Source organism: Duffyella gerundensis (genome assembly GCF_001517405.1).
Lineage (GTDB): Bacteria > Pseudomonadota > Gammaproteobacteria > Enterobacterales > Enterobacteriaceae > Duffyella > Duffyella gerundensis.
In genome coordinates this window covers 229,793-345,135 of sequence record NZ_LN907828.1, presented here as the reverse complement: position 1 = coordinate 345,135, position 115,343 = coordinate 229,793, and the positions used below count along the sequence as shown (strand labels likewise).

Annotated in this window: 98 protein-coding genes (2 of these 98 running past the window's edge); 38 read left to right on the top strand and 60 right to left on the bottom strand. The window is 53.2% G+C overall.

Annotation, left to right across the window (positions count from 1 at the left end):
- Both EM595_RS18765 and EM595_RS18760 read right to left on the bottom strand, forming a co-directional pair.
- A protein-coding gene (locus EM595_RS18765; protein WP_067436431.1) for a fumarylacetoacetate hydrolase family protein crosses the window boundary here: on the bottom strand, positions 1-113 show its start. It extends 730 nt beyond the left edge of the window; 113 of the gene's 843 nt are visible here — the first part of the coding sequence; it begins with the start codon at positions 111-113; its stop codon lies off the left edge, out of view.
- A gap of 47 nt (positions 114-160) precedes the next feature.
- Positions 161-901 (bottom strand): SDR family oxidoreductase, encoded by a 741-nt coding sequence (locus tag EM595_RS18760; RefSeq protein ID WP_067436428.1) that lies wholly within the window; start codon positions 899-901, stop codon positions 161-163.
- 223 nt (positions 902-1,124) lie between these two features.
- On the opposite strand from EM595_RS18760, the gene EM595_RS18755 reads away from it, so the two are divergent.
- Positions 1,125-1,877, top strand: coding sequence for a FadR/GntR family transcriptional regulator (locus EM595_RS18755; protein WP_067436425.1), 753 nt, complete (start codon positions 1,125-1,127; stop codon positions 1,875-1,877).
- Between the two features lie 204 nt (positions 1,878-2,081).
- Here the strand turns inward: EM595_RS18755 and EM595_RS18750 are convergent, their stop codons facing one another.
- From EM595_RS18750 to EM595_RS18725, 6 genes are read right to left on the bottom strand one after another with little or no spacing between them, the layout of a single operon-like run.
- On the bottom strand, positions 2,082-3,299 hold the full coding sequence (locus tag EM595_RS18750) for a M20 family metallopeptidase (protein WP_067436422.1): 1,218 nt from the start codon (positions 3,297-3,299) through the stop codon (positions 2,082-2,084).
- A gap of 10 nt (positions 3,300-3,309) precedes the next feature.
- Positions 3,310-4,944, bottom strand: coding sequence for a dipeptide ABC transporter ATP-binding protein (locus EM595_RS18745; RefSeq protein WP_067436419.1), 1,635 nt, complete (start codon positions 4,942-4,944; stop codon positions 3,310-3,312).
- A complete protein-coding gene (locus tag EM595_RS18740; RefSeq protein ID WP_067436416.1) occupies positions 4,944-5,771 on the bottom strand; it encodes an ABC transporter permease in 828 nt (275 codons plus the stop codon). Before EM595_RS18740 ends, EM595_RS18745 begins: the two co-directional genes overlap by 1 nt.
- Positions 5,764-6,711, bottom strand: a complete 948-nt coding sequence (locus EM595_RS18735; RefSeq protein WP_067436413.1) for an ABC transporter permease — start codon at positions 6,709-6,711, stop codon at positions 5,764-5,766. The genes EM595_RS18740 and EM595_RS18735 overlap by 8 nt, the downstream gene beginning before the upstream one ends.
- Positions 6,712-6,720: 9 nt before the next feature.
- Positions 6,721-8,319 carry an ABC transporter substrate-binding protein gene (locus EM595_RS18730; RefSeq protein WP_067436410.1) on the bottom strand — a complete coding sequence of 533 codons (1,599 nt, stop codon included), beginning with the start codon at positions 8,317-8,319 and terminating at the stop codon, positions 6,721-6,723.
- Positions 8,320-8,340: 21 nt separating this feature from the next.
- Entirely contained in the window at positions 8,341-9,621 is a 1,281-nt protein-coding gene (locus EM595_RS18725) for a M20 family metallopeptidase (protein ID WP_067436408.1), read from the bottom strand.
- A 79-nt stretch (positions 9,622-9,700) separates the two neighbouring features.
- On the opposite strand from EM595_RS18725, the gene EM595_RS18720 reads away from it, so the two are divergent.
- Positions 9,701-10,471, top strand: a complete 771-nt coding sequence (locus tag EM595_RS18720; protein ID WP_067436405.1) for a GntR family transcriptional regulator — start codon at positions 9,701-9,703, stop codon at positions 10,469-10,471.
- 279 nt (positions 10,472-10,750) lie between these two features.
- The gene (locus tag EM595_RS18715; protein WP_067436402.1) at positions 10,751-11,155 is read left to right on the top strand and encodes an H-NS family histone-like protein; all 405 of its coding nucleotides are present in this window, start codon (positions 10,751-10,753) and stop codon (positions 11,153-11,155) included.
- Between the two features lie 247 nt (positions 11,156-11,402).
- Here EM595_RS18715 and EM595_RS18710 read toward each other — a convergent pair whose 3' ends face one another.
- The 5 genes from EM595_RS18710 to melR form a co-directional block, all read right to left on the bottom strand.
- Positions 11,403-11,927: a GDYXXLXY domain-containing protein gene (locus tag EM595_RS18710; protein WP_067436399.1), complete on the bottom strand. Its 525-nt coding sequence runs from the start codon at positions 11,925-11,927 to the stop codon at positions 11,403-11,405.
- Entirely contained in the window at positions 11,914-14,136 is a 2,223-nt protein-coding gene (locus tag EM595_RS18705) for a DUF4401 domain-containing protein (protein WP_067436397.1), read from the bottom strand. Before EM595_RS18705 ends, EM595_RS18710 begins: the two co-directional genes overlap by 14 nt.
- Before the next feature lie 589 nt (positions 14,137-14,725).
- Positions 14,726-15,784 (bottom strand): NAD(P)H-dependent flavin oxidoreductase, encoded by a 1,059-nt coding sequence (locus EM595_RS18700; protein WP_067436394.1) that lies wholly within the window; start codon positions 15,782-15,784, stop codon positions 14,726-14,728.
- Between the two features lie 150 nt (positions 15,785-15,934).
- Positions 15,935-17,215, bottom strand: coding sequence for a globin domain-containing protein (locus tag EM595_RS18695; RefSeq protein ID WP_067437024.1), 1,281 nt, complete (start codon positions 17,213-17,215; stop codon positions 15,935-15,937).
- Positions 17,216-17,426: 211 nt separating this feature from the next.
- Positions 17,427-18,356 carry a transcriptional regulator MelR gene (melR, locus tag EM595_RS18690; protein ID WP_067436391.1) on the bottom strand — a complete coding sequence of 310 codons (930 nt, stop codon included), beginning with the start codon at positions 18,354-18,356 and terminating at the stop codon, positions 17,427-17,429.
- A 271-nt stretch (positions 18,357-18,627) separates the two neighbouring features.
- Between melR and melA the strand changes: the two genes are divergently transcribed.
- Positions 18,628-19,983, top strand: coding sequence for an alpha-glucosidase/alpha-galactosidase (gene melA / locus EM595_RS18685; RefSeq protein ID WP_067436388.1), 1,356 nt, complete (start codon positions 18,628-18,630; stop codon positions 19,981-19,983).
- A gap of 84 nt (positions 19,984-20,067) precedes the next feature.
- Positions 20,068-21,492, top strand: coding sequence for a melibiose:sodium transporter MelB (gene melB, locus EM595_RS18680; RefSeq protein WP_067436386.1), 1,425 nt, complete (start codon positions 20,068-20,070; stop codon positions 21,490-21,492).
- 95 nt (positions 21,493-21,587) lie between these two features.
- Here melB and EM595_RS18675 read toward each other — a convergent pair whose 3' ends face one another.
- The gene (locus EM595_RS18675) at positions 21,588-22,982 is read right to left on the bottom strand and encodes an amidohydrolase family protein (RefSeq protein WP_067436383.1); all 1,395 of its coding nucleotides are present in this window, start codon (positions 22,980-22,982) and stop codon (positions 21,588-21,590) included.
- Positions 22,983-23,119: 137 nt separating this feature from the next.
- Here EM595_RS18675 and EM595_RS18670 point away from each other — a divergent pair, with 137 nt between their 5' ends.
- Complete coding sequence (locus EM595_RS18670) at positions 23,120-24,022, top strand: LysR family transcriptional regulator (RefSeq protein ID WP_067437021.1); 903 nt, start codon at positions 23,120-23,122, stop codon at positions 24,020-24,022.
- Between the two features lie 22 nt (positions 24,023-24,044).
- Here EM595_RS18670 and EM595_RS18665 read toward each other — a convergent pair whose 3' ends face one another.
- From EM595_RS18665 to ptsJ, 4 genes are read right to left on the bottom strand one after another with little or no spacing between them, the layout of a single operon-like run.
- The gene (locus tag EM595_RS18665; RefSeq protein ID WP_067436380.1) at positions 24,045-24,935 is read right to left on the bottom strand and encodes a right-handed parallel beta-helix repeat-containing protein; all 891 of its coding nucleotides are present in this window, start codon (positions 24,933-24,935) and stop codon (positions 24,045-24,047) included.
- Between the two features lie 40 nt (positions 24,936-24,975).
- Complete coding sequence (locus EM595_RS18660) at positions 24,976-25,596, bottom strand: LysE family transporter (protein ID WP_067436377.1); 621 nt, start codon at positions 25,594-25,596, stop codon at positions 24,976-24,978.
- Between the two features lie 47 nt (positions 25,597-25,643).
- Entirely contained in the window at positions 25,644-26,369 is a 726-nt protein-coding gene (locus tag EM595_RS18655; RefSeq protein ID WP_067436374.1) for a type 1 glutamine amidotransferase, read from the bottom strand.
- A 37-nt stretch (positions 26,370-26,406) separates the two neighbouring features.
- The gene (ptsJ, locus tag EM595_RS18650) at positions 26,407-27,726 is read right to left on the bottom strand and encodes a MocR-like B6 salvage transcription factor PtsJ (protein WP_067436371.1); all 1,320 of its coding nucleotides are present in this window, start codon (positions 27,724-27,726) and stop codon (positions 26,407-26,409) included.
- A gap of 267 nt (positions 27,727-27,993) precedes the next feature.
- On the opposite strand from ptsJ, the gene EM595_RS18645 reads away from it, so the two are divergent.
- Positions 27,994-28,413, top strand: a complete 420-nt coding sequence (locus EM595_RS18645; RefSeq protein ID WP_067436369.1) for an ASCH domain-containing protein — start codon at positions 27,994-27,996, stop codon at positions 28,411-28,413.
- An 84-nt stretch (positions 28,414-28,497) separates the two neighbouring features.
- Here the strand turns inward: EM595_RS18645 and EM595_RS18640 are convergent, their stop codons facing one another.
- The gene (locus EM595_RS18640) at positions 28,498-29,022 is read right to left on the bottom strand and encodes a VOC family protein (protein WP_067436367.1); all 525 of its coding nucleotides are present in this window, start codon (positions 29,020-29,022) and stop codon (positions 28,498-28,500) included.
- Between the two features lie 129 nt (positions 29,023-29,151).
- Here EM595_RS18640 and EM595_RS18635 point away from each other — a divergent pair, with 129 nt between their 5' ends.
- Positions 29,152-30,081: a LysR family transcriptional regulator gene (locus tag EM595_RS18635; RefSeq protein ID WP_067436365.1), complete on the top strand. Its 930-nt coding sequence runs from the start codon at positions 29,152-29,154 to the stop codon at positions 30,079-30,081.
- Positions 30,082-30,163: 82 nt separating this feature from the next.
- On the opposite strand, the gene EM595_RS18630 is transcribed toward EM595_RS18635, so the two are convergent.
- Complete coding sequence (locus EM595_RS18630) at positions 30,164-31,222, bottom strand: SDR family oxidoreductase (RefSeq protein ID WP_067436362.1); 1,059 nt, start codon at positions 31,220-31,222, stop codon at positions 30,164-30,166.
- A 96-nt stretch (positions 31,223-31,318) separates the two neighbouring features.
- Here EM595_RS18630 and EM595_RS18625 point away from each other — a divergent pair, with 96 nt between their 5' ends.
- From EM595_RS18625 to EM595_RS18615, 3 genes are all read left to right on the top strand, one after another.
- Positions 31,319-32,218, top strand: a complete 900-nt coding sequence (locus EM595_RS18625; protein WP_067436359.1) for a LysR family transcriptional regulator — start codon at positions 31,319-31,321, stop codon at positions 32,216-32,218.
- Between the two features lie 131 nt (positions 32,219-32,349).
- Complete coding sequence (locus tag EM595_RS18620; RefSeq protein ID WP_067436356.1) at positions 32,350-32,979, top strand: LysE family translocator; 630 nt, start codon at positions 32,350-32,352, stop codon at positions 32,977-32,979.
- Between the two features lie 277 nt (positions 32,980-33,256).
- A complete protein-coding gene (locus EM595_RS18615; RefSeq protein WP_067436353.1) occupies positions 33,257-33,445 on the top strand; it encodes a YjfB family protein in 189 nt (62 codons plus the stop codon).
- Positions 33,446-33,665: 220 nt separating this feature from the next.
- On the opposite strand, the gene EM595_RS18610 is transcribed toward EM595_RS18615, so the two are convergent.
- Positions 33,666-34,139, bottom strand: coding sequence for a GNAT family N-acetyltransferase (locus EM595_RS18610; RefSeq protein ID WP_067436350.1), 474 nt, complete (start codon positions 34,137-34,139; stop codon positions 33,666-33,668).
- Between the two features lie 469 nt (positions 34,140-34,608).
- Here EM595_RS18610 and EM595_RS18605 point away from each other — a divergent pair, with 469 nt between their 5' ends.
- Positions 34,609-35,178: a DUF4142 domain-containing protein gene (locus EM595_RS18605; RefSeq protein WP_067436348.1), complete on the top strand. Its 570-nt coding sequence runs from the start codon at positions 34,609-34,611 to the stop codon at positions 35,176-35,178.
- Between the two features lie 161 nt (positions 35,179-35,339).
- On the opposite strand, the gene EM595_RS18600 is transcribed toward EM595_RS18605, so the two are convergent.
- Positions 35,340-36,605: an MFS transporter gene (locus EM595_RS18600; protein WP_067436345.1), complete on the bottom strand. Its 1,266-nt coding sequence runs from the start codon at positions 36,603-36,605 to the stop codon at positions 35,340-35,342.
- Positions 36,606-36,659: 54 nt separating this feature from the next.
- A complete protein-coding gene (locus EM595_RS18595; protein WP_067436342.1) occupies positions 36,660-39,767 on the bottom strand; it encodes a beta-galactosidase in 3,108 nt (1,035 codons plus the stop codon).
- 205 nt (positions 39,768-39,972) lie between these two features.
- Between EM595_RS18595 and EM595_RS18590 the strand changes: the two genes are divergently transcribed.
- Positions 39,973-41,043 carry a LacI family DNA-binding transcriptional regulator gene (locus EM595_RS18590; protein WP_067436340.1) on the top strand — a complete coding sequence of 357 codons (1,071 nt, stop codon included), beginning with the start codon at positions 39,973-39,975 and terminating at the stop codon, positions 41,041-41,043.
- Between the two features lie 74 nt (positions 41,044-41,117).
- Here the strand turns inward: EM595_RS18590 and EM595_RS18585 are convergent, their stop codons facing one another.
- The 7 genes from EM595_RS18585 to EM595_RS18555 form a co-directional block, all read right to left on the bottom strand.
- Positions 41,118-41,657 carry a GNAT family N-acetyltransferase gene (locus EM595_RS18585; RefSeq protein ID WP_067436337.1) on the bottom strand — a complete coding sequence of 180 codons (540 nt, stop codon included), beginning with the start codon at positions 41,655-41,657 and terminating at the stop codon, positions 41,118-41,120.
- Between the two features lie 210 nt (positions 41,658-41,867).
- On the bottom strand, positions 41,868-42,338 hold the full coding sequence (locus tag EM595_RS18580; RefSeq protein ID WP_067436335.1) for a DUF1203 domain-containing protein: 471 nt from the start codon (positions 42,336-42,338) through the stop codon (positions 41,868-41,870).
- A gap of 290 nt (positions 42,339-42,628) precedes the next feature.
- The gene (locus EM595_RS18575; RefSeq protein WP_067436333.1) at positions 42,629-43,621 is read right to left on the bottom strand and encodes a zinc-dependent alcohol dehydrogenase family protein; all 993 of its coding nucleotides are present in this window, start codon (positions 43,619-43,621) and stop codon (positions 42,629-42,631) included.
- A gap of 138 nt (positions 43,622-43,759) precedes the next feature.
- On the bottom strand, positions 43,760-44,662 hold the full coding sequence (locus EM595_RS18570) for a LysR family transcriptional regulator (protein WP_067436331.1): 903 nt from the start codon (positions 44,660-44,662) through the stop codon (positions 43,760-43,762).
- Positions 44,663-45,131: 469 nt separating this feature from the next.
- Positions 45,132-45,965, bottom strand: coding sequence for a GIY-YIG nuclease family protein (locus EM595_RS18565; RefSeq protein ID WP_067436328.1), 834 nt, complete (start codon positions 45,963-45,965; stop codon positions 45,132-45,134).
- A gap of 243 nt (positions 45,966-46,208) precedes the next feature.
- Positions 46,209-46,727, bottom strand: coding sequence for a GNAT family N-acetyltransferase (locus tag EM595_RS18560; RefSeq protein ID WP_067436321.1), 519 nt, complete (start codon positions 46,725-46,727; stop codon positions 46,209-46,211).
- Positions 46,728-46,967: 240 nt separating this feature from the next.
- Complete coding sequence (locus EM595_RS18555) at positions 46,968-47,585, bottom strand: TetR/AcrR family transcriptional regulator (RefSeq protein WP_067436319.1); 618 nt, start codon at positions 47,583-47,585, stop codon at positions 46,968-46,970.
- Positions 47,586-47,682: 97 nt separating this feature from the next.
- On the opposite strand from EM595_RS18555, the gene EM595_RS18550 reads away from it, so the two are divergent.
- Positions 47,683-48,861 carry a 4-hydroxybenzoate 3-monooxygenase gene (locus tag EM595_RS18550; protein WP_067436316.1) on the top strand — a complete coding sequence of 393 codons (1,179 nt, stop codon included), beginning with the start codon at positions 47,683-47,685 and terminating at the stop codon, positions 48,859-48,861.
- A gap of 351 nt (positions 48,862-49,212) precedes the next feature.
- Here the strand turns inward: EM595_RS18550 and EM595_RS18545 are convergent, their stop codons facing one another.
- A complete protein-coding gene (locus EM595_RS18545) occupies positions 49,213-50,220 on the bottom strand; it encodes a hypothetical protein (protein WP_067436314.1) in 1,008 nt (335 codons plus the stop codon).
- A 585-nt stretch (positions 50,221-50,805) separates the two neighbouring features.
- Here EM595_RS18545 and EM595_RS18540 point away from each other — a divergent pair.
- Positions 50,806-52,164, top strand: coding sequence for an esterase-like activity of phytase family protein (locus tag EM595_RS18540; protein ID WP_067436312.1), 1,359 nt, complete (start codon positions 50,806-50,808; stop codon positions 52,162-52,164).
- A 361-nt stretch (positions 52,165-52,525) separates the two neighbouring features.
- Here the strand turns inward: EM595_RS18540 and EM595_RS18535 are convergent, their stop codons facing one another.
- The 7 genes from EM595_RS18535 to EM595_RS18505 form a co-directional block, all read right to left on the bottom strand.
- Positions 52,526-53,134: a KpsF/GutQ family sugar-phosphate isomerase gene (locus EM595_RS18535; protein ID WP_067436309.1), complete on the bottom strand. Its 609-nt coding sequence runs from the start codon at positions 53,132-53,134 to the stop codon at positions 52,526-52,528.
- Entirely contained in the window at positions 53,131-54,771 is a 1,641-nt protein-coding gene (locus EM595_RS18530; RefSeq protein WP_067436306.1) for an FGGY-family carbohydrate kinase, read from the bottom strand. The genes EM595_RS18535 and EM595_RS18530 overlap by 4 nt, the downstream gene beginning before the upstream one ends.
- 28 nt (positions 54,772-54,799) lie before the next feature.
- On the bottom strand, positions 54,800-55,753 hold the full coding sequence (locus EM595_RS18525) for an ABC transporter permease (protein WP_067436303.1): 954 nt from the start codon (positions 55,751-55,753) through the stop codon (positions 54,800-54,802).
- A 1-nt stretch (position 55,754) separates the two neighbouring features.
- Positions 55,755-56,744, bottom strand: coding sequence for an ABC transporter permease (locus EM595_RS18520; protein ID WP_067436300.1), 990 nt, complete (start codon positions 56,742-56,744; stop codon positions 55,755-55,757).
- Positions 56,737-58,257 carry a sugar ABC transporter ATP-binding protein gene (locus EM595_RS18515; RefSeq protein ID WP_067436297.1) on the bottom strand — a complete coding sequence of 507 codons (1,521 nt, stop codon included), beginning with the start codon at positions 58,255-58,257 and terminating at the stop codon, positions 56,737-56,739. Before EM595_RS18515 ends, EM595_RS18520 begins: the two co-directional genes overlap by 8 nt.
- Before the next feature lie 257 nt (positions 58,258-58,514).
- Positions 58,515-59,501: an autoinducer 2 ABC transporter substrate-binding protein gene (locus tag EM595_RS18510; RefSeq protein ID WP_067436294.1), complete on the bottom strand. Its 987-nt coding sequence runs from the start codon at positions 59,499-59,501 to the stop codon at positions 58,515-58,517.
- Between the two features lie 617 nt (positions 59,502-60,118).
- Positions 60,119-61,357: an MFS transporter gene (locus EM595_RS18505; protein ID WP_067436291.1), complete on the bottom strand. Its 1,239-nt coding sequence runs from the start codon at positions 61,355-61,357 to the stop codon at positions 60,119-60,121.
- A gap of 61 nt (positions 61,358-61,418) precedes the next feature.
- On the opposite strand from EM595_RS18505, the gene EM595_RS18500 reads away from it, so the two are divergent.
- Together EM595_RS18500 and EM595_RS18495 are read left to right on the top strand one after the other, a co-directional pair.
- Entirely contained in the window at positions 61,419-62,429 is a 1,011-nt protein-coding gene (locus EM595_RS18500) for an AraC family transcriptional regulator (protein WP_067436287.1), read from the top strand.
- An 85-nt stretch (positions 62,430-62,514) separates the two neighbouring features.
- Positions 62,515-63,294, top strand: coding sequence for an AraC family transcriptional regulator (locus EM595_RS18495; RefSeq protein ID WP_173645408.1), 780 nt, complete (start codon positions 62,515-62,517; stop codon positions 63,292-63,294).
- On the opposite strand, the gene leuA is transcribed toward EM595_RS18495, so the two are convergent.
- The gene (gene leuA, locus EM595_RS18490) at positions 63,284-64,954 is read right to left on the bottom strand and encodes a 2-isopropylmalate synthase (RefSeq protein WP_067436284.1); all 1,671 of its coding nucleotides are present in this window, start codon (positions 64,952-64,954) and stop codon (positions 63,284-63,286) included. The two genes, EM595_RS18495 and leuA, sit on opposite strands and share 11 nt — an antisense overlap.
- A 611-nt stretch (positions 64,955-65,565) precedes the next feature.
- Here leuA and EM595_RS18485 point away from each other — a divergent pair.
- Positions 65,566-66,006, top strand: coding sequence for a GNAT family N-acetyltransferase (locus EM595_RS18485; RefSeq protein WP_067436281.1), 441 nt, complete (start codon positions 65,566-65,568; stop codon positions 66,004-66,006).
- Between the two features lie 277 nt (positions 66,007-66,283).
- Here the strand turns inward: EM595_RS18485 and EM595_RS18480 are convergent, their stop codons facing one another.
- The 5 genes from EM595_RS18480 to EM595_RS18460 all read right to left on the bottom strand — a co-directional run bounded on the left by EM595_RS18480 (position 66,284) and on the right by EM595_RS18460 (position 69,703).
- Positions 66,284-66,640: a GNAT family N-acetyltransferase gene (locus EM595_RS18480; protein WP_419190158.1), complete on the bottom strand. Its 357-nt coding sequence runs from the start codon at positions 66,638-66,640 to the stop codon at positions 66,284-66,286.
- A gap of 307 nt (positions 66,641-66,947) precedes the next feature.
- Positions 66,948-67,493, bottom strand: a complete 546-nt coding sequence (locus tag EM595_RS18475) for an SEN1982 family lipoprotein (protein ID WP_067436278.1) — start codon at positions 67,491-67,493, stop codon at positions 66,948-66,950.
- Positions 67,490-68,038: a carbapenem self-resistance protein CarG family protein gene (locus EM595_RS18470; protein ID WP_067436275.1), complete on the bottom strand. Its 549-nt coding sequence runs from the start codon at positions 68,036-68,038 to the stop codon at positions 67,490-67,492. The genes EM595_RS18475 and EM595_RS18470 overlap by 4 nt, the downstream gene beginning before the upstream one ends.
- Complete coding sequence (locus tag EM595_RS18465) at positions 68,035-68,868, bottom strand: SUMF1/EgtB/PvdO family nonheme iron enzyme (RefSeq protein ID WP_067436272.1); 834 nt, start codon at positions 68,866-68,868, stop codon at positions 68,035-68,037. The genes EM595_RS18470 and EM595_RS18465 overlap by 4 nt, the downstream gene beginning before the upstream one ends.
- 496 nt (positions 68,869-69,364) lie before the next feature.
- The gene (locus EM595_RS18460; protein WP_067436269.1) at positions 69,365-69,703 is read right to left on the bottom strand and encodes an ArsR/SmtB family transcription factor; all 339 of its coding nucleotides are present in this window, start codon (positions 69,701-69,703) and stop codon (positions 69,365-69,367) included.
- 52 nt (positions 69,704-69,755) lie between these two features.
- Here EM595_RS18460 and EM595_RS18455 point away from each other — a divergent pair, with 52 nt between their 5' ends.
- On the top strand, positions 69,756-70,748 hold the full coding sequence (locus EM595_RS18455; protein ID WP_173645407.1) for a threonine ammonia-lyase: 993 nt from the start codon (positions 69,756-69,758) through the stop codon (positions 70,746-70,748).
- A 240-nt stretch (positions 70,749-70,988) separates the two neighbouring features.
- On the top strand, positions 70,989-71,594 hold the full coding sequence (locus EM595_RS18450; RefSeq protein WP_067436262.1) for a hypothetical protein: 606 nt from the start codon (positions 70,989-70,991) through the stop codon (positions 71,592-71,594).
- Between the two features lie 227 nt (positions 71,595-71,821).
- Here EM595_RS18450 and EM595_RS18445 read toward each other — a convergent pair whose 3' ends face one another.
- Complete coding sequence (locus EM595_RS18445) at positions 71,822-72,235, bottom strand: hypothetical protein (RefSeq protein ID WP_067436254.1); 414 nt, start codon at positions 72,233-72,235, stop codon at positions 71,822-71,824.
- A 758-nt stretch (positions 72,236-72,993) separates the two neighbouring features.
- Here EM595_RS18445 and EM595_RS18440 point away from each other — a divergent pair.
- From EM595_RS18440 to EM595_RS18430, 3 genes are all read left to right on the top strand, one after another.
- A complete protein-coding gene (locus EM595_RS18440; protein ID WP_067436251.1) occupies positions 72,994-74,250 on the top strand; it encodes a mechanosensitive ion channel family protein in 1,257 nt (418 codons plus the stop codon).
- Positions 74,251-74,511: 261 nt separating this feature from the next.
- Complete coding sequence (locus EM595_RS18435; protein ID WP_067436248.1) at positions 74,512-74,748, top strand: TA system antitoxin ParD family protein; 237 nt, start codon at positions 74,512-74,514, stop codon at positions 74,746-74,748.
- Positions 74,717-75,016, top strand: coding sequence for a type II toxin-antitoxin system RelE/ParE family toxin (locus tag EM595_RS18430; protein ID WP_067436243.1), 300 nt, complete (start codon positions 74,717-74,719; stop codon positions 75,014-75,016). The genes EM595_RS18435 and EM595_RS18430 overlap by 32 nt, the downstream gene beginning before the upstream one ends.
- A gap of 195 nt (positions 75,017-75,211) precedes the next feature.
- Here EM595_RS18430 and EM595_RS18425 read toward each other — a convergent pair whose 3' ends face one another.
- The gene (locus tag EM595_RS18425; protein WP_067437015.1) at positions 75,212-75,829 is read right to left on the bottom strand and encodes a dTMP kinase; all 618 of its coding nucleotides are present in this window, start codon (positions 75,827-75,829) and stop codon (positions 75,212-75,214) included.
- Between the two features lie 474 nt (positions 75,830-76,303).
- Between EM595_RS18425 and EM595_RS18420 the strand changes: the two genes are divergently transcribed.
- Positions 76,304-77,290, top strand: a complete 987-nt coding sequence (locus EM595_RS18420) for an SEL1-like repeat protein (protein ID WP_157883937.1) — start codon at positions 76,304-76,306, stop codon at positions 77,288-77,290.
- Between the two features lie 109 nt (positions 77,291-77,399).
- Here EM595_RS18420 and EM595_RS18415 read toward each other — a convergent pair whose 3' ends face one another.
- On the bottom strand, positions 77,400-77,927 hold the full coding sequence (locus EM595_RS18415; protein WP_067436240.1) for a P-loop nucleotide/nucleoside kinase family protein: 528 nt from the start codon (positions 77,925-77,927) through the stop codon (positions 77,400-77,402).
- Positions 77,928-78,477: 550 nt separating this feature from the next.
- Here EM595_RS18415 and EM595_RS18410 point away from each other — a divergent pair.
- Positions 78,478-79,710 (top strand): sensor domain-containing diguanylate cyclase, encoded by a 1,233-nt coding sequence (locus EM595_RS18410; protein ID WP_067436237.1) that lies wholly within the window; start codon positions 78,478-78,480, stop codon positions 79,708-79,710.
- Between the two features lie 204 nt (positions 79,711-79,914).
- On the opposite strand, the gene EM595_RS18405 is transcribed toward EM595_RS18410, so the two are convergent.
- The 3 genes from EM595_RS18405 to aspT form a co-directional block, all read right to left on the bottom strand.
- The gene (locus EM595_RS18405; RefSeq protein WP_067436235.1) at positions 79,915-80,577 is read right to left on the bottom strand and encodes a DUF3313 domain-containing protein; all 663 of its coding nucleotides are present in this window, start codon (positions 80,575-80,577) and stop codon (positions 79,915-79,917) included.
- 439 nt (positions 80,578-81,016) lie between these two features.
- Positions 81,017-82,642: a bifunctional aspartate transaminase/aspartate 4-decarboxylase gene (locus tag EM595_RS18400; RefSeq protein ID WP_067436232.1), complete on the bottom strand. Its 1,626-nt coding sequence runs from the start codon at positions 82,640-82,642 to the stop codon at positions 81,017-81,019.
- A gap of 34 nt (positions 82,643-82,676) precedes the next feature.
- Complete coding sequence (gene aspT, locus EM595_RS18395; protein ID WP_067436229.1) at positions 82,677-84,368, bottom strand: aspartate-alanine antiporter; 1,692 nt, start codon at positions 84,366-84,368, stop codon at positions 82,677-82,679.
- A gap of 510 nt (positions 84,369-84,878) precedes the next feature.
- Between aspT and EM595_RS18390 the strand changes: the two genes are divergently transcribed.
- Complete coding sequence (locus EM595_RS18390; RefSeq protein ID WP_067436226.1) at positions 84,879-85,403, top strand: phenolic acid decarboxylase; 525 nt, start codon at positions 84,879-84,881, stop codon at positions 85,401-85,403.
- A 325-nt stretch (positions 85,404-85,728) separates the two neighbouring features.
- Here EM595_RS18390 and EM595_RS18385 read toward each other — a convergent pair whose 3' ends face one another.
- Complete coding sequence (locus EM595_RS18385) at positions 85,729-86,220, bottom strand: GlcG/HbpS family heme-binding protein (RefSeq protein ID WP_067436223.1); 492 nt, start codon at positions 86,218-86,220, stop codon at positions 85,729-85,731.
- Positions 86,221-86,462: 242 nt separating this feature from the next.
- On the opposite strand from EM595_RS18385, the gene hprR reads away from it, so the two are divergent.
- On the top strand, positions 86,463-87,143 hold the full coding sequence (hprR, locus tag EM595_RS18380) for a response regulator transcription factor HprR (RefSeq protein ID WP_067436220.1): 681 nt from the start codon (positions 86,463-86,465) through the stop codon (positions 87,141-87,143).
- On the top strand, positions 87,136-88,491 hold the full coding sequence (locus EM595_RS18375; RefSeq protein WP_067436217.1) for a heavy metal sensor histidine kinase: 1,356 nt from the start codon (positions 87,136-87,138) through the stop codon (positions 88,489-88,491). The genes hprR and EM595_RS18375 overlap by 8 nt, the downstream gene beginning before the upstream one ends.
- Before the next feature lie 171 nt (positions 88,492-88,662).
- Here EM595_RS18375 and EM595_RS18370 read toward each other — a convergent pair whose 3' ends face one another.
- Positions 88,663-90,072 carry an amidase gene (locus EM595_RS18370; RefSeq protein ID WP_067436215.1) on the bottom strand — a complete coding sequence of 470 codons (1,410 nt, stop codon included), beginning with the start codon at positions 90,070-90,072 and terminating at the stop codon, positions 88,663-88,665.
- Between the two features lie 130 nt (positions 90,073-90,202).
- On the opposite strand from EM595_RS18370, the gene EM595_RS18365 reads away from it, so the two are divergent.
- Positions 90,203-90,775, top strand: coding sequence for a TetR/AcrR family transcriptional regulator (locus EM595_RS18365; RefSeq protein ID WP_067436212.1), 573 nt, complete (start codon positions 90,203-90,205; stop codon positions 90,773-90,775).
- A 178-nt stretch (positions 90,776-90,953) separates the two neighbouring features.
- The gene (locus EM595_RS18360; protein ID WP_067436210.1) at positions 90,954-91,706 is read left to right on the top strand and encodes an alpha/beta fold hydrolase; all 753 of its coding nucleotides are present in this window, start codon (positions 90,954-90,956) and stop codon (positions 91,704-91,706) included.
- A 299-nt stretch (positions 91,707-92,005) separates the two neighbouring features.
- Here the strand turns inward: EM595_RS18360 and EM595_RS18355 are convergent, their stop codons facing one another.
- Both EM595_RS18355 and EM595_RS18350 read right to left on the bottom strand, forming a co-directional pair.
- Entirely contained in the window at positions 92,006-92,878 is an 873-nt protein-coding gene (locus tag EM595_RS18355) for an EamA family transporter (protein ID WP_067436207.1), read from the bottom strand.
- Positions 92,875-94,086 (bottom strand): MFS transporter, encoded by a 1,212-nt coding sequence (locus EM595_RS18350; RefSeq protein WP_067436204.1) that lies wholly within the window; start codon positions 94,084-94,086, stop codon positions 92,875-92,877. Before EM595_RS18350 ends, EM595_RS18355 begins: the two co-directional genes overlap by 4 nt.
- Positions 94,087-94,212: 126 nt before the next feature.
- On the opposite strand from EM595_RS18350, the gene EM595_RS18345 reads away from it, so the two are divergent.
- The gene (locus tag EM595_RS18345; RefSeq protein ID WP_067436201.1) at positions 94,213-94,701 is read left to right on the top strand and encodes a winged helix-turn-helix transcriptional regulator; all 489 of its coding nucleotides are present in this window, start codon (positions 94,213-94,215) and stop codon (positions 94,699-94,701) included.
- 608 nt (positions 94,702-95,309) lie between these two features.
- Here the strand turns inward: EM595_RS18345 and EM595_RS18340 are convergent.
- Entirely contained in the window at positions 95,310-95,603 is a 294-nt protein-coding gene (locus tag EM595_RS18340; protein ID WP_067436198.1) for a DUF1330 domain-containing protein, read from the bottom strand.
- 78 nt (positions 95,604-95,681) lie between these two features.
- Positions 95,682-96,737, bottom strand: a complete 1,056-nt coding sequence (locus tag EM595_RS18335) for an aldo/keto reductase (protein WP_067436195.1) — start codon at positions 96,735-96,737, stop codon at positions 95,682-95,684.
- A 170-nt stretch (positions 96,738-96,907) separates the two neighbouring features.
- Here EM595_RS18335 and EM595_RS18330 point away from each other — a divergent pair, with 170 nt between their 5' ends.
- Positions 96,908-97,813: a LysR family transcriptional regulator gene (locus EM595_RS18330; protein WP_067436192.1), complete on the top strand. Its 906-nt coding sequence runs from the start codon at positions 96,908-96,910 to the stop codon at positions 97,811-97,813.
- Positions 97,814-98,237: 424 nt separating this feature from the next.
- On the opposite strand, the gene EM595_RS18325 is transcribed toward EM595_RS18330, so the two are convergent.
- The 3 genes from EM595_RS18325 to vapB all read right to left on the bottom strand — a co-directional run bounded on the left by EM595_RS18325 (position 98,238) and on the right by vapB (position 100,480).
- On the bottom strand, positions 98,238-99,317 hold the full coding sequence (locus EM595_RS18325; protein ID WP_067436189.1) for a mechanosensitive ion channel family protein: 1,080 nt from the start codon (positions 99,315-99,317) through the stop codon (positions 98,238-98,240).
- Between the two features lie 519 nt (positions 99,318-99,836).
- Positions 99,837-100,253, bottom strand: a complete 417-nt coding sequence (locus EM595_RS18320) for a type II toxin-antitoxin system VapC family toxin (RefSeq protein WP_067436186.1) — start codon at positions 100,251-100,253, stop codon at positions 99,837-99,839.
- A complete protein-coding gene (gene vapB / locus EM595_RS18315; RefSeq protein ID WP_067436183.1) occupies positions 100,250-100,480 on the bottom strand; it encodes a type II toxin-antitoxin system VapB family antitoxin in 231 nt (76 codons plus the stop codon). Before vapB ends, EM595_RS18320 begins: the two co-directional genes overlap by 4 nt.
- Positions 100,481-101,149: 669 nt before the next feature.
- On the opposite strand from vapB, the gene EM595_RS18305 reads away from it, so the two are divergent.
- The 4 genes from EM595_RS18305 to EM595_RS18290 all read left to right on the top strand — a co-directional run bounded on the left by EM595_RS18305 (position 101,150) and on the right by EM595_RS18290 (position 104,731).
- Positions 101,150-102,235, top strand: a complete 1,086-nt coding sequence (locus EM595_RS18305) for a chemotaxis protein (protein WP_067436177.1) — start codon at positions 101,150-101,152, stop codon at positions 102,233-102,235.
- A gap of 13 nt (positions 102,236-102,248) precedes the next feature.
- Positions 102,249-103,826, top strand: coding sequence for a cobalamin adenosyltransferase (locus tag EM595_RS18300; RefSeq protein WP_067436174.1), 1,578 nt, complete (start codon positions 102,249-102,251; stop codon positions 103,824-103,826).
- Positions 103,823-104,107: a YkgJ family cysteine cluster protein gene (locus tag EM595_RS18295; RefSeq protein WP_067436172.1), complete on the top strand. Its 285-nt coding sequence runs from the start codon at positions 103,823-103,825 to the stop codon at positions 104,105-104,107. Before EM595_RS18300 ends, EM595_RS18295 begins: the two co-directional genes overlap by 4 nt.
- A 66-nt stretch (positions 104,108-104,173) precedes the next feature.
- Positions 104,174-104,731 (top strand): GIY-YIG nuclease family protein, encoded by a 558-nt coding sequence (locus tag EM595_RS18290; protein ID WP_067436169.1) that lies wholly within the window; start codon positions 104,174-104,176, stop codon positions 104,729-104,731.
- Positions 104,732-105,127: 396 nt separating this feature from the next.
- Here the strand turns inward: EM595_RS18290 and EM595_RS18285 are convergent, their stop codons facing one another.
- Positions 105,128-105,610: a glutathione peroxidase gene (locus EM595_RS18285; RefSeq protein WP_067436167.1), complete on the bottom strand. Its 483-nt coding sequence runs from the start codon at positions 105,608-105,610 to the stop codon at positions 105,128-105,130.
- Between the two features lie 679 nt (positions 105,611-106,289).
- On the opposite strand from EM595_RS18285, the gene EM595_RS18275 reads away from it, so the two are divergent.
- On the top strand, positions 106,290-107,954 hold the full coding sequence (locus EM595_RS18275) for a ShlB/FhaC/HecB family hemolysin secretion/activation protein (protein ID WP_231938755.1): 1,665 nt from the start codon (positions 106,290-106,292) through the stop codon (positions 107,952-107,954).
- 40 nt (positions 107,955-107,994) lie between these two features.
- On the top strand, positions 107,995-115,343 hold the 5' portion of the coding sequence (locus EM595_RS21195; RefSeq protein WP_067436161.1) for a hemagglutinin repeat-containing protein. 2,968 nt of this gene lie beyond the right edge of the window; only the first 7,349 of its 10,317 coding nucleotides appear in the window; its start codon is at positions 107,995-107,997; the stop codon falls past the right edge of the window.

Below are 115,343 nucleotides of genomic sequence, written 5' to 3'. Positions count from 1 at the left end.
AACGCATCGCCTGCCACATCAGTGATATGGTCGCTGAGGTCACGTATGTTGCCCTGGCTGTCCAGCAGACCCGGACGTTCTGCACCTGCGCTGCCGTAACGTAATAATTTCATGTGTTATTTTCCTTCCAGGAAAGTCAGCGTGATGACGCCGCGGAGGATTAATTACTCCAGCCGCCGTCGATAATTTGCACCGTGCCGGTGGTGTATGAGCTGGCATCAGAAGCGAGATAGAGCGCCAGCTGAGCGATCTCTTCGGTTTTGCCAATGCGGCCAATCGGCTGCCGGGCCACAAAGGCGTCGTACACTTCAGCTTCGCTGCGGCCTTCGGCCTGCGCCTGTGCGGCGATACGCTGACGCAGCGAGGGTGATTCCACGGTGCCCGGACAAATCGCGTTGCAGCGAATGCCGCGGGTCACATAGTCCGCCGCCACAGAGCGGGTCAGGCCGATCACCGCCGCTTTGGAAGCGCTGTAAGCAAAACGGTTTGGCACGCCTTTGATACTCGAGGCGACCGAGGACATGTTGATCACCGAGCCGCGGTTACGCGCCAGCATGGCGGGCAAAAACGCGCGGATCATGCGGAACATCGCCGTGACGTTGAGATCCAGTGCGAACTGCCATTCCTGCTCGCTGCAGGTCAGAATGTCGCCGCTGTGCACCACCCCCGCGCAGTTAAAGAGCACGTCGAGCGGGCCGCTTTCTGCGGCGAGGGCGGCAATGGCCTGCGCATCCGTGACGTCGAGCAGACGCGGTGTGATGCCGGGAATTCCCTCCAGCGCGCTGATGTTAATGTCGGTCGCAATCACCTCTGCGCCTTCGCGGGCAAACAGCGTCGCGGTGTTAAAACCGATGCCCTGTCCGGCGGCGGTGATCAAAACTTTTTTCCCTGCCAGGTTCATAGCAATTTCCCCATTACGTGCCGCTTTATAGGTCTAATGGTCAGGCCATTAAAGGCGAAAAAAAGGCGTTTAAACAGGTGCTTTTTGATAAGATGTTCAGCAAGCTGCTGCTTAAAACGCATTTCGGTTAACCAACTTTTTACATGCATAAAACAAATCAGCAATATTTTTGTCGCGAAAATGCTGGCTAAATCACTTAAAAAGAATTGAACTCAGGTGTCCGATGCCGATAAAAAAATTAGAAAACCCAAGAATTTACAGGCAGATAGCTGACCAGCTTAAACAGCTGATTGATAACAACGAATTTCCGCCGGGCAGTCGTCTGCCAGCCGAGCGTGAGCTGGCCAGTCAGTTGCAGGTCAGTCGCGCTTCGGTGCGTGAGGCACTGATTGCGCTGGAGGTGATTGGGCTGGTGGATGTGCGCGTTGGCAACGGTGTGATCGTGCGTCAGCAGCCGGGCGCGTCTTCCCGGGAACCGGTCATGTCGCAGGCGGGCCGCAATCAGTGGACCGATGTTGATGATGAGTTGAATATTGAACTCGATTTCACCGCTGAGCTGCCGCCGTTTTCCCTGCTGCAAACCCGCCGGTTAATTGAGCCTGAAACGGCGGCACTGGCGGCAAGAAACGCCAGCGATGAAGAACTGGCGGCGATCAGGCAGGCGTATGAGCAAAACTGCCGCGATAATCGCCAGGGTTCAGCCACCCATCCGGGCGATCGTTTATTCCACATTCGCATTGCGCAGGCCAGCGGCAATCCCGCTTACGCGTTTATTATCGCTCATCTGCTGGGCCATCGTTACGGCACCATGTTCCGCAGCCTGCAACAACATTACACCCCGCAGGATATGCCGCACCGTTCAGAGAGTGAACACCTTGAGATTCTGACCGCGCTGGAAGCACGCGACAGTCGGGCTGCCAAAAAGGCGATGAAGGAACATCTGGATGCGGTAATCAACATCTTCGGTCAGGGATAATATTATCTTGCCGCAAGCGGGACGTGACGGTTCCATGCGGTTTATTTTGCCAGATCGCCAACGCTGTTTGCTCGATCGGCGATTTTAGCAGGATTTCCCAGATGAACGTCGCTCTACAATCACGCCATCATCTCTGCGGGCGGAAAACCTCTCCGCCCGCCAGTCCGCTCTTATCTGTGCCGTTCTTTTGCCGCGCCGCAGCATTCAGTTCGGCTGACAAATCTCCAGAATAGCCAGCAGATAGATGCGCACCATATCGAGAAACTCGCTGATTTCAACGCGCTCATCCGGCATGGTGTTGTACTTACCGCCTGGGCCGCAGACCACGCCCGCCATGCCCGCATGTTGATAAAGGTGTGCCGCATCGGTACCAAAAAAAGCGGGTGGGGTGATGACGCCGGTGGGCTGCTCCGTGCCGCGCACGCTTTTCCAGGCGCGATTGACCGCTTTGACGATGGGCGAATCAGGGGAAACTTCAAACGGCAGCATGGTGGGCTTATCCCGTATGCCGTCATCGAAAAGTGCTGCCTTCAGTCCGGGATGGCGTTGGCACAGTTTGTCGAGCAGTGCCTGCAGATCGGCCAGTACGCCCTCAACCGTTTGCCCTGGCGCAAAGCGCGCCGAGCCTTTTAATCTGGCAAAATCTGCGACCTGTGGCGGCCGCCACTCTTCCAGCTCGCGTCCTAACGCACCGTGAACGGTGCCAATGTGACCACGATTAATTTTACGATGCGCCTCAGTTTTTGCGCCGCTAAAGGTCATGGTATTGATCTGGGGAATCAGCTCTACCGCTGCGCCGATAGCATCCACGGCTTCTTCGCGTTTCGAAAGGTGGCGCGTATCGCCAGTCAGCTCAATGGTAAACATCAACGAACCAGCATGCATGGTGAGCGCCTGCAAATCCGTGGGTTCGGCATTAATAAAGTAGTCAGCGCGCACGCCTTGCTCTATGGCAGCCAGCGTGCCAATGCCGCCCTGCAACTCGCCAACCACATAGGTCAGAATGACATCGCCTTTGAGTGTGACTCCGGCATCGATCAGCGTTTTTAACGCGCAAAAATAGGCGGCGTCACCGGCTTTCATGTTCGACACGCCAATGCCATAGATGAAACGGTCGTCAATTTTTCCCTGCCACGGATCCACCGTCCAGCCTTCGGTCACCGGATTGGTATCCAAATGCCCATTGAACAGGAGGCTGTTGCCGCCGCCGCTGCCAGCAAGGCGGCCAATGGCGTTTAGTCTGTCGCCGGGTACCTGTTGTAGCTCGGTCTCAAGCCCCAGCTGCGTCATCTGCGCCGCCATGTATTTCGCCAGTTCGCGCTCGCCATCGGTCGCGCTGTAACTTTTGTGCTGGACCATTTTTGCCAGAAACGAGAGACAAAATTCGCGATCAATATGATGGATTAACTGTTCAGGATTCATGCGTTTCTCATTAAGCCGCAGAGCTGGCTACTTCAGGAATATGCACCGCTGCAAGCAGTGCGCGGGTGTAAGCGTGTTGTGCCAGCGTGGACATCTCTGCGCCGGGCAGCACTTCGACCATATCGCCGCGGTACATTACCGCCACGCGATGGGCAATCTGCCGAACCAGGTTCAGATCGTGGGTAATGAACAGGTAGGCGGTGCCATAACGGCGGCGCAGTTCCAGCAGTAGTTCGATGATGGTGGCCTGCACCGAGACATCCAGCGCGGCGGTAATTTCATCGCAGATCACCACGTCGGGCGGATGAGCAAACGCGCGGGCAATCGCCACGCGCTGTTTTTGCCCGCCTGACAAGGCATGCGGATAACGCTGGGCAAACTCTGGCGGCAGACGGACTTCGGTGAGCAGACGTGCCACCGCCTGCGCCAGCGTTTCACCTGCTGGCAGGCCATACAATCGCAGCGGGCGGGCAATGATCTCGCCAACGGTCATGCGCGGATTGAGCGAGGCGTCGGGATGCTGAAAAATCATCTGCACGCGACGGCGATACGCTTTATCCATCTGCGCTCGTCCGTATAGCGTCTGGCCGCAAAAATCGATGTTGCCGCTGAACGGCACCAGCCCGGAAAGCGCTTTGCCTAATGACGATTTGCCTGAGCCCGATTCCCCCACCACGCCGACAATTTCGCCCTGATGCAACGTCAGGGAAACGCCATTTGCCGCACGGGTGGTATTGGCTTCACGCCTGAACAGGCGATCAAGCAGTCCCGCTTTGCCATAGTCGATGGTAATGTCATTAAGCGACAACAGCGGCTGGCTGCCCGCGGCATCCGGCACCAGCCGATGCTGCGGATCGGGCACCGCGTTAATCAATCGGCGCGTGTAGCTGTGTTGCGGTTGGCTGAACAGACTACGGGTCTCTGCCTGCTCGACAATACGGCCCTGTTCCAGCACGCAGACCCGGTTGGCTACCCGGGAAACCAGCGCCAGATCGTGAGAGATATAGAGCGACGCCACGCCGGTCTCTTCGCGCAGTCGCTCATACAGATCGAGGATTTGCGCCGCACTGATCACGTCCAGCGCCGTGGTCGGCTCATCAAATATCAGGCAGTCGGGCTGGCAGGCAAAGGCGGTGGCAATCAGGATGCGCTGCTTTTCACCGCCGGAAACCTGATGTGGATAGCGCCGCATCATGCGTGCCGGCTGTTTGAGATCGACATCATGCAGCAGCGATTCGCCCAGCTCCTGGGCTTCCCGCGCCGATAAGCCGCGATGACGTCGCAGCACTTCTGTCACCTGCTCACCCAGCGTTAACGTCGGATTCAGCGATGCACTGGGATCCTGAAAAATCATTCCCAACTTTGCGCCGCGTAGCGTCATTAACGTCGCGGCCGATGCGCTGCGCAGGCTGTGGCCATTGAGGCGGATATCGCCCTGGCGTTCGTGCGCATTGCCCGCCAGCCAGCGCATGATCGCCCAGCCTAAGGTCGTTTTACCGGACCCCGATTCACCGACCAGGCCCAGCACATCGCCCGGCATAATCTGCATATTGATATCGCGTAGCACCGGCAGAAACCGATCGCGGGATAACGCGAAGTCAAGGCTGTAATTTTCTACGGCTAATACCGGCGCAGAATCAGTCATCAGTGACTCCCTGGATTAAGTACGTCACGCAGCCCGTCGCCGAGCAGGTTAAAGCCGATAGCCACCAGCGCAATCGCCAGGCCTGGAATCATCATCATCCACGGCGCGTTAAAGAAGTAGGCTCGCGCCTCCGAGACCATCAGGCCCCATTCCGGCTCGGGCGGCTGTGCGCCTAAACCGAGAAAGCTCAGCGTGGCGAAAAGCATGATGGCAAAGGCGACGCGAATGGTGGCCTCGACGATAATCGGCGCCAGTATGTTGGGCAGCATTTCCCGCAGAATGATGTAGTGGGCCGCTTCGCCCCGCGCGATGGCCGCGCTGATGTAATCCTGCTGGCGGGCGGCCAGCGCCACGCTGCGGGAGATGCGGACCATGCCCGGCACAAACGCGATGGTGATCGCCAGCACCGCATTGAGGCTGCTTTGCCCGAGCGTACTGACAATCAGCAGCGCAAACAGCAGGCTGGGAATTGCCATCACCGCATCCATGGTGCGCATCATAAACTCGTCCAGCTTGCCGCCCAGATAGGCGCTGGCCGTGCCAAGCACCGAGCCGATGATCATCGCCAGCGCCGTCGCCAGCAGCGACAGTAAAATGGTTGAGCGGGCGCCGACCATGACCCGACTAAAGATGTCGCGGCCCATTTGGTCGGTGCCAAACCAGTGCAATTCACCGGGCGGCTTATAACGACTGAGAATAGAGATCGATTCAGGATCAAAAGGGGCAATGTGCGCTCCGCCAATCACCATCAGCAGCGCCAGCGATAAAATCAGCACGCCAGCGGCACCCTGCGGTGAAGTGAGCAAACGTTTGAACAGGTCAGGCATAGGAGATCCGCTTATCGAGAACAACGTAGGCCAGATCGGCAAGAAAATTGACCACCGAATAGGTGGCAGCCAGAATCATCACGCCCGCCTGAATAGTGGGCAGATCGCGCGCCTGCACGGCGACAATCAGTTCACGGCCAATACCGGGAATCGCAAAGATCTCTTCCACCACCACAATGCCACCGAGCAGATAACCGACATCCAGCGCGACGATGGTGATGGTCGGCAACAGACCGTTGCGGAGCGCATGGCGCCAGAGAATACGCCGCCGCGATAACCCTTTGAGCCAGGCGGCGCGCACATAATCGGTTTGCAGCACGTCAACCATTTCCGAGCGCACCATACGGGAGACGTGCGCGACCAGAATCAGCGCGACGGTGATCGAGGGCAAAATCAGGTGCTGCACGCCGCTGACGACATTTTCACTTAGCGGCACGTAGCCGGTAACGGGCAAAATCTGCCAGACATCGGCAAAGAGCAGCAGCACCAGCGTGGCGGTAACAAACTCGGGAAAAGAGATGCCGATATAGGAGATGACGCTCACCAGCACATCGGCGGTCTTGCCGCGACGAACCGCGGCCCAGATACCGAGCGGTATCGCAATCACCAGCATCAGCAGCAGCGCGCAGGCCGCCAGCAGCAGCGAACGCGACAGGGCGGTAAACAGCGTGGGCCCAACCGCCAGCCCGTTGCGCATCGAGACACCAAAATTGCCCTGCAGCGCCTGCGTCAGCCAGTGCCAGTATTGCAGCCAGGCGGGGGCATTCAGACCCAGCCGCTCCCGCACCGCGTTCAGCGCTTCCGGCGTGGCGTTCTGTCCCAGCAGCGTCACGGCAGCATCTGCTGGCAGCAGTTGGGTAATGCCAAACACCAGCAGCGATACGATCAGCAGCGTATAAATCATCAACAGCAGTCGTTTGAGCAGATAGCTTGCGGTCATGTTCGCTCCTTACGCCGTGCGCACCGGCGCGTTAGCGGTGAGCCAGCTGTGATCGAGGCGGAATACCGCACCGCGCGGATGCAGCTGGTAGCCGCCAACGTAATCACGGCTGGCCGCGAGCAGGTCGAAAAACACAGGAATCAGCGAGGGAACCTCATCATGCATCAGCCGCTGCGCGGTGCCGTAAAGCGCGCCGCGCTGGGCGTCATCTTTTGTCTGCCGTGCGGCGCTGACCGCGCGATCAAATTCAGCGTTATTCCAGCGCGTTTCGTTCCAGGCGGCGGTTGAGGTATAAAGCAGCGAAAAAACCGCATCCTGGGTCGGCTGCATGTTGTAAAAGCCGACGTAGAAGTTGCCTTTTTTCCACACCTGATCGAGATAGGTGCTGTGTGCCATGGTCTGCACGTTGATACGAAAGCCACCCGGTTTGGCCATCTCACGCAGGGCAATGCCAAGCTGGGTGCGCGTGGCCGGTTTATCGGAGGCGATCAGCGTAATATCCAGACCATTTGGATAGCCAGCGGCTGCCAGCAACCCTTTGGCTTTGCCGTAATCCACCGCTTTTTTAGTCAGGTCAGCGAAGTAGGGGTAGGCGGCGTTAATCGGCGTATCGTTGCCCGGCGAGCCAAAGCCATCCGCAACAAAATCCACCGATGCCTGACGATCCACACACAGCGCCAGCGCCTGGCGCACGCGCGGATCGTTAAAGGGTTTCTGATCGCAGTCCATGTTGACGTTAAGAAACTGACCCGAAGCCACACGCAGCGGCAGCACGCCAGAAGAGGCGGACAGCCGGGCAAATTCGCTCGACTGCGCGCTGAGCATCAGATCGCTGTCGCCTGAAATCAGCGCCGAACTCTCCGCCAGGCCGTCGGGGTAGATCACCACTTCCACGCCATCAAGATAAGGGCGCGTCGGATCGTAATAATGCGGATTGCGTTTCACCACGATTTTGCGCTCCGGATCGTAGGAGACCAGCTGAAATGGCCCGGCACCGAACGCCGCTTTGGTTAGCGAAGCATATTGACCCTGCGCGATGGCGGCGGGGATCACTTTAGCTGCCGGATAGGCCAGCATCACCGGCAGGTCAGCGTAGGGCGAAGCCGTTTCAATCAACAAAGTGGTTGCATCTTTGGCGCTGACCCTGGCGATCGGGCCGATATTGTGCAGCGCCGGTGAGGCATTTTTCGGATCGAGTAGCGCCTGCAGGCTGGCCACCACATCGGCAGCGGTCAGTGGCGAACCATCGCTGAATTTCAGGTTGGGTCGCAGCGTGAAGGTCCACTGCGTCAGGTCTTCGCTGGCCTGCCAGGAGAGGGCCAGATCCGCTTCGGCTTTCATCTCCTGCGTCAGGCGGGTCAACCCGCTGTAAAGCAGTTCCGTCATCAGGTATTCCGGATTGACGCGCGCCTGATGCGGATGGAGCATGCTCACCGCCTGATCGACGCTAACGCGTAATACACCGCCGCGACGCGGTGAACCGCCGGGCGTGGCGCTGGCGGATTGGGCGGCAGACGCTGACAGTGACCAGGGCAACGTTGCCGCCCCGGTAAGTACGGCAGAACTGGCGATAAACTGACGGCGGTTAAGGCCTTTCATTGCGCGCATGTTCTCTTCCTCATTGGTGAGTTAATGACCCTGGGTTGGCTGAAAATCATCGGCGAGATACGCCAGAATGGACTGCGAAAGGGCAACAAGATCCGCCATCGTGGTGTATTCATCGGCGGCGTGCGTGCGGTTATCCGGGCGGGTTAGCCCACCCAGTAATATTTCCTGAATGCCAGCCTGCTGAACCCAGCCCATATCGGAGCTGGTGGACGATCCCCAGGGCGCAAACTCATCAGGCCTGAAGCCAAATCCCTGCGTCAGGGCGGCCTGCCAGCGTGGCCAGTGCGGTCCGCCGGGATCGGCGACCGGAGCCAGATGCCCAATCATCTGTTGCGTCACATCCAGCGCGCGGCTGTCGCGCATTGCACGATCGATGCAATCAGTCAGCTCCTTCCACACATCGTCAAAGGCTTCTTCCGGGGCGTAACGGCGGTTGATCAACAGCTCAAAACGTTCCGGAATGGTTGAGCCTTTGCTACCGCCCTGCGCCGCCGCCAGCGTCAGCAGAGAATTCAGCGGTTTACCGTTATAGTGCGGCGGGGCGGGCATGGCTGAGATGCGCTGTTCGACCTGCGCTTTCAAATCAGCCAGCGCGTTCATTAACGGCAAGGCCACTTCGATAGCGTTGATGCCGTGTCCGGGATCGCCGGAGTGCGCCGAACGACCGGTGATAATCACTTTACAATCGATGCTGCCAAAACAGCCTGACCAGATACGTGGCACCGCGCCGCCGTTGAAGCTGAGAAGATGGCCGTTGAACAGGTGCTGTTCCGCCAGATAGCGAATACCGGGATACAGGCCGCCTTCTTCATCGGTGCAGAGCAGAAAAACCGGGTTAAAGCGCAGAGGCAAACCGCAGGCCTGCGCCGCACGCACCGCCGCCAGCGCCGCGGCAATGGTGCCTTTCATATCTGCTGCGCCACGCCCAAAAAGTTTGCCTTCTGCCTGCGTCAGCGCCAGCGGAGGAAAACGCCAGCCGTCACCCGCTGGCACGGTATCGGTATGGAAATAGAGATTACAGTTTTCAGCCGCCCCGGCGTTCAGCGAAGCCAGCAGATTAACGCGTTCTCCCTGCGAGGTGCCATCGGGCGATCGCCACAAGGTTTCCGGCACGGAAACACGCTGAAGCGTGAAGCGCAAAGGTGCCAAAAGTCCGGCCATCAACTCGCAGAAATCGCCATAACCGGCACCCGGTGGAAAGCAGGTGTCCACGGCCAGCATGCGTTGTAATTCTTCTTTGATCTGCTCGCCGTCGCAGGCTATCAGCTCTAATGCTTTGTTTAATCGTGTATTTGTGGTCATAGCGCTTTCGCTTCTTGTATTTCTATATAGTTTATAGATAATGCAATTCAGCAACCGTGGTCAATCGGTAATCGAAAACATGCAAAAAAAATATGACGCAGGCGATGTTCCTCAATTTGGCAGACTTCGCGACAGCGAAGGTGCCCCGCTTTATGAAGTGGTTAAGCGCTATATCAGCGAGTCGATTTTGCAGGGCGAGCTGACCGCAGGCATGATCCTGCCCAGCGAAAACAGTCTGGCAGCGCGATTTGGCGTCTCGGTGGGTACGGTGCGTAAGGCGCTGGCGGCGCTCACCACCGAGGGAATGTTAATGCGGCGGCGTAAAACCGGCACCGTGGTGACCGGCTGGGCGCCGCTGCATAATCTCAGCCACTTTTTTCAGTATTTCCGTCTGCATGACAAGACGGGCGGGCTGCTGTTGTCAGAAACGCGGGTGCTGGATTATCAGCTGGGCGAGGCCAGCGACACGGAAGCTCGCCAGTTGCATATTGCGGCGGGTGATGCGGTGGTGCGGCTGAAGCGGTTACGCCGGGTCAAAGGGATCCCGGCAATGCATGAAACCTTGATCCTGCCTACGGCGCGGCTGGCTGATTTCCCACAGGCGAAGCAGTTGCCGCCGCTGCTGTATCGCTATTTATTCGAACGCTACGACATCCGTATTGCTGCGGTACGCGAGCAAATTACCGCGACGCTGGCCAACGAAGAAGATGCTGCGTTACTCGAACTGAACCTGCCGCACGCCATTATGGTGATTGATGAAGTGTCGTTTGATCAAAGCGCAGTGCCGGTAATTCTGGCGCATCATCGCTTCAGTACGGAGCATTTTATGTATGTGAATGAGGTGAGATAAAAGAGGCTATCCACCCGCCTCATCATAAACCGTGCTTTGCCTAAATCAGCAGCCATTATGCGCAAAAAGCAGGCATGCCCTGCGAAATCTGGGTAAGGAGATCGCTTTCGTTTTCGGCCTTATGGCGACACAGGCGGCGATATGGGTATTAATCAGGCAAACACACAGCTCAGGCTAACTTAGCGCGTCATCAGGATCGGAATCAGACTTTATCAATGTTATCCTTATTGATTGTGTTAGATATCAATGCGTTTTTGATTTTAGTTTTGAGGTTTTTGTATGAGTGAAATTCTGAGCAGCCTGAACAATCTTCGCACCCTGCGTGCCCATTCTCGTGACTACGCGCTGGATGTGCTGGAAGAGATGCTGCAGAAGTTAGAGGTGGTGGTCACTGAGCGCCGTGAAGAAACTGAAGCCCAGGAGGCTGAAGCGCGTGATAAGGCTGAAAAGCTGGCGATGTACCGCGAACTGCTCCAGGAAGATGGTATCAATCCGGCAGATCTGCTGAGCGGCATGGAAAAGCGTGGCAGCGACATGAAGAAAAAGCGTGCGCCGCGTCCGGCTAAATACCAGTACACCGATGCCAGTGGCGAAGTAAAGCAGTGGACCGGGCAGGGACGCACACCTTCAGCGATCAGGATTGCGCTTGAGAATGGCAAAAGCCTGAGCGATTTCATGCTGTAAGCAACGGCAGGCAGCGTTGTCGGCCTGCATTTTAGCAGCGCGTACAACGCTTCTCGCAGAGTGCTGCTGTTGGCACCTGCTGCATCTGCGCGTGGAATGAAAAGGCAATGAGCCAACCCTCATTTCGGCTCTTTCTGCGGCCCCCGTGCCTGTTAGCGGATGAAAAATCCTCATCCGCCTCCTTCGTAATGAACCGGTAAAACCCCGACAGGGCTATTGTTGATGTTCCATGCACAGATGCTGTTGGCTACGGCGCTATTGCCTGGCCATTTTCATCCAGCAAGGCGGTGAGCAGCGCGGTGCCATCCTCTGCTACTCGAAAAGATCCGTAACGCGCCCGATCGAAGCGTTTGCCTTGACCTTCCTGAAAGAACCAGGCATTGGTGCCAACGGTCAGCGTCCCGGCATTAATGTGATATTTCATCCGCAGCTGATTGGCTTTCAGTGGCGCACCCTGGTCAAACTGCGCCTGCGTGACCCGACGCTGCGCATCAATATCCACAATCAGGGTGCCGCTGGTGGGTGCCGGTATGAATCGGCTCTCCTGATGCCGCTGATAAAACGCCAGCTGTAACGGTTGAGTGATCGCATAATTGAGCGCCATATAATCACCCTGCATTAGCGAGCGCGGATCGACCGGAGCAAGGTCTAAAATCACCACTGCGCCCTGTTTCAACAGCCGCTCCTTTTGCCAGATGCTGATATTCACCGCCACCAGCGCCAGGACAATCACCCCTAACGCCAGCCATTTTCTCAGGTTACTGGTTTTCATAAACACTCCCGCTACGCGTCGGTAACGCCTTTTTGGCCGCAAAGGCCACCGCCAGCAACACTCCCCCTCCAATCAACAGCAGCACTGACTTATGCATTAAATTCACGCCAAGAAAGTAATACCAGCAAGAGACGTAGAGCAGCAGAAGACAAAACGCTATCCCGAGAATGCCCCGGCTGCCCTGAAAACGCGCCATCATCAGTAATGTCAGTCCCAGCCCAATACCCGGCGCATAAATTGCCGCGCCGCCGCATAATATCGCTGCCAGCAGCGGCAAAGGCGTTTTTTGTGTGAAGAACAGGTAGAGCGCGCTCAACGTTAAACCGGCCGCGATGCCCATGCCTGTGCCCGATTGCAGGCTAAAAAACGGCGATGTGCTCCAGAAGATATCTGCGATCCATCCAGCATTGATGGCGGTGAAACTGACGATGACCAGGCCCGCGGCAATGCCGTAGATTATCGGCAGCACAGCATTAGCCATCGGCGTTGCCTGTAATCTGAGTTGCTCTCTGACCATCCATAACCAGAACGCCACCAGGCCAGCCACCAGCGCCGAAAAGAGACCATATCCCGTAACCGGCGATAAATATCTGCTGGTGAGATCGTTCGCCAACAGCACGGCCAAAAACGTCATCGCGGTGATCGCCATAAACCGGTAAGTACGATCGGGCATCACAATGGCCATCACCATCAGCACCGGTAACGTACAGAGCGCCACCACAAGAAATGAGGATTCCCAGTCGGGGTCAACAAACAGATAGAGACCGACACAGAGCCCGCCGGTGGCGGCAATTGCCCATGCCAGCCCGATGTGATTTTTGCCTGCGCCTGCTGCGCGCAACAGCACGCTGGCCAGCGCAGCGAAAATCAGCGAAGGCACAATAAAGACCACGGCATTCGGCTCATCAAGTAAGCCCGTCATATAGAGAATCAGCGCCAGCAGCAGCAAAACGATGAGCGCTGAAACCCAACTGCCGAGGCCGAGTGCAAGCCGCAGATACCAGGGCAGTTCCGAGGTGTGATCGTGCAGCTGAAGTTCCTGCACCTGTGGGTAGCTCAGCAAATCATGCTGGCGTAATGCGGTTATCAAGCCGTTGAGTTCGGAGGAGGAGACATCAACCGGATCGCGTTCATACAGCTTGCGGCGCCAGTGCAGCAGCAGGGCACCGTTTGCCGCCAGCCACAAGGCCATCAGGCAACCCACTGCAAACAGGTCGCCTGTTTCCCAGGAGTTACTGAACAGATCCGCAATCAGCGTGCAGCCGGTGACCGCCAGGCTGACGATACCCAGCGTTAGCATGCCGAGATCCGGGAAGCGGTAACGGTAGAGGTAATAGCCCACCAGCAAGGTAATAAGCCAGAAGCCAGTGATTAGTGAAGTGTAAAATCTTTCGTTCCACTCAGAAAAATTCCCCATCACAATGGAAGCGATATGCCCGGCGGCGATCATGGTGAGCAGCAGCAACAGAAAGCCAGCCATGATGTAGCTGAACCAACGGCTTGCCAGCCAGCTTTGAGGATCGGCAGCGAGCGCCCGCTGCGCCAGCGTTTCCCGCAACACCAGGCACAGCGTCAGCACCAGCAAATACGCGTACATCGCGGTTTCGGGCAACCAGCCGAAGTGATTAAACATCAGGCTGTCCATGAACGTAGCAGACAACGTGACGTAGTAGAGGTGAAAGGCCAGATTGGCCACCAGCCAGCTGCAAAACCACAGGCTGTCCTGCCGCGCAATCAGCGCCAGCGGCACAAGAATATAAAGCCAGGCTCTGAACAGCTCCCAGCTGTTGGCACCGGTCTGATAGATCTGCCCATATAACGCAAACAGCGCGCCGAAGCTTAATCCTGCCGCCAGCAGCGCGCTGCGTGCCAGGCTCTGATACCAGCGCCACCAGACGATCACCGCCAGCGCAACAATCAACAACTCTGCCAGCGCGAACTTAGCCATTTTCGGCATCTGCGCCCAGTTCCAGGCGATGAAAAACAGGGCGCCGGCAACCAGCGAGAGTAAACCCAGCAGCGCCAGCAACGGGACAAGAAAAGCGCGCCACTGCGAGGCATTGGGCCGCACGCCCAAAAAGCGGTAAACCTGCTGGCCGTGGTCAGGCGTCAGGCTGCCCGCTTTTATCAGCCGCGCGGTCTGGCGCGCCAGGTACGCCGCCGCCCGTGTCGGCATCCAGCTGACATCGCCGACTATCGTATTATTCATAAGATCCCTGTTTTTATGGTTGTTCCGTTAATAATGCCTGCTGATACCTCACGAAGCCGCAACGGCCACGCCGTATCAGGATTCGCATTGAGGCAATAAACAGGTTTCGCCGGAAATATCTGGCAATCACAGCTTTCATACCAGTAAGGCACGATGGGTGCAATCAGCACGGTGGCCTATAATACAAGGTCAATGAATGTGTGAGCTGTGCAGCAAAATCTATTGCGGATATGACTGACGTAATAGTTGAACGTTCGACAAGGGTATTTGAAGGGTTAAGAGAAAAGAAAGGAAGCGAAAGGCGAAACACGAAACACATAGCATCATTTGATGCGGTGGTTACGTCTGGACATATCGCAGCCGGGCAGTTGCTTAATCACAGCGACAATGCTTTAACTGATATGCAATATCAGCAGGATAGTTACTGGCGTAATCACCCGACCGCCTCCTTTTCAGGCGTGTGCCACTCGCCGCTAATGTCCCGGCGATTTACCTGCAACGTGCATCAATTATCCGTTGATACATGTAGCCACCTGACTAAGCCCGCAGCGGCATCATCGATAGCATAAAGCCGTTGCGGCAAGCACTCTCAGCCCGCCTGCCACTCCGCAACCAGCGTACGGATAAGCACGGCGGCAGGCATTTCGCGGGCCAGCGTGGCACCCTGTCCGGCCCACTGCGCACCAAAGCCGTGGGCACCTTTTGCTGATGCGGCGGCGGCAATGGCTTTACCCAGCGAGTAAGTCAACGGATAAGGTGGAATGCTGTCGCGCGTGAAGACCTGAGCAAAATGGCAAAAATCATTATTAATGCATCTGGCGGGACGGCCAGAGATCGCCGTGGTCATGACCGTACTGACAGCCTGTTTGCTTTTCAGTGCCTGGCGATACGCGTCGTTTGCCGCGGATTCCGGGCACAGTATAAATGCCGTACCCATCTGCACGGCGTCGGCGCCCAGCCTTAACATGGCGTCGATGCCCGCTCCGTCCATGATGCCGCCCGCACCGATCACCGGCAGGTGCGAAGCCTTTTTCACGGCCTGCACAAGCGTAAAAGTGCTCAGCTGATCATCCGCTTCGTTAGGGCTGAACAGACCCCGATGTCCGCCCGCCTCGATCCCCTGCGCCACGACAAAATCGATGCCAGCCGCTTCTGCCGCCAGTGCCTCTTTCACGCTGGTGATGGACGCAAGCGTGACAATGCCCCGGCTTTTTAGCTGCCGCAGGACGTCGGCGGCGGGAAGGCCAAAGTGGAAGCTGATTGCTGCCGGTGCGGCGGCGAGCAGTACCGCCATCATTTCTGCATTGTTGTGAAAGGATTGATAAATCTCTGATAACGCCTCGGGCGGCTCGGCTTCATAGCGGCTAAACACATCATGAAAGCGCGCAATCCACGCCTTTTCCAGCGGCAGGTCACGCACCACAGGCGCATGACAAAACACGTTGACGTTGATCGGCCTTGGGGTCAGAGACACCGTTTTCTCGATCATGGTCCGCGCTTGATCGGGCGTTGAGGCGCCGACACTGATTGAACCCAGCGCACCGGCATTGCTAACCGCCGCCGCCAGTTCCGGTGTCGACACGCCCGCCATCGGTGCCTGAACGATCGGGTATTGCAGATTGAGCGCCTGGCACAAGGTTGCTTTCATGTTCTCTGCCTGATTGATTGCGGTAAGAGGGAAGATGGCTGGCTGAAGCATGCACACGATGAGCCGGATAGCTATTTGCCACCCTCCGTTAGATAGCGTTGTCGTCGTCGTGCTGCTAAAGAGGCTCCCTTTTTCGGGAGCCTTGAAGATTTACAACGACACGCCGCCGGTGCCGAACGCTTCGCTGTGAATATTTTCCTGGGGAATGCCGAGCGCCAGCAGCGCCGCGTGCTGATGCTGCATAAAGGGCACCGGACCGCACAGATAATAGTCAGCCTGTTTTGGCAGCAGGTGCGCGGGCACGTCGCTGAGATCAAGCCTGCCCAGCGTCTGATAATCCTTACCGCGTACGTCACCTTCCGATACTGATTCATAAGCCACATACAGGTGAAGATTGCTGTGATGTTCGGCAAGCTGCTGGATTTCGCGGCGCATGGCATGCACTTGCGGGCTGCGCGCGGCGTGAATGAAACTGATCTGCTTTTTACTCTCGGCTATCGCACCGGAAGGCAGCGTTTTAACCTCCTGCGATAATGCGCCGTTATCAGGCTGAGCATTGTCCGTGATGAGCTGGTTGAGCATAGCGATCATCGGCGTCAGGCCGATGCCCGCGCTGATAAGCACATTGTCACGATCGGGATTCACGAGGAAAAAGTTACCGGTTGGAGCGCTGACTTCCAGAGTATCGCCTTCAGCAATCACGTTGTGCAAGGTTGAAGAGACGTAGCCCGGATCCTGATTTTCCGCCCGCGAATCTTCACGCTTCACTGAAATACGCAGGTATTCTCCGCCAGGGCTGTCGGACAGGCTGTACTGACGCGGTTGTTTAATGCCGAGCGCCGGCACCATCACCCGCACGGTAATGTACTGGCCCGGCTTATAGGTCGGCAGGGCTTTGCCATCTTTGGGCATCAGATAGAAAGAGGTGATTTCGCTGTTCTCTTTCTCTTTCCGCGCGACAACAAAGTCACGCCAGCCCAGCCAGCTGCCCGGTGTTTTCTCCTGCTGCGCATAAAGGGATTTTTCCGTGGCGATGAAGAGATCGGCCAGCTGCTGATAGGCCGAAGCCCAGGCGGCAATCAGCTTATCTTCCATTGAAATGTTCAGCACCTCGCTGATGGAGTGCAGAAGGTTTTCACCCACGATATCGTAATCGGGCGCCTGAATATTCAGGCTGACATGTTTATGGCAGATCAGCTCAACCACCGGCGCGAGCACCGAAGGGTCGTCAATATTTTCGGCATAAGCCAGCACGGCACCCGCAAGTGCTTTAGCCTGCGCGCCGCTGCGCTGGTGGCCCATATTAAAGGTCTCTTTCAGCTGCGGATTATTCTTCAGCATGCGCTTGTAGAAATAATCGGTCAGCGCCACGCCATTTTCCCTGAGAACCGGAACGGTCGCTTTCACAAGATCTTTCTGTTCTGAAGTCACCATAGCTGTTCACCTCTGTTTAAAGTTGTATTTAAAATGCATGTTTAAAGAGTAGCGCTTTGGCCGGCATTTGTGAACATAAATCGTTGATCGCGCCGCGTAAAAGCGGGCAACGCATGGCAGCGGTTAAGATCGTAAATTAGCGTGTGTGTTGCCCTGCATTGCTGATCGGCAGCGTTCTTACACGAAATAACGGCTTTCAGGTAACAACTTACCCAATCGTGCCTCTCTGTTGCCTGAGCTTGCGATAGTGCTGTGGCGACATGCCAACATATTTATTAAAGGTGCTGTAAAAGCTGCTGCTGGAGTGGAAACCCGCCGTTAGCGCAATATCAAGAATGGATTTATCGGTATCGCTTAACAGCGCCCGCACATGATTAACCCGCATCGCCGTGATGTACTGCTTCATGGTCAACTGCATCACGCGCTGAAAGATGCCCATCGCATAGTTTGGGTTGAGCTTGACGTGTTCCGCCACGCTTTCAATGGTCAGCGGCCGATTATGATTGGCGCCGATAAATTCCAGCATCTGGCTGACATAAAAGCGGGCATGGCGCGAGACACTATTGCCGCTGCTGCGCGAGCGGGCGGTTTTATTGACCAGAATCGGCTGCCAGCCCGACAAGCTAAAGCGTTTGAGCATCAGCCCGATTTCATCAATCGCCAGCTGACGGATTTGTTCGTTTGGGCTGTTTATCTCCTGCTGCCAGCGGCGAACCTCAAACGGACTCAGCTGTTGAGCGGCGAGGGATTTAATCACCATGCCGTGCGTTACGTGATTGATCAGCTGTTTGTCCAGCGGCCATGAGAGAAACAGATGCATCGGCAGATTAAATATCGCCATATTGCTGCAGCTGCCCGGACAGGTGAGTTGATGCGGCGTACAGGCCCAGAACAGCGTGATGTGCCCCTGTTTGATCTGCACCACTTCATTGTTAATTAAATATTCCACGTCACCGTCGAACGGCACGTTCACTTCTACCTGACCATGCCAGTGGCAGGCATCCATATATTCCGGAATGCGCAGCTCAATATCCATGCGCTGGTATTCAGAATAGAGCGACAGCGGGCTGCGCGTGGTGCTGTCGGTACTGTTGCACATATGCGGATCGGGCGGCAGAGGCGCTGAGGTGAAATCCATGATGTTCTCCGTATCCTGAATTATCAGAAATTGTTGCGCAGAATCTGAAAACTTACCGTGAACTGACGAAGGGTTTCCGCAAATGAACAGGTTAACCTTATTGTTTCCTTTGAATATTCTTCTTTCCTGATGAAAAAGTACGGAAACCTCAGATTAAAACAGGCAATCAAAAAAATCGTAGCTTTCAGGAAGGTTCATCCGGGAAGAGGGAAGAGAAACGAAAACCGGCATGCCACTCTGACAGCGTTCAAATACGCCACGGAGAGAGAACATGTCAGCACCCAAAATTACCTTTATCGGCGCGGGCTCCACGATTTTTGTCAAAAACATCCTTGGTGATGTTTTTCATCGTCCGGCGCTGAAGTCTGCCCACATTGCCCTGATGGATATCGATGAAACCCGTCTGGAAGAGTCGCACATTGTGGTGCGTAAACTGATGGACTCCGCCGGTGCCCACGGCGATATCACCTGCTACACCGACCGCAAAAGCGCCCTCAAAGGGGCGGACTTCGTGGTGGTTGCCTTCCAGATTGGCGGATACGAACCCTGTACCGTCACCGATTTTGACGTCTGCAAACGCCACGGACTGGAACAAACCATTGCCGATACGCTCGGCCCGGGCGGCATTATGCGCGCCCTGCGCACCATTCCTCACCTGTGGCAGATCTGTGAAGACATGACCGAGGTCTGCCCGAATGCCACGATGCTTAACTACGTGAACCCCATGGCGATGAATACCTGGGCGATGTACGCGCGCTATCCGCACATCAAACAGGTCGGGTTGTGCCACTCCGTGCAGGGCACGGCAGAAGAGCTGGCGCGCGATCTCGATCTCGATCCCGCCTCGCTGCGCTATCGTTGCGCCGGTATCAACCATATGGCGTTTTATCTGTCGCTGGAGAAAAAAACCGGCGAGGGCGACTACGTCAGTCTCTATCCTGACCTGCTGAAGGCTTATGAACAGGGCACCGCACCGAAACCCAATGCGCATGGCAATGCACGCTGTGAAAATATCGTGCGCTATGAAATGTTAAAAAAACTGGGCTACTTCGTGACCGAATCCTCAGAGCATTTTGCCGAATATACGCCGTGGTTTATTAAGCCAGGCCGTGAAGATCTGATTGAGCGTTATAAAGTGCCGCTGGATGAATACCCGAAACGCTGCGTTGAGCAGCTGGCCACTTGGCGCAAAGAGCTGGAAGAGTATAAAAGCGCCGATCGCATCGATATTAAACCTTCGCATGAGTACGCCAGCACCATTATTAATGCGCTGTGGACCGGCGAGCCAAGCGTGATTTACGGCAACGTGCGCAACGATAATCTGATCGATAACCTGCCGCAGGGCTGCTGCGTCGAAGTGCCCTGTCTGGTGGACAGCAACGGCATCCAGCCAACGCATATCGGCACGCTGCCGTCACATCTGGCTGCCCTGATGCAAACCAACATCAATGTGCAGCACTTATTAACCGAGGCAATCCTCACCGAAAATCGCGATCGGGTTTACCACGCCGCGCTGCTCGACCCGCACACCGCTGCCGTGCTGGGGATTGACGAAATTTATGCATTGATCGATGACCTGATTGCCGCCCACGGCGACTGGTTACCGGCGTGGCTGCATCGCGCCTGACCGCACATGCCGGGCGTTCTGCCCGGCTACTGATCCCTCTAATAACAGAAGGCGGGCGCTGGCAACAGCGGCCCTGTACCCTGGATGAGCATATCAATTACAACAAAACTCAGTTACGGATTTGGGGCATTCGGTAAAGATTTCGCTATTGGCATCGTCTACATGTACCTGATGTATTACTACACCGATGTCGTCGGCTTATCGGTAGGCGTTGTCGGCACCCTGTTTTTAGTGGCCAGGATTTGGGATGCGATTAATGACCCGATCATGGGCTGGATTGTTAACAGCACGCGTTCCCGTTGGGGAAAATTTAAGCCGTGGATTTTTATCGGCACCATTGTTAATTCGCTGATGCTGTTTCTGCTGTTCAGCGCGCATCTGTTTGAAGGCACAACCCAGGTGGTGTTTGTCTGGGTGACCTATATCTTATGGGGCATGACCTACACCATTATGGATATTCCCTTCTGGTCGATGGTACCGACCATTACGCTTGATAAACGCGAGCGTGAAAAGCTGGTGCCGTTCCCGCGCTTCTTTGCCAGCCTGGCGGGCTTTATCACCGCAGGCGTCACCTTGCCTTTTGTGAATTATGTTGGCGGCACCGATCGGGGATTTGGCTTTCAGATGCTAACGCTGATTCTGATCGCCTTTTTCATCGTCTCGACCATTATTACGCTGCGTAACGTGAAGGAAGTCTACTCATCGAACAACGCGGCGGAAACAGAAAGCCACCTGACCTTAAAAGCCATCGTCGCGCTTATTTATAAAAACGATCAGCTCTCCTGCCTGCTCGGCATGGCGCTCGCTTATAACATCGCGTCCAATATTATCTCCGGGTTTGCGATCTATTATTTCACCTATGTGATTGGCGATGCCGATCTCTTTCCCTGGTACATGTCTTACGCCGGGGCAGCCAACCTGCTGACGGTGGTGTTGTTCCCGCGCCTGGTGAAAAAGTTTTCACGTCGTTTATTGTGGGCGGGTGCATCTGTATTGCCAATTCTTGGCGGCGGAGTGCTGCTGTGGGTGGCGATGGCGGGTTCTCACAACGTCTGGCTGGTTTCTCTGGCCGGGGTGTTGATGAACGTCGGTACAGCGCTGTTCTGGGTGTTGCAGGTGATTATGGTGGCCGATACCGTCGATTACGGCGAATACAAACTCAGCGTACGCTGCGAAAGCATCGCGTATTCCGTGCAGACGATGGTGGTCAAAGGTGGTTCAGCGTTCGCCGCGTTCTTTATGGCGCTGGTGCTCGGCATTATTGGTTACGTGCCGAACGTAGCCCAGACCGAAAGCACGCTGGTGGGCATGCAATTCATTATGATTGCGCTGCCCGCCATCTTCTTCCTGATCACGCTGCTGCTCTATTTTCGTCTCTACAAGCTGAATAGCGATATGCTGCGCAAAGTGCAAATTCATCTGCTGGATAAATACCGTAAACCGCAAAGCGTGGTGATACCGGCATCGCGAGAAATCAGCCTCACTAAACCTTCCGAAGCAGAAGCCTGACCACATTAGGGAAATGCCATTCTGATGAGATTGCGGGCACGGATGCCCGCTTTGCTGTTTCAGGTCGGCAGTGAAACCGGCCAGGCACATTCCCGCTACGTTGCCGATTCAAGCGGCAGAAACCGCTCTGCGAACATATCGTGCTGATAGCCCGCCGCCGCAAAAAGATGCTGCCGGGATTCATCGACCGCCGCCCGCAGCCGCGGGCTGTCAACGCCAGCCAGCGTGCCATTGCGCTTCACGATGCGCCCGCCAATCAATACTGTATCGATATTGCTGCGATCGGCTGCATGTACCACGGTGCCGAAGGCGTTACCTGAAGGATAAAGATTGATGTCGTCGGCACGAATCAGGATCAGGTCAGCCTGTTTGCCCGGCGTCAGGCTGCCGATCTCATCCTGCAAGCCCGCGCAGACGGCGCCATCGAGCGTCGCCGCTTTCAGCAGGTTATGCGCTGGCAGCGTCACCGCATGATGCGCATCACCGCAGCCTTTTTGCTGGTGCATGCCCATGACACGCTGCAGATAAAAGGCCACGCGCATCTCCATGAACATATCGCCGCTGTAGGACGTTTCGTTGTCCACGCTCAGCCCAGGACTGATGCCGTGACGCCGCGCTGACTGCAGAGCAAACATGCCATCCTCAATGCCGTAGTGCGCATCGGAACGCGGGCAAACGTTAACCCGTACGCCAGCCTCACGCAGGATATGCCACCCGGCATCCGGCAGGGCGGTGCAGTGGTTAAAAATATTATCCGGGCCCAGCAGGCCTTGCTGGTGCAGCGCCGCCAGCTCAGACGCCATCTCGCCGCCGAAAAACTCGGTGACGATCGGCAGGCCCAGTCGCCGCGCTTCTGCCCACCGTTCAGGCTCCAGTTGTGCCATTGCGGCAAGCGAAATCAGGCGGTTATCGCCCTGAAAATATTTCTCCTGCAGGCGTTGCAGGTTGCCTGGCCAGTGCGCCTTGTCCCATTCGCCAGATACCGGCGCGCCTGAGGCATGAACGGCGCGGATACCGGCATCCAGCAGCGCCTCAATTGCCGCATCAGAATGTGCGCCGGTGCGGCTGTTGTGTGAATTATCGATAACGGTGGTGATGCCCGCATCCATGCAGCCCAGTGCGGTCAGCAGGTTGCCGACGTACATATCGGCCGGACGATAATATTTAGCAAAAGAGAAGTGCGTGGCGTTGCAGTAATCTTCCAGTGTTTCGGCGTTGGGATTCAGCCGACGCAGTTGGGCTTCCCATGAATGGCGATGCGTATCAACCATGCCTGGCAGGGCGATCATGCCGGTGGCATCGATCACCTCGGCATCGCCAGCCGCAATAGTTTCCTCAATGGCGATGATTATGCCATTTTCGATAAGAATATCGCCGCGGGTCAAATTGCCGATTTCTGTGTCCATGCTGAGCACGGTGGCACCGCGAATCAGCCTGCGCGGCGGCACGGCAGCAGCAGGCTGGATAATATTGCGAAGCACGTTGGTCATGTTCTTTTTACCTGTTGAAATGTGTTTGCCCCACCTTACGGAGGATGGCCTTGCTGAAAAAGAGCGGTAAACTGCTTTCATTATTCAGCAATCACGAACAATATCGATTGCTCACGCAGCGGTTCGGAGAGAAAAGAGTGGACCGGATTCAGGCAATGCAGGTTTTCGTGCGCGTGGCGGAGGCCGGAAGTTTTATTCACGCGGCGGAGACCCTTTCGCTGCCCGCCTCAACCGTCACCAGCACCGTTAAACGGCTGGAAAAACATTTACAGGTTCGCCTGCTAAACAGAACTACGCGGCGGGTAAATTTGACGCCTGAAGGCGCGCGCTATCTGGTGCAGTGCCAGGAAATACTGTCGCTGATTGAGCAGACGGAATCGAGCCTGACGGATTCGGTCAAACGGCCGCAGGGGCGTTTACGCGTTGATATGCCCGGCGGCATCGCCCATTTTATCGTTATGCCCCATCTGCACGATTTTTACCGGCGCTATCCCGATATTTACCTGATGATGGGCGTTAACGATCGCCAGGTTGATCTGGTGCAGGAAGGGGTGGACTGCGTGATCCGCACCGGCGAACTGCATGATTCCACGCTGGTGGCGCGACCACTGGGTCAGTTGCGCTGGGTGACCTGTGCGTCTCCCGTGTATCTACGCGAATATGGCATTCCGCATCATCCTGACGATCTGTCTCAGCACCGCGCCATTCATTATTTTTCCGCAAACCGCCGACACGCGGGCGACATGCATTTCGTTAACGGCACGGAAAAACGCTCGCTGACGGTTAACGGCATCGCCGCAGCCAATGAAACCGGGCTTTACATCAGTATGTGCCTTGCAGGGTTCGGATTGGCGCAGCTTGCTGAACGGGTGGTGGCGGATCACCTGCGCGAAGGCCGCCTGATTGAAGTGCTGGCTGACTGGCAGCCCGCGCCGGTGCCGGTCAGCGTGCTTTATCCCCACCAGCGTTTTCTTTCACCGGCGGTGCGCGCCTTTGCTGACTGGATAGCCGAACGGATACGCAGTGATAACGTCGGATAATCGGCGCTTTTTTAGGTTTAGCTTACCGCGCATTATCCTCCTCGGCGGGTGCGTGTTCGTTCACGTCGCACTGTGGCCCGTAACATTTTATCGCTACGCAGCCCGGCTTGTTACTCAGGCAGTTATGGCTAAGGTGCAGATCATGCAGCCTGACATTAAATACGCTGTCCATGTGGATGCCGTAATCAGCATTGTCATAGATCTCAAGGTTGCTCATATAGACATTGATCAGATGTGAGCCGCGAATGCCATGACCGCGCGGGCTGGCGTAAAATCCACCGCGGTTTTTAGCGGTCTGGATCAGCCGCACGTCCGCCACGCGGCGGAGATAGATATTATGGAAATAATCCTTTTGGGTATTGCCGTTGTTATGCAGCTTCAAATCCGTTGCTCTGAGATGGCTGGCCCCTTTGATATGGATACCGTCGCTGCTGTTCTCCACCTCAACGTTGTTAAGAGTGATATCGTTACAGCCCGTTTTTTCGCCAGCGGTCGGGTCGCCGGCGCAGTTGAGAAACAGGCCAATCTGATCAGTGCGCAGATCCTGACTGTCAGGGCGTTGATCAAGCGTACCAACCAGTTTTACGTCGGTGATCGCCAGATGATCGATCGCCGTGGCGGTGAGTAGCGGTGCATTAACGGTGCGTGCGATGGCAGGGTTCCAGGTAATCACCGTTGTCGGGCCTGCGCCCGTTAGCGTCACATTGCTTTTCAGGATCAGGCTGTTATTCAGAAAGTAGGTTCCAGGCGCGAGGCGTAGCGTGCCGCCACCGGCTGCGGCCACCTGTTCCATGCAGGCAGAAAGATCGTGCGTCAGCGGACAGGCGAGAGTGGCCGCCGCTGTGGCATTGGCGATGCAGCTTGCCAGAGCAAGAAAAAGCGTCCAGCTCAGAAAGCGAATTGCGGTGATCATCGTATTATTCCTCGGCGTATTGCGTTGCTGTCCGGCGGCGTTATCGCAGGATAAGCCGTAACCCAAGATATCCCAGTACCAGACCGCCTGCCTTATCAAGCCAGGTGCGATAACGCAGATAAACCTGACGCGGACGACTGGCAGAGAGTAGCCACGCAACAAGGGAATACCAGAGCGCATCAATGGCAAACGCCATAGCGGGCAGCACCAGATAAAGAACAGGAGAGATGTGCTGGCTAAGCAGAGCAGCAAAGATACTGCCGAAAACAATGGCCGTATTGGGATTGCTAAGCTGGGTTGCCATGCCGGTCAGAAATGCACGGCCGGGGCGCAGCACGCTGGCGCTGGCCAGAGGTTCAGCGGGGTTGCCACCGGATCTGAACAGCATGTTGCCGCCCAGCCAGAGCAGATAAATGCCGCCAGCCATTTTAAGCGCGCCGTAGAGCCAGGGCACTAGCGTCAGCAGGGAATGCAGGCCGGCAAGGGCGATGGCAGCAAAAATCATGCAACCTACACCCATGCCGAGCGCCGCCGACAGCGCGCTAAGCCGCGACGACACGACCGCCGTGCGCACAATCATGATGAAGCTGGGACCGGGGCTCATTGCGCCCAGCAGAATGGCGCCGGCAATACTTAACAGCGCGACGGGTAAATCGGTCATATTTTTTCCCCTGTGACGATTCAGAGTAGGGTGCCGCACAACCCGCTTTACGCCAGGGTACGACGGTAGCGATCGGCCAGCTTGTCGAGGAAGGTAAACAGCGTCTGATTCATCTGCTGATAATCATGCGCACGCAGTTCAGCAGGCGTGTGTACAAAGCGGTAGTTGTCCGCCTGGCTAAGCTCTTTTTCAGAATGCGCGATCAGCAATTCCACGACTTCTGGCGTCAGCTCCATATGACACTGAAAACCGTAAACCCGATCGCTGTAAGCGACGATTTGGCGCGGGCAGCCTTCGCTGTAAGCGATGATCGTGGCATCCGGCGTCAGGCCCGGCATGTCGTTATGCCAGTGTCCGACCTCCAGCTCAGCGCCAAAATGGCTAAACAGCACATGCTGCTGTCCGGCCTCGGTGAGAGAGATCGGAAACTTGCCAATCTCTCTTTCCGGGCTGTGCTCAAAAGCCGCGCCCAGCGCTTCGCCAATCAGCTGTGAACCCAGACAGATGCCGAGCACCGCTTTACCCGCATTGGCCGCCGCGGCAATGACCTTCTGCTCAGCCTGCGCATCAAAGTGCGGGCAGACGTCGCGCGTGGTGGCGGGATCCTGTGGGCCGCCCATAACGATAAGAAAATCGATCTCTTCCACCTGCGAAGGCAACGCATCGCCTGCATAAAGCCGCGAATAACTTATCTGATGGCCCTGTTTTTCGGCCCAGATTTCATAAGCGCCCGGCGCTTCGAAGCTTTCGTGAATAATGAAATGTACGCGCATGCAATAAACTCCGTGGTGTCGGCCAGAAAGGTGCCGGTTATTTGAAAAACGCCGCTGTCGGCTGCGATAAAGCGGACAGCAGGGCAGACAATGACTGAACAAATGACCCGGCTTCTGCCGCGTCCAGATCGGAAACGGTAATGCGCAAACCATGCGCCGGTTGAGATAATCCAAACACTTCGCCGCCGCGTACCAGCCAACCCTGCAAGGCCAGTTGCATCACCAGATCGGTGCTGTCGACGTTCAGCGGCAGCCAGACGTTAAGCCCATCGTGCCGATCGGCGAGCTGGACATCATGGTGTCGCAATAGATCGGTCAGCGTCTGTCGGCGAACGCGATAGGTTTCCCTGACTGCGGCAATGTGCGCATCAAAATCCGCCGCGGTTAATGCTGCTCCGGCGACGTGCTGAATGATATGGCTGACCCAGTTGGTTCCGGCATTCAGGCGCTGTTGCAGGCGTAGCGAGGTTTCGCGATCGCTGGCGACAAAGGCGAGACGCATATCTGGCCCGAGAAATTTAGAGGTTGAGCGGATAAGCGCCCAGTGCCGCGTGGTTTCCGGAATGATGTGGTGATAATCCTGGGTTGAGAGCAACGAAAAGTGGTCATCAACGATCACCAGCACCTGCGGATAGTGTTTAAGCAGATCGCGAATACGCTGCGCCCGCTGCGCACTCAGGCCAAATCCGGTTGGGTTGTGCGCCCGTGGCGTCACGATCAGCGCCTGCACACCCGAAGCCAGCAGATCCGCCAGCGGCGCTTCCAGCATGCCCTCTTCATCCATCGGCACGCCCGCCGCCTGCAAACGGTTGTGCATCAACGTACTGATGCTGCTTAAAAAACACGGATCTTCCACCGCAACCCGATCGCCCGCGATGAGATAGCCGTTCAGCAGTCGCTCGGTGGCATCCACCGCGCCGCTGGTGAGATTGATTTCATAGGATCCGGTTACGTCAACATCCATCCAGCCGCGACCAATGGCTTCCATCTGCTCGCTGACTGCCCGTTCACCGTACAGCCCTGGCGTGATGCGCACCGGCATTACCTGCGGTAGAAAATCCACGCAGGGATTGCCACCCGCCAGATCGCGTAGCGCCAAATTTGGTGGCGAGCCTTCCATCGCCACCACTGGCGCGGCAAAACCACGGATCACCGTGCCATTGCGCCCGCGTGACTGGGCAAATCCCGCATCCGTCAGACGTTTGTAGGCGGCGGCCACGGTATTGCGATTCACCGACAGTGAGGTGGCCATTTCGCGTACCGGTGGCAGGACGTCGCCCGATTTGAGTTCGCCGGACTGGATTAACGCTCTGACCTGCTCGAAGATTTCGCCTGCTGTTTTACCGGATAGTTTCATTGATCTGTGACAATAATTTTTTTGACCTATGACAATAGTAAGCTGGCTCAGGAGAGCTGTCTACCGCAATGAACGCAGATCAATAAACCCCCCACTGGTGATACGCAAACGCGTCACGACAGGCGGCTTGTCAGGAACGGCAACGCCGCGTTGACATAATGGGGTTAACAGGCTTTGGATCGCAAAACGGCACCCAGGCTGTTGCTCCGCCCGGCAAAATGGTGTGATTTGACCTGCAATAAAAATCATCACTTACTAAGGCCGATGATGACCACACTCGAAGCAGTAAAAAACGCCTATCCAGGCGCGCTTGTCTGGCAGTTTGGCGATAGCCCACAGCTGGCTGATGAGCTCGCTCAACGGGTGTTAAGCGGACTGAAAACGGCAACCTGCTGTTCCCGGGTTGTCTGGCAGGAGGAGTTTGCGCGAGGTGAAGCGCCCTGCGAGGGCAGCGACAACATCATCCTTAGCGGGAGCGGCCAGCCGCTCTGTGTGATCCGCACCGTCAGAACGCAAAGGATCCGTTTCTGCGACGTCACAGAGGCACTGGCGCGCAAAGAAGGAGAAGGGGATTTGAGCCTGGCGCACTGGCGGGAAGGGCACAAACGCTATTTTGAACGCGAAGGCACCTATTCTGAGGTCATGGAACTCATCTTCGAAGAGTTCGAGCTTATCGCGGTGTGCTGAGCATTCGCCCGCGCTCGAAGCCAGCAGAGAACAGCACCGCTGAAGCCATAACGGATGCACCTTTGCAGGCGCATCCGATGAGACTTACGGCTTCCAGCGTCGCAGAGAAGTGTGATCTTCATAGGGCAGTTTTGCTGGTAATGATATTAGCTCAATGACGCTGCCCCATGGCGTGCGGCCATAACAGAAGAAGTTATTCTCACCCACTTCCGTTGGAAACATCAGCGGCTGCGGAGCGGTAAACATTTTGCCCCCGGCGCGCTCAAACAGGCGGATAGCGTCGTTGATATCATCAACGTAAACGGCAAAGTGCTGGAGTCCGTAATCGCTGGGCCGCACCGGCTGGCTCTGTTGCGGTCCCTTCATTTCAAACAACTCAAGTCCCGGCCCGTGCTTCAGGGTCATCATTCTGACCGTGGTAATTTTGGTTCCCGGAAACAGGTTGAGAATGCCTTCCGGCTCCTCGCCCTGCACGTCGTCGTCTGACGGCGCAACAGAGTCATAAATTACTTCTGCGCCAAAGGCGTCGGCAAAGAAGCGCGTGGCCTCATCGATATCAGAAACGGTGATACCAACGTGATCCATACCGCGGATGATGTTAGTGGACATGGTGAGCTCCCTGTAGGGTAAAAATGAGTTTGCCGCGTAGGACGGCAACCTGATGTTTCGTGCTGGATTGAGTCTGCTATAGAATTAAACATCGATAAACACGCTATGCGTCGCCACAGAGTCAACTTTATGTCTACCGAGTTAGCAGCAGAATCCCTGCGCGGAATCACCCACTTTGTCGTTACGGCAAAATCGAGCAGCTTTACGGAAGCCGCGGAGCAGCTGGGGATCACCAAATCAGCGGTTGGCAAAAGCGTGGCGCGGCTGGAAGAGAGGCTGGGAACGCGGCTGTTTCACCGTTCAACCCGCAAACTGAGCCTGACCAGTGACGGCGAAGCCTATCTGACCAGTTGTCTGTCGGCGCTGGAGATTCTGGATTCTGCTGAAAACAGCCTGAGCCGTCGTCAGGAGAACCCTGCCGGCACGGTGCGTATCGATATGCCCGCCTCCTTTGGCCGAAACCTGATGATGCCGCTGCTGCTGGAGATCATGACCCGCTATCCGGCCCTGCGGCTGGCGTTGACCTTTAACGATCGGTTGATCGATCCGGTTGAGGAGGGCGTGGATTTAGTGCTGCGCCTGGGTGAATTACAAAGCACCGATGAGCTGATTGCCCGCTGTCTGAGCCGCCAGCGTTTGATGTTGTGCGCTTCACCTGTTTATCTGGCTCAACACGGCATGCCTGACAGCCTTGAGGCGTTGAAAAAGCACTGCTGCATCATGGGTTACCGACGCGGCGCGCCGCTGGCCTGGCGACTGCGCGCGGCGGGCGAACGGGAAAGCAAATTCATCGCCGCGGCCTCGCACCAGATCAGTGACGGAGATGCCATGCTAATGGCCTGCCTGGCGGGGGCGGGTATTGCCCAGTTTCCGGAGTCGATGGTCAACAGCCATATTGATGCAGGCAATCTCGTCGCCATCATGGCCGATCATATGCCGGTTCCGGTTGAGCTGAATGTTGTCTGGCCGCGTACCCGGCATCTCATTCCAAAGGTGCGCATTATCGTTGATGAGCTGCTTAAAAAAGCCGGTGAAGGCTATTTTGGGGAACTGAGGTAACGTTTTAGTGAGCGCCTGCGTGGCAGGCGCAATATCGTCCCGAAACCCTTCCTCAGCCGCGTGATCACCGCTTGTAAAAGGCTCAGGGAATCACCTGTTGTGCCCGCAGTTGGTAAAACAGGCTAAAAAACATCTCATCGGTTGCGATACCGCCTCCAAAGCCTGCCCGCCGAAGTTTGCTGCCGTCGCCAAACATGTCGTACTCCCACCCAAAGACGAAATCGGCAAAGTGTCCGTCGCTGAGTTTCAGAATATCGGCTTCGACCAGCTGATGTTGCCTGGCCAGATCGCGCCATGCTGCCTGATAATCCCTGAATAATTGCGCGCACGACAGCCTGACGGGCGGCGCACTGGGCAGCGCAAACCACTGCGCAATGCGCGGCCACAGCTCGCTCCATCGCCATACATCACCATTGTTGACGTTAAAAGCCTCATTACCTGCGCCCGGATGCGTGGCGGCCCAGAGCGTCGCGTCGGCAAGTAGTCCTGCATCGGTGTGATCGACAATACTATGCCAGGTTTGCGCCGAGCCGGGAAAACGCAGGGGGAGATTATGCGCCCGACAAAGCGACGCATATAACGCGATGCTTAATGCCAGATTCATCGTGTTGCCGGTAACGGCGCTGCCCACCACGCCAGGCCTGATGGCATTCCAGTGCCACGGCTTACCCTGCTGAAAGTCGCTCAGCCAGGCCAGCTGCGCACCATTGAACTCAGCACCTGGCACGCCTGGATCGCTTTCCCGTGCCGGTGTTTTAAACGGACCAAGATGGGCACCGTAGACTTTATAACCCTGCATCAGACTGATGGTTTCCAGCGGAGCGACGTTTTCCATCGTGGTGACCAGATTGCGCAGCATCGTGACATTCGGCTCAACCATCTCTGACCAGCTGGCTGCATTCAGCCAGGCACTGTAGAAAATATGCGTGACGCCATGCAGCTTGCTCAGAACGCTTTCACTCTGTTGACGGTCGGTGAGATCGACTTTCACGGTCGTAACGTTTTCATCCGAAACGCGCTCATGGCGTGAAAGCGCCATCACATTCCATCTATTTTTCAGTAATACTCTGACTAGCTGGCTGCCAACAATTCCGTTTGCCCCGGCTACCAGTGCCACGTGTTGAGTATGCGCTTTTGACATATTTATTCTCCGGCTCAGTGAAAGCCGCATTGTGCGGGAGAGAGCATGTGTCAAAAATCCCCGCAGCCGGATAGGGCTTATAAGTAAAACCATTAAATGAACAATAAACTCACTGCGATTCGTACATTTCTGTTGGTTACTGAAACCGGTTCATTCTCTGCGGCCGCACGCCAGACGGGCATGAAGCAGTCAGCGGTGAGTCAGCAGATTGCCTCACTTGAGGACGAGCTGGGCGTTGTTCTGCTGCATCGCACCACGCGGGCGATGGCGCTGACGGCCCAGGGAGAACACTATCGCCGTGAAATGCAGCCACTTTTGGCGGCGATGGAGGAAGTGGAAAATCAGTTAAAACCTGAGGAGCAACAGTGGCAGGGCAAGGTGCATCTACAGCTCCCCAGCGGCGTAGGACAACTTTTTCTGGCGCCTCTGTTGGCCTTACAGAAAGCGACGCCGGGCTTGAATTTAACGCTGTCGCTTGACGACCGTATGGCGGATCTGGTCAGTGAAGGCGTGGATGTCGCGCTACGACTCAGCGGTAAAGCCCCGGAAATCCATGCGGCAAAAATGCTGACGCGGATTGAAACGGCTCTTGTGGCCTCTCCGGATTTTGCTCACGTCACTTCACTGAACGAGCTGCTTTTACAGCCGCATATCCGCTTCAGCGGCCTTGCGCAGGATCAACCGCTCACGCTGATATCGACGCAGGAATCGATAGCAGTGAATGTAAATACGGTGATGCGGGCAAATACCAGTGAAGCCCTGCTGCAAGCGCTGCTGGCGGGCATCGGCATTGGTGGTATGCAGTTACCGCTTGCCGTTAAGGCATTGCAATCAGGCGCGCTGATCCGAGTACTGCCTGAATACCGTCTGCCCGATCGCTATCTTTATGCCGTATTTCCGGACGCGCGATTTATTCCGGTCAGGGTAAGGCGCATTGTTGCGTTGCTTGAAGACCTGGCGAAAAATCTTCCGGTTATTACGAACACCGGTGTGTAAACGCCGTTAGCGACCTGATGGGCAGGCTTATCGGGGAGAGAAACCACAAAGCCAACGCGCAGATGGTAAATTCCCGCGCCAGCCGATATAACAAGAGCACTGGCTAATCCTGTTCGCTTGCGGAGAATATCATGGCGCTTTCTCACGAATTGATTCTGATCTACACCACCTATTTTGTCGCCACTGCCAGCCCCGGACCCAGCAATATGGCTATTATGGGCACGGCAATGAAAAAGGGGCGCGGCGCAGCACTGGCGCTGGCAGCAGGCGTAATAGGCGGTTCGATGTTGTGGGCGCTATTGGCGGCATGCGGCGTCCTGACCGTGCTGGCGACCTTTGCACAACTGCTGATCGTGTTGAAAATTGGCGGTGGCCTCTATCTGTTATGGCTGGCGTTTAAAGCAGGCAAATCTGCACTGCGCCGTACGGATGCCGCTGAATTTGCCAGCAGCACAGAGAGCGTGGCCTTTGGCAAGCTGTTCCGTCAGGGGATTCTGATGCACATTGGCAATCCGAAAGCGATTCTCACCTGGGTCGCCATCATGTCGGTGGCGCTCAAGCCGGACGCGGCTGCCTCTACTCTCCCGATGATCATCAGTGGCTGTGCGGCGATTTGCGTGGTGGTGTTCTGCGGTTATGCCGTGCTGTTTTCTACCGCCATGATGGCTGCATTTTATCGCCGTATCCGCCGCGCGCTGGATGCCTTGCTGGCATGCTGCTTCGCGATGGCCGGACTGAAGCTGGTATTCAGCCGCAGTTAACCTGTGCGCCGTATTGCCTGAAGGCCGCTTGTTGGGCTGAATGGGTTTCAGCCATTCAGTATCGAAAAGCCGACATGCGATAGCAGACAGGCCTGAGCGGCATGCCCGTTTCAGACCGCTGCTGTAGGTTAGTGACCGCATTAAACGTAAAATAATGGACAACTGTCACAGTGGGTTATGACGGCACTAAAGTCTGAAGGCCAGCGGCCGATAGATCTTTCAGGCTTTCTGAAAGCCTTTTTAACGTACTACCAGCTGTATTAATCAGGAGAGCAAGATGGATGTATCACAAATTACATCACTGGCTATCGGCCTTGATAACCTGGATCTAGGTAATAAAATAAACACCTTAGTACTGAAGAAGTCTCTGGATAATCAGCAGGCGATGGCAACGGGGATCCTCGAATCCATTCCTCAGCTGCCTGCTAATCCTGCTATCGGGCGCAACATCAATACCACGGCCTGATTGTTCAAGTGCACCACTACGGCATGCGTGTTATCGCAATATTAAACACTCCCCGATCCGGGGAGTGAGTTCTTAATATCAGGCAGTAAAGTCAGGCAGTAACGCTGCGATCAGAATGATCACCCTGTACTGTGCACGAAAATCGACATCAGCCCCTGGATCGTAACCGTTGGCTCGCCAGACAGCGTGTTTACGTTCATCCCGCCGGTTCGAATCACCTTCAACGAAGCTTTATCATCATATCTGTACAGCGCAGTTCAGCCTGCGCAAGGGCGGAGGGATAGACGCTTTCCCGCACCGGCACGAAACCCTGTTGCACATAGAAGGTTTGCGCGTTCGGCGTTGAGGATAAGGTCAATTGCTCAAGGCCACGCTCACGCGCTTCCCGTTTGATAGCATCCATAATCAGGCCACCCAGGCCTCTGCCAGTAAAGTCAGGTAAGGTAAAAACCGCCTCAACACTGCCTGAAGCGAGATCAAGAAAGCCGGTCGCTACCGGCCGGTTATCCGGGTCGACAGCCACAAAAAACGGATTCGCAATAATCACCTTCCTGTAACTTTCCGGCATGTTTTCCGGGGTCCAGGCGGTAATAATGGCCTCATCATAACTGTTTTTACATCCATAACGGATAGCCTGGTTACGGATATTCCAGCATGCTTCTGCGTCAGCAGGCACGGCAAGTCTGACCTTCATCGCTTCTCCTTGTCTGTTTTAAACCACTTAACCCGCTGCCTGGCTTTCTAAGCACTTTAATGGGCATTGATTAAAAAGCCTAACCCTCAACATTCTTTCTGCTGCGACTGCACTGCATCGTGTTTCAACTCTCGCGGTTGAGGTCTGACGGCAGCGCTCGGGTTAATACCTGCTTTGAATATTTCCAACCTGATGCGTTTTGCATGCAAATCACCTGCTGTTGTAGCGTTATGGCTACGCTCATAAAATGTTGAAGAACATACCCACGATGACTCAACCTGCTCGCCGGGCACTGTCCACTTCGTTAACTCCCGCTATTTCCTGCCGCTTCCCTTGATAATCACAGCCTAAACTGCTGGCAAAAATCACCGATCCGCTATACTGACCATTGCACTTGTCATTTCCTTACGAGGCTGCGCAAGGCGTATTACCTGGCTCGAGTCTCATCCATGACCTTCAGGAGAACAAAATGCAAAACAGTAAAACGCTAAAAGGATTGCTGGCGGTATCGGCAGTAGTAGCTATGTTCAGCACGGCTGGCGTGCAGGCGCAGACGGCCACCAGCGGCGCGCAGAATGCCCCCGCAGGCCAGGCCGGAGCGAACACTACACTCAGTGCCGGTGACGAAAAAGCGGTCAAAGATATGGCGCAGGCCAATATCAACGAAATCGCCGCCGCTAAGATGGCCCTCACCAAGGCGCAAAGCAGCGAAACCAAAGCATTTGCTCAGAAGATGATTGCAGACCACGGCGATGCCTTGACCAAGGTAAAAACGGTCGCTGAGCAGAAGGGCGTAACACTGCCAACTGAGCCAGACGCCAAACACAAGGCGATGGCGGCCAAACTGGCGGCGAAGAGCGGCGATGCTTTTGACAAAATGTATATGGAAAACGCGGGCATAAAGGATCACAAGATGGTGCTGTCGACGCTGCAAAGTGACGCAACGAAGATCAAAGATCCCGACGTGAAGGCGCTGGCTGACGCGCACACACCGGTTGTGGAGCAACATTTGAAGCCTGCCCAGCACATGGCGATGTAATCTGGCAGGTTGAATAAAGAAACAGGCTGTCCGGTGCACGTAGCATCCTGTGACCCGGACGGTCTGTGTTCAACAGGCTCCAGAAAGCCCCGTTAAGAATGGCCTTGTTGACCAGATTAATGAAGGGCTGATGCGTGCCCGCTCTGCACGGGCACGCATCCTCAGGTCGCGCTCTTATAGCGGGTGGCCGGTAGCAGGGTCTTAGTGCCTTTCAACGTAAACATCGAAATCACTGTAAAGGCCAGCGTGAGGCAGCCGAGAACAAGATAAGCCTGATGGAAACCCACGGTGTCATACATGCGTCCAACCCATGTTGACAGCACGACGCCTGAAAGTTGCTTCGATAAATTAAATCCTATCAGGAACAACGTTGCCGACAGCGTTGGGTTAAAGGCTGAAGAGATATATTTAAAGGTGCCCACCAGCAGGAACGGCAGCTCAAACATATGCAGCATTTTTAAAATAACCACTTCCGTGGCGGATGAAGCAAAAGAAGAACCTAAAATACGCGTCGACATGATAACGCCGGCGATCAGCAGCGCATTTTTCGCACCAATGCGGTTCACAATCGCCGGGGCGAAAAACATGATCAACGCATTAAGTAATTCTCCTCCGGTGGTCACGAAGCCAAATACCTCAGTGCCGCGTTGCGGGCTGGAGAAAAAGCCTTTAAAGAAATTAGCGAACTGTTGGTCGAAGACGTCATAAACACTCGCGACACCCACCACGTAAACCATAAATCCCCAGAAGCGTGGCATCCGCAACAGCTCGGCGGCGGTGCGCAAAGAGAACGCCCGCTGATTAGCACCCAAGGCATCAATCACCCGTTCGGTGTTACTGCCTTCCGGGCGCGATACCCATAACAGTACGCCCAGCACCAGGGCAAAGCCGGACGCGATCCAGAAGGTGATATTGGGATCGATGTTAAACAGAATGCCGGTAATGGACGCACATAACGCCCAGCCCACGCAGCCGGAAACGCGGACTTTGCCATATTCAAAGCGGTTGGCGCGACTGACGCGTTCAATGTAGGCCTCGACGGCGCCGGAGCCGCTGGAGAAGACGACGCCCAAATAGATGCCGCCTGCCAGCGCGCCAGCAAAGATATTAATTTGCAGCAGAGGTGACAGCACAAAAATAAAGAAGGGCGCAAACAGGATCAGTAAAACCGTGATAATCCACAGCAGATGTTTGCGCAGCCCAAGTTTATCGGAGACCAGACCGAATACCGGCTGGAAGATAATCGAAAACAGCGAAATAGAAGAAAATACGATCCCGGTTTCTGTTTTGGTTAGATGGTTAACTTCCGCCAGCCAGACCGGGAAAAAGGGAAAGTAGGCCGACATAATGAAATAGTAGAAGAAAAAGAACAGCATAAAATAGATAAAATTATGCCGTTCTCTTGGTGCCAGTTGTGAGAGTTTCATTGTGACTGTTCCATCGGGTTATGCCGTTATGCCAGGGGCTTGCGCCCCTGATTATTATTGGAAATGCAGCGTTAACTGATATTGCCACCGTGTTTCGAGCAATAACCATTGCTGCAGTACGCTGGGCGTCCAGGAGTCATCACCGCCGACGCCCATATGCTGGCCATCAAGGGTTATCCAGACGCCATCTTCCGGCTGCATCCAGTGCCAGTGATCCGTCTCCATTAACTGCTTCGTGCTGTAAGGCTGTACCGAGAAGTGAAAATCACCTGAGACATGCCAGCGGCCCCAGTCCAGCGCTTTGCTGTCGCAACGCAACCCATTTTCAGTGGGGAAAATGTACGGCGTGCTCATCTCATCGAGCGGGCGCTCCCAACGGGAGAAACAGGCGCTGGTGCGGCGATCCGGGTAGTTCTCATGCGGCCCGAATCCCAGCCATGAGACCGGTTTATGCTGATCGGGCACCTGAAAATGCAGCCCAACGCGCGGCAACGGCGGCAGCGTGCCCGCCCGTTCACCATCGATGGCTAAATGCAGCGTGCCCTGTGCGTCAAAGGTCATGCGCCAGTGGCTGACGATCACCACGTCGTCATTGCTCAGATAGTGCCAGCGGCTATCGATCACCACTTCGTGCGACAGGCGCTGCGCGTCACACTGCACGCACCGTGCGGTGAGATGGTAAAGGCCTGCGCTTTTCCAGCGCTCAACCCAGGCGTTAGGATCGATGCGTTCCACTTCACTGACGCCAATATCGTTATCCAGCGGCGCGCGCACAAACTGGTCACGCAGCGGCGTCAGAAGTTGCTCTACGCCGTCGACCTGCCAGTGCGTCAGTAAGCCGCTTTGACGATCAATAATCCACTGCTGTACGCCGCTGCGAACCGTCCAGGCGGTGTCACTGTGGTTAAGCTCAGGGGCATCTGCTGCCGGGCTGGGCGTTTGCAGCACCAGCGGTGCGGCGAGGGCAAACTGTTGCCAGGCGACGCGGTGTCCGGCATCGGACCAGGCCGTGCGATCTGGCTGAATAACTTCCAGCGTCAACCACACTTCTGTGGCACCGGCGGGCAGCGTCAATTCCTCGGATAGCGTGAGCTCAGCGTACGCTTCAGGCGCAAGAGCAAGCGTTGTATGGCCTGCGGCAAGGGTTTCTCCCGAAGCCTGCACCCGCCAGTGAAGCTCTTCATTATCCGTGGTGCGGAACAGATATTCGCTGGTCAGGCTGATACGCAGTGGGTTTTGCGACACCAGCGCAAACTGGAAGTACTGCTGCGCATGCATCGCTTCAATCAGCGACGGGTGAGGACGGCGATCCGGGAACACCAGGCCATTCATGCAAAACTGCCGATCGTTGGGCTTATCGCCAAAATCACCGCCGTAGGCCCAGCCAACGCTGCCATCGTCGAAGGTTTTGGTAATGGCCTGATCGGCCCAGTCCCACACAAATCCTCCCTGCAACCGGGGATAATCACGAAACGCCTGCCAGTAATCGGCATAGTTACCGAGGCTGTTGCCCATGGCATGCGCGTATTCGCACAGGATCAAGGGCCGCTGCTCGCCGGGCAGGCTGATCCATTTTTTGATCCCCCATTTCGGCACCGCCGGAATAAGCAGATCGCTTTCGACACGGGCATACATTGGGCAGAGGATGTCGGTGGTGGTGCTGTTGGCGCCGCCGCCTTCATACTGCACCGGGCGTGACGGATCGTTACGTTTGAGCCAGTGATACATCGCTTCGTGATTGCCGCCGCCGCCGGACTCATTGCCCAGCGACCAGATAATGATCGACGGATGATTGCGATTGCATTGCACCATCCGCGTAACGCGGGCGCTCCAGGCCGGTAACCACGCGGGGTCGTCGGAAAGGCGGTTCATCGGCACCATGCCGTGGGTTTCAATGTTGGCCTCATCCACCACGTAGAGGCCATAACGGTTGCACAGCTCATACCAGCGCGGCACGTTAGGGTAATGGGAGCAGCGAACGGCGTTGAAGTTATGCTGCTTCATCAACAAAATGTCCTGCACCATATCCTCTTCGGTGACGACCTGCCCGCGCTCAGGGTGATGTTCATGGCGGTTGACGCCACGAATCAACAAGGGTTTACCGTTCAGTTTCAGTAAGCCATTGCTGATTTCCACCCGACGAAAACCGATATCCCAGGCTTCAGCCTCGATCAGCGTGTCGCCGCCCCACAGCGAGACTACCGCGCGATAGCAGTGGGGCGTTTCTGCACTCCACAGCGCCGGGCGCGCGACGGGAAGGCGCATCACGGCACGTTCGGCGTAATTGCCGCGCTCATCGATTGTCGGCGATCCAGGCGGCTGACGATGGCTTGCAACCTGCTCGGCGTTATCCCACACTTCGACGCTAATCGTCAGGTTTTCAGGCAGCTGTTTCAGGCCGGCGACGCTCACATTAACCACCAGCTCAGCATCGCGATAAAGCGCATCAAGCTCTGGTGTGAGCTGAACATCGCTGAGGTGCAGGGTCGGTTTATTCAGCAACCAGACGGAACGGAAGATACCGCTCATCCGCCACATATCCTGATCTTCCAGCCAGGTGCCTGCGCTCCAGCGCATCACCATGACGCAAAGCCGGTTCTCGCCCGGCTTAAGCGCGGCGCTGAGATCAAAGGCTGCGGGCAGGCGGCTGTCCTGGGAGTAACCGATCCATTCACCGTTGCACCACAGGTGAAAAGCTGAGTTCACGCCATCAAAAATAATCTGCGTCTGACCTTCAGTCTGCCAGTTTTCCTCCACGCTAAACGTCAGTGAGTAGCAACCGGTAGGGTTCTCTTCCGGTACCCGCGGTGGCGTCGTTTCAATGGGGTAACGGACGTTGGTATAGATTGGCGCGTCGTAGCCTGCCATTTGCCAGTTCGACGGCACGGTTGTGCTGCGGCTCTCTGCCAGATCGCTCTCCAGCCAGCTGGCGTCTACCTCAAACGGGCTGCGGGCATAAGCGAACTGCCACTGGCCATCCAGCAGACGGCGCTGTGCTGAGGGCTGATTTTCGCGGGCTGCACCAAGGTCGCGCCAGCTGGCAAACGTGGGATGGGCCGCTAAACGGTTCAGGTGCGTAATGGTCTGGTTTTGCCAGTCTTCACGGGCAAGAACATCATGAAATTGCAGCCCGGAAGAGGCAGGACGATCGAGATGGCGCATAAAGTTACCTGACAGGTCAAAGAAAATGTCATTCGCTAGACAAGACAGGTTGAGTTATCAGATATTTTATTGATAACAACAATATTGCTGAGATTGAAACTCATTAACGATCACGAAACAGGGCGAAAAGCAGCAAGATTTGTCGTAATGTAGACAATAAATGTTAGCGATCGACATTTATGCCCGATATGCACAGGAGAAGAGGATGCAGCGCCGTACGTCAACGTTAGAAGATGTGGCGCGTGAGGCCGGGGTATCCCAGCAAACCGTCTCTCGCGTGTTGAACCGGCCCGACGTGGTCTCTGAGCGCACCCGCAACCGAGTGATCCACGCCATGCAGGCGTTGCACTATGTGCCTAACCGATCGGCGCAATTACTGGCAGGGAAATCGGCACCGTCGATCGGCCTGATCACCGCATCGTTGACGCTGCATGCGCCTTCGCAAATTGCCGCGGCGATCAAAAGCTACGCTGGCGCGCACCAGCTGGAAGTGGTCATCGCGATGCCGGTAATGGTGGATTACGCCTCGCTTCAGGCCCGGTTGAATGAGTTCCGTGCGCAGAATATTCGCGGTGCGATTATCAACCTGCCGCTGGAAAGCAGCCTGGCGGAAAAGCTGGTGAGTGAGAATCCGGATATTTGCTGCCTGTTTTTAGATATCTCACCCGAAACCGATGTCTGCTGCGTGCGCTTTAATCACCTCGATGGTTGTGGCGCCTGCGTCAGCCATCTGTGGGAACTCGGGCACCGGGATTTCGGTTTGCTGGCCGGCCCCGAAAGCTCGGTTTCAGCGCGTATGCGATTGAGCAGCTGGCGCGAGACCTTGCATCGGCATGGTGTCAGTAATGCGGTGACGGTTTTTGGTGACTGGAGCGCGGCCAGCGGCTGGCATAAAGCGTTTGAGTTGCTGCATCAGCACAGCCGCATTAGCGCCATCGTTGTCGCCAACGATCAAATGGCGCTGGGTGTGCTCAGTGCGCTGGCACAATTGCATCGCACCGGCAGCCGGGCCGTTTCAGTCACCGGCTATGACGACACCGCGGACAGCCTCTATTTTCAGCCGCCGCTAACGACGGTTGCGCAGGATTTCAATAAGCTGGGTAAACGGGCGGTTGAATTACTTATTCAGAAGATGGCCGCGCCGCAAATCAGAATTCGTGAGCTGCTGCCGACCCATTTAATCATCCGGCAGTCGACCTGGCCTTATGGCCAGCAGAATCAAAATGAGCAAGAGAGCGTCATTGCGCAATTAAAAACGCTGGTGGAAAAGTTGTGAAATTTTGCACCTGTTCCACAGGCTGGAAAGCCGGGATCGCTTTCCTGACCGCTGTGACGGCGCGCGATAGCTTCTCACTCGGCAGCAGAATGCTGCGGTCGTATGAGTAAGCGAACTTGCTTACCCCGATAACAGAGATGATGCTGAAATCGAAAACCATATCGCTCAGCCAGATAATTTGAACGCTGGTTCTCTTCAGCGATGATGCAACATACGTCAGAGGGCAATGCGTTGTCGGCCCAGTGCAAAATGGCAGCGATCGCTTCAGAGGCATAACCTTTGCCACGCGCGTCAGCAATCAGCGTCCATCCCGCTTCGGGGCAGGGCAAAGCTGGCGTAATATCGCGATGGGCATCCTGAAATCCAAACGCACCCACATACAGATTCGTCGTTTTCTCAAATACCGCCCAGTAACCATAGCCCAGGGCATGCCAGTGCCCAATGTAGCGCAGCAAGCGCGACCAGATGAATTCTGACGTGGGCAGCTCACCGCGATTCAATTTTATCATTTCAGGATCGGCCCAGCATGCCTGTAGTGCCGGGAAATCATCAAGCGTGAACTGCTTTAACACCAGGCGTTCTGTCTCCAGCCGTGGCGCCTGCTGTATAGGCATTTTCTCTCCGTTGCTTTAGCGCAGTGATGCCGGGCAATTTATCACCACATCCTGATACGCTGACAAAAAATTAACGCAGCATGACACGTAATTTCCGCCCACGTCACAGAATAGCCAGCCAAAAGGCACAGCAGACCTGTCAGTAATGAAAATAGCCAGCGTTGAGCAATAGCATTGGTTAAAACCGATGCCGTGGCTCACCGATCTGGCTTATTCATCACGCTCAACGCAGCAGGAATAGCAGCCTCGTTTCGCGTTATGGATCTGGATATAGTTTATCAACGGATCGGCAAAAAAAAGATGGATAAGCTGTTCAGCGAATTTTCCCTCACAGATATCCGCCTGCCGTATAAAGTGTCTCTCGTCATAGGCGCGCAATGACAGGAGCCGGTTGGTCATCACCTCCGGTAACGCGTTGACGTAAATGCCTTGCTGCGTACAGCCTTCCCACAAATAGATGGCATGCGTGCCGAAATAGGGCGTATTGGCCGGCTGATAGATGTGGTTGATGAGAATCGCGGTTTCACCCATCGGGATATCACATAATGAAATTCTGTCGGGATAGCCAGGATAACTGTCCACGGTGTGCCTGCTGGCACCCAGGCGGTTAAGACAGGCATCGCTCTGTCCAAAAAGATGAATGAACGGCTCGGCCTTCAGTCCAGAAATTTTGTAATTCATAACGTCTCCCGTTGTTGTCAGCGCTACAGTAGCGGGCAATTGAAGGAGAAATTCGCTGCTTTAGGTCAGGGAATTCGCAGTAACGTGCGGAATGAAAATGGCGCATGCGGTGCTGTGCTTCATTCAGCCAGCTTATGCGGGGATCGGTCAGAGATGAGTGAAAAGCCCTTTCAACACACAATAGATAATATGGCCGCCGCATCCCTGGGCGGCCATTAACGGGTATTACGCTGATAACAGCGTCGCTTCCCAACAAACTCATTTTCGCGGCCTAAGCCGCGGGAAAACGATTATTCAACGGTAACGATAATTTTACCTGTCTGACCATTGGCTTCCATATAGCGATGCGCATCCGCAATATCGTCAAGCGTGAAGGTTTTATCAATGACCGGTTTCAGTTTGCCGGAGCGCAACCCTTCGGTGACGAAGGATTTCGCCCGCGCCATTTTTTCCGCGTCGGTAGTGATTTCGAACAGCTCATAGCCGCGTAGCGTGAGATGTTTACCAAGAATCTCGAAGACAGGTACAACCATGTCGCGGCTGTCGAGCGCCCCATACTGGAAGTAGATGCCCTGCGGTGCCATGGTTTGCATCAGCTTAGCCGCGTCCGGGCCGCCAACAGGATCAAACACAATATGGGCACCTTCACCCTGCGTCGCCTGATTAATTTCAGCCACCATATCCTGCTCTGCGGTAGCGATAACGGCGGCGGCCCCCGCCTTCAGTAGCAGGTCGCGTTTTTCGCTGGTGCGGGTGAGGGCAATGGGTTTGGCACCCAGCATATTCGCTATCTGAATGGCTGCCAGGCCAACGCTGCTTGATGCTGCGCGAATAATTACATTCTGATCCGCTTGCAGGTTACCGTATTCCACCAGCGCGCCGTAGGCCGTGACGTACATCATCCAGCTCGCAGCGGCTTGTTCAAAAGAGAGATTCCCTGGGTGTTTTACCACCGCATGCGCCGGTGCGTTAACTAACTCACCGTACATGCCATATTCGCTAAACATGAAGGAAGGTATAACGCTGACCACATCACCTTTGGCAACGCTTTCGACATGCTCACCTACAGCCTCCACTACCCCAGCCGCTTCATAACCCAGTCGCGCCGGGAATTCAGGTTCAATCACATACTGGCCATTGCGGTACATAATTTCTGCGCGATTAAGGCCAATAGCATGGACCCGAATCTGAACTTCTCCTGCACCAGGCGCGGGTACCTGAACATCAACAATTTCCAACACTTCCGGACCGCCAGTGCGGTTAAAGGTAACAACTTTAGACATATTCAGACCTCGTCAGTGAACGACATACCCTGGAAAGGCATGATCGATTTATTTGCAAACACTCTACGGGGTTGTCATCAATGGAAAAATAGCTGCTGAGGAACATCAGTGTTACGAATTCAGTAACAATCGGTGGTTTCAGGCGATCTGCCTGGCAAAAAGGTCGCTGAACCAGTCGATAAACACGCGCACCTGCGGCGAAAGGTTGCGCCTGTCCGGATACATCACTGAAACGGGCTTAGAAACACAAGGGTACTGTGTCAGGATGGCTTCAAGCTTACCGGAAGCAATATGCGGTGCCAGGGCGTTACAGGATGCCTGGATAATACCCAGACCGGCCAGGGCACAGGACAAGAGAATATCGGAGTTATCAACCAGCATGCTGCCGACAGGGCGCCGCGAAACAACCACGCCATTCTCGATAAACTTCCATTCCATCACGTCCCGGCTGTGATCGCTGAAGAAGTTAACCGCCCGATGCTGCTCCAGATCTGCCAGTGTTGTTGGCCGCCCGTGCCGCTGCAGATAGGAAGGAGCGGCACAGGTGACCATTCTGATTTCCCCAATACGTCGGGAGATGAAGCTTGAGTCCTGCAGTTCGCCCAGCCGCACCACGCAGTCCACGCCTTCGCCAATCAGATCGGTTTTTTTATCCGAGGAAACCAGCACCATTTCAATATCGGGATACAGCGACTGGAACGCCATCAGATGGGGAATAATGATGGCATGAGCCAGCGCCAGCGGGACATCAAGCCTGAGCCGTCCACGCGGCGGCAGGGTCGGTGAAAAACTGGCCATCATGTTATCTACTTCAGCCAGAACGTGTTTGGCACGCTGATAAAATTCGTCGCCCTCAGCCGTCACGCTCAGCTTGCGGGTGGTGCGGTGAATGAGTTTTATACCGAGATCGTCTTCAAGATGCTGTATCGCTTTACTGACGGCGGGGCGGTGCAGCTGCAGAACATCAGCGGCTTTGGTGAAGCTACCCAGTTCAACAACCTGGATAAAAATAGTCATATATTCAATCATATTGGAACGCATATCAGCCCCTGAGCACCTTTAATATTCCTGCCGCGCCTGTGTGTTTCGTGATTCGGATCGACCTGAGGCGCTAACTGAAAGCTAATGCAGAATGAACCGTAGACTCAAGTCTACCTGAATTTCACCTGCAGGCTTTTGGGCGGCTGTGCTTCAATGTTCGCCTCTGGCGCAATGCCGACTACGCCAGGGCTTGCACGTCCGCTATGAGCGAAGAGCGGACATGCGCATTTGCTCTGCAGCAGCTGGAGGTTTTGTTAACGTAGCCACATATTAATTAACAGGGGCAGGTCATGCTTGACCTGCTCCCTGCAAACTAACATACCATGAAGAAAGTAACATCCGTTCCTGGCACATAGCAGCCCACGGCAACGGCCAAGAGCGGCAATTAAGCGAAGTTCGTAATTGTTGCCACAATTAATGCCGAGTCCTAATCAATGGGGAGCAGTTCAGCGCGTTTTTACAGGCTTAATTAGTTTCGGTTATGGCCAAACTCTCGCGAGAGCAGTATTTGCTTCCAGTGAGTTTCGCGGCGGTCAATTTCACCTTTTTCGGCATTAAGATCCATGACTTCGAGGATCGCGAATGTGATATTCTGCAGTCGGTTTTCATCGCCTATGCCGAAAGCTTCCTTAAGCCCTACATTGCCGCCATGCCCGGAACCAAAATAATATTTCCATCGGCCCCATATCCCCTCAATTCCATCGGCTTTTCCAACGTAGAGTTTTCCACCGTCCCGATCAGTTAATACATAGATGCCTTTAACCACGGACAGTGCGGTACGCCAGGATTGCAGATTAAGTCTGAGGATCGAGCCGATGCTGTTCCGGTCCAGCACGACGTTGCGGTAGCCTGGAAACTCGCCGAAGGTCAGACGTGCCGGGGTGATGGCGCTGATAACCAGTTCGCTCTGAATACTTTCACCGAGGCGAATGAAGTTACGGACTGTATTTTTAAAGCTGATATACATCCTTCCAGCGTATTCTTCAGTCTCTGGGATTTTCTGAAGGTGGTACTGATAATACAGTTCTTCACGATCAGCGTAGGCTTTCTTTCCCGCGTTGCCTATTTGCTGAAATGCTCCCGCAAATAGCCAGGTTTCAGTCCCCGGGATTCTGATCAGTGAAACGACATACCTGCGGCTAAACTCCAGTCGCTTCTGCCAGCACTGCCAGTCGTCGAAAGTGCCTTCACGGAATTTAACCAGCGGATCCTCTTTATAATCATTTAATTGCGCAAGATGGACTTTGGTGGCTTCAGGCGTCAGATCAGGAAAATCCATCTTCAGATAATCAAAAAGCTTCAATTCCTCTCCTTAATAATCAGCTGAGTCTGTTAACTTTTTGCCGTGGCTTCACGTTATATGCCCGCATTCCACTAAGCTGTTTCTCACAAATTAACACGATTCGATTTCAGCAACGTTCTCTTCTTGCAGGTAACTTACTGACGGCTGAATAAGATACAGACCTGCTCTCTTCAAATTGACATAGATGACTATATTGGCAACGTCCGCTTCTGGGACAAAGCGGAGATTATGTTCACATCCCTATTACGATTGAGCGCGCTGAATGCTAAGTTCATAAACTACGCAAGGCACATCATAATGCTGTTCTATTGCTTTGTAAGTCATGCCTAATCGCTGCATCACTCGCTGAGAGGGCGTATTTTGAGGGTCGGCAACAGCCACTAAATACGTCGCGCCTATCTGCTCTGCTGCGAAATCAATAATCGATTTAGCCGCTTCTGTTGCATAGCCTTTGCCATTGTGTTCCGGGACTAGCCGCCAACCAATCTCTAAGGGGGCACTTTCAACGTTTGCCAGATATTGGAGGCATGCTGCTCCAACAACGGCCCCGGAAGTCTTCTCTTTAATAGCCCACCACGAAAATCCATATTTCTGCCATCTGGCCTGAACTCGCCTGATACTTTCCCAAGTCTCTTCTGGCGTTTTGACAATGCCTTTGCTGATATACCGCATCACGCCGGAATCGTTTTCCATTACCCTTAAGCCTTCATAGTGTGAGTCATGATAGGGTTCAAGCCTTAAACGAGCAGTTTCTAAATTCATCTGACACTCCTTTTTACCTGAAGGCATTACTTTCGCTGAACTTCACCACATAAATCACCATAGCACGATGTTAGCTGCGTCCGCTTTTGGCACAAAACGGACTGACATCAAGCCTATGTCCGCTTTGAGCGAGAAGCGGAAGTCACACTAAGCGAACTTTGCTAGTCAAAGACGTCGGACGTGAAAGCTCGGCTTTTGGGGATGTGCTTCGCGTCACAAGCTTTTATTACATCTTTTTGTTCAGGCGATCTTAAAATGACCGACCAAAATGTCGGTCAGCAGATCGGCCTGACGAATGAGTTCAGCTCCTGTAAATCCCTCATTCGTAGACCTTTCGGCAAAGCTGGTCACAAGCAGCACGATAAAATTCACATTGAAATCGAGGTCGCTCTTATCCGGCAAGCCTACTGCGGTTTCGATAAAGGTTCTGGTCAGATCGGCTCCTTTGGAGATCAGCGCCTTAAATTCGTCGGTCTCTCTCAGGTCAATCGATGCGATCCTCAGCGCCTGTCGTAGGTCGGCCTCGGCTGCTTCGATTATGAAGAACTCGCGAATGAAATCGCGCAACTTGCGAGAATGTTCGGGGCCAGTCTGGATGAGGATGGGCGTGAGTTGCCGCAACTGCCGCTCCCAGTTCAGCTGGGTGATGTGAAAGAGCAGCGCCTCCTTATTTGGAAAATACTGATAGAAAGAAGATATATTGACTCCGGCTTTCTCTGCGACCTTGTTCGCCGTAAAACCGGCGGGCCCTTCTTTCCGCAAAATGTAAGTAGCGGCCTCGACGATGGCCGCAACTGTTGCGATCGCTCGCTGTTGTTTCGCTTCTTTTTTCAAGGAGATATCGATCTTTTTACGCATTCAAAACCTCGGCCAGCGTAAGTGACTATCGAATGTAACTAAAAGATTATATTTTTAACTTCATGAATTTCAATGTGAAACGATTGAAGGAAGAAACATGACTATAAGTTACGAAGAGACGAAGGTTGCCATTATCGGTGCAGGGGTGGCGGGTCTGACGCTGGCAACATTTCTGCAGAAATCCGGCGTACCCTGCGTGGTACTGGAGCGGCGCAATCGCACTTATGTCGAGGTTCGTCAGAGAGCAGGCGTTGTCGAGGCGCGCGGGGTGGAGATGTTCGAGCGCTGGGGACTGGCCGACAAACTTCTTGCTGGCCCCGTCGCCCAGACAATCGATTATCGCGTCAATGGCGTTGGCCGCATTTTTGATATCGGTGACGAGGGAGACGCGCAGAGCCGGTTCTGCACTCAGCAAATGCTGGTCAACAACCTGTTGCGGGAATTGATCGACGCCATGGCGGGCGATGTGCGTTTCGAGGTCGCCGACGTGGTGATCACCAATGAGGCGGACCGCCGCCCCTCAGTGGCCTATTCTGACGCCGGCGGCCATCACGAGATAGTCTGCGGCTTTATCGTCGGGTGCGATGCCGATCGTGGCGTCAGCCGAGCATCCATTCCCTATGGAATTTTGACCCGGTATGTTCATGAGTTCGGCTATGCCTGGATGGCCGCATTGGTTGAGGCCCCGGTGACAGGTGATCCGATCATGGCTGTCAGCGATCACGGCTTTGTCGGCCAGTTGCCGCGCGGGCCGCAGCGCAGTCGCTATTATCTGCAATGCGCATTGACCGACACTGCCGAGGATTGGCCAGAGAAACGCATCTGGGACGAAATTCGCCTCCGCCTGAACGATGACACTATCCAGAATGCCGTGGTGCACAATATCGACTTCGTGCCGTTACGTTCCGTCGTCTATGCACCAATGCAGTATGGCAATCTTTTCCTCACCGGCGATGCGGCCCATATGGTGCCGCCTGCCAGTGCAAAGGGCATGAACATGGCACTTTACGATGTGGATGTTCTTGCCCAGGCCCTGTTGGACGCCGTGCGCAATCAGGACAGGAGAACCCTCGATAGCTACACCGATACTTGCCTGCCACGCATCTGGAACTACCAGGATTTTGCAGTCTGGATGACAGACACAATGCATGATGCCGGCAATCCGGCCCAGCAAGGTACATTCCGCCAGATGACGGCACGCTCCCGTCTGAATAATCTCTTTGCCTCCCCTGCAGCAGCGCGCCTGCACGGCGAATACCAACGCGGCACGAATTGACGGCAACCCAACCAACGGTAAGCTACTTAAGGAGGCGGCTGGAAGTTCATGGCCGCCGCCACCTCTTCACTGATTATCAACAGCGTTCATTCGATTTTGCTTGTCTGGACGACTGAAATGGCAGGAGAAACACGCACTCATAGAGGCCAGACATATGTCCGCTCCCGGCACAGAGCGGACTGACGTCAGGCTTATGTCCGCTATGAGCGAGAAGTGGTAGTACGAAATTGTTCTCACTTTCACGGGAGCATTATTAACATTGCCGTGTGTTAATTAAGTGGGAATAGGTCAGGTAGTCGCTGACACAAGAAGCATAATCAACACGTCTTGTATGAATGGAGTATTAAAGAATCACTCACGTTTTTCTAAGTCAGCCAATGCATAGGCTCCTCGCTCCGCAACTGATGGGGATGTATCGGATGCCAGTATTTTTGCCAGCGTTAATGCTTCATCACCAATAAAATCCAGTTTCTTGATGAGCATTTCTCCGGATATACGCCGAACCATAGGCGAACGATCAATAGTTGCCATTCTTAGGTTCTCAAGAAATGGTCTGGGTACAGGTATAACTCGCTCCTTTAAAACAGGAATGCGACGCTTAATGCCGTGTACTTTATCAATCCATTTCCATTCCACTCCTTCAGCCCAAACAAATCTACCTTCAAACAGGCAACGATATGCTTTTGCTCGCAAGGAGGGTTGAACGGATGAATTAGCAATCTCAGTCAGGAAGTTGTCTAATGCAGAGGTAAGACCTGCTTGTACAAAAACAGTAGCGACTGGTCCTGAGATAGATAACATAAGCCGTTTTTTTAGAGGCTCGGCTACTTTATCCATCAAAATAATTTGCACCAGAGCATTTTTTTCGGCTTCTTCCATTCTTCCCCATGAGTTCCAGTAAGGTAGCGTTATGAACAATACATCAACGATAATCTCTGGATTTGAAAATTCGGCGATTAGTGGCAAAGCATTGCGTGCAGCTTCTCTTACCTGAGGAACCCAGTCATTTAATCTTCTGACGGCTAAAGCAAACAAAAAACTATTAGGTGCTCCACCTGATAATATCTTTAATGCTCTTTCTCGCCTGAAACCATCAGCGTTACATATATCCAGCCATGTCAAAGAACCTATCGGATGGCTATCAAATTTTGCACGTGTTGGATTCGAGGTCTGAAGAGGCCAGGAAACCTCACTCCGGATGAGACGCTCCCAGTCATCAAGGTTTTTTAAAGGTAATTTTGAAGTTGCCGCGATAAACGTAGAGATATCTGGTCTTATTCTTTGATACAGAACATCGAAAGTTAGTGATTTTTTTATAGATGCAATGAGTTCCTGTTGAAGACTATCCTGAAATGGCATGAGCCTGTATCCCTTGATAAAAATTATAATGGTATTTATTTATCTATAAATTGGCGGAGATCCAAAGTCAACGTTGTTGGTCTGCTTACTCTTCCAGCGCCTGAATTACATATCAGGCAGGACCAAAAGCAGCAAGATAATAGTCTGCAGAGTAAATATGTAGCCTGCTAAACAGTAAAAGAATTTATGGACTTTTTAGAGTAGGGCTAAAAGAGCCCTGACAAGATGTCCGCTTCTGGCACAAAACGGACTGACATCAAGCCTATGTCCGCTTTGAGCGAGTAGCAGACGTTGCCGGTTAAGGGAAAGGCGCTACCAGACTGAACATCTTTAGCTCCCTTGCCGGTCATGCCTGTCTCAGTGAACTCTCTTCCTTAACATTAATGACCAGTGCTGCATTAATGTCACCGCTTCTGTTCTGAGATTTTGACCATACTATCTAAACATACGAGTTCCTTCTCTCACCATCCACCTTCTCACCGGTGGAGAAATCAACCTGTTAGCAGCCAATGTTTCCCGGAGATTTCATTTTCCTGCCATTTTTGTTGTTTACGCTGTCAGCTTCCTTACCTGGATATTAACAATATGAAAATAAAAGCTATTTCTCTGGTTATCGGCTGTGCGCTCTCTTCATCAACGCTGGCGGCGCAGCCGCAGGTCGAGCGCTATATCGTCAGTTTTCCCGAAGGTACGCACGTAAGCTACAACGGCGCATTCGCCAGCGCATTTCCAAAGGGGTTGCCGGTGGGAATCGGCTCCGGTTTGCTGTTTACCGGCAAGCAGGGGGATGCGCTCACCTTCGCGACCGTCACCGATCGCGGGCCGAATGCCGACTCGCCTGATGTGGGTAAGCGAGAGGCAAAAATTTTCGTCACGCCAGAGTTCGCCCCGCTACTGATGAATATTCGGGTGCAAAACGGCAAAGCGGAGGCCACGGACGCCCGACCGTTGCATGACGACAAAGGCAATATCAACGGCTTGCCGTTGCAGGATGGCATCATCGGATCAACCAATGAAATTGCGTTAAGCGATACGTTGAAAGTGCTGCATGGCGACAACCGCGGTCTGGATACGGAAGGCATTACGCCAGACGGCAAGGGAGGATATTGGCTGTGCGATGAATATGGCCCGTTCCTGATTAACGTTGATGAGCGCGGCAAGATCCTGACTATTCATGGGCCGCAGGCAGCAGAGGGAGAGAAATCGATCGCGGGCGGTCTGCCGAACGTTCTCAAATGGCGTCAGCCAAATCGTGGATTTGAAGGGCTCACCCGCATGCCGGACGGGCGTATCATCGCCGCGGTGCAGAGCACGCTGGATATCGATGGTAAAAGTAAAAAGCAGGCGCGCTTTACCCGTCTGGTGAGCTTCGATCCGGCGACCGGGAAAACCGCGATGTATGGTTACCCTATCGACAGCGCCGCTTACAGTAAAAACAGCGACGCAAAAATTGGCGATATCGTGGCGCTCGACAATCAGCATATCCTGCTGATTGAACAAGGCAGCGACAAAGACGACGCGATGCGCAACCTGATCTATAAGGTGGATCTTAGCCCGGCTACCGATCTTGCCGCGTTCGATAAGCCTGGCGAGTATACAGAGTTTGACGACGAGAAAGCGCTGGCGAAGCGCGGCATTAAGCTCGCCGCTAAAACGCTGGTGGTCGATTTACGTCAACTTGGCTGGCAGCAGGAGAAAGCTGAAGGTCTGGCGTTGATCGACAATAAAACGCTGGCGGTCACCAATGACAATGACTTCGGCGTGAAAACAGTCATGCAAAATCCGGTGGAAGGTAAGAAGCGCAAGGATTATCGGGTGACTGAACAGGGTACGCTAACGATAGATGATAAGCCGGTTGCAACCACTATCGGCGTGAAGCCGCTGAAAAAACCGGAGTCGGACAGCGAGTTGTGGATTGTCACGCTGGCGGCACCGCTGAAGTAAATGCTTTCCCTGCGCCAGGCTGCGTCCCTTAATTACATCGCTTTTTGTAAAAGAGCCGGATGCAGCCCAGTTTTGCTAGCGACAGATCATTCCTTGCCGTTTGGTGACAGCGGGCTACGGACCAACATCATCCGCTATGATCGGCAAGCGGACGTTTAACTGCCACGAACAGAATCAGTGAGGCTACAGATCTCTAAAAAATCCAGCTCGTTACAGACAGCAATAGCGTACCAGCTACTCTGTTTTTTGTAGATGCGCGTTTTGCACGGTATCCGCATTGATATGTTGCCCGCATGACGACCAATAACACGTGCCATCTCATTTCTGGCTGAGCGGGCAACGGAAGCGACGGCTGGACTGTTCACCGATCCTTTTCGCGCAGGATCTTGCCGACATTTCCGCCCGGATGAACTTTCAACAGACGCTCCTGATTAAAGCCATTACGCAGCATGATGTTGCCGCACAGCGCATCAAATACCGCCAGCACCAGCACGATAGAGGTGGTGGCCAACATATTGAACGGGTCGATTTCCCGCTGGATATGTGTTTTCACTACCAGCGTAGCGGCCGAGGCAATCGGCGAGTCCAGATTCTCGGTCACGCTAATAATCGTCACGCCTTTAGTTTTCAACGTCGGCAGCAGGCGTGTCAGTTCTTCAGAGTTGCCGCCGCGTGAAATCAGAATCATCAGATCGTTGCTGCGCATAAAACCCAGGTCGCCGTGGGCCGCATCTGTCGCACTGAGGTAAACGGCCGGTTGCTCGACGCACGCCAGCATGTGTGCGATTTTACGCGCGGCAATGCCCGAAGTGCCGACGCCGGTCACGGCAATTTTGCCTTTGCAGCGCGTGACCAGCGTCAGCAACTGCTGCCAGGTATCGGCATCAAGATTACGCTGCAAAGCCAGTAATTCCTGGCTGTAGGTCTGCCAGCCCTGACACGCCAGGCCAAACTCTTCTTCCGCGTTCATTTGGTTTCCCCCTGCATCAGCTGACGGTATTTCATGCTGTCGTGGTACATCTCATGGAATACACGGTATTTCCGATCGTAATACTCTTTGATTTTGTTGGTCTGTGGCGTGATGGTTTTACCGATGCGGCTCATAGCGGCCATCGCTTCTGGCAGAGAATCGTACGCACCTGCTGCGACGGTGCCCATCATGGCACTGCCGAGCAACATCGCTTCACTCTCTTCCGGCAACAGCATCGCGCAGCCTGTTGCATTGGAATGTTCCTGCACAAAGACGGGATTTTTGGTGCCGCCGCCACTTGCCATCATGGTATCGATGCAGTAACCGCTCAGGTTCATCGTCTCAATAATATGGCGAGTACCGAGCGCCAGCGCCTGAATGGTGGCAAGGTAGTGCAGTGCCATGTCTTCTGGTGTGCGTGACAGTTTCAGACCCGTCAGCGTTCCAGTCAGCGTCGGGTTAGCACGCGGTGAGCGGTTGCCATGGAAATAGGGCAGCATATGAATGTCTTTGGTCAGGAACGCGATATTCTCTGGTTCACCCGCCATTTTGCGCAGGATGCCGTTCAGTATTTCATAAATGGTCTTGCCGCTATCTTTACCCTGCTTCAGCAGATCCTGATAACACGGGTGTGACTGAATCACATGGTCAACCAATGCGCCAGTGGTAGATTGCCCACCTTCATTCAGCCAGTAATCCGGCAGAATCGCCGAATAATAAGGCCCCCAGATCCCACCGATATAGCGCGCGCTACGTGACATGGCCATATGTGCAGTGGATGTGCCGCCGATCAGCGCAATGCGGTTGTCGAAATCCGCTGACTCGCCGGATGGCCCACTGGCACCAAGAATGCCAAGGCTGCCCGCGTGTGCATCAATAATCGAGACGCTGACCGCCGTGCCGGCCATCAAACCCATTTCCGCAGCGGCGCGCTGTGTCAGTCCATGACCCAACGGCTCGCCCATGGTTTTTACTTCGCTGCCGATTTTCGACGCGTTGTTTTCCAGCAAGTCATCCAGGCCGATCTGGCGGAAATAGCTCGGGTCCCAGCGGTCTTCGTGACCGATATAGGTCCACTTGCAGACGGTTGAGCATAACGAGCGCGTGGTGTCATGCGTGGCGCGCCAGGTGAGGAAATCAGGCAGGTCGAACAGATGCCCGACGTTGCTCCAGGTGGTCGGCATGTGCTGTTTCAACCAGAGCAGTTTTGGCGTCTGCATTTCCGGCGAAATAATTCCCCCAACGAATTCCAGCACGCGGTGACCGGTGGCATTAATACGTTCTGCCTGCGTGATTGCGCGGTGATCCATCCAAACAATAATATTCTGCTCGCTGCGTCCGGACGGGCTGACGGTCAGCGGTTTGCCTTCTTTATCCAGCACGACCAACGAACAGGTAGCGTCAAAACCGACTCCTTTTACCTGAATTGGGTTGATATCGGCCTGATTAACCGCGTCTTTGACGGCATTACAGACGGATTGCCAGATCTCATCGGAAGATTGTTCGACGAAATCCGCTTTCGGGCGGTACAAGGTGATCTCGCGGCTGGCCTGGCCAACCATGCGGCCGCTCATGTCGAAGACGCCCGCACGGGCGCTGCCAGTTCCTACGTCTACGCCAATAAAATAACTTGCCATGTTGTTTCCCTTCATAAAAAGCGTTCGCTTATGATTTTCTGTTTTGCAGAGCGATAAACAGGATCAGTACGCAGCCCCACAGAGCCATGGTCAGGTAACTGCTGACGCCCATCAGGTTCAGGCCGCTTTCCAGCATTTGCAGGACAATCAGCGCCAGTACCAGCCCGATAACCCGACCAAAACCGCCATCGGGATTAATTCCACCCAGCACGGAAGCCAGAATAGTTACCAGCAAATAGGAGTCGCCGTAGCCTGCTTTGGCAGAGTTAAATTTGGACATCATCAGCAGTGCCGCGCCCCAGCCGAGCAGCGCAGAGAGCACGTAAACTGCAATGGTGACTTTGTGGGTGTTGACACCACTGAAGCGCGTGGCCTGTTCATTGGAACCCATCAGATACAGGCTGCGACCAAGCGTGGTGTGTTCCAGTAAGACCCACAACAGCAGCGCTACCAGCAGGAATAAAAGCAGGGCAACCGGAATACCCAGCAGGCTGCCGTTGCTGAGGTACTGGATTGCCGTCGGGAAGCCGGAAATCACGGCGCCGTTCGTCAGCAGAATATTCAGCCCGGCAATGAGCGTCATGGTACCCAGCGTTGCCAAAATCGGCGAAACACCGATATAAGCGATCAATGCGCCATTGAGCACACCAATCACCACGGCCACCCCCAGACCGGCGAGCATCGCCAGTGCGAAATATTCTGGCTGGTTCGGATGCGCCACCAAAATGGCCGCCATCACCAGCGAACAGGCGTTGGCACCGGCAATCACGGAAAGGTTGATACCGCCGGTGAGCATGGTGATACCCATTCCCAGCGCCAGCATGCCCAGAATCGGTAATTGCGAGGAGATCGACTGGAAATTGCCGATGCTGTAAAAACTGCCGCCCAGCGTGAACGAGAACAGCACGGCAACGGCGATGATAATCAGCAACTGCAAACGTATGATGCGGTCGCCAGGGAAGAATCGGTTCAAGGTGGTCATGTTACATCCCCTTTGCCAGTTTGCGTTTTTCATTCCACGCGGTGCTGCTGATGCTGACCAGAATGATCACGCCGCTGAAAACCTGATGCCAGTAAGATGAAATGCTTAGCAAAGTCATGCCATTTTGCAGAAAGCCCAGCAGCAGCACACCCAGAATGGTGCCGGTCAGCGAGCCACGTCCGCCGGTCATACTGGTGCCGCCTAATACCACCGCCGCCAGCACCGTTAGCTCATAGCCGAGCAGGGAATTAGGGGCTACCGATTGGGTGATTTGCGCCTGAACCACCGCAGCAATGCCCGCCAGCAATCCCATAAAACCGTAAACGTAAAAATGCAGCCGTAGGATGTTCAAACCGAGGCGCGACGCGGCGTCACGATTGCTGCCCATGGCATAAATCTGACGACCCACGCGTGTGTGGTTCATTAACACCCCGGTGGCAATAACGACACCCAGCAGGCTGAGCAGTGGGAGCGTCAGGCCATAGTCGTAACCATCAGCGGCGGTAAAGGAGAACCAGTTAATGCCGTTCATAAACCAGTCGGGAAAGCCGTACAACCAGGTGCCATTGGTGAGATAAACCAGTAAACCGTAGAACAGATTTAGCGTGGCGATGGTGATAATGATGGCTGGAACGCGGAGCCAGTACACCAGAAAGCCGTTAACCAGCCCGAGCAGCAAACCGGTGCTCATTGACATGGCAAACGCCAGCGGAAAGCTGCCGCCGTGATGAATGATGTAACTCGCCATCACGTACTGGCCGATGGACGTGATGGCCGGAAAGGAGATGTCGATGCCTCCGGCGATCAGCACCACAAACAGACCACAGGCCAGAATACCGAGAATGGCGTAACTGGTAGCGACATCTGTCAGGTTACCCAGCGTCATAAATTCACTGGTGCTGACGCTCAGGCCAATTGCCAGCAGCAGAACCAGTAATCCAAGCCAGAATTCGTGCCGGGAAAACAGTTTCGAGAGAACGTTGTTATCCATTGATCATCTCCGCAATCTCCACTTCGCTGCTCTGGTGCGGCGCAAATTCCGCCACCAGTTCACCTTTGCGCATCACCAGCACGCGATGACTGTTGTAGTACGCTTCCGGAATTTCATCGCAAATCATCAGCACCGCCATGCCAGATTCCGCCAGATCGCGCGCAATGCGATAAATGCCTTCTTTGTTGGCAATATCCACGCCGACGGTCGGTGAATCGAGGATTAGAATATGTGGTCGCGTCGCCACCCATTTAGCGATAGCAATACGCTGCGCATTACCGCCGGAAAGCGTCTTCACCGGTAAGCCGCTGTCGGAGACTTTTATGTTCAGGTCACGAATCAGATCTCTCACTACCGATGCGGCTTTGCGATGATCCATTAATCCTGTGCCGGTGTGCAGCTTGTCGAAAATCGATACCAACGTGTTGTCGTAAATGGATTGCTCCATGATGAGCCCCTGCGTCAGACGGTCTTCTGATACATAGGCGATGCCGTGACGGATGGCGTCGCGGTTACTGTGGAGTTTCACCGCATTGCCGTTAATGCGGATTTCCCCGCTGTCCGGTTGGGTCATGCCGAACAGGCTCAAACAGAGCTCTGTACGTCCTGACCCGAGCAGGCCGATAATCGCGGTGATTTCACCCTGACGCAGCGACAGTGAAATATTGTGATACTGACCTTTGCGGCTCAGCTGGCTGACTTCCAGCAGTGGCGTCACGTCGGCGGGTGCTCGGTGTGGCAGGTGACTGTAGGTAAAACGCTGTCCAGTCATCAGGAACGCCAGTTCATTGCTGTCGAGTTCACTGGCAGGATAGGTGCCGACCAGTTTACCGTCGCGCATTACGCTGATATGGTCGGCTACCTCCATCACCTCATCAAGACGGTGGCTGACAAACACCACGCAGATACCGGCGGCTTTGAGCTCATTCACTACCCGCAGCAGGCCATTAACTTCTGTGCGGGTCAGTGAAGCGGTCGGTTCATCCATAATCACCAGGCTGGCGTCAGCGGCGATTGCGCGGCATATTGCCACTAACTGGCGGTCGGCGATCGACAGCTTTTCGACTTTACGATCCGGATCCAGAGAAACCCCGACCCGTTGCATTGCCGCCACCGCTTTTTTGCGCATCGCCTCGCGATGTACCCAAAAATCACCGCCCGGCAAATAACGGTGAATGGCAATGTTTTCGGCCACAGACAGATTTGGAAACAGAGATAAATCCTGATAAATAACCTGAATCCCATAATAAGAAGACAACTGCGGCGTAAGGGTGTGAAAGAGTTTCCCGTCCAGCTTAATCGTCGCGCTTTTTTCCGGCTTATAGACACCGGAAATGATTTTAATTATGGTGCTTTTTCCGCAACCATTTTGACCGGCAAGACAATGCACTTCACCTTTATTAAGGGTCAGGCTGACATTATCTAATGCTAATACTCCCGGGAATTTTTTACTGATTTTCTCGAGGCTGATAAAGGCCTCATTACCGGCTTGGGACATGCTGACAGTATTCATCACAGATCCTTAAATATACCTGTTTACTTCCGGCTGGGATTGGCTACGCTGGCGCACTCAAATCACTTCATTATCCAGGCTTATTGGGATTCGATCATTTACCGACTTCCATCAAATCAACATATTCAGGGCGTAAAATTTCAAAGTTGGAACGGAAATAAAATACGGCACAGCACACGACGCCGTATCTTTTTTATTAACCTGGTGTGTTACGGGAAAAATTTATATACGAAAGATAAGAGAGTTAAAAGTGCCGATCAGAACCCGAGTGATTTTGCATTCTCTGGTGTCACCTCGAGAATTTTATTAAATCGAATCACTTTCTTGTCCATATCGACGTCGGCTTTGCCCAGCCCTTCAATGCTCAGATCTTTGGTGACTTCTTTACCCTGAAGCAACTGATCGGCGACCGTGACTAAGGCGTAACCGGCATCTTTCGGATCCCACAGCAGGGCTTTCTTAATATCACCGCGCATCAGATAAGGTGCAGCTTGAGCGGGCATAGCGATACCGACAACGGCGATTTTATTTTTCGCACGTTTCTGCTGAACGGCCTGGCCAGCACCGATCGGACCGAGCGAACCGAAGCCGATAATTCCTTTTAGATCGGGATAGGTTTTCATTAAATCGAGCGTGGTAGAGTAGGACTTATCAATATTTTCTGCCACCGGCAGACGTGAAGTCACTTCATGCATCTCCGGGTACTTTTCTTTCTGATATTTGATCGCAGCATCTGCCCATGCATTATGCAATGGCACGGTCAGGGAACCGACATAAATGGCGTATCCGCCTTTGCTGCCCATATCTTTTGCCAGCTCGTCCATGTTCGCTTCGGCATATTTCTGGCTGTCGATGGTTTCAATATCCCACTGCCCAATTTGCTGGTCCGGCGATTCATGCGTTAATACGACGATGCCCTGGTCACGGGCTTTTTTCAGCACCGGCTCCAGTACTTTGGCATCATTTGGCACCACAATGATTGCGTTGACTTTTTTGGCTATCAAATCTTCAATCACTTTTACCTGCTGGGCCGGATCGGGGGTGGAGCCACCAACCTGATACGCGTTGACATCCAGCTTCTGCGCGGCTTCTTTTACGCCCACTTCCATACGGGTGAACCAGGGAATACCCGTAACTTTAGCGACAACGGCGATATCGTAAGGTTTGGCGGCAAATGACGGTGTTGTAAATGCCATGCATGCTGAAACCACACATGCGCTGACTAATGCGAGATTAAATTTCATTTCGGTACCTTTCTTATGGTGTTCTGAAAAAGGGAAAGAATGATTTCTGTTAAATCCACGATCAGAGATTAACGTAGAGGAACATCGTTTTTCGCACAGTTGTGAAGAAAATGTGAGTAAAGCCCGTATTTGTTAAATATTATGAAATATTAAGTTAATAGATTGTTATTTAAGGCGCTTACTGCGCTGACTTTAGTCCGCAAGGAATCTGCTTTCAGCTAAAATACTCATATAAAATCACATTAAATTAACATTTAATTTACATATGAATGCGGCGTGGTGCTTTTCCGGCCGGAAAAATGCGGAAATGGTTTTTATTTGCGCAGAGTGTGAACAGCGTCACGCGGCAGGTGCATGAGCAATCAGGCAACGCTGCCTGTGTCGGACGTTAAAGCTGAAAGAATCAGGCAGGACGTGTGCCGACGTAATTGTCTGCACAAAAGATTGCGTCAGGCATGAACATGATAGAAGCTGCTTTTTTACCGTGACATTGATGTTTCAATGATGAAATGCGGGCCCATGCTTACCGGATATTTTACCGGAGTGAGACCGTAATCAGGTTGCTTAACAGGGCGCCGTTATACAAAGGCGCCCTGTTGCGGCTACTTAAGCTTGAGTTAAAAGTGTGTTGCCGGCGTGTCTGGCTGGCCATGCTGTGGCAGTGCTACCCGAACCTTGATGGCAATAAAAAGTGCCGCGAGCAACATCATGCTACCGGCGGTAATAAAAACGCCTGCCACGCCACTGAATCCAAACATGAATCCGCCTAAAGCAGCGCCGGCAGCGATTGAGGACTGCACGGATGCCACCACCATACCGCCTGCTGTTTCTGCCTGATCCGGCACCGCGCGCGCCACCCAGTTAGACCAGGCCACCGGAACGCCGCCAAACGCCAGACCCCACAGCACGATCAGGCACATCAATCCGGATATCTGCACGGGCAGCCAGATCATGAAGAGCGCTGCGACGCCCACTATTGCAGGCATCAGGACCAGGGTGGCACGCAAACTACGTTCCATCAGCCATCCGGCCAGCAGCGTCCCCACGAAATTGGCCACACCGAACCCAAGCAGCATTAAAGACAAACTATTCACATCAATAGGAATAACGCTTTCGAGAGCCGGACGAATATAGGTAAACAGCGCGTACTGTCCCGTATGAGCAAGCACGCATCCCATCATTCCCAGTGCAATGCCAGGTCGTCGAAGCAGTGCCATTACCGATGCGGTTCGTGCCGTGTTGCGCGCGGCCATACGCGGCAGAGTGAATAACTGCACAATGAGCGTCAGCACGCCCACTGCGGTTGCTGCCACAAAGGCGCTACGCCACCCGTAGAGCCCGCCCAGATAACTTCCCAGCGGTACCGAAACCACAGTGCCTACGGCGATGCCGCTGAAGATAAAGGATAAGGCGCGCGGAACGAGCCTGGCTGGCACCAGACGCATGGCGACGGCAGCGGCCATGCTCCAGAACCCTCCCAGCGCAACGCCCAACAGTATTCGCATAATTAACAGCACGGCCAGGCTGGAGGAGAGTGCCACCAGCAGATTCGAGGCTATCATCAGTCCGGTGAAACTCAACAGGACGACTCTTCTGTCAAACCTGCGCGTCAGGCCTGGCACCAGCAGCCCTGCAAACAGAGCCACCACTGCCGTTACGGTCACTGCCTGGCCAGCCAGGGCCTCCGAAACATGCAGGTCAGCAGCCATAGGCGTTAGCAGGCTGGCGGGTAGATACTCGGCTGTCAGTAAGCCAAAAACGCCCATTGCCAGGGAAAATACAGCCGTCCACGCGGCTCCCGTTGGCTCACCCTCATGGGCGAACGCTGGCGCAGCATTATTCACATCATTTCTCATCTAACCTATCCCCGGATAATTATCACAGCCGAAAGTCTGGCATCGATCGGCAGGACGATCTATGATGCGGAATCTTGATATTATGCTCGAAACGCCTGAAATGACCGATAAAGAACAATCCGCTCTGTCGTCCGATCTTATTAGCGAACTGTTGACAGGCATGCGCCTGCGCGGTGTCCAGTATCGCCGTATTCAGACCGGCCCTGCTTTTGGGCTGGGGTTTGATGGCAGGCCGGGGCACGCCTATTTTCATTATCTGGCCGCGGGCACCGCGTTCTTACGTACGCATGACGGCACGCTTCACCCGCTGGTTGCTGGCAATGCGGTGTTCATGCCTCAGGGAAAGGCGCATCAACTCCTTTCAGACCCCGGTGTAGCTTTTCAACATATCGACAATTTCGCCACGGCTCCGCTGGGAGAAGCGGTTAGCGGAGTGGATACCTGCCCCAGCACGCACCCAATACCCAGCGCAGTGCTTTTTTACGGCTGCATGGAATTCGATCTCGGCGGTATGCACGGGCTGGGTAAACTGATGCCGGAGGTTCTCGTGGCGAATACCGACCAGCCGCGTTATCCGGGCCTGGTGTCAATCCTGTCTGCCATGAAAAACGAAATATGCTCCGGGCGCATCGGTTTTGCCGGTATTCTGGCGCGTCTTGCTGAGGTCGCGGCCGCGATGATTGTACGTGGGTGGGTTGAATGTGGCTGTGAAACCGCCTCCGGCCTTTTTGCGGCATTGCGTGATCCGCGCCTTGTCCGAGCCATCCTGGCTATACACCGTCAGCCCGGCAAAGAGTGGACTGTGGCTGAACTGGCAGCGGAATCGCATGTCTCGCGTTCTGTGTTTGCCGAGCGCTTTAAGGCGACAACAGGCGTGCCGCCACTGCGCTACGCAACGGAGTTGCGTATGCGTCTCGCCAGTCAGTGGCTCAGCCAGGAGAAGCTATCGATCGACACGGTAGCCCAGCGTCTGGGCTATACCTCTCAGGCCGCGTTCAGTCGGGCTTTCAAGCGGATCAACGGCCAGCCGCCGGGAGCCAGCCGCGGCAGCTTAATGAAGAACCCGCCCTGAGCGTCACAAATGTCTGTTACCTTGCCTGAAATCAGCGATGAAAGGCGTGTGCGTCGAAAGAGAGTCAGAACGGCGCTTTATAAAAATGAGCGATATCAACCCAGTGACCAGACAAAGCGACTTTGATTTTTCAGGCCGGTCCGTTATTCCTTATGCACATGACTACAGGCACGGCGATTATGAAGACTGGCATACGCACAGCTGTGCTCAGCTGATTCATACGCTGAGCGGTGTTATTCGCATTGAGACCCGACTCGGATTGTGGGTGGTCCCGCCTTCACGTGGCGTATGGATACCGGCAAATATCCCACATGCCTTGCATATCACCGGCGATGTGAAGGCGAGGGTGCTTTTTGTCGAGCCGCTGGCGCGGGCAGATCTGCCCGTTATCTGTCAGGTTGTTGGTGTGAGTGACCTGTTACGGGAACTGATTATCTGCGCGCTGACGCTTCCTGCTGACTACCTGCCCGGCAGCCGGGCTGAACATGTTTACGAACTGATGCTTGATGAAATTCGCGTGATGGACATGCTGCCGTTTCACCTGCCAGAGCCAGTCTCAGAACGCCTGAAACAGCTATGCCAGGCGGTTCGCGATGCACCGCATGAAACCTGGTCAATTGAGCAGGCAGCCGTAAAAATCAACGCCAGCGGACGCACGCTCAACCGCCATTTTTACCAGCAAACCGGCATGCAGTTTAGCGAGTGGGTTCGGCGGGCACGTCTTCTGCACGCCCTGACGCGCCTGGCGCAGGGCGAGCAAATAACGCGGGTGGCTCTGGATTCAGGTTACGCCAGCCCCGGCGCGTTCAGCGTGATGTTTCGGCGGGTTATGGGAATGACGCCCAGTGAGTACTTCAGCAAGTAACGAAATCCGCTGCGGCGTTTAGCATAGCCTGCAGCGAGGCTCGGGTAATGTCGCTGTCAATACTGACGCCCCATGCGCATCTCCCTGTGCGGTCCTGGCAGCACACATAGGCGACGGAACGACTGTCGCTGCGTTTACCCAGCGTGTGTTCCTGATAACTAACAATTTCAAGCTCAGTGTTTACCTCCCGGCAGAGGGCGGTAAGAGCCGCTGAAAGAAAGCCATTTCCCTCTCCCATCAGGCTCAGTTTTTTACCCTGGCAAATGATCTCAGCAGAAAGCACGGTGCGCTGGTCAGGCTGATTGTTGCAGACATACTCTTTTAAACGCAGGAGTGGGGCGTCAACAACGCCATACGCCTGACGAAACAGGTTCCAGACCGCCATCTGTGACAGCTCTTTCTCACCCCGTTCCGCCTCTTTTTGCACGCGAAGGCTGAATGCCTGCTGAAGTGGGCGGGGCAGGATAAGGTTATGGTTTTGCTCGAGTAGCCAGGCCGCGCCGCTTTTGCCTGACTGGCTGTTGACCCGGATAACCGCTTCATAGCTGCAACCGACATCTGCCGGATCGAGCGGCAGATAGGGCACTTGCCAGAAAGCATCTGAGGCGTTCTGTCGTGCAGCAAACCCTTTCTTGATGGCATCCTGATGGGAGCCGGAAAAAGCCGTAAAAACCAGTTCGCCGGCGTAGGGGTGGCGCGGCGCAACAGGCAGCTGATTGCACTCCTCCACCACTTCAACCACCTTTTTCATCTGGCTAAAGTCGAGTCCGGGTGAGATGCCCTGCGTATAAAGATTCAGCGCCAGCGTCACTAAATCAGCATTGCCTGTACGCTCTCCGTTGCCAAACAGGCAACCTTCAACGCGTTCAGCACCCGCCAGCAGTGCCAGCTCAGCACAGGCAATGCCTGTTCCACGATCGTTGTGTGGGTGAACGCTGATACAAACCTGCTGGCGACGCGAAAAATGGCGGCAAAAATATTCGATCTGATCGGCGTAAACATTCGGCATGCTGACCTCAACCGTTGCAGGCAGGTTGATAATCATGGGGCGAGACGTATCCGGTTCCCAGACCTCGGCCACGGCTTCACAAATCTGCAGGGCGAACTCAGGCTCAGTGAAGCAGAAGGTTTCCGGAGAATACTGAAACGTCCAGTTGGTTTCCGGTGACGCCTCGCATAATCGACGGATTTGCCTGGTTGCGCCGATGGCAAGCTGAACAATTTCATCACGCGTCTGACGAAAGACGATCTCCCTGAAAAGGGGCGCCGTCGCATTATATAAATGTACCGTCGCCTGATGAACACCCTGCAACGATTCAAATGTCCGCGTAATCAAATCCTCTCTTGCCTGCGTTAACACCTGAATATTCACATTTTCTGGAATACGTTTGCCTTCAATAAGCGACCGCACAAAATCAAAATCCGTTTGTGAAGCAGAGGGAAACGCGACCTCAATTTCCCGAAAGCCACAGGCTATGAGGAGATCCCAGAATTTCATTTTTCGGGCGTTGTCCATCGGCTCGGCAAGCGACTGATTACCGTCGCGTAAATCCGTAGAAAGCCAGCGCGGCGGATGGGTCAATGTGTTATTGGGCCACTGTCGGTCACTAATATTAACAGGGGGATGCGCTTTATACTTGAGTGAAGGATTATTCAACATACCGGGTTCCTCTTTAACAAAGATGCCCAGTGTCGTGCTAAATCAGCCGCAAAACTCATCAGAGGCTGACAACTGCTTATGCAAAAATGACAATCGCGAAGCAGAGATCTAACCAACAGAAGAACAGGATAGAAATCGGCATGGCTCTATTTTTCAGTAATGTTTCTTCGGCTGACAGCTGAATAAAACAGAGGGGCCGACGGCGAAAGGCCAGGTGCCGGCGACTGGACGCCCAAACCCTGTGCATGAAGTGCTGAACAATAAGCGTGCGCTAATGCTGGCAATGTCCCTAGTTTGCATAAAATGCTTACTTTTCCGCTGGCATCGCTGGTAGAAGTACCAGAACCCAACGAGCGAGAATGCGATCACCGAAGCCCGCTACGCGCAGGGTTTTTTAATTCTGTGGCGATTGATTGAATCCCGAGCCGCCCAGAAACAAAGCGGCATAAGCCACAACGTCACGGACTCATTCGCAAAGCGGGCTGATGCGCGCGCCAGGGTCGGTTTTGAGGGAGGAGCGGACATAATTAGCCACCTTAAACTTTATGTTCCGTTGATTTTTTTTCTGACATTACTATCAAAATTATTTTGTCATACATGGAGTAAGTCTGATGAGTACCTACGTAAGAACAGCTCGGCTTTCTGATATCGAGGGTATGTTCGACGTCAGAACATCGGTAATCGAGAACCACCTGAGTCGTGAAGAGATGCGGCAGATGGGTATTACCGAAGGCGTCGTAGGCGATATGATTGAAAAAAGTCTTTGCGCATGGGTTGCCACTGAAAATAATAAAATCATTGGTTTCTCCATGATATTGCCGGATGAAGGCTGTCTGTTTGCGGCCTTTGTTCTGCCTGAATATGAAGGCAAAGGAATAGGTCGCAGGCTTGTTACGCTAGCTGAGCAGGAGTTATTCCTGCATCATGAGATTGCCTGGTTGGAAACCGATAAGAATAGTCGCGCGGCGAAATTTTATATGCAGCTCGGTTGGGGTAATGAAACAGACCTTAATGGCACTGACATCAAATTGGAAAAAACTCGTGGCGTTTAATTCACAGCAATTTTCACTGATGTCCGCTGTTGGCACAAAGCGGACTAACACGCGAGCCAATGTCCACTATGAGCGAAAAGCGGACGTCAAAATCATGGCGGTAGAGTAGTTATGCCACATTGAACATAACATCCCAATGGCCTCATGATTATGTATTCTGCATAGCAAACGTCACTAAATTCTGATGATCCAAGCGGAAATACTGTTTTTCTTCGAGCAGGGACGCCCCGAGAGACGAGTAAAACTCAGCTGCTTTCGGGTTTGTTGTTTCAGCCGTCTAATCAAACCTCGTGCAGCCATGTTCAATTGCAAACGCCGCTATAAATCCCATAAGCGATTTACCTACACCCTGGCCTCTCACAGCTGCTGATGTGAAAAGATCTTTCATATACGCCTGGCCGGAGCATTTGGGAGCCGGAAACATCAATGTGAATGTGGCAAATCCGACGAGAGTCCCATTTTTCCATGCTCCGAGCACGCTCACGCCCGAATAAGCAGATAAAACCTTCTGAGTCAGATAAGAGAACATTTCATCATAGCTGGCAGCCTCACTGCTAAAGTAATACGTCTCCATTTCCACAAAAACTCTTGCCAGTTCCGGAATATCCGATGCATCACATATAGCAATTTTCATACGCTTCCCTTAAATTTTGTAACCTGCCATCCACGTGATTCTAACATTCGAGTTCTAAAGCACATCCATCGAAATTTCATGAGGCGACAGTGCCCGCTTCTGGCACAAAGCGGACTGACGTCGGGATAATGTCCGCTATGAGCGAGAAGCGGACGTTAGCCCAGAAAATATATGAGAAGTAGAAGCGGTCAGAAAGAGTCTAGACTGGTTGTGAAGATTCTCTACCGGCACGTTAGTTTCAGTACTCTTGGAAAAGATGCGGTAGCAAACCTTGAAACCTTGCAAAGGATTTATCCGACAATATCCCTTAATACAGTAGATCAAGCTGTTCAGGTTCACTGATAAGACGGGGCGTTCCCTGTTTGTTCGTATCAAAGAGGGCCTGATAGCGGACTGAATTAATCCCCATGACCAGATTATCGAGGTCGGTATTGGCAACACGCACTGAGTGATTCTTCGCCCAGGCGGGCAGGGCATAGATATAATAGGTGAAGGTCACATAAGTAACGCCTGTGTGATCTGTTGAGATAGCCCTTATGGTTCTGACACGCATGGTTCCATAGCAGAAATCATGATGCTTTATGAACGAAGCTTGACCGTATGGGGTCAGCTCCCAGATTTTCCTTCCTGCTTTCACATGAGAAGTAATCAGGCCGGCATCAACAAGCGCCTCCATTTTTGCATTAATCCACCGGTCGGTGCCTGTTCTGATTGAAACCGGCCACTGCCTTTCACCCAGGCAAAGAGATTGCTGATTAAGTGACTGCTGTATGAGCTCAAGGTACTGACTTTTCTGCCCCGCATTGCAGCTCAACGGTAGGAAAAACAGCAAAATCAGTGTGATACATTTCAACGAAATTTCTCCATATCCAGAATATGAAAAGCTTCATTCACTTCATCAAAAGTTTGTTCAGTAAGATAAATCCCTGCTGGATCCCAGTAAAAAACAGACGTCCCGGGATCGTCGTTATTTTGCTCCAGCCGGAATCGTGAAAACCTCACTCGCGATTTATCGGTAAGATCTCCGCCGCCACCGCTGCCGGCATATTTGGCCGCCCTGATAAGGTAAACCCGCCCTTTATAGCGGTGAAGTTCTGTGCCGCTTATCTTAAGGATAGATGCTGATAGCCTTAAATCGGTCCAGGTAAAACCATCGTCATCCGGGACCGGTACGATAAGCCAGTTTTTTTCCTGGCTGATAAAGATGTTGAGAGTTTCACTGGGATGAGAAGTATTATTGTCGTAAGTCGCGGAAAAGACGGTGTCTGGTATGCCATCACCATTCAAATCAATGCTGTTCAGCCCCTTTTTCAGGTGAATATGGGTGTCTGCCTGTAATGAAGCCGGAAGGCTTATCAGAATGGCTGTCAGCATTATAAAAGGCATTTTCAGGTTCAAAATTTCCGCACCAGTCTGAAGCCAGTGTCCGGCAGGGCGTAGCCGGCACTGTGCGTGTCGCAGCTGGTCAGACTGCCCGTATGTAACAAGAAGCTGCCGCCGCAAAAATAGTACATTTTCACACCGGAAAGGGTGTCGAAAGCATCAACCCATTCCGAAACGTTACCGCTCATGTCATACAGACCGAGCGCGTTAGGCCGCAGGCTTTTCACACGGACAGTGCCGAAATGCGGATCGTTGAAGTCAGGGAACCAGGCGACGGCATTTGCGTTGTTGCTGCCAGCAAATCTGAAACCATACGAGCCATTTTCCAGTCCGGCCTTTCCTCCACGGGCGGCAATCTGCCATTCCTCGGCCGTGGGTAAGCGGTAACCATTAGCCCGGGCATCCTGTTTAAATTCGTAACGGGAACTGTCGCGTGCCGGGACGCCATTATTATTGAGATAGACAGGTCTCAGCCCTGCCTTTTCACTCAGGGCATTTGCAAAAATCACCGCATCTGACCATTCAACACTGGTAACCGGATGTGTACCGTTATCTGTATCCGCCGGCCGGCAGTCCTCGTAAACGGCTCCGTTACATCCGACACCGAATACATAACCACGCTCAACAGCCCATTCGTGAACATCTGAATAAAGCCGGTAGGTAATTTCAGTACGCATGATCCAGAAGGTATTCAGCGTGATGTTGGCGTGTGCTGCATAGTCATGTTGGCCAAAAACGTTACCGGCATAATATCTACCTCCGGCCACCACGATTTCATCAGGGGATTGTGTTGCAGCGGCAAAGGCGGAAAAGACAGACAGCAGAAAGAGGATTTTATTTTTCACAGAGCCATCCTGGCTGATTGATATGGGCATTCACATAGCTGATTTCCAGCATCGCCAGACTTTAGCAACCAGATGGATTTAAAGTTAGAAATATTAAGTAAGTAAGTTCTGAAATTCCTTACGGCAATACCTGACTTTCAGCCCTTTTATACTGACTGACCGGTACAGGTTGTAAGCTGCAATTCAACAGCATCTTCACTCACAGCTTGAAATTGCCATTAAAGGGGCATAGCAGGAAAACTGCCAATGTCCGCTTCTGGCACAAAGCGGGCTTACACGTTTGCCCATATCCGCTATGAGGAAAAGCACCTCCGGACCTTCAGGATGGTTGTCAGCCAGGGGGGGGTTTGAGGTTTAAACTGCAGTTTTGCATAAGATGACGACAGATAAAGTTGATTTAATATATCCATCTGAAGGGCGGGGACACCATCAACAAAATGTACATGCTTACCGGTTTTGCTTCCTTCGTTATGCATATTCTGCCCGGTTATGGCTGTTAATATGGACCCATCTCAAGCTTCCCATATCCCGACAGCATTGCGATTGCTTCATCCATCCGCTGACGTTCGAGTTTATAGAACACCCAGTTCTTGATACGTTTCGATGTCACTATACCGGCCTTAGCCAGAATCTGAAGATGGCCTGTCACGGTCGGCTGACTGAGACCAATCTTTTCGGTGATAAACCCGACACACACCCCATCCTCAACCAGGTCGCCATCCTGCTGTTCCGGAAAATGTGACCTGGGATCGGAAAGCCACTCCACCATCACGAGCCGGTGCTCATTGCCGAGGGCGCGGAAAAGGTCTGCCATTGATGTCTCAGGATTGTTCATATAGCCATTTTCCTATATAGTTATTTTACTATATAACTTCTGAGCACATATTATGACAAACCACACTCAAAGACCAATCGACAGTGTCACGCTGAAGGCCATTTATGCTGCCTCCGCGCGCATCAAAACAACGGTTTGCAGAACCCCGCTGGAACCTTCGCAGGCGCTGTCTGCTCTTGCCGAAGCGGAGGTCAGGCTCAAGATGGAGAATCTCCAGCATACGGGTAGCTTTAAAATTAGGGGGGCTGCAAACGTCGTTGCCAGTCTTAATACAGACCAGCGCATTGCTGGCGTAATTGCCCCGACGGCGGGAAATCATGGACTGGGGCTTGCCTGCGCGGGTCACGCAGCAGGCGTACCGGTGTCCATATTTCTGCCCTGTTCAGCAGACCCAATTAAGGTCTCCGCAATGAAAAGCTATGGTGCTCAGGTTACGTTTTTTGAAAATATTGAAGAGGCGAGACAGGCCGCGATTGTGGCCGCGCAGGAGTCCGGCGCGACGTTTGTCTCCGCCTACGATAATGAGCAGATGATAGCCGGAGCCGGCACGGTCGGACTGGAAATAATGGAAGACTGGGCAGACGCTGACGTCATTCTCGTGAATATTGGCGGTGGCGGGCTGGCGTCAGGTATTGCGACGGCAGTCAAAGCTATTAACCCTGCAGCCGAAGTCTGGGCCATACAAAGTGAAGCCAGCCCGACCTTTGCACACTGGAAAGAAGCGGGCGAAACAATTCCAGTGGAATTAAACCCGTCAATCGCCGAAGGCATCAGTGGCTATATTGAGCCTGAAGCCATGACCTGGCCCCTGGTACGCGACCGCGTTGATCGTGTTCTTCTTGTTTCAGAAACCGGGATTAAAGCAGCGATGCTGTTAATGCTGAATCAGCACAGCCATGTCATTGAACCTTCGGGAGCACCTGCAATTGCGGCAGTCCTTCGCTATGCAAAAGAACTGAGTGGACGTAAGGTCGTCTGCGTAGTGAGCGGCAGAAATATATCGGATTACCGTTATCTGGAATTAGTGAATGAGGCCACACTCTGACAACACGCAGCAAAGGTGCAGGCAGGAAACAGAATAGCGCGCAGCCAGCGTGAGAGTGAGAATTGATAAAATATCATGCCCCCTTCCTCACTTAGATCGATATGCAAACTTGCCCTAAAAAGCGAGGTCTGCCCCGATTATGTTACTCTGTGCAGAAGACCGGGCCTCATCTGAACGCAGTCCGTCAAAATAATTATATTATCCCTACCTTCTCTCCGAAGCTAAATAAAATGAGATGATATGAATAAAAGCAGTATTAAAGCCTTTCCTCTGTTACGTATTCTAATGCTGACGTGCGTACCCATGTTTTTACTGGGTTGTGCCAGTGCATTGTGCCCTTTTGGCAGCTTTGAAGGCACGGTTCCGGACTTTAAAAATAGTTACTGGAGAACCACTGAAAAACATCCGGCTAAGTCTGATGAACAAGTCCAGGAAGAATGCACTCATGCTGCCGACGCTGAGGAGCAACGCCTTTCGCAGGTCTATCTGCAGTTGTGTAAAACCGGCCATTTAACCGCCGAAAATCAACGATTTGCACAGAAGTTACTGGTCAACCCACTCTATTCTGGCTTGAAATCAGCAAAAGCCGTACCCCAGGATAAGTCAGTTAATTCAATTGAAGCCCAGCTGAGACGGTCGATTTCCGGAAGCGATAACTCTAAGTATTTAAAAGAAAATTGTGGCTATTACATTGAAAAAAGCGCAGCGGAACGGACCAACACCCTGCTGGGTTTACAGGCAGGGGATTACAAAAACGAAGTTTTTAAACAGTGCATGGCAGAAAACCATATGGCGCTCATTGTTTCACAGACTGAATTCAGCCGGTGCAAGTCGATAGGATGGTAATCAACCACAGGCTGACCTCTACTTCAGGCGTATATATAAAGTGATGACACTAGCGATTTTGCTCCGCACCACGGAGGAATTGTGATGTGTGGGCAGATATAAAATCAAATGCGGGCTTTGCTGCAAAATGCATGAGCCCGGAAAAACATTAAATATGCTGAATAGCGTTCATGCCAGGCTGCGCGTTCGCCGTTTACCTTCGGTCTGCACTACCTGATGTATACGCATCATTCCCGGTAAACCAGATAAGCAAGTGCGGCAGCTGAACAGAAAGCATAAGGGCTTAAAAGCAAAATATCCGAATAAGACGCTTCACATATCCTGATAACAGGCCATGCCAGTATAAACAGCCACATGATGAGCACAGAGCACACGATAAAAAAGCTCCCCTTCAGGGCAGCATCAGGATAAAATCGCTTCGAAACCATCGCTAATGGCATGCCGATTATTATTGATCCCATCGTGGTCCCAATAATACTCATCGTAACGATGAAAAAATAAGTAAATATGAGGCCCATTACCGGGGCACTGCTTTTCCCCAGTGAAAGATAGGTTAAAACCAGTAATGAACCCACGAGACTACTAAATATTGCTGATATCACAGATACCCTAATCCAGTTATCGTCAATAATGTTCGCCATAATTCTCTCTTTGTCTGAGCAGCTTTATTGATGCACCGTACCCGCTAAAATTTTCGGCACAAGGCTTGATCGCAAAACAGGCTTCAGGCACAGCATCCTCATGACGACCTGCGACGGGCATCCTGACAATAATGACATTAAGGCCGCCAGTCAGTTTTTTTTGGAGTAGGCCAGTATGATTGTCATCGCTTTTCCTTGTGAGTTTTATCCTACGAACCTTTTGCATATGCCATAAAAATTTTTAAGCATACCTATCTAATTCGAGTAAGGCGACAACATCCGCTTCTGGCACAAAGCGGACGTAAACTGAAACAACGGCTCACGAGCAAACATCTGTGTTTTTCATTGCTGCTGAAGCTGCCAGAGAAATCAGTGCTCATTAACCTGCCCAGACTTTCCATTCCCCCATAATGCGGTGAAGCTCGTCATTAGCGCTGAAAAAATACACGCCCTTTCACTGAATAATCGCACGTGTTGAATTAAGGGGCAGCCATCTTGATGCCGACGTGGCTGAGCGGGTGATTACGCAGCCATCGTTATATCGGAGGAGAGAGTCAGCAATGGCTTTATCTGATTCCCGCAAGGTGGCATTGCGCTGATAAAAGTCATCACCAGGCGAAAGCACCCACTTTTATCGATTTCTCTACCGTTCAGGCTGGTGAAACTGCCCGCCAGCAGGGCTAAACGCATTCGACGCGTAACAATCCGCGCCGCACTGTGGTTGAATTCGCCCCTTACATTTTTCGTACGTGGTTATCATGCATTACATTCAAAGTTTGATGAATTTTATTGAGGGAAACAGGGTGCTGTCAGTCAGCGTCAGCCTGCTGTTGCTGATTATGGCCGGGATGGTTACTCACCTGATCTGCAAATTTTTCATCGTCAAAGTGATCAGAAAGGTCTTTTTCAGCAGCCATAAACAGGGCGTTCCGCTGGATAAAGATGTCCGCCTCTCTCAGAAGCTGTCGAATTTTGTGCCGGTGATTGTGGTCTACAATTTCTTGCAGTTTATGCCAGGCCTGCCTGAAAATCTGAAAGTTGCGATTCAAACTATCTGCGGCATCCTGTTTTTTGTTTATTTGTCGATCTTCTTCAATGAAGTGCTGGAGATTGTTAACAACTCCTATTCGCGCAAATCGAAGCGTAAAAATCACTCGATCAAAGGCTATATCCAGATTGGCAAAATCCTGGTGCATATTATCGCCGCGATCATGATTCTGGCAATTATGTCCAACAAGTCACCGGCGATTATTATCTCCTCGCTGGGTGCGGTCGCCGCGGTGCTGATGTTGATTTTCCAACATACCCTGCTGTCGCTGGTGGCGAATATTCAGCTCTCGTCCAACGATGTGCTACAGCTGGGCGACTGGATTGAGATGCCGGATAGAAATATCAGTGGCGAGGTGATCGATATTGCGCTGCATACCATCACCATTCGCAACTGGGATAACACCATTTCGCGCATTCCGACCAAGAATTTCCTCACCGAGACCTACACCAACTGGCAGGCGATGTTCTCTTCGGGCGCGCGCCGTATCATGCGCAGTTTTTATCTTGATCAGAAGTCGATCACCTTTGTGAACCAGGAGATGCTGCTGGCGATGAGCCAGATCCGCATCGCCAGCGAATCCATCACTGAGCTGCTGGATGGGCGTGATATCAGCGCAGTCGGCGATCGCTGGTTTATGGAGAACGGTATCACCAACCTGATGGTATTCCGTAAATTTCTGACCGCCTGGCTGGCCCAGCGTGAAGATATTAAAAAAGAGATGTATATCGTGGTGCGTCCGTTAAAGCCGTCACCGGATGGCTTGCCGGTAGAAATCTACTGCTTTACCTCATCTATTTTCTGGGCCGATTATGAAAATACCCAGGCGGCGATTTTTGAGTATATCTATGCGATGGCCCGTTACTTTGAGCTGCAAATTTACCAGCATCCGGCAGGATCCGATTTTGCCCGGCTGGCGCAGCCGCGCGCAGAGAGCACCGATGCCCGATCTGGTGGCCCGCAGTAAACTGACTCACGGCGGCGTCTCTTACGCCGCCTGACTTTACCAGGCGCATTTGGCGTCAGTCAGCACCCTATCGTTGTTTATCTGCACCGTCCGCTATGAGCGGAAAGCGGGCAAAACTCAGAGCAATTCTCGTGCATTGATATATGGCGTAATGCAACAAATTGTCGCGTACTATTTTCCGTAGTGCGTCAAACACAGACGTATCGATTGAAACCACCCCAATACTTTACTGGTGCTGGGGACTACAACATGAGGTTTAAAATGGCAACAAGCATCCGATTAGATGATGATTTTGTTGAAGAAGTGAAAATACATGCAGAGGCTATGAGCCGTAGCGTGCCGAAACAGATTGAGCACTGGGCTAAGATCGGCCGTATTGCTGAGGACAATCCCGATTTGCCTTTTTCCTTCATCAACGAAATTCTGCTGGCGAAATCAGAAATGGACAACGGGAGAATGAAGAAATATGTGCGCAGAAAAGACAGGTCAGGAAGTTGAGGTTTACCCGTCCAGCCGCTTTGAGAAGGCCTTTAACCGTCTGACCAAAGAGGATCAGGACAACGTTGATGAAGAGATTGATCGCATCATCGAAAACCCGCAGACAGGCGAGCGCAAGAAAGGTGATCTCAACTATCTGTGGGTGCATAAGTTTTACATGGGGAAGCAGCAATATCTGCTCGGCTATAGCTGGCTGGACCAAAAGCTGGAGATCTCTCTCTTAAGTTTGGGAGCGCACGAGAATGACTATGATGAACAAAAGCGATAACGCAGAGCCGATCTGAAACTAATCGGGTAAAGTCGATAAAGAATGAGTCATTTATTTGAAACAGCGCGATATCCCATGATTCCCTCCGCAATGAGGGAGGCATTCAAACCAAACTACTTTCCCATCGCATAACACCCAGCGCCACTTTTTCACTATTACTGCTGGCGACAGGCAACATGTCCGCAAAACCGATGCCTACAGGCACCCAGGCAATCTGTAGATCTCTGAAATTATTTGCATCGTTGCGTCTTCGATCGTTCCTTCATTACGGCATAAAACCCAGCCGTGATCGGCAACCTCTCGCTCAAACGCCTTAGTACAAGCGATATGCTCTTCCAGCTTATGCATCACCGTACTACTTAGCCCACGCGTTCTGGCTGCGGCCCTTGCCCATGAAATCTCAGGCGTCGTCACCACCCCAACATGCAGGTCTGGCGTTCGTACGTTTCTCTCCATATTGAGCTGTAAAATCTCTGCAAAGGGAACCAATCGGCGAAAGACGGCATCCGACGGGTACCAACGATCCATCAGGATTATGCTACCCGGTGGCTGTTTAGGCAGCACATGTTCGGAAATCCATGCACGGCTATCAGCAAAGTGCGCACAAACTTCGCGTTCCAAATCCAGGGCAGGATTTCTGGCGAGCCTGTTCACAAGGGCCATTGTTTCGCTTCTGTTGGGATCGCTTTTTTTCTCGCAAAGTCGGATCACCTTCTTGTTGTCTGCCCTCAGTATTTTGGTAATGGCTTCCAACAATGTGGTTTTACCGACCCCTTTAGGACCATCGAGAGAAATAAACAGTGGGCGATTCATACTCAACATGACGATTGATGTACGGTTTGATTAACATCCAACGCACTGAAAAACATCTTTTTTCCTTCTTATTCGCCAGCCAGAGGGACTGATATAAAAGCCGTCAAGGGAGGGTGTGCTCTGGGTGACAGAGCACAGGGGATTCGCTTAGAAAACGGAAAATAACCCTGACCAGGCGTTTTATCAACACAGACAGGAGTCAATGAGTCGCCTTGAGCGAGAAGCGGACGCTAACACGTTGCAATTGAGATTTCCTGTGCCATTTTAATGGCTCAAAGGTGGCTACCAACCTGAGGCGGATCGTACAAAACTCAGCCCAAAAGAGACTTCAAATATGGACATGCTAAACCAACTCAGGCGCACGCTGCGCAGGAGAAACCGTGTTGTGCGCTGGGGATAAACAGTAATGAAAACTACCGCACTCCAGAGAACGTGGCGCTAAAGCCTACCCCTTAAAACCATTCGGGATCGATCATGACCAGCATGCCGCGTTTTGCGCTCATTTTTGCAGCTATATTCATGGCTTGTGGCACCGCCACCGCAAAAAGATTAGAAGATTTCAACCACGCTCCGACTTCGTATGGCAGTTCAGAGCAGTTGTCCGTTGATAAACAACTGCTGGCAGAGTTTAGCCATAAAAAGTTTGTTTGCCGTAGCGAAGCCGCGTTTTTACCGAAGGAATCCCCTGCGGCAGCTGAGGCCTTCAGGCAACTCGTGGAATATGCCTTAGCAGGAGACCAGATCGATAACTTCTGGATGGATGAAGAACATAAAAAGCAGCGTGAGGGCTTGCTTGCTGACGCGGTAAAAGAGGGGAGCTGGAAGGCCGTTTATCTCGACAGTGTCTGGACGCTGCGTTATCCGGCCAGCCCTGCAGAAAGGGTCAACGCCTCAGAAAAACTTCAGGCGCTCATTCAACAGGGTGTGCCGATTGCGGCTTATAAATACGGATCATCTCTTTACGGCCGTGATGACAACGCGATGTACGCACTGCTCTCTGGCGCCGTTGACCGCGGAAGCCCGCAGGCGATGGCATTAGTGGGAGGAAATATCGTCCCGCAGGCTAAAGTGCTTCATCCGGTAGGTAAACAACTGCTTGAGTGTGCAGTGGAGCAAGGTTTTGCCCCCGCCTACAGGAGCCTGGGTAAACTGGCCTGGATGGAAGGACGGCGTCTGGATGCTTATCGGTTGTGGGAAAAAGGCGCCAATAAAGGCTGCGCGTCATGTATCCAGTACCTTGAGCCCATTGGCCGTGTGCGCCGTGGCTATACGTCCGCAACACCGGTGCTGGAGCAGGTCCCTCAGCTTGCCGCTATTAACGCATTCTATGAGCGTAATTTCTTTTATCCGCTCAGCGAGTTAAAGGATTTTGACCTGCCGCTTCCGAAAAATCTCACGTTTCATCTGAATGACAAGGAACTGCTTAAATTGCTGGAAACGGAGCAGGGAAGTGATTTTTAAATGCCCTGGCGAAACAGACAGTTTTAAACATCGATTGCCTGTAAAAGTTTCCGACAAAAACTTGCCTGGTCCAACGGGCGACAGGTATCAACAACTCGAAGAGGCGTCTTCACGGCGACATTTTTTTAGCTGCTGAGGAGGGAATACGCGCTTCAAGGATTTTATCCACGCACTGCGTTGGGGTGAATTCTGCGGTATCCAGCCGCAGATGCGCTCTGCTCCATGGCTCATAATGTCGGTTCATGACGGCATTCCAGTCAGGAACTTTTAACCCTGGAATATCGGACACCCTTTTCTCTACACGGGCACGATGCTGTACGCGATCCGAACAGAGAATTTCAACTTCAAGGAAGGGGACATCTAACGATATTGCAATATCACGGAAAATATCGCGTATCAGGTTGAGGTCATTAACTGAGTCAGTTATGACCGTGTTACCCAGCCTGAGATTGTCCCGGGCAAGCTCATAGAGGATGAAATAGCCTTCAGGTCCCATCTCTTTGGGATGTTCCGATGCGGCCCTTATTGCCTGTTCAACCGTATCCACCCGTAAATAAACGGCTTTTAATCTTTCGGCTAGTCTCTTCGCGATAGTGCTTTTTCCGCAGCCCGGAAGGCCGCTGAAAATAAAGAACATAGTCACTCCTGTTGAAAAGGGTACGTTGACGTTCAACCAGACACCTCTGTAAACCACGCCATAAATCGACGATTGAAAGATGTGTCAGTCACGAGCCATGCGCGCAACCTGTCTGTTATCCACTTTTCTAAAATCAATTTGAACAAAGCGTCGACGTTCATCATTGCACGGCAGGCTTTTGGCTGAGGAAGATCTGCCAACATAGTTAGGGATATCCCTAAAACAGCAGGGGATGATCTTTCCAGCATGTTTAAAATGCAACCCTGTTTTCCGCTATCAGCATCACGCAGAGTTTATTAAAGATTGTCGGCTACGCAGCCGATAAATGGAGATCAATACCTTTAATCCTGAATCCCGTCATCGACAGCGTGCCGCCTGTTTTCTGTAGCAAAGAGGCGCGCGCCGCGGCAGCCATGATGCATGACGGACATTCGTTTGACCCTGAACCGCTTGCCGTAATACTTCCCAAAGAGGTTAAGGCAATAAGCGGTCTTTAACGACGAGTAGTAAGCTTATTCAGTATCACCAGCCAATAACGGATTCGACCACCATGAGCACTGCGATCAAGCCTGACCTTTCTGCCATTTGGTCCACGGACGCTCATGGCCTGTGCATCGCCTGTCAGGAAAGTCCTGCTGGCCTGATGCCGGCATTGAAAGGCGTCACGCTCAGCGCCTGGCTGAGGCTCGCGCAGGCAGATGATGATGCGAAGATCGCATTGCAGCTGACGGCGGCTCTGGAAGGTGTCACGCCTTTTCACTTTGAATTGCCGATTCAGTGTCTGGACGGCACGACGCGGCGGGTGATTTTTTCTGGCCTGCCGGACAGCCAGCCCAGCGCTTCGCATCTGCAATATAACGGCTTTATTTTTGATATCACCGGACAGCGCAAAGCGCTGGAAGATGCGCTGCGCACGGCGGCGGAATACCGTCTGTTGATTGAGAACAGCACCGATCTGATAGCCCATTGCGATTCAGACGGCAGGTACGTTTCGATCTCGCCTTCCTACAGCAAAATGATCGGCTGGTCGGCTGATGAAATGATTGGCCAGCGAGTGCTGGATTTTCTGCATCCTGATGATTACGCCTCCGCTTCCGAAGCGCTGGCGCATATCTTCAATAACGGCGCGTTACCGGACGTTGTCGAAGTGCGTAAGCGCCATCGCGACGGCCATTACATTACCCTTGGCACCAAAGCCTGTAGCGTCAGCAATCCTTCCACCGGCAAAAATATCGGTGCCGTGCTGGTGTCGCGCGACATTACCCGCGACAAAGAGAAAATTCTTGAGCTGGAGAAACTGGCAACCCGCGATATTCTCACCGGATTACCTAATCGCGCGTGGATCAACGACCAGGTGAACAGCATGCTCGCGCAGGCCGACGATAGCGCCTGGGTCACGGTTCTGTTTATCGATCTGAACGGGTTTAAAGCCGTCAATGATTCTATGGGACACGCATCAGGGGATCTGTTGCTGCAGCAGATCGGCGAACGGCTGCAACACGGTATGCGCCCGGGCGATTCAGTGGCGCGAATGGGCGGGGACGAATTTGTGGTAGCCGCCATGTGCGACAGTCGCGAGGCGGCATCCGCTATCGCCCAGCGCCTTATCGACAGCATGGAAGCGCCTTTTGCTATCAATAATTTGAAAGTGCGGATCGGGGCGGCAATAGGCATCAGCCTCGCCCGGCCCGGCACCGCATCGGCCCAAATGCTGTTTGAAAATGCCGACAAAGCGATGTACCAGGCAAAAGCACGACGCGATGGCGCCTACCAGTTTTATTAAGGCCGCGACGCTGCCGTCAGGCGAGTAGGATCGTTCAGTCCATGTCTTTTATTGATCATGGTTTGGTTCAGCCTGGCTGGCGTGTTGGGGCAATATTCACTCTCTCGACCAGCCCGCGTTTAACGTGATAAAGCAGAGTAAAAACAGGCTGTTCGCAATGGACGAAAAGCCCGTAGCCCAGTGCTCAGGGTTTCTCTGCATCGATCAGGATTTAGGCGGGAAGGCTGCCACATCATTGATCATCTCATCTGCACCTTGTTTTAAATCTTCCAGGGTGATGGGTGCGCTGTTGTTCGGCACGGTTTTACCGTAAGCCTTGCGCACGGCTTCCATCATGACGTTGCCGGTTTTAGCATCAATCAGTTGTGTCTCCAGATAGAGCACGCTGTTTTGCGTACGATGGCCGGATGCCGCCATGGTACTGGCGACCACTGCTGCAACAGGCACCACTTCATAAAACTTCATGTCCTGATTCTCAGCACTCACGGTGGTAATCGCCGTTTTCATAATCAACGTGCCTGGCCCTGGAGAACCGACCAGGGGTTTATGCCTTGCCACCGCCGCTTTCATCCGACTGTCGACATAGTTTTTCAGGTTCTCCAGGGTGCTCTGACTGACCCGCGCGGTGGGTTTTGCTGCCGGATAATAGACAACGGGCGTGTAATAAATGCCCTGATAATCAGCTGAATGATAATCGGGCGATATCCAGCGCAACGTCGGGTGTCCACTCGGCGAGTCCGTAGCTTGTAGCCGGGAATAATCGCGTAAAAAACCCGAATATTGTTGGGTTTCCGCCACTTTCGATGAGCATCCGGCAAGTGCAGCAATAATCAGTCCGCCAGTCAGGCAATGGCGCAGCATAGGCATTGGGCATTCCTTTAATCAGAAAATCATGGGGTAAAAGGAGATGGCTTGAGAACTTACCATCAGAACAGAAATACACGTGCTCAGAAGCACATAATAAAAAAATGCTCACAATATCCGTGTCCAAAACGTTAGCGAATATATCGTCTGTATTTTGGGGCAGTTTGGTAAGTTAGCTAAAACGGTGAGCATCCACTTGTGGATGAGATCCGCCTGAGGCGGATGCTTATCCAGCGAACCTGATTTATATACAGAGGCTGCAGATAAAATTGGCTCTGTAAAGCGACATGGCGATCGCGAATGCCTGATAAAGCACAAGCCAGGAGCGTGCGTATCATCGCGTTGACTACAAGTGCAAACGGCGGTTTTCAGGGCGATTGAACAGCCCTGATCCATTAACCCTTTAGCGAATCGAAAACGTGGCCGTTTCCCTTCCCGATGACTATTTCCCTTTATTCACCTTATCCTTCTTTTTATTTTTCTTCTGCCCGGAACGGTATTTTTCGTGATATTGGTCCATCATCCCTTTGAGTGATTTACCAATGGCGGCGTACTCGTATTCATTGAGATTAGCCAGGGAGATGCGGCCAGCAGGTTTCAGGCTACCGAATCCTCTGCCAGGTAGCATAACGATCCCGGTTTCCTCAGCAATACGGAAAAGCAGATCCGTTGGATTGAGCGTGACATTCACCCAGTCGGCAAACTCATCACCGTAAACCTGACGGGATATCGCTTCGAGATCCAGCAGGGTGTAGTAATCGACAGCCTCTTCAGTATCGATATGCGTGATACCTAACTCACGATACAGCACCGCCTGACGTCGGCGGATCACCTGCGACACCGCCGCTTTGTATCCATTATCCCCGTCCATCAGGGCAAACAGGCTAAACAACACCATCTGTACCTGCTGTGGAGTGGACAATCCGGCGGTGTGATTGAGCGCCACACTTCTGCTGTCTGCCACCACCCTGTCAAGAAAACGCAACGCCGGAACATCCGGTGTCAGCGAACCGTAGCGATGATTGAGACGGCTTTTTTCAGCATCACTGATTTCACTGAGTTGTTGGTCAAGAATGTTGTTCTGATGCGTCGCGATAACGCCAAGGCGCCAGCCTGTGGCACCAAAGTATTTGGAAAAGGAATAGACCAGGATGGTGTTTTGCGGACAGACGGCAAACAGCGACTTGAAGTTGTTGGCGAACGTGCCATAAACATCATCAGTCAGAATAATCAGGTCAGGGCGCTGCGCCACGATGCTGACCATTTTCTCCAGCGTGCGTTCGTCCATTTTAACCGACGCAGGATTGCTCGGGTTTACGCAGAAAAAGATTTTGATTGCCGGATCGAGCAGCTTATCGAGCTCTTCATCCGGATATTGCCAGTTCTCTTCCGGTGACGCGTTGATCATCACGCTTTCCAGACGGTAATCTTCCAGTTGCGGGATTTCAATATAGGGGGTGAAGATGGGCGCGCCCATGGCGACTTTATCGCCAGCCGTGACCAGGCCGTTGGTGCGCAGCGTGTTGAACAAGTAGGTCATGGCTGCCGTCCCGCCTTCTACTGCAAACAGATCAACATCTTCAGCTGAAATCAGGCCACCGATCATCTCTTTGACGATAAATTCACGGGTGATTTTTTCACTGATGGTCAGCATCCGCGGCGGAACCGGGTAATTTGAACCGAGAATGCCTTCGACCATCTCATGTAAAAAATCAGACGCGGAAAGTCCCAGCTGATCGCGCACATAGCTCACCGCCCGCGATAAGAACGCCACGCCAGGTTGTTCATGTCCCCGCGCCAGGAATGCATCAAAGCGCGCTTCGATACCCTCTTTGCGCGGTATTCCTCCAATGCCATGCGGCAAATAGGAATAGGAACGTTCAGCCTCTTCGGTGGCAAATAATCCCAGGCGCCAGAAGGCCCGGCGCGGCAGGGTAGCCAGAAAATTGGGATTTCCCCTGCCTGCATTCAGCATCATGCGATCGGGTTTGCCAGAAGCCAGCTCTATCAGTGCGTCTTTGAGTTCAAAAGGACTGAGTGATGCATATTTATCGTAAGGATTCGACATGGTTGATCTCTCCGGATAAGAAAGCAGGTCATCGTCATACCAGCGCGACGATAAGCGGGCCAAGCAAGGTGAGGAACACATTTGCCAGCCCGTAAGTCACCGCAAAGGGAGCGGTTGGAATGGCATTACCCGCTTTATCGAGGATTTCCCCAAAGGCGGGATTTGCGCTGCGCGTACCGGATAAGGCACCGGCAAAAATCGCCGTGTTGTCATAGCGCAGCAGATAGCGGCCAATGAATAACGTGATCATCAGCGGGACGACCGTGACGACGATGCCGATCAGGAAAATGGAGATGCCGTTATTTTTGACGGTCTCAACCGCTTGCAGGCCAGACTGTAACCCAACGACGGCAACGAAACCTGCCAGCCCTAAGTCGCGCAGCAAGCCGGACGCTGGCAGCGGCATATTCCCGATCAGAGGCTTACGCGCCTGATACCAGCCAAACAGCAAGCCCGCGAGCAGGGCACCGCCGCCGCTGCCCAGCGTCAGAGGCACAGAGCCGATACGCAGCACCAGCAAGCCAAGCAACAGACCAAACGCCAGGCCAAAGCCGTGAAACATCAGGTCGGTTTTTGGGCTTTTCAGCAGCGCCGGTCCGGCCATGGCGACAGCGCGTTGTATGTCCTGCTCACTGCCGTACAGCGTCACAACGTCATTGCGCTCTATCACCACGTCATCTTTGAAGGGAAGCACCGTCTCGCCACGCTTCAGGCCGGTGACATAAATACCGTGGCGGACATCTGCCGACAGCTGTTCGCGCAGTTCATCCACACGCTTGCCGATCAGCGCGGGATTGGTGAGGAAAACGTCGGCGGTTTTCATGGTCATTGCCGGGCCCGCTTCCTCATCCAGCTCTTTGCCAAGCGAGGGCGCAAGGGCAACGATACCTTTGCGGCGGCCTACCAGAAGCAGCACATCATTCTCATTAAGCGCCATATCCGGCGTGACCGCGATAACCTGATCGTCGCGTTTGATGCGTTCGAGCGTGACCGGAAAAAGCGGATTAGCCAGTGCTTCAACCTGAGCCACGCTTTTGCCAGCGACCGGCCCGGCGAGAAACACGCGCCCGACCAAATCCGGTAATGCGGGCACCTGGCCTGGCGCCAGAACCATTGCACCATGCATCATCTCCTGTTCAGCTTTAATCGCATCTTCACGGATTGAGCGTCCCATGATTTTGGGCAGGATATTAACGCAGATGATGATGGCGCCCAGCGAGCCGAAGATGTAGGTCACCGCGTATCCCACCGCAACATTACCCTGCATCTGCTGGAGCTGTGCCGGGTCCAGATTTAATTTAGCGATGGCTGCACTGGCGGTGCCAATAATGGCTGACTGAGTGAGTGCACCCGCTGCAATACCGGCGGCAATTCCCTTATCCAGCGCAAAGATTTTTGCCAGCACCACTATCGTTGCTAATGACGAAATAACCAGTACCAGCGCCAGGGCAATTTCCCGCAATGTTCGTCGCCCCAGCGAGGAGAAAAATTTGGGCCCGCTTTCAAAGCCCACGGCATAAATAAACACGGCAAACAGAACGTTTTTAATCCCGCTGTCGATAGTAATGCCTACCTGGCTTATCAGCACGGCAACCAATAGCGCTCCGGCTACGCCACCAAGCTGGAAGGCACCCAGTTTGAATTTACCAATCCACGTACCTGCAGCAAGAGAAAGGAAAAGAGCCAGCTCCGGCGACAGACGAAAAACTTCATGCATCAAGCCCATAGAATAATATCCTGCACAGTGATTCTCGGGATTCAGGCAGATGGAATTACCTGAAAAGTGATCGATCAGGTGAAGATAAGCGGCAATATTTAATGCTCATAAAAGATTAGCGTTATAAATTTTTTTGGCAATGAAAAAGTCGGAAAAACAGGCGTGAACAATCACAGTGACCGTGTTTAATTAATTATAACATTGGTTAATTGGATGATTTAAAACAAGAAAATTAATCAATCGCTTTCATTGTTTTATTCCTGTTGCAGCAATATGTCAGCGATGTCATTTAAGCGGGAAGCTCACGCTGTAAGCCTTATGCGTAATACGCAAATATTGACTTTCAATCTGGATCTGAATTTCCCTGTTGATAAGTTAGAAAATGAATTTTACCTGCGTCATTATTGGATAATATCCTCGCTGATGCTTACTATTGAATTTTAGTGCTGATGCGGAGGTTTTACAGGTTTGGAGAATTAAAATCGGCTTATCCACGCTTCGCTTGAATATGAGGTCGTAATGTCCACTGAATCATTAAACGATATAGCAAAAGATTTATCCGCTTTTGTGGGAACGCATTTTGTTTATACCTACGATAATGGCTGGAAATACGAATGGTATGCGCGAAATGACAATACCTGTGATTACCGCATACATCAGGGGCTGGTGGGGGGGCGATGGGTGACCCATCAAACGATGAATGCTGTGCAGTTTGCGCCGGGCATTTATAAAGTCGACTGGCACGAGCCGACAGGAACCTGCGTCAGCCTGTTGTTCGATATTGAAAGAAAAATCATTCATGGCACCATCTTCTTTCCGCAGTGGATTGCCGGTGAAAACCAGCACCCTGAAAAAACCATCTGTTATCAAAACGAATTTATAGACGATATGCACCGTTTTCGCGACGAAGGCCCGGCTTATCCTTATGTTGTGATTCCTGAGTTTGCCCGGGTGACTTACATGAAGAACGAAGGTCCTGATAACGATGCTGTAATTAGCATGGCACCGGGCCAGCTGCCAGATGATTTCTTTGAGGGGAAATAAGGGCTACTTGCCGAAGTAAAGATGCACTGGCGGGGTAATTATTGCTGAACGTCATGCCTCATCCTGAAAGGTTTCTTCTATGGAAACCTTTATCCCCTATCCTCATTCCATCAGGGTTTTCTGACTGCCGCGTAATAGGGCAATGTGACATATAAAAAGTCTCGGCATAATAAGGCCAGGGTTAACTGTTGTTGCGGCACGGTTTTCTTGTTGTTTTCGGCTAACCAACATGTGCTCTGGCTTGGTGCTGTCACTAAAAAGGCGAGAGAGGTTCTCTTTCTCGCCTTCTCTGTAAAAGTGCGCGACTGGCATACGTTTAGCGTGATTACTGCGGTTGGCTTTCACCAAGAACTTTTTTAATCGCGTCAGCGCTGCATCGATCGTCAGATTCTGCGCCGCCGGTGCCCGCCATGCCGACGGCACCGATCCATTGGCCGCGATATTTAACCGGTACGCCGCCGCCGAGCAGCAACAGATCGCTAACGGTATTGAGATTAACGCTGTCCGGTGAGGATTGCGCCTTGGTGGTGAGCTGTTTGGTCGGCGTTTTGGTCGAGAGCGCCGTAAACGCTTTACGCCAGGCAGCCTGCGTATTGTGCGGTCCAACGTTATCATCCCGCATTATCGACACCAGGTTACCGCCGCGATCGACAACTGCCACCACGCCCTGACGATTCATACCATGGCAAACCGACAATGCTTCGGTAGCCAGCTCATTACTCAGGGACTGAGTCATGTCATAGACGGCTGCAGGTTCAGCTGAAAATGCCATGCCTGGCCCGGTTGCCAGCGTCAGTGCAAGCAGTAAACGTTTCATTTATTTTTAAGCTCCCGCGATAGATAGAATAACCGTACTGGCTCAGCAGTAACGGAATATAAAGATGTGGATGGCGACACGAAGTCTCACCGGGACTTCACAGACAAAACGCGGTCGCCACGATTAACCACGCTGCTGTTATACCGGCACGGTGGTTCCAACTGCCTGTCAGAAAGATGACCGTATTGTCATCTGGCGTTGAAACGCTGGGGAGGACACGACTTTCATGGCAAACTGCGCCGATGAAACTATTACTGATCGAAGATAATCTGAAGGCCAGCGCCTGGGTGCGGAAAGGGCTGGAAGAAGCGGGCTATATCGTGGATTTCGCGGCTGACGGGCGGGACGGCCTGCATCTGGCGTTGTCGCATCCTTACAGCCTGATCATTCTGGACATCATGCTGCCGGGCATGGATGGATGGCAGGTGCTGAGAACGCTGCGCACCGCCAGCAATGTTCCCGTGATTTGCCTGACTGCCAGAGATTCAGTGGACGATCGCGTTAAAGGGCTGGAGCTGGGCGCCAATGATTATCTGGTCAAACCTTTCTCATTTGCTGAGCTTTTGGCACGGGTAAGGAATCAGCTACGACAGCAACAGCCGCACAGCAGCGTGCTGCGCGTGGCCGATCTGGTGATGGATTCCACGCGCTTTCAGGTCACGCGTGACGGTATACCTCTGACGCTGACGCGCAAAGAGTTTATGCTGCTCTGGCTCCTCGCCAGCCGTCACGGTGAGATTTTGCCGCGCACGCTGCTGGCCAGCGAAATCTGGGGCGTCAATTTCGACAGTGAAACCAACATTGTCGATGTCGCCATTCGCCGCCTGCGCCGCAAAGTCGACGATCCTTTCACTCATAAGCTCATCACCACGGTAAGAGGTATGGGATATTGTCTGTCGGAAAAGGCACCTGACAATGCATAGCGCGTCGCTAACGCTGCGGCTGACAGCAATTTTTACGCTGATCATGGCGATGGCCTGCGGCGGTATTAGCCTGATACTTTACAACGCCTTACGCAGTGAGCTGGTGTGGCGGGACGACCAGACGCTGATCAACCGCGCCGCGCAATTAAGGCAGCTGCTTGAAGATGGCGCCCATCCCAGTTCGTTGCCGCTCTATTTCAACCGCATGGTCGATATTCATCAGGATATCCTCAGCATCCGATCGCAGCATGAGCAGAACGTCAGTATTAATCACACCGGTGTCGCTTTGCCTGACATGTCGCCCACGCCGGTAAACAGCCCGCCGAATGCACGACAGCTGCATCGCTGGATGGATGCTGATCATACGGAAGCGGCTGCGCTTAGCCTGCAGGCAAACTCATCGCTCGGACCGGTTACCATCACGCTGGCCCGGGTCGCGCGGGAGCGGGCGATGATGCTGGATCGCTATCGTCAGCAAAGCATTCTGGTCTCACTGGCGGCTATTTTTCTCTGCGCCGCAGTCAGCCCGCTGCTTATTCGCCGAGGACTAAAGGCGATAGGGCGGCTGAGTGAGATTGTGGCGGAAACCGCCAGTGACAGGTTAAATCATCCGGTGCCGCTGCAGGCTATCCCGCAGGAATTGCTGCCCTTGGGGAAAGCGCTTAACGCGATGCGTCAGAGCTTATCCACTGACTTCGTCCGCCTGACCCAGTTTGCCGACGATCTGGCACACGAAATACGCACGCCCATTAATGTTCTGCTGGGCCAGAATCAGGTGGCGCTGGGCCATGCGCGGTCGGTTAGTGAATATCAGGCGCTGCTGGAAGGCAACATTGAAGAGCTGGAAAGCCTGTCACGACTGACTGAAAACATTCTCTTTCTTGCCCGCGCCACCCATCACAACATCCAGCTCAATAAAGAGGCCTTCTTACTTCATGACGCGCTGGAAACGCTGATCGACTTTCTGGAGCCGGTCGCGGAAGAGCGGGGAATGGTTATCGCACTCAATGCCGAAGGCAGCGTCACCGCGGATAAAATGCTGTTCCAGCGTGCAATGACCAACCTGCTGATCAATGCCATACGGTATTCACCGGCACCAGGGCAGATTGTGATTAGCACGTATCATCGTGCTGAATACGTTGATATTGAGGTGTCGAACGCCGGTGACGTTATTGCCGATCCGGATAAATTATTCGAGCGATTCTGGCGCGGCGATAATGTCCGCCATACTTCCGGAAGCGGGCTCGGACTCTCTTTGGTGTACGCCATCGCCACATTACATGGCGGGCTTGCTTATTACCGACATGAGAAAGGGCACACTATTTTTGGCCTGCGGCTGCTGGCCTGATAGCCGCAGATTGATTCGGTTGCTGGCCGTTGGCCACAGGCGCAAAAGCTGCTCTCAGATGAGTGTTGCAGGAGAAGAAGACGCCATTGCCTGCGGCATTAGCAGGCTAACTCACCAGCCTGCCCGAAAACGTAAAATCGCCCCACAGAATTTGCAGGGCGTTTTCATTTTTTAAAGTGATGGATGAGCGTCTTTTAGCGGGCTGACGGCTTCCAGCAGAGAAGCAATATGCAGAATGGTTCGTTCATCGTGCCATTTACCCACAATTTGCACGCTGATGGGCATGCCTTCATGACTTTTACCGAACGGCAGCGCGACGCCCGGTAGCCCAGTGACATTCAGCGGTACCGTGGCACCCTGCAAATAGGTGGCATCTACTTCGTGGCCATCGATAACAAATTTTTCCACGCCATGTTTGTGCGCAGGAATGGGCAGAACATGGGTGATAAGCGCATCATAGTGTGAAAAGTATTCAGCAAACCCGTCACGTAATCTTTCAGCAGCCTGCTCCGCATCAATAAAGTCAGACAGGGATGTATCAGGCATCGACAGCATCGTTTTCGCCATCTTGTAAAGTTCGTCAGGATGTCGACCCGCCGTTGCCGCGGCAAATGCGGGTTTCATCTCCATTACGTGGATTCGGTTAAACACCTCGAGGGCAAAATCCCGCTCGAGTGCTGGAATACCGACCTGCTCGACGACGATGCCCGGTGCCATCAGTGAATGCGCTGCTGATTTCACCACCGCCGCCACTTGCGGATCGACCGGACCCAGTCCCGGACCGGTCATCCAGCCAATGCGCAGCGGACGGGATGTGATAAGCGGCAACCCATCAACATACACCAGCGCGTTACTTGAGAAGGCGTCATGGCCGTCGGGTCCCGAAAGCTGAGAAAAAGCCAGCGCAATATCGCGTACTGAACGAGCCATCGGGCCAACGTGCCAGAACCGGCAAGGGGCGCGCGGCCAGATACCGGTCATTGGCACGCTGCCGTGGGTCGCCTTCATCGACGTTATGCCTGTCTGTGCCGCGGGTCCGCGTATCGATATGGCGAGATCGGTGCCCAGTCCCAAAGGCGACATGCCTGCGGCAATAGCGGCAGACTCGCCGCCACTTGAACCGCCAGGCGTACGGGTCAAATCCCAGGGATTATTGGAGCGGCCGGAGAGCAGATTATCGCTTTCAATCCAGTATGAAAATTCCGGCAGGTTGGTTTTTGCCAGCAGGATAGCACCCGCCTTTTTAAGACGCGCCACGCTAGTGGCATCTTCATCAGGACGACGACCTTTGAAAATCGGTGAGCCGCGCTGTGTCAGTACGCCTGCGGTATCAATGGAATCCTTAGCGGTAAAAGGCACGCCGTGCAGCGGCCCAAGTTCTTCACCGCGCATCACGGCTGCTTCGGCAGCGGCAGCCTGATTCATGGCGTCTTCTGCGAGTGACACCACGGCATTGACGTCGGGATTGGTTGCAGCAATACGGTCGATGTGTGCCTGCATAACCTCGACAGGGGAAAGATCGCGATTGCGGATCATGCTCGCCAGGCGAGTTGCATCTGCATAAAAAATCTCTTTGCTCATAATAAATCCTCTCAGGAATAAAAACTACCTAACGTTTGGTAGGTAGAGACTAGTCCTGTTATAGCAAGTGTGTCAATACCTACCTAACACATGTTAGAATTAGTGCATGACACTCTGCGAGGCGTAAACGATGAGCAAAACATCCCGGGATGAAATTTTGAATGCAGCGCGGTTGAATGCGCAGGCCCACGGCTACACCGGCCTGAACATTCGTGGACTGGCGGGCGAAGTGGGTATTAAGGCGGCCAGCATCTACTATCACTTTCCCAGCAAGGCCGAGTTGGGTGCTGCTGTAGCCAGACGCTACTGGGAAGACACGGCTCGTGACCTTGAAATGATTCGGGAAGCAGCTGGCGACGCGTTAAGCAGCCTGGGCCGCTACCCGGAGATATTTCGCCGTTCGCTGGAAGCCGGAAACCGGCTCTGCATGGGAAGCTTTATGTCTGCTGAATATGATGATCTGCCGGAGGCGGTGAAAGTGGAAGTGCAGACCTTCTCTGATGTCAATATCGACTGGCTGGCAACGCAGCTACTTGAAGCGAATATCACAGCGACACAAGACAGCAAACTTCGGGCAGGCGCGATTTTTTCCGCTATTGCCGGCGCTCAGCTAATGGCCAGAAGCCGGAACGATATCAAGCTCTTTGATGAACTTATCGAGGGATACAAGCTTGCGGGTTTGCTGCCTTCCACTCAGAACTGAATTTTTGAGTGATTTAGAGAGCTGTGTATTAATTTATATGTGCTTCTGGTTCGAAGTAAACTGACGATAGGGGAATGTCCGCTATGAGTGAAAGGCGGACGGTCATGAGATTATCTATTGAGGAGCTTGTAAGGGGGCGTGTATGCTTTCTGTCCAATGTAGAGTTAAAGGGACATATATGTTACTTACGTCAGGCATACCTCAGTTGTCATATGTTTCCGAAGGAAAGGGGCCATTAATTATAATGCTTCACGGTCTCCTGATGGACGGGAAATCATGGATAAATAATGGCTTAAGCTCCTTCTTTAGTCCATTTTTTCACGTTGTTTGTCCGGATCTTTTAGGCCACGGCGAAAGCGAAAAGCCACAACTGCAGGAATTATATACACAACAAAATCAGGCATTATCCATTGTGAAAATTATGGATGAGCTGGGTTATGAAAAAGCGCATATTATAGGATATTCCTCCGGCGCATGGGCAGCATTAGGCCTCCTGAACCACTATTCAGAACGGCTTAACTCTGTTGTTTTAGGCGGATGGGATTTCAGGAACGGCCTTCCTGATACACCTGAAGGCAAACTTAGTTTTGATATGTTTATGTCTTATGCAAGAAGCACAGCACCAGAGCTTACTTCTGGTCTTTCGCCAGACGATCAAGAAAGTGCAAGATGCTTTTTCAATGAATTAAGAAAGTACTCTGAAAAAAAAGAAGCCTTATTCCCTTATAAGACACCCATTCTGCTTTGGGCAGGCGCTCGCGATCCTTATTACGCATCTATGGCTGAGATAGCACAACAACATGGTTTAACAATAATCACTGGAAAGGGAGATCATCTGAGTGAAGTAAACCATCCGGGCAAAACATCAATAAATGAAATTTCTAAATTTATTCGATCCCAGGGAGCTTCAATGTCGCCTGTAGTCTGTTAATCAAAATATAAATTCTGATAGCTTTGCTAACATCCGCTTCTGGCACAATGCGGCCAGTGAGCAAGTGTCAGGGAACGTTTTGAGCGTGGAGAGAAAGTGTAGCTCGGCAGCGGTCATTATTCCGAGCGGCAACAGGCTGGTTGAGGCGGAATATGAGACAGCCAAACCGCTGAGTCTGCCGGTAATGCCGGGTTGTCTGATACTCACGACAAGGGGGCCGGTATGGGCATCCGAGCTGGAGATGACGCAGATGCGAACGACGTTCTGCAGTAAACTGTGGCGTGTTAAATCAACGCTTTTTAGCGTAAAAATCGCGTCAGGCGCTGGCCATACAATCCTGTAATCAGCCCGGAAATAATCAGCAGCAGGGCAAGAATTTTTATCCACGAGATATTTTCTCCAAATATCGCCATGGATCCCAAAATTCCGAACACCGGCACCAACAGCGACAAGGGCGCCACGGTGGAGAGTGGATATTGCTTAAGCAGGGAATTCCATACCCAATAGCCAAACAGCGTATTAGGATAGACCTGGAAGAGGATTGACAGCACAGCGCGATAATCAATATGAGTGACTAACGCCGCGTATCCGTTGCTACCGTTGACCAGCCAGTCCAGCACGAAAAGCGGAATCGGAGAAAAGGCGCTCGACCATACCAGAAAGGAAAATATCTGCGTTGTACCCGAATGCTTATTGATAATATTGGCGATACTCCAGGCTATTGCGCCTGCCAATACCAGCAGCGTACCTGTAAGAGTAACGGAGCCATCGGTAATAAAGACAATACACATTAATCCCGAACAGGCGACAGTAAAACCCGCAATTTGATAGCGGTTGAGTCGCTCTTTAAATACTAAACTTCCTAATAAGAGCGTAAAGAAGGCACTGAATTGCAGCAATAGCGATGCAATTCCGGCAGAAAGCCCGGCTTTAATTCCTAAGTTCACCAATCCCCATAAACCTATGCCAAAAACCAGGCCATAGCTGATGATATAGCGCCACGCGACATCCGGTTTTTTTATAAAGAATAACGCGGGCAAGGCGCATAAGGTAAAGCGTATACCGGCCAGAATTAACGGATCCACAGAACTCAGGCCCAGCTTAATCACTGAAAAGTTAACGCCCCAAATCGCCGTGATCAGAATCGCAAGCAGCAGATGATGTAATTTCATGATCTGGATAATCCTGCCCACAGGATAAAAGCACAGGCACTCACCAAAGCACCGGCAATACAGACGGATTGCCATCCCCAGAGCGCATAAAGCTGCGTTGCGGCAAGGGCACCAGAGGCGCTGCCAACGCAATAAAAACACATATAAGCACCGACGAGGCGGCTCGCCTCTGCTGGCCTGTCAGCAATGATGACGCTCTGATTGATTACATGAACGGTCTGTACCGCGAAGTCCAGCATGATGATGCCGATAATCAGCCACAGCAGGGAGGTTTCGGTATACGCGATGGGCAGCCATGAGAGTGTTAGCACTATCAGCGCCAATCCGGTAGCGCGCTGTCCGTTGCCTTTGTCTGCCCATAATCCCGCTTTTGAGGCCGCCAGCGCACCCGCTATGCCCGCTAAACCAAACATGCCTGTCTGCGTATGTGACAGCGACATGGCCGTTAACGGCATCACCATTGTGGTCCAGAGCATGCTAAAAGCCGCAAAGATAAGCAGAGTCAAAACGCCACGCGTTCTCAATTGAGGTTCCGTGATATACAGGCGAAAAACAGCCAGCAAAAGAGAGAGATAAGAGGGTGTTTTTGCCTGCGGCAACGACGCTGGCATCACTTTCATAAAGAGTAATGCTATTAGCAACATCAGGCAGGCAGCAATAAGATAAACCGCCCGCCAGCCGGCCAGGTCGGCAAGGGTTCCAGAGATGAAGCGGGCCAGCAGGATCCCCAAAACGATGCCGCTGGTGACGTTACCCACCGCCATGCCGCGTCTGTCAGGCGCTGCCAGTATCGCTGCCCAGGCAACCATGAGCTGAACCACGACGGCCATTAAGCCGATTAATAGCATCGCGCCAAGCAGAATCGGCAGATTCTTTGATAATCCTGCCATTACCAGCGCCAGCACGGAAAGCAACAGCAGCATGATCACGAGTGTTTTTCTGTTTATCCGGTCGCCGAGGGGAACCAGAAAGAGTAAACCCGCTAAATAACCGGTTTGGGTTAAGGTGACGACGCTGCCTATGATAGCGGGCTCTACTTTCAGGCTGGTTGCCATTGATTCAAGCAGCGGCTGAGCAGAATAGACATTTGCCACCGCCAGAGCACAAGTGAATGAGAACAAAAATGTTATCCCCGGTGTCAGCACCGTGGCACTTGTTACAGGCGCTTGAATCTCAACGACAGAATTGTTGTCCGCCTTATCGCGCATACCGTCCCTCTCTGGTTTCTTTTTGAAACTACGTTAGCCAGAACTTACCTGAGTGGTTTTTTTTTGCAACCTCTTTCTCGGGGCGCTATGCTGTAATCATCAAAAGCAGATGTAGAGAGAAAACGGATGGCAAAGCAGGAATCACTCAGAACCAGCGAATGTCCGGTAGCAAGAACACTGGAATCAATTGGTGAACGTTGGTGCCTGATGATTATCCGTGAGGCGTTTGATGATGTACGCCGATTCAGTGAGTTCCAGAAGAACCTGGGGCTGGCCAAAAATATTCTCTCTTCCCGACTGAAACAGCTGGTTGATGTCGGTGTGTTTGAGATCTGTCCCGCCTCAGACGGCAGCGCGTATGGCGAATATGTGCTTACCGACAAAGGGCGGACTATTTTCCCCATCGTCGTGGCGCTGCGCCAGTGGGGAGAGCGTTACATGTTTGAGGAGGGCGAAATACATTCTGTCCTTGTTGATAACACGCATGGAGAACCTGTTCAGCCGCTGGAGGTTCGTTCATGCGACGGCAACACGCTGGGGCCTGGCGACTGCCATCGGCGGCGTGTAATTTCAGGCGAGAGTGCTAATCCTCTGTGCGATCCGCCGGTTAGTTAACAACAATCGCGGTATCAGAAGGAGAATTATCCGCAAGGTTTTTCGGCGATGGTAAAAGCCTGCTCACCACGGTGAAGGCCTCTTCAGAAGCGATGCACCGGTTTTAAGTGGGGTAAACAACCCTTTGGCTAACAGCGGATAAAACAATCCCGACAATGTGGACCAGAAATAAAGAATCTTTATCTCAATAATCCAGGTTGAGTTTTTCGATCTGATCACGTAATGGATCTTCATTGAACTCATATTCTTTGCGATCTTCATCAGGATTGTACATGTCAGCCAGTCAAAAAATATTCAATGACAATACGCTTAAATGATTCTCATCTTTGCTGAGAAGATCACTATCTCGCTCGTATCGCTACTTAGACATATAGCAGCCAGCAAATTCATCTGCTTTTATTTTCCTTTCAATAAAACTATCGATAAAATCTTTGAGATAAATGCTCATTTTAGTGTTCCATTTTTCAATACTCCCTCACTGAGAAACCGCCATGGCCTTGATTTAACGCTGTTAAGCTGCGGGACGATTGTATTCAGATATTCAGGCGGACATAAAGCAGACGGTCCAGCGGACGATCTGCTTTAAGCAAAAATGTTGAATTCAGTAATTAACCCTCAGGTCCTTCAACCAGGACAAAAGTTCCGGTTGCCGCACCTGCACGCAGTAATCTGGCCGCCTGATATCCAGGGCTTTTATAGAAGCGCCTGGCCTCATCAAAAGAAGCGAATTCAAAAACCACATGCCGTTCATGCGACTCGCCCTCAAGATTTTCATACTGCCCAGACCAGGCAATGATTTTAGGATTAAATTCCTGCATTGCCTCTCCGGCGGCGCGGGCATATTCAGAGTAAGCGACAGGGTCTGATACGGTGACATGCGCGATTAAATAACCTTTATTCATTTTTCTTTATCCTGGGTAGGTGACGATATATTTCAGCATAAGCACACAGACAGTCGCGCTTAAGCTGAAACGGTGGGTTTAATTCTGTGCAGTAAAAGTGAAAGGTTGCGGGAAGCGTTCAGCATCCTGATGGTCGATCATCCATCCCGGATAATGAGGCGGCATCGCGCTTATCGCATCAAGGTGTGCCAGTTCCTCAGCGGTCAGAACAACGTCGGTAGCGCCAAGATTATCCGTGAGCTGGGCGAGCCGCTTCACACCAATAATCACGCTGGTAACGTCGGGTTTTGCCAGTAACCAGGCGAGTGCGATCCGGCTGACTGATACTGCGTGTTGGGTTGCCATATCGCGCATGGCAGCAACGCATTTCCACGCCAGGTCGCGATCAACGGGTGGGAAATCGAATGTGCTACGACGGGCATCGCTTTCCGCTGCTGCTCCAGGACCAAATTTTCCGGTCAGTAATCCGCCCGCGAGCGGCGACCAGACAAGCAGTCCCATTTTCTCTTCACGCGCCAGCGGTATCAGCTCCCGCTCGACGTCACGTCCGGCAATGGAATAATAGGCCTGAAGCGTTTCAAACCGCGTTGCGTGTAGCGCTTCGCTCAGGCCAAGCGATTTACCCAGCTTGCCAGCGGCCCAGTTCGAAACACCCACATAACGAACCAGCCCCTGTCGGGTCAGATCGTCAAGCGCCCGCAGCGTTTCCTCAACGGGCGTGACCGGATCGCTGGCATGTATCTGCAACAGGTCAATATGATCGACCTGCAGTCGTTCCAGGCTTTTCTGCACTGAATCCATGATATGCCCGCGTGATGCCCCTTTATCGTTAGGGCCGGTACCCGTCACGCCGCCGGTTTTTGTGGCGAGGATGATGTCACTACGTTTCACACCAAGCGCTTTCAGCGCTGCGCCTGTCATACGCTCAGATTGGCCGAAAGAGTAAATATCGGCAGTATCGATAAAATTAATGCCGCTCGCCAATGCCCGCGCAATGAGCTGGTTCGCTTCATCCTGTGCGACCGCTCCCACGGCGGACCACATGCCCGCATCTGTATTGCCGCCCAGGGTCATGGTGCCGAGACATAATTCCGAAACGAACAGGCCGGTTCGGCCAAGCTGATTATATTCCACTGTGGTTTCGCCTTTTTATTTAACGATGTTCGGTGCGGGCGGGATGAAACGGCGCGGCGCTCTGTGCCATTACAACGTGCCGTTCAACGCGGTGTGAAAGTAGTCTATTAAGTATTACTATCGACATAAATAGCGTGAAAAATAACGCACTGTTATCCTGAGAGTGAACAATGAAGAATCTCGAAGCGCTGAACATTTTTACGCGCGTAGCAGAAATGAAGAGCTTTACGCAGGCAGCAGAAAGCCTGGGCATTCAGAAAGGACGTGTCTCAACGGTGGTTCGTGAGCTTGAGCGCGATCTGGGTGCCACGCTTCTGCACCGCACCACGCGAACTGTGCAACTGACAGAAGATGGCAGGGCGTTTTATTCGCGCGCGCGAGACTTGTTATCAGAGGCAGAAGAACTGCATTCAATGTTTACCGATGCAGGTATGGCACTGCGCGGTCGGTTGCGCGTTGATATGCCAGCTGTGTTGGCGCAAAGCGTGGTCATTCCTGCCCTGCCACAATTACTGGAAGCGCACCCTGAACTGGAGATTGAGCTTTCAAGTACCGATCGCCGTGTCGATTTGGTTCTGGAAGGATTTGACTGTGTGGTGCGTCTGGGGCCCATCGTGGATGACACACTTATTGCCCGGCCGCTGGGGCATCTGCGCATGATCAATGCAGCAAGTCCGGCCTATCTCGCTCGCTTTGGCGTGCCGAACACAAAAAACGATCTCCTCAGTCAGGGACACCGGATGGTTTATTACATGCGGAATTTTGGCGCGAAACCTGACGGATGGGAATATCCCACGGATGATGGCTATAAATCGCTGATGTTACCCGGGGCAATACGGGTCAATAGCGTACCGGCTTATCACGATGCCGGGCTGGCGGGTTTGGGCCTGATCCAGGGAGGGTATTCTTCGCTTTTACCGCATATTAAACGCGGCGCCCTGATTGAGGTGTTGCCCGATCTGCGCCCCGAACCGCTCACGGCCTCATTTGTTGTCGCCCACCGGCGCAATTTATCGCAGCGTGTCAGAGCCTTTATGAACTGGACTGAAGAAATCTTAAAACCTTATTTTGACTAACGTCAGCACTGATTTTCGCTACAGGCAAAATGAAGGTGGCGGTGTGGGTACATTGTGCTTCCTGCGGGCATTACCCAGCGTTCGGCGGATGACCGAGGATATAATGATTTTCTTTCTGAGTGTGTCGGGGAGGATTATCTTAACTCCCTTATGGAGACGTCAAAAAAAGCGTCGTGAAAGGCGAAGTATTTAACTTTTTTAATTTATCGATACCTGTTTCCCTCGATAACTACCCGGTCTCTCACACTCTAAACGCTTAAGTGGCCTGGTTAGCCTTCATTAACACACTGAGAAACAGTCATGTCCGCTTCTGATGCAAACTTACCCGGGAATAATCATCTACGATAAATGAGAAGTGGACGTACAGCGTTTATGCATCCTGCTTATCATCGCTGTACGGTCCACCTTATATTAACGCGAGTGCTTAATTGTCGAGCTCGCGAACGCCGGAATCGGTCAGTGTTGCCCTCAACTGTGGAAGACCTTGAGGGTAATTCTTTTGAATAAACTCAATCATTTTTTCCCGCACGTGACAGCGTAAATCCCAGGCAGTAGGAGAATTCTGCGCCGTCATCAATAACCGGATAGTCATGGTTTTTTCAGTGGTATCGGTAACCTGCAGCACCTGCGTTTGCTGATCCCAGAGTTTTGTTTCACTCAGTACTTTTTCAAAATGCGCACGCAGCGGCTCTAACGGCATAGCGTAATCAAGATAAAGAAAAACAGAGCCTAAAATCTGCGCATTATTTCGCGTCCAGTTTTGAAACGGATTTTCTGTGAAGTAGGTAATAGGTAAAACTAGTCGGCGCAGATCCCAGAGACGCACCACCACATAAGTCAGGTTTATCTCTTCAATCCAGCCCCATTCTTTTTCAACGACAACCGCATCATCAATTTTAATGGGTTGTGTAAAGGCTATCTGGATACCGGCAAACAGGTTAACGAGCGACTTTTGTAGCGCGAAACCGATGATTATTCCGGCGACACCGGCACCAGCGAGAATTGTTGTACCGAATTTTCGCACCCCTGGAAAACTTAGCAGAATCAACGAAACACAGAACGTCACCAGCACGACGATCGCGACCTTTTTAACGTACATGATCTGCGTGCGAATTTTGCGGGCACGGAGATTATTTGACAGGTTAATGTCGTAGCGGATGAACAGCATATCCTGTGCAACATTAATCAACCGAATCAAGATTGAGCAAAATGATAAAATAATAAATACATTTAGGGTGGCAGTAATAAAACCTATCGACCCTGGCTGAATGTTTACATAATGAACCCCTACACTCATCAACAGTAGAGGAATAAAAAGAAACATCGATCCACGAAGGTGTTTTTCCAGCGATTTGAACAGCTTTCTGTCGCGGTTTTGCCAGTAACGGATGAACCGGAGAATGATAAATCGCGACAGAAAACCCAGTGCGAGTGAAAGTGTGACGAGTAATACGGCAGGTACCCACGATGGCGCACCAAATAACTCACCCAATATCAATGGCATTATTTTCCCTTATGTTGCGCTAACAACCCTTGGTTGTCAGACAGGTTAAAAATCAGTGAACCACTTCATCTGCTGATCAACACCAGGCAGTAGGTTCCGACACCAGGCTTTTTGCAAATGCCTTACGTATCGCAAAGCCGGTTTTTTTCAGGTGATTATGGAGACCATGAATGAACATCTATTCACTAAATCAGGCCGTTCTGGATACGCCCCTACAGGTGGATTTTCGTTATCGCCTGCAAGCGTGGGGCAACCAACGCGATAAAAGGGACTAAATGATCAGATAGATACCTTATCAGTCCACTGTTGTTCATTCATCAGTATGGTCGTTGAGTATGAAGATCTGTGGATGCTCCACTCCGCTGGTAAAAAACTGACCTATTACCAACGTGTGGAATCCTTCAACTTTTGCCTGGGATGCAAGGCAGTTTTGTCTCCAGCTAATCTGTTCAAAGCATAATGTTTTTATCTCTGCAGGCGTTATCGGCAGACTGCCAGGTTTCGGCGCTCTGTCTACGGTCAATTAACCCAGTCTTCCAGCATCAGTCCGCACACCCCCTCAAATTCTCGGATATTATTAGTCACCAGAATAGCCTGAACTGCGATGGCATGCCCTGCAATGGCGGTGTCATTAGGCCCGATTGGCGTCCCGAGGGTGGCTAACGCAGCCTTTATTTCCATGGTTGCGTCTACTGCTGTCTGATCCCAGGGTAGGATAGAATCGAGTCGGGCACAGAATGCGTCAACCATCTGCGCATGACGTGGCGAGGCTTTTTTGTTAATCGTCCCAAAGCGCATTTCTGCATAAGTGATGGCCGAGACAACAATGCGGTGGTTATGCAACACCGTCTGCACTAGCCTTCTGATTACGGCTTCCGGCTGTTCGCGCATGATGAACGAGCAGATGTTGGTGTCCAGCATAAAGGTTTTGTTCACAGGTCAAATCGCCCTTCATCACTGATAACGTCCTCGCGATCCGCCATAAAATCCGCGTCGGCCTTTGCAAGCTCTTTAAAAGAGCCCCAGGTTGGCCGGACGGGACGCAGGATGATACGGTCACCTTCGCGGATAATCTCCAGCTCGCTAACCCCTTCAAAGTCCAGATCGCGGGGCAGACGTATGGCGCGGTTATTACCATTTTTAAAAATCGATACGGTTCTCATAATATCTTCCTGAACTTACGTTTTGAGGCATATGCTAAGTATGTGCAGATGCTCGGCATATGTATAGCCTTGCTGGTCGATGACATTCTTGCAGGTGCCGATCAAAGAGATTTGTACTCTTTCTCTTTTCATTACTTTTTACTGTTGATGAGGAACAGGATAGGGATGGACTTGAAGCGACAGCGTTGCGCTATAACCAGCTAATCGGAGCAAAGGCATACAATTTTTAAAAGAATAACAGCGCTTAGGGAGCTAATTACGTTCTCTGGCGCAAAGTCAGCATACTTGCAAAGCAAGATTCGTTTTGTGTGAATGATAAACGCTCATTAGATATCGGTTACATCCTTATAACGTCATTAACAGCGTGCGGCTCATCACCTCATAACCTCCATACGTTCAAGCAATACTGTTTTATTACAGTCCAGGATATACATATCTTGATTTAGTTTTATTAACTAATGATCTTTCTCAACATGCCGATATGCACATTACCAGATATTGAAACTGGGGAAGGAGATACGTCATTGAAAGTTCATGCGCGAAACCAACACTCGACGTATGAACGAATTTTGCTCATCACCTTCATAAAAATTAGGGCACATACCATATTGCTTGCCCCATATAGTGCACAGGAAGCGGAATTCACTTTTCAAAATCGGAGGATGTAATATGCCAATACCGTTAATCATTCTTGGTGGCGCTGCGATAGTCACCGCACTGGGCGGTAAAAAAGCCTACGACGGGTATCAGAAAAAATCGGAAGCGGAAGATCTCCATAATCGTGCCGAAATTCGCTACAAAGAGCGCAAGGCGCTCTTCGATAAAGCGAATGAAGTCTCTTCCGTCAAGCTGGATAAGCTTGGTAAAAAAGAATTGCAAATTGGTAGTGAATTTAAAGAGTTTCACACTCTTGCTAAAGAACTATTGCAAGCCATTTCGAGCGTTAACCATCAAGAAATTGAGCTAAAGATCCCTGTACACAAGCTCAACAGCATTGAGCGTCTGGCCATCTCTGCTACCGAATATCTCAGTACCGTAGTAGGTGCTGGTGCTTCCGGGGCGGCGGCTGGATTTGCTGTCTATAGCGGTGTGATGGCCTTTGCCGCAGCCTCAACCGGTACACCGATAGCAGCGCTATCTGGAGCGGCAGCGTATAACGCCACCATGGCAGCCATTGGCGGCGGTTCGCTGGCTGCGGGCGGTTGGGGAATGGCGGGGGGTGCGATGATTCTTGGAGGTGCAGTTGTAGCGCCGCTGATTCTGATTGCAGGCTGGGCATACGATTCTCATGCGACTAAAGCACTGGAAAATGCTAAAGAAGCAGCGCGCCAGAGTAACGATGCTATCGATAAAATGGATCAGGCAGAAGCACACCTTAATCGCGTCAATAAATATGTGGATTCCATCTATCAGTCGCTTGAGCGGATGCATGGTACCTTCACCACGAGCTATCTCGTTCCGTTAAAAGCAATGCATACCCGAATCATGGCACGCCATGCTGGACAAATTACCGAGAAAGAGACCGATGATTGTGTGGCTCTCATTCAGAATGGCTACATCCTGGCCGCAATAATGACCAGCATTGTTACCACTCCGCTGTTCGAGCCTGTCACCGATATCAAAAGCAAAGCGGTCATCAAAGAAGGTGTGATACAGCTTAAAACCGATGAAAACGGCATTAACGTGCTGAACTCGGCAGCACTAGACAAAGCCCTAAGTGATGCAGACGCTGACTTCTCCGGCAAATTTGCCTGAGTCGGAGCCGCCAATGACAAACGTAAATAAAACGTTCGACTGGGGTGAAGAGCTGCACCAGACGGTGGTGAAAAGCCTCGTAACATCATTTGGGCTCGATTTCCTGCTTTTTGAAGATAAGGTCGGCGGGGATGTCGACACGATTCATAACGCCCGTCATCAGGTATACGCTACTGACAAAGAACCCAAGAAGTATGCGAAACGCGGCGATTACAACTCAACGGCGTACCACCATCACGAGAACTACATCGCCACTAACCGCGAAGGTAAAGCTAAGCGGGAAGCGGGTGCCCTGACGGATACCTACACCGGCGTGACCTTTGCGTACAACGAAAAGACCAATCTAGACCATATCAAATCTGCCAAAGAGGTTCATGACGATCCAGGTCGCGTGTTGGCTGATTTGAACGGACCTGATCTGGCAAATGATCCCAGTAATCTTACCCTTACCAATGAGACGCTCAACAAAGCCAAAGGCGCCAAAACAATGGACGCATTTGTGAAAAAGTTGAGTGCCGACTATCAGGCAACTCAGCAAGAAATTGCGGCGCTACGCAGCCAGCCAGCGCTAACGGATCAAGAGCAAAAACGTCTCGCCTCGCTCGAGAATAAAGCCAGCGCCGATTACGACCGTATGCGCGAAGCCGATAAGAAAGCGCGCAAGCAGTACGAAGACACCGTGAATCAGGCTTACTATACCAGCAGCAAATTTGCCAAAAGTGTGGCGTTGGCTTCTGCCTCCAATGGTCTGAGCATGGGCACCCGCCAGATGCTTGGACTGGTGCTGGCTGAAGTGTGGTTTGAATTTCGGGATCGCCTGCCGGAGATGGTGGCGCGTCATAAGGATAATTTTGTTGCCAGCGATTTGCTGAGTGACATGGGAGAAACGCTAAAGGCTATATGGGTACGCATTCGGGCCAGGTTCAGAATCTTTCTTGAGGCCTTCAAGGATGGGGTAATGGGGGGGATTCTTTCCAGCGTCACTACCACGCTGTTCAATATCATTTTCACCACCCAGAAAATGATGGTACGCCTGATCCGTGAGATGTGGAACAACCTCACCCAAGCGTTCAAAATCATGCTTTTTAACCCAGAGAATCTTGCACGGGGTGATCTGGCAAAAGCGGTGAGCAAACTGCTTGCTGCAGGCGTTGCGGTGGCGGCAGGCGTAGTCATTAATGAATCGCTTGCAAAAATAATGCTCTTCCCATTTGGCCCGGAGCTGGCGGCATTTTGCGGAGCACTGGCCACCGGCCTTCTGGCGGTGGTAATGAATTACTTCCTGGAATATAGCCCACTAATGCAAAAACTTTGGGCATTTCTGGATAAATTTAAAGACAAGTATCAGCACGCCGTCGACTACTTCCACCAAGTTAACGCCGAGCTGGATCGTTTTATCCTTGAGTTGACTTCGCTGGAGTTTGCTATGAACACCAGCGAGTTAGCATCGTTCTCGCTGCAGCTTGGAGCACTTAACTGCGAAGTAGAGCGCGGGCTACTGCTGCGTGATGAGGTAGAACGACGCAATATCAGCCTGCCCTTTAAGGCGGGCGATACGGATTCGGTCAGAAGTTGGCTGGATTCTTTATGACGCTCTCGCCAGCGTTTCCCTGCAACCAGTGCGGCGCCTGCTGTCGCCTGGTGTCACTCGCCCAGGAAACGCAGTTTCTCGACCGGGGTGACGGTGCTTGCCGTCACTACGATGACCAGAATCGGCTTTGTACCATCTACGACACCCGCCCGCTCGTTTGCCAGGTCGAAAAGCAGTATCTGCTCAATTATCAGCAGCAGTACAGCTGGTGGGAATTTATCGATGTAAATCGCATCGCCTGTCTTGAACTGGAAAAAATGGCTGCTCAGCCTGCCGAATAAGGTTTTACAACATCCATTGTGATCGCCCGGCACCGCTAGCAAACAACATTGATAAGGAGTTATGAAGTGGCAACTGTACAAATCAAGTGGGATTGGCTGCATTGGAATTGCAGTCAGACCTGGAGAACGGATGTTTTACCAGAATTGCAACGCAGAGGCGTTAAGCCTCAGGACCTTAAACGGTGTGTTTATGTCATCAGGCTTAATGGACTGTTCGCCATTCAGTACCCGCACGGTATTTCTCCCACGGTCTATATAGGCGAGGGAAATTTTGAACAACGCATTACTCAGCACAAGAACTGGTTAATGGATCTCGGGGATCTACAAGGCGAGCATGAATTTCTCATCGGCTATTGCTTCCCCAGGGCGAGAAACGCCTCAAAGGTTTATTCTGACTTCGAAGCGATGCTGATTCATGAGTTCCGAGATATCTACGGCGCAGCACCACTACGAAATAAACAAATGGAGTTTCAAAGGTCGAATCATGTGTTTGAGCCCCTCCACGAAATTCGTAGCGCGATCATGATTGGCCGGGGGGGACGTTTTCATTGGGCAGTGCAGCCCATGAAAAGCTCGCCTATGTATGACGTTTACCAGCTAACTAAGGAATTGACCCCCTCTTAACTACATGAGAGGCAATCTGCTATGAGCAAAAAGCAGACACGATGTCAAACCAATGTGTGGGGTTGTGAATCTGTAGAATCCAGCTCCAGGAGTCGCTTAATCATTGGCTTTGGATCAACAGACGTATACTCCATTACGTCTACCCAGACAATTCTGTGTTTGTCGAATCCGCGAAGGTAGAATTGATAATCTTGACCTGTATTAACAAACGGGTGCAGGCCATCTGTGATCTGCGCCTGCAGATTAATGTATTCCAACGTTAGCAATGCTCGCTCGTAGCATAAATCAGACCGTCAGAGACCCCCATCCGCTGCACACAAAAGCGGATATCCACGTACACCAGTCATCTGTTTGCACACGCACGCTAAAACTAAAAGGCGTGAATGACGCAAAACATTAGATTTCAAGCGCAGCCTGGATGGCCGTTTCCATTTTCTCCGGCGTGGAGATTGGGGCAAAACGCTTGAGCGGCTTGCCGTCGCGTCCGATCAGGAACTTAGTGAAGTTCCACTTTACCCGCCCACCCAGCACGCCGGGCAGTGCATTCTTCAGGTAACCAAATACCGGATGCGTTCCGGCACCGTTGACCTCAACCTTCGCGAACATCGGGAAGCTCACGCCGTAGTTGATGTGACAGGTTTGCTCAATGGCATCGGCATCGCCGGGTTCCTGCTTACCGAACTGGTTGCAGGGAAACCCAAGCACCACTAAACCGCGATCGGCATACTTTTTGTAGAGCGCTTCAAGGCCTGCGTATTGTGGTGTGAATCCACAATGGCTGGCGGTATTAACCACCAGCACCAGTTTGCCAGCGTAATCGGCCATAGAGAGCGGTTGGCCAAGCAGGCTGGTGGCAGTGAGTTGATGAAAAGGGGCCATCTGTGAATCCTCAGGACAGAGCTATATCGACGTCGACATTACCATGCCTCACGTTACTGCGGTGAACATGGCGTGATAAGCAGGTTTTTTCTTATTACATCCAATGAAGTTTAAAGGCCCGCTCTATCTCAACGATATTGCTACGTCATCGCTCTGCAATCGCGGTTCTAAGTCGATGTCAATAAAATTTTGTTGACTTTGTAATTTAATGATTTGAGTTAAGTTGGCTTAGGGAGAGAAATATTTTAGATCCAGGTTATCTGAAGTATAAACGGGTCGATCAGAACGCGCTGAACCGTTTTGATTACATTGCAGGACATTTTGTCGACATAAACGTAGGAAATAAAACCGGTATTAAACAGTAAAATATTTTTTAATCGTATGATTATTAAATATTTATAAGAATATTTTTCGAAGTCATCCTCCTTACCAACTACATCAGTTCTGATGATCACGATCACACCATCATCCTCCCTTGCTGATTTGAATGATTAATTTTGGTGCTAAAAAAACCTTCTAAAATTTCAAGAAGTGTAAGTTTTATGTAAGTTTTCGCTTGAGGTTTTTTGTCTCAGGCGCATAATATGCGCACAAAAGGATGGTGGTAATATTTTGTTACAATTAAATGCGTGGGCAGGATATGCAGTTAGAAAGTAAAGGACGATTTTCAGCGGCAGGAATGCTGCTCAGCGCAATCCTGTGCGGCGCAGTGCAGGCTGCGCCGGGCGACACACAGCTACAGCATCAACAGGATCAGCAAAAGGCGCGTCAGGAGCAGTTAATGCCGCAGGCGCCCGATGTTCGCCTGTCTGAGGCCGTTCCGGCACCCTCGCATCTCATTTTTCCGCAAGAAAAACCCTGTTTCGTTATTCAGCGCGTCACGCTATCCGGTAAAGAAGCGCTGCCGCACTGGGTGCCATTACAGCGCCTCGCCAGCCAGGCTAACGGACAATGTCTGGGGGTGAAGGGCATCAGCCAGTTAATGAGTACGATGCAAAACCGGCTGATCAACCACGGCTGGGTGACCACGCGGGTGCTGGCGCCACAACAGGATTTGCGCCAGGGCGAACTGCAGCTGTTGATCGTGCCGGGCAGGGTGCGAAAGGTGGTGCTGTCGCCCGCCTCTTCTGGATACGTCAGCCTGTGGCCAACGCTGCCAGCACATGCTGGCGATCTGCTGGATTTACGGGATATCGAACAAGGGCTGGAAAACCTACAGCGTTTACCCACGGTGGAAGCGCACATGGCATTGCGCCCGGGTGAAAATCCTGGTGAAAGCGACATCGTGATTGAAAGAACGCAGCGCCGTTTCTGGCGGTTGGGTGCCTGGCTTGATGATTCAGGCACCGAAAGCACCGGACGTTATCAGAGCGGCATTATGCTGGCGCTGGATAATCCAACCTCTCTTAGCGATCTCTTTTATCTCACCGCCAGCCGCGATCTCGGCTTTGCTGGCAGAAAAAGCAGCAAGAGCCTGGCGGGCCACTATTCCGTGCCATTCGGCTACTGGCAGTTAGGTATTACCGCCAGCGATTACGATTACCATCAGACGGTAGCCGGTTACAGCCGGGATTTTCTCTACGCCGGTAAAAGCCGCTCGCTGGATGTAGAAGTGAGCCGGGTACTGCATCGCAATGCCACTTCCAAAACCACGGCCAGCGCGGATGTGCTGGTCAAGACGTCGCGCAATTTTATCAATGAAACAGAGATTGAAAGCCAGCAGCGGCGCACCAGCGCATGGCGGCTCGGCCTGACACATCGGCACTATATTGGTCCGGCGACGCTGGATGCCGGCGTCAGCTATCAGCGTGGCACGCGCTGGTTCGGTGCTTTACCCGCCTGGGAAGAGTCTTATCAGGATGCGACTTACGCCACTGCACTTTCAAAAATCCTCACCTGGCAAGCAGGGTTAACCACGCCGTTCACGCTGGCTAAGCAGCGGTTTACGCACAGCGTGCAATATCGTCGTCAGATGAGTAACACGCCGCTGACGCCGCAGGATGAATTTGCCATTGGCAATCGCTGGACAGTGCGCGGTTTCGATGGCGAACGCACCCTGAGCGCCAGCCGCGGCTGGACGCTACAGAACACCTTTGCCTGGCAGACGCCGCTGCCTAACCAGGAACTTTACCTAGGGGTGGACTATGGCGAGGTTGGCGGTAACAGCGCCACCCAAGGCGGTCCATTAGGGCGCCATCTTGCCGGTGGCGTGGTCGGCCTGCGCGGCGCGATTTTAGCAGCCAACCTCAGCTATGACCTTTTCGCAGGAGAGCCATTGTCAAAACCCGATGGCTTTAAAACCGATCCGGCCACTTTCGGCTTCAGCGTTAACTGGAATTACTGACCGCTCCCTCTGTATTGCCTGACAATGGACTGTACGCATTATGAATAAGCTTTGTTATCGCATTATCTTTAGCCGCGTGCGCGGCATGCTGATGGTGGTGCCGGATATTGCCCGCAGCGGGTACTCCCGTGTTGCCCGTCGACGCCAGCGCGCCCCGCGTTCAGAAATGCAGCTGCGCCTTTCACCTCTCAGCTTCTCGCTGTGGCTGGCCACCGGTGTAGTCAGCCTGCCGGCGCAGGCAAACATAGTTGCAGACAATAATGCGCCTGGTAATCAACAACCCACCGTCATGGCGACCGCCAACGGCCTGCCGCAGATCAATATTCAGGCCCCAAACGATCAGGGCGTTTCACGCAATCAATATAGCCAACTCGACGTGGATGGCCGCGGAGCTATCCTGAATAACAGCCATCAGAATAGCAGCACTCAGCTGGGCGGCATGGTGGCGGCTAATCCCTGGCTGTCAAAAAGGGAAGCCAGCGTCATTCTCAACGAGGTCAACAGCCGTAACCCCAGCCAGCTGAATGGGTTTATTGAGGTAGCGGGCAAGCGCGCGGCGGTGGTGATCGCTAACCCATCGGGCATTACCTGTAACGGCTGCGGCTTTATTAATGCCAGCCGCAACACGCTGACTACCGGTCAGGCGATGATTGAGAATGGCCAGCTAAAAGGCTTTGACGTTAACGGCGGCCGGATCAATATCGAAGGAAAAGGCCTGAAGGACAGTGACGCCGATTACACCCAAATCATAGCTCAGTCAGTAGCCGTCAACGCGAAAGTCCATGCCCGCGAACTGAATGTGGTGACCGGAAAAAATCAGGTGTCGGCAGAAGGTGCCGTTTCCACGGTCAAGGCCGGAGATGACGCAGGGCGTCCCGCGTTTGCCCTCGACGTGGCGGCGATTGGCGGCATGTATGCCCATAAAATCACCCTGACCGGCACGGAAAAGGGCGTAGGCGTTCGCAATGCCGGAGAGCTGGGCGCCAGCGCCGGTGAGCTGCACCTGAGCGTGGATGGCCGGCTGGAAAACAGCGGCACGCTGCAAAGCCAGGCGGGGCTACAGGTTGCCAGCAGCGGCGATCAGAACAACAGCGGAAAAATTCTCTCACAGCAGGGCATCACACTCTCTTCAGACGGCACGCTGCGCAATAGCGGGCTGATCGGTGCTGGCAGCGATGCCACGCTCACCGCGCAGGACATTCAGAGCAACAGTGAAAGCACGCTTGCGGCGGGCGTGGATCAAAACGGCACGCTGAGCCAGCCAGGTAATTTGCAGCTGACCAGCCGGGGCGAACTGAAAGCACAGGGCAAAAACCTGGCGCGCAATCAGCTGCTGGCTCGAGGAAGTCGGGTGGACATGGCCGGCAGTCAGACGGCCGCGGAGACCATCGCGCTGACCTCTACTCAGGGCGATATCAGCACCGCGGGTGCAACGGTTGCAGGCACCACTGTTCGCCTGCAGGCCGCCACGCAGCTGAATAATGATGATGGCAAACTGTCGGCGGGCAACCTGAACGTTACAGCACAGGACGTCAGTAATCATCGTGGCCTGTTGCGCCAGCAGAACCGTGAAACGCTGACGTTGAACACCGGCTCATTGCGCAACAGTCAGGGCACTATCGTCAATGAGGGCGATACCCGACTGCAGGCGCAGTACATCGACAACCGCAGCGGGCTGATCGCTGGGAACGGTCATGACCTGACGCTGGAGACAGGGCAGCTGGATAACCAGTCAGGCACCGTTCAGCTGGCGGGCGATGGCGCATTAACCCTGAACGCTTCGCAGCTCAATGGCAATCAGGGCAATGTGTTATCGACGGGCGCACTGGATCTGCAAGGCGATCGGCTCGATCTCTCTCAGGGTCACACTCAGGCCCAGGCGCTGACCCTCAAGGCAGGAGCGCTGAATCACCAACAGGGCCTGCTCTCCCAGCGCGGCGCGGGTGAGATGGCGCTTTCGGTCTCTGGCGCGGCGGACAACCGGGGTGGGCAGATAGAAAGCGGTGGTGATGCTCATCTCACCGCGGGTAGCCTGGATAACAGCGGCGGCACGCTGCTGGCCGCCAATACAGGCGATCTGCAACTTCAGGTAGAGGGCGCGCTGAACAATACGCAGGGCGCGCTGTTGGCGGGCCAGAATCTGCAGCTCAGCGGCGCACGCCTTGATAACCAACAGGGGCGGATTGCCGCCATTGGCGGCGAGGCGTCACTGGCGACGGTGCAGGATATTGATAATACCCAGGGTCATATCGAAGCGGCGCAGCAACTGACCACACATAGCCACGGACTGGATAATCACAACGGCATCGTGCTGGGACGCGCGATCGCCGTTGATACGCAGCAAGGCGGGCTGAATAACGCCAGCGGCAACCTGGCGGCACAGACTACTCTGATGCTTTCTGCTGGCAGGGCGGACAACACCGCCGGTCTGATGCAGTCGGGCGTCGATGTGACCATTGATACTCACGGGCAGGCATTGATCAACCGCGACAGCGGTAAAGCGGGCATCCTCAGTGGCGGTTCGCTCACCATCAACAGCGGCGATATAGCTAACCAGAATGGCGTCATCGCCGCAGCGGCAGCGGCTGTCACCAGCGGTGCGCTGGTGAATACCGATGGCAAAATTTTATCGGATCGGATGCTGTCGCTGAACACCGGCGCACTGGATAACCAGCGCGGGCTGCTGCAATCGGGCGAGTCACTGTCGCTGGATACGCACGGCGCAGGCTTGAACAACCGTGACAGCGGCGCGCATGGTGGCATTGTCGCGCGCGGCGATCTGCAACTGGCGACCGGACAGGTCGAGGGCGCTAACGGAGTCATCCAGGGGAAAAACGTTGATATTGATACTCACCGGCAGACATTTGATCAACAGGGTGGTCAGTTAAGCGCGCAGGGGCGCGTCCAGCTCGATAGCGGTACGCTGAATAACCGGGCCGGTTTAATCCAGTCGGGCGGAGATGCACAACTCAATACCCACGGCGGCACGCTGCTTAATCAGCAGAGCCGTCAGTCTGGTGGCGTGATAGCAGGCGGCAACCTGGTTCTGCACAGCGGCGATATCGATAACAGTAGCGGCGCACTGGTTTCAGCGGGCGATAGCCAGCTAACCAGCGGCGCGCTGACCAACATTGATGGCATTGTCGCGGCGGACAAGGTGCTGACGCTGGTTACCGGCGACGCCAACAACCAACGCGGCCTGCTGCAGGCGGGCGAGGCGTTGTCGCTTGATACCCAGGGCGCCAGCCTGAACAACAGCGACAGCGGCAAAACTGGCGGCATCATCGCGGGCGGCGATCTGCTGCTCTCAACCGGCCAAATCAGCGGCAGCAACGGTGTTATCCTCGGGCAGAACGTTACCCTCGATACCCACCAGCAGGCATTTGATCATCAGCAGGGGCAACTGGGGGCGCGGGGAGATTTACAACTCGATAGCGGCGCATTGAACAACCGCGCCGGCAGAATTGAATCGGGTGGCGATCTGTTGCTGAATACGCATGGCAATCAGCTGATCAACCGCGAAAGTGGCACCCGCGGTGGGCTGTTCAGCGCGGGCACGCTAACGCTGGACAGCGGTGCCGTCGATAATCAATACGGTTTTATGACCGGCCATCGTGGCGCACAGGTCACCGCCGGGGGCCTCGACAACCGTGCAGGCACGCTCACCGGCGGCACCGGTGCGCTGAACCTGACGAGCGGCGAACTGCAAAATCAGGGCGGCCTGCTGCAGGCAGGCAGCGATCTCACGCTGGACACCCGCGGACGCAGGCCGAACAGCTCGCTGTTCCGCAGCCGGATTGCCCTGCAACAGCCTGATGTGCACGGCGCAGACATCAATAATCAGGCGGGGGTAATCGCCGCAGGCAATCAGGTAACGCTGACCGGCGGAGAACTCAATAATATTCAGGGGCAGGTGGCCGGCAACGGTGGGTTGACCTTCAACGGTCAGGCGGTGAATAACAACGACGGTAAACTCCAGTCAGCGGGTGATGTGACGATTGATACCGCCGGTCAGACGCTGAGTAACCAGCGTGGCCTGATTGCCGGCTCCGGCACGACTCGCATCGACAGCGGCGCGCTGGATAACCAGCTGGGGCAGATTCAGGGCGGCAATGATCTGACGCTACACCTCGGGCAAAATGCGCTGCAGAATCAGCATGGCAAGCTCTTCGCCGCAAACACAATGACGCTGACAGCGGGCCAGCTGATAAATAGCGGCGGGCAGGTGCAAAGCGTTGGCACAGGCACGTTGCTGTTGACCCAGCAACTCGATAACAGCGGCGGCCTGATTCAGGGCGGTCAGGGGCTGACGATCACCACGCCGCGGTTAATCAACCACGATACGCGACAGAACGGTACAGGCATTGAAGCGGGCGCATTGACCGTGGAAACCGACTCGCTGGATAACGCTCAGGGCGCGCTGCGGGCTAACGCCAGGCTGGCGCTGACCGTTCGACAGGCGCTGGACAACGTCAACGGGCTGATCTCCTCGGCCGATACCCTGACGATTAATGATGGCGCGCAGGGCCGGTCGCTGGCGATCAATAACCAGCAGGGCACGCTGATCGCGGATAAGGACGCTGAGATCGCTGCCGCCACGTTGAGCGGCGACGGTCAGATACTGTCACAGGGCAACCTGGGCATCACACTGGCGGGCGGGTTCTATAATCAGGCCGAGGTCAAAGCCAACGGCAATCTGCGGCTGACGGCGGGCGGCGATGTAACCAATGACGGCCAGATCGCCGCTCAGCAGGCGCTCTTCCTCACTGCTCACAACGTCAATAATCAGGCTGGTGGCGAAATCAGCGCCGGAGAAACCCATGTCAGCGTAGCTGACACCCTGAATAATCGCGGGCTGATTGATGGCGGGCTGACGCATCTGGTGGCGGGCGTGCTGGACAATGTCGGTACCGGGCGCATTTTCGGCGATCACATCGCTATTGCCGCCACGGTGCTGAATAACCTCACTGAAAATGGCAAAGCGGCGGTGATTGCCGCCCGCGAACGGCTGGACGTGGCGGCCGATACGATCAATAACCGCGATCACGCGCTGATCTACAGCGCGGGGGATTTACAGTTTGGCCGCCAGCTGGATGCCCGCTATCAGGCGACCGGTCAGGGACGCCAGTTGAATAACGATGGCGCAACCATTGAGGCGGATCGCGATGCCGTCATCGCTTTTTCAGAAGTGAACAACACCAACCGCCATCTCACAACCGCAACAGTCACCACGGAAAACGCACAGCATCATGAAGCGCTGCTGAAAGGGCATACCGACCGCTTCGACTGGAAAGAGGTCGATACCAGCCATAAAAACAAATATGGCGTACACAGCGCCAAAATGCCGGACGGCACCAGCGGCAGCGAGTTTTACGAATATACCTATCAGCGCGTTGTGAAAGAGACGCAAATCAAATCCACCGATCCGGGCAAGATTCTGTCGGGCGGCAATATGACATTCAACGCCGATCGCCTCAACAACCGGGACAGCCAGATTGTCGCCGGTGCGGTGTTGCGAGGCCAGATAGGCGAGCTGAATAACGAGGCGACCAAAGGCACCCGCGTTACCACCGATAACGGCAAATCAGTGCGCTGGTACTCGAAGAAGAAGAAAAAGAAACTCGGTGGCACCAAAACGTCGCAGGGCAAGAGCAGCAGCAACTATCGTCCGGCTGCCGTCACGGAAACCATCGACCTGCAAGCCCTGAGCTGGCAGGCTAACGCCGCGCCGCAGGGGAACGGCTATCAGCCCGGCAACCGGCAGCAGCAGGGTGTGACCGCGCAGGCAGATCGGGCCAACGCGGTGGCGGGACAGGCCGCCGCTACTGCCGTGGTACTGAACGCGGTCGACGGCACGCCGCTGTTGCCCGCGGGTCAGCGCTTCGACAGCGCGTTAACGCTCGATAAGTTAGGTAGCATAAAAGACCGTCCGCTACTGTTGCCAGCCGGACAACAGTTCGCGCTGACGTTACCTGCCACGGTGGTTGCCGGGCAGACCATTACGCCGGTGATCCGCGCCGTGTCGCCGGATATCCGCCTGCCGGACAACAGCCTGTTTCAGCTGCAACCGGCCAGTGACAGCCGCTATCTGATAGAAACCGATCCGCGCTTTGTGAACCAGAAGCAGTGGCTTGGCAGCGACTATATGCAGAATGCGCTGACCTCGAATGACAGCCACACCCTGAAGCGTCTGGGCGATGGTTTTTATGAGCAGCGCTTGGTGCGCGATCAGCTGATCCAGCTGACCGGCGGTCGTTATCTCAGCGGCTATAGCAGCGACGAGGATCAGTATCGCGGGCTGATGAATAATGGGGTAGCCTTTGGCAAAGCGTATCAGCTTGAGTTGGGGGTGGCCCTGACGCCCGCGCAGATGGCGCTGCTGACTAGCGACATTGTCTGGTTAGTGAATCAAACGATTACGCTGCCAGACGGCACGCAGCAGACGGTACTGGTGCCTCAGGTTTATGCAAAATTAAAGGAAGGTGATTTAACCGGCGACGGCGCGTTGCTCGGTGGCGGTAGCGTGGCGCTCAATGCGCAAAGAGATATCACCAACAGCGGCACGATTCGTGGACGTGACGTCACGCAACTGACGGCGCAGTCGCTGACCAACAGCGGCTACATCAGTGGCAATGCGGTCAGCCTGACTGCCCGCCAGGATATTACCAACCTCGGCGGCACGATCAGCGGCGATCGCCAGGTCTCTCTGCTCGCCGGACGCGACATTACCAGCCAGTCCACGCTGCGCGGCGACGGCACCGACCGCTGGGTCGATCGCCCTGCAGGTATTTACGTGCAGACACCAGACGGTGTGCTGACGCTCAGCGCGCTTAACAACATCACCTTAGCCGCCAGCGATCTCAGCAACGCCGGAGAGAACAGCACCACCCGCATTGAAGCGGGCAGGGATCTGACACTTGGCACGGTTATCACCCGGCACAGCGAAAATGAGAGCTGGGGAAGCGACAACTATCGCCAGCTGTCACAGCAGACCGATGTCGGCTCGCGCATCACGACCGGCGGTGCGCTGCAGCTCAGCGCCGGGCAGGACATCATTGCCCATGCGGCCGACGTCACGGCGGGTGGTGCACTGACCGCTCGTGCCGGACGGGATATCAGCCTGAACGCGGGCAACAGCAGCAGCGATCTGGTTGAACACAGCAAGCAGAGCAGCAAAGGAATGATGTCGGCCAGCAGCCTCGAAACGCACGATGAGCTGCATCAACGGCAGGCAATCAGCACCACTCTGAGCGGTGACAGCGTCCAGATGCAGGCGGGCCGTGATATCGCGGTGACCGGCAGCAACGTTGCGGGCACGCAGGATGTTGCGCTGACCGCCGGCCGTAACCTTGCCATCACCACCGCGGAGGAAAGCGAGCAGGAAAGCCA

Coding starts and splice junctions, on each gene's coding strand:
- EM595_RS18570 (WP_067436331.1), bottom strand. CDS start 44,662: ATGCGTTCCAATATGATTGAATATATGACTATTTTTATCCAGGTTGTT.
- EM595_RS18305 (WP_067436177.1), top strand. CDS start 101,150: ATGCCAATACCGTTAATCATTCTTGGTGGCGCTGCGATAGTCACCGCA.
- EM595_RS18590 (WP_067436340.1), top strand. CDS start 39,973: ATGCAGCGCCGTACGTCAACGTTAGAAGATGTGGCGCGTGAGGCCGGG.
- EM595_RS18735 (WP_067436413.1), bottom strand. CDS start 6,711: ATGACCGCAAGCTATCTGCTCAAACGACTGCTGTTGATGATTTATACG.
- EM595_RS18665 (WP_067436380.1), bottom strand. CDS start 24,935: ATGATCACCGCAATTCGCTTTCTGAGCTGGACGCTTTTTCTTGCTCTG.
- EM595_RS18745 (WP_067436419.1), bottom strand. CDS start 4,944: ATGACTGATTCTGCGCCGGTATTAGCCGTAGAAAATTACAGCCTTGAC.
- EM595_RS18455 (WP_173645407.1), top strand. CDS start 69,756: ATGACAAACCACACTCAAAGACCAATCGACAGTGTCACGCTGAAGGCC.
- EM595_RS18750 (WP_067436422.1), bottom strand. CDS start 3,299: ATGAATCCTGAACAGTTAATCCATCATATTGATCGCGAATTTTGTCTC.
- EM595_RS18355 (WP_067436207.1), bottom strand. CDS start 92,878: ATGAAATTACATCATCTGCTGCTTGCGATTCTGATCACGGCGATTTGG.
- EM595_RS18345 (WP_067436201.1), top strand. CDS start 94,213: ATGGCAAAGCAGGAATCACTCAGAACCAGCGAATGTCCGGTAGCAAGA.
- leuA (WP_067436284.1), bottom strand. CDS start 64,954: ATGTTGAATAATCCTTCACTCAAGTATAAAGCGCATCCCCCTGTTAAT.
- EM595_RS18515 (WP_067436297.1), bottom strand. CDS start 58,257: ATGAATACTGTCAGCATGTCCCAAGCCGGTAATGAGGCCTTTATCAGC.
- EM595_RS18630 (WP_067436362.1), bottom strand. CDS start 31,222: ATGTCAAAAGCGCATACTCAACACGTGGCACTGGTAGCCGGGGCAAAC.
- EM595_RS18375 (WP_067436217.1), top strand. CDS start 87,136: ATGCATAGCGCGTCGCTAACGCTGCGGCTGACAGCAATTTTTACGCTG.
- EM595_RS18660 (WP_067436377.1), bottom strand. CDS start 25,596: ATGACCGATTTACCCGTCGCGCTGTTAAGTATTGCCGGCGCCATTCTG.
- EM595_RS18350 (WP_067436204.1), bottom strand. CDS start 94,086: ATGCGCGATAAGGCGGACAACAATTCTGTCGTTGAGATTCAAGCGCCT.
- EM595_RS18495 (WP_173645408.1), top strand. CDS start 62,515: ATGAGCGATATCAACCCAGTGACCAGACAAAGCGACTTTGATTTTTCA.
- EM595_RS18520 (WP_067436300.1), bottom strand. CDS start 56,744: ATGGATAACAACGTTCTCTCGAAACTGTTTTCCCGGCACGAATTCTGG.
- EM595_RS18400 (WP_067436232.1), bottom strand. CDS start 82,642: ATGTCGAATCCTTACGATAAATATGCATCACTCAGTCCTTTTGAACTC.
- EM595_RS18625 (WP_067436359.1), top strand. CDS start 31,319: ATGAACAATAAACTCACTGCGATTCGTACATTTCTGTTGGTTACTGAA.
- EM595_RS18440 (WP_067436251.1), top strand. CDS start 72,994: ATGCATTACATTCAAAGTTTGATGAATTTTATTGAGGGAAACAGGGTG.
- EM595_RS18575 (WP_067436333.1), bottom strand. CDS start 43,621: ATGTCTAAAGTTGTTACCTTTAACCGCACTGGCGGTCCGGAAGTGTTG.
- EM595_RS18275 (WP_231938755.1), top strand. CDS start 106,290: ATGCTGCTCAGCGCAATCCTGTGCGGCGCAGTGCAGGCTGCGCCGGGC.
- EM595_RS18600 (WP_067436345.1), bottom strand. CDS start 36,605: ATGAAACTCTCACAACTGGCACCAAGAGAACGGCATAATTTTATCTAT.
- EM595_RS18405 (WP_067436235.1), bottom strand. CDS start 80,577: ATGCCTATGCTGCGCCATTGCCTGACTGGCGGACTGATTATTGCTGCA.
- EM595_RS18535 (WP_067436309.1), bottom strand. CDS start 53,134: ATGAACGCGGAAGAAGAGTTTGGCCTGGCGTGTCAGGGCTGGCAGACC.
- EM595_RS18415 (WP_067436240.1), bottom strand. CDS start 77,927: ATGTTCTTTATTTTCAGCGGCCTTCCGGGCTGCGGAAAAAGCACTATC.
- EM595_RS18640 (WP_067436367.1), bottom strand. CDS start 29,022: ATGTCCACTAACATCATCCGCGGTATGGATCACGTTGGTATCACCGTT.
- EM595_RS18480 (WP_419190158.1), bottom strand. CDS start 66,640: ATGAAAATTGCTATATGTGATGCATCGGATATTCCGGAACTGGCAAGA.
- EM595_RS18510 (WP_067436294.1), bottom strand. CDS start 59,501: ATGAAATTTAATCTCGCATTAGTCAGCGCATGTGTGGTTTCAGCATGC.
- EM595_RS18655 (WP_067436374.1), bottom strand. CDS start 26,369: ATGCGCGTACATTTCATTATTCACGAAAGCTTCGAAGCGCCGGGCGCT.
- EM595_RS18730 (WP_067436410.1), bottom strand. CDS start 8,319: ATGCGCGCAATGAAAGGCCTTAACCGCCGTCAGTTTATCGCCAGTTCT.
- EM595_RS18385 (WP_067436223.1), bottom strand. CDS start 86,220: ATGAAACGTTTACTGCTTGCACTGACGCTGGCAACCGGGCCAGGCATG.
- EM595_RS18485 (WP_067436281.1), top strand. CDS start 65,566: ATGAGTACCTACGTAAGAACAGCTCGGCTTTCTGATATCGAGGGTATG.
- EM595_RS18725 (WP_067436408.1), bottom strand. CDS start 9,621: ATGACCACAAATACACGATTAAACAAAGCATTAGAGCTGATAGCCTGC.
- EM595_RS18285 (WP_067436167.1), bottom strand. CDS start 105,610: ATGGCCCCTTTTCATCAACTCACTGCCACCAGCCTGCTTGGCCAACCG.
- EM595_RS18330 (WP_067436192.1), top strand. CDS start 96,908: ATGAAGAATCTCGAAGCGCTGAACATTTTTACGCGCGTAGCAGAAATG.
- EM595_RS18525 (WP_067436303.1), bottom strand. CDS start 55,753: ATGACCACCTTGAACCGATTCTTCCCTGGCGACCGCATCATACGTTTG.
- EM595_RS18450 (WP_067436262.1), top strand. CDS start 70,989: ATGAATAAAAGCAGTATTAAAGCCTTTCCTCTGTTACGTATTCTAATG.
- EM595_RS18360 (WP_067436210.1), top strand. CDS start 90,954: ATGTTACTTACGTCAGGCATACCTCAGTTGTCATATGTTTCCGAAGGA.
- EM595_RS18755 (WP_067436425.1), top strand. CDS start 1,125: ATGCCGATAAAAAAATTAGAAAACCCAAGAATTTACAGGCAGATAGCT.
- EM595_RS18585 (WP_067436337.1), bottom strand. CDS start 41,657: ATGCCTATACAGCAGGCGCCACGGCTGGAGACAGAACGCCTGGTGTTA.
- EM595_RS18645 (WP_067436369.1), top strand. CDS start 27,994: ATGACCACACTCGAAGCAGTAAAAAACGCCTATCCAGGCGCGCTTGTC.
- EM595_RS18595 (WP_067436342.1), bottom strand. CDS start 39,767: ATGCGCCATCTCGATCGTCCTGCCTCTTCCGGGCTGCAATTTCATGAT.
- aspT (WP_067436229.1), bottom strand. CDS start 84,368: ATGGGCTTGATGCATGAAGTTTTTCGTCTGTCGCCGGAGCTGGCTCTT.
- EM595_RS18370 (WP_067436215.1), bottom strand. CDS start 90,072: ATGAGCAAAGAGATTTTTTATGCAGATGCAACTCGCCTGGCGAGCATG.
- EM595_RS18435 (WP_067436248.1), top strand. CDS start 74,512: ATGGCAACAAGCATCCGATTAGATGATGATTTTGTTGAAGAAGTGAAA.
- EM595_RS18300 (WP_067436174.1), top strand. CDS start 102,249: ATGACAAACGTAAATAAAACGTTCGACTGGGGTGAAGAGCTGCACCAG.
- EM595_RS18760 (WP_067436428.1), bottom strand. CDS start 901: ATGAACCTGGCAGGGAAAAAAGTTTTGATCACCGCCGCCGGACAGGGC.
- EM595_RS18365 (WP_067436212.1), top strand. CDS start 90,203: ATGAGCAAAACATCCCGGGATGAAATTTTGAATGCAGCGCGGTTGAAT.
- EM595_RS18540 (WP_067436312.1), top strand. CDS start 50,806: ATGAAAATAAAAGCTATTTCTCTGGTTATCGGCTGTGCGCTCTCTTCA.
- melB (WP_067436386.1), top strand. CDS start 20,068: ATGAGCATATCAATTACAACAAAACTCAGTTACGGATTTGGGGCATTC.
- EM595_RS18605 (WP_067436348.1), top strand. CDS start 34,609: ATGCAAAACAGTAAAACGCTAAAAGGATTGCTGGCGGTATCGGCAGTA.
- EM595_RS18425 (WP_067437015.1), bottom strand. CDS start 75,829: ATGAATCGCCCACTGTTTATTTCTCTCGATGGTCCTAAAGGGGTCGGT.
- EM595_RS18550 (WP_067436316.1), top strand. CDS start 47,683: ATGACTATAAGTTACGAAGAGACGAAGGTTGCCATTATCGGTGCAGGG.
- ptsJ (WP_067436371.1), bottom strand. CDS start 27,726: ATGAAACTATCCGGTAAAACAGCAGGCGAAATCTTCGAGCAGGTCAGA.
- EM595_RS18635 (WP_067436365.1), top strand. CDS start 29,152: ATGTCTACCGAGTTAGCAGCAGAATCCCTGCGCGGAATCACCCACTTT.
- EM595_RS18340 (WP_067436198.1), bottom strand. CDS start 95,603: ATGAATAAAGGTTATTTAATCGCGCATGTCACCGTATCAGACCCTGTC.
- vapB (WP_067436183.1), bottom strand. CDS start 100,480: ATGAGAACCGTATCGATTTTTAAAAATGGTAATAACCGCGCCATACGT.
- EM595_RS18500 (WP_067436287.1), top strand. CDS start 61,419: ATGATGCGGAATCTTGATATTATGCTCGAAACGCCTGAAATGACCGAT.
- EM595_RS18430 (WP_067436243.1), top strand. CDS start 74,717: ATGTGCGCAGAAAAGACAGGTCAGGAAGTTGAGGTTTACCCGTCCAGC.
- EM595_RS18410 (WP_067436237.1), top strand. CDS start 78,478: ATGAGCACTGCGATCAAGCCTGACCTTTCTGCCATTTGGTCCACGGAC.
- EM595_RS18560 (WP_067436321.1), bottom strand. CDS start 46,727: ATGAATTTAGAAACTGCTCGTTTAAGGCTTGAACCCTATCATGACTCA.
- EM595_RS18615 (WP_067436353.1), top strand. CDS start 33,257: ATGGATGTATCACAAATTACATCACTGGCTATCGGCCTTGATAACCTG.
- EM595_RS18295 (WP_067436172.1), top strand. CDS start 103,823: ATGACGCTCTCGCCAGCGTTTCCCTGCAACCAGTGCGGCGCCTGCTGT.
- EM595_RS18715 (WP_067436402.1), top strand. CDS start 10,751: ATGAGTGAAATTCTGAGCAGCCTGAACAATCTTCGCACCCTGCGTGCC.
- EM595_RS18710 (WP_067436399.1), bottom strand. CDS start 11,927: ATGAAAACCAGTAACCTGAGAAAATGGCTGGCGTTAGGGGTGATTGTC.
- EM595_RS18740 (WP_067436416.1), bottom strand. CDS start 5,771: ATGCCTGACCTGTTCAAACGTTTGCTCACTTCACCGCAGGGTGCCGCT.
- EM595_RS18420 (WP_157883937.1), top strand. CDS start 76,304: ATGACCAGCATGCCGCGTTTTGCGCTCATTTTTGCAGCTATATTCATG.
- melR (WP_067436391.1), bottom strand. CDS start 18,356: ATGGATTTCACCTCAGCGCCTCTGCCGCCCGATCCGCATATGTGCAAC.
- EM595_RS18505 (WP_067436291.1), bottom strand. CDS start 61,357: ATGAGAAATGATGTGAATAATGCTGCGCCAGCGTTCGCCCATGAGGGT.
- hprR (WP_067436220.1), top strand. CDS start 86,463: ATGAAACTATTACTGATCGAAGATAATCTGAAGGCCAGCGCCTGGGTG.
- EM595_RS18580 (WP_067436335.1), bottom strand. CDS start 42,338: ATGAATTACAAAATTTCTGGACTGAAGGCCGAGCCGTTCATTCATCTT.
- EM595_RS18610 (WP_067436350.1), bottom strand. CDS start 34,139: ATGAAGGTCAGACTTGCCGTGCCTGCTGACGCAGAAGCATGCTGGAAT.
- EM595_RS18445 (WP_067436254.1), bottom strand. CDS start 72,235: ATGGCGAACATTATTGACGATAACTGGATTAGGGTATCTGTGATATCA.
- EM595_RS18545 (WP_067436314.1), bottom strand. CDS start 50,220: ATGCCATTTCAGGATAGTCTTCAACAGGAACTCATTGCATCTATAAAA.
- EM595_RS18460 (WP_067436269.1), bottom strand. CDS start 69,703: ATGAACAATCCTGAGACATCAATGGCAGACCTTTTCCGCGCCCTCGGC.
- EM595_RS18700 (WP_067436394.1), bottom strand. CDS start 15,784: ATGAAAGCAACCTTGTGCCAGGCGCTCAATCTGCAATACCCGATCGTT.
- EM595_RS18390 (WP_067436226.1), top strand. CDS start 84,879: ATGTCCACTGAATCATTAAACGATATAGCAAAAGATTTATCCGCTTTT.
- EM595_RS18530 (WP_067436306.1), bottom strand. CDS start 54,771: ATGGCAAGTTATTTTATTGGCGTAGACGTAGGAACTGGCAGCGCCCGT.
- EM595_RS18620 (WP_067436356.1), top strand. CDS start 32,350: ATGGCGCTTTCTCACGAATTGATTCTGATCTACACCACCTATTTTGTC.
- EM595_RS18555 (WP_067436319.1), bottom strand. CDS start 47,585: ATGCGTAAAAAGATCGATATCTCCTTGAAAAAAGAAGCGAAACAACAG.
- EM595_RS18705 (WP_067436397.1), bottom strand. CDS start 14,136: ATGAATAATACGATAGTCGGCGATGTCAGCTGGATGCCGACACGGGCG.
- melA (WP_067436388.1), top strand. CDS start 18,628: ATGTCAGCACCCAAAATTACCTTTATCGGCGCGGGCTCCACGATTTTT.
- EM595_RS18675 (WP_067436383.1), bottom strand. CDS start 22,982: ATGACCAACGTGCTTCGCAATATTATCCAGCCTGCTGCTGCCGTGCCG.
- EM595_RS18325 (WP_067436189.1), bottom strand. CDS start 99,317: ATGCCATTGATATTGGGTGAGTTATTTGGTGCGCCATCGTGGGTACCT.
- EM595_RS18720 (WP_067436405.1), top strand. CDS start 9,701: ATGCAAAAAAAATATGACGCAGGCGATGTTCCTCAATTTGGCAGACTT.